At 43.8% G+C, this 115,343-nt stretch carries 106 protein-coding genes and 5 pseudogenes (1 of these 111 running past the window's edge); 49 read left to right on the top strand and 62 right to left on the bottom strand.

What is annotated here, in order from left to right; all coding sequences use genetic code 11:
• The 13 genes and pseudogenes from FHN83_RS00005 to FHN83_RS00065 form a co-directional block, all read left to right on the top strand.
• Positions 1 to 299, top strand: a 299-nt coding sequence (locus FHN83_RS00005) for an ATP-grasp domain-containing protein (protein WP_176556461.1), incomplete at its 5' end; no start/stop codon positions are given.
• Between the two features lie 9 nt (positions 300 to 308).
• The gene (locus tag FHN83_RS00010) at positions 309 to 1,451 is read left to right on the top strand and encodes a phosphoribosyltransferase domain-containing protein (RefSeq protein ID WP_001280115.1); all 1,143 of its coding nucleotides are present in this window, start codon (positions 309 to 311) and stop codon (positions 1,449 to 1,451) included.
• A complete protein-coding gene (locus tag FHN83_RS00015; RefSeq protein ID WP_001040058.1) occupies positions 1,444 to 2,217 on the top strand; it encodes a hypothetical protein in 774 nt (257 codons plus the stop codon). The genes FHN83_RS00010 and FHN83_RS00015 overlap by 8 nt, the downstream gene beginning before the upstream one ends.
• 1 nt (position 2,218) lies before the next feature.
• On the top strand, positions 2,219 to 3,298 hold the full coding sequence (locus FHN83_RS00020) for a cysteine protease StiP family protein (protein ID WP_001585166.1): 1,080 nt from the start codon (positions 2,219 to 2,221) through the stop codon (positions 3,296 to 3,298).
• Positions 3,298 to 4,254, top strand: a complete 957-nt coding sequence (locus FHN83_RS00025; protein WP_011152965.1) for an HpcH/HpaI aldolase/citrate lyase family protein — start codon at positions 3,298 to 3,300, stop codon at positions 4,252 to 4,254. The genes FHN83_RS00020 and FHN83_RS00025 overlap by 1 nt, the downstream gene beginning before the upstream one ends.
• A gap of 10 nt (positions 4,255 to 4,264) precedes the next feature.
• Positions 4,265 to 5,473: a DUF4236 domain-containing protein gene (locus FHN83_RS00030; RefSeq protein ID WP_011152964.1), complete on the top strand. Its 1,209-nt coding sequence runs from the start codon at positions 4,265 to 4,267 to the stop codon at positions 5,471 to 5,473.
• Positions 5,474 to 5,490: 17 nt separating this feature from the next.
• Positions 5,491 to 5,958 carry a tellurium resistance protein TerW gene (gene terW, locus FHN83_RS00035; RefSeq protein ID WP_001176767.1) on the top strand — a complete coding sequence of 156 codons (468 nt, stop codon included), beginning with the start codon at positions 5,491 to 5,493 and terminating at the stop codon, positions 5,956 to 5,958.
• A 462-nt stretch (positions 5,959 to 6,420) separates the two neighbouring features.
• Entirely contained in the window at positions 6,421 to 7,059 is a 639-nt protein-coding gene (locus tag FHN83_RS00040; protein WP_001253657.1) for a vWA domain-containing protein, read from the top strand.
• A 22-nt stretch (positions 7,060 to 7,081) separates the two neighbouring features.
• Positions 7,082 to 7,723 (top strand): TerD family protein, encoded by a 642-nt coding sequence (locus FHN83_RS00045; RefSeq protein ID WP_000116681.1) that lies wholly within the window; start codon positions 7,082 to 7,084, stop codon positions 7,721 to 7,723.
• The gene (locus FHN83_RS00050) at positions 7,723 to 8,361 is read left to right on the top strand and encodes a vWA domain-containing protein (RefSeq protein ID WP_001253658.1); all 639 of its coding nucleotides are present in this window, start codon (positions 7,723 to 7,725) and stop codon (positions 8,359 to 8,361) included. Before FHN83_RS00045 ends, FHN83_RS00050 begins: the two co-directional genes overlap by 1 nt.
• Positions 8,362 to 8,445: 84 nt before the next feature.
• A complete protein-coding gene (locus FHN83_RS00055) occupies positions 8,446 to 9,486 on the top strand; it encodes a TerY-C metal binding domain-containing protein (RefSeq protein ID WP_001253656.1) in 1,041 nt (346 codons plus the stop codon).
• On the top strand, positions 9,486 to 11,123 hold the full coding sequence (locus tag FHN83_RS00060; RefSeq protein ID WP_000081060.1) for a PP2C family serine/threonine-protein phosphatase: 1,638 nt from the start codon (positions 9,486 to 9,488) through the stop codon (positions 11,121 to 11,123). The genes FHN83_RS00055 and FHN83_RS00060 overlap by 1 nt, the downstream gene beginning before the upstream one ends.
• A gap of 25 nt (positions 11,124 to 11,148) precedes the next feature.
• Positions 11,149 to 12,648: pseudogene (locus FHN83_RS00065) on the top strand (helix-hairpin-helix domain-containing protein).
• Positions 12,649 to 12,813: 165 nt separating this feature from the next.
• Here FHN83_RS00065 and FHN83_RS00070 read toward each other — a convergent pair.
• Positions 12,814 to 13,896 carry a hypothetical protein gene (locus FHN83_RS00070; RefSeq protein ID WP_001232447.1) on the bottom strand — a complete coding sequence of 361 codons (1,083 nt, stop codon included), beginning with the start codon at positions 13,894 to 13,896 and terminating at the stop codon, positions 12,814 to 12,816.
• 360 nt (positions 13,897 to 14,256) lie between these two features.
• Complete coding sequence (locus tag FHN83_RS00075; RefSeq protein WP_001285422.1) at positions 14,257 to 14,469, bottom strand: Hha/YmoA family nucleoid-associated regulatory protein; 213 nt, start codon at positions 14,467 to 14,469, stop codon at positions 14,257 to 14,259.
• 169 nt (positions 14,470 to 14,638) lie between these two features.
• On the opposite strand from FHN83_RS00075, the gene FHN83_RS00080 reads away from it, so the two are divergent.
• Positions 14,639 to 15,814, top strand: coding sequence for a tyrosine-type recombinase/integrase (locus tag FHN83_RS00080; RefSeq protein WP_000795949.1), 1,176 nt, complete (start codon positions 14,639 to 14,641; stop codon positions 15,812 to 15,814).
• A gap of 21 nt (positions 15,815 to 15,835) precedes the next feature.
• Here the strand turns inward: FHN83_RS00080 and FHN83_RS28425 are convergent, their stop codons facing one another.
• The 25 genes and pseudogenes from FHN83_RS28425 to FHN83_RS00205 form a co-directional block, all read right to left on the bottom strand.
• Entirely contained in the window at positions 15,836 to 16,180 is a 345-nt protein-coding gene (locus FHN83_RS28425) for a hypothetical protein (RefSeq protein WP_001805195.1), read from the bottom strand.
• Entirely contained in the window at positions 16,116 to 17,021 is a 906-nt protein-coding gene (locus FHN83_RS00090) for a hypothetical protein (RefSeq protein WP_001198595.1), read from the bottom strand. The genes FHN83_RS28425 and FHN83_RS00090 overlap by 65 nt, the downstream gene beginning before the upstream one ends.
• Positions 17,022 to 17,030: 9 nt before the next feature.
• Complete coding sequence (locus FHN83_RS00095) at positions 17,031 to 17,993, bottom strand: DNA replication terminus site-binding protein (protein ID WP_000119428.1); 963 nt, start codon at positions 17,991 to 17,993, stop codon at positions 17,031 to 17,033.
• A gap of 90 nt (positions 17,994 to 18,083) precedes the next feature.
• Positions 18,084 to 18,530 carry a hypothetical protein gene (locus FHN83_RS00100; protein ID WP_000549069.1) on the bottom strand — a complete coding sequence of 149 codons (447 nt, stop codon included), beginning with the start codon at positions 18,528 to 18,530 and terminating at the stop codon, positions 18,084 to 18,086.
• Between the two features lie 16 nt (positions 18,531 to 18,546).
• Positions 18,547 to 19,083, bottom strand: coding sequence for a hypothetical protein (locus FHN83_RS00105; RefSeq protein WP_139563061.1), 537 nt, complete (start codon positions 19,081 to 19,083; stop codon positions 18,547 to 18,549).
• A gap of 73 nt (positions 19,084 to 19,156) precedes the next feature.
• A complete protein-coding gene (locus FHN83_RS00110; protein ID WP_001371933.1) occupies positions 19,157 to 19,414 on the bottom strand; it encodes a hypothetical protein in 258 nt (85 codons plus the stop codon).
• Between the two features lie 7 nt (positions 19,415 to 19,421).
• Positions 19,422 to 20,012 (bottom strand): hypothetical protein, encoded by a 591-nt coding sequence (locus tag FHN83_RS00115; protein ID WP_000578891.1) that lies wholly within the window; start codon positions 20,010 to 20,012, stop codon positions 19,422 to 19,424.
• A gap of 44 nt (positions 20,013 to 20,056) precedes the next feature.
• The gene (locus tag FHN83_RS00120; RefSeq protein ID WP_001004201.1) at positions 20,057 to 20,332 is read right to left on the bottom strand and encodes a hypothetical protein; all 276 of its coding nucleotides are present in this window, start codon (positions 20,330 to 20,332) and stop codon (positions 20,057 to 20,059) included.
• Positions 20,333 to 20,595: 263 nt separating this feature from the next.
• On the bottom strand, positions 20,596 to 21,552 hold the full coding sequence (locus tag FHN83_RS00125) for a hypothetical protein (RefSeq protein WP_000149830.1): 957 nt from the start codon (positions 21,550 to 21,552) through the stop codon (positions 20,596 to 20,598).
• 171 nt (positions 21,553 to 21,723) lie between these two features.
• Positions 21,724 to 22,662 carry a hypothetical protein gene (locus FHN83_RS00130; protein WP_000472041.1) on the bottom strand — a complete coding sequence of 313 codons (939 nt, stop codon included), beginning with the start codon at positions 22,660 to 22,662 and terminating at the stop codon, positions 21,724 to 21,726.
• Between the two features lie 66 nt (positions 22,663 to 22,728).
• The gene (locus FHN83_RS00135; RefSeq protein WP_000991697.1) at positions 22,729 to 23,649 is read right to left on the bottom strand and encodes a hypothetical protein; all 921 of its coding nucleotides are present in this window, start codon (positions 23,647 to 23,649) and stop codon (positions 22,729 to 22,731) included.
• Between the two features lie 397 nt (positions 23,650 to 24,046).
• A protein-coding gene (locus FHN83_RS00145; protein WP_088569307.1) for an IS3 family transposase occupies positions 24,047 to 25,134 on the bottom strand; the annotation gives its coding sequence in 2 pieces (ribosomal slippage) (positions 24,047 to 24,882 and positions 24,882 to 25,134; 1,089 coding nt in all).
• Positions 25,135 to 25,167: 33 nt separating this feature from the next.
• Positions 25,168 to 25,854: a hypothetical protein gene (locus tag FHN83_RS00150; RefSeq protein WP_255296358.1), complete on the bottom strand. Its 687-nt coding sequence runs from the start codon at positions 25,852 to 25,854 to the stop codon at positions 25,168 to 25,170.
• A 69-nt stretch (positions 25,855 to 25,923) separates the two neighbouring features.
• Entirely contained in the window at positions 25,924 to 26,802 is an 879-nt protein-coding gene (locus tag FHN83_RS00155) for a hypothetical protein (protein ID WP_000762003.1), read from the bottom strand.
• A 78-nt stretch (positions 26,803 to 26,880) separates the two neighbouring features.
• Positions 26,881 to 27,402 carry a hypothetical protein gene (locus FHN83_RS00160; RefSeq protein ID WP_001011130.1) on the bottom strand — a complete coding sequence of 174 codons (522 nt, stop codon included), beginning with the start codon at positions 27,400 to 27,402 and terminating at the stop codon, positions 26,881 to 26,883.
• Between the two features lie 269 nt (positions 27,403 to 27,671).
• Positions 27,672 to 28,904, bottom strand: a complete 1,233-nt coding sequence (locus tag FHN83_RS00165; RefSeq protein ID WP_000220379.1) for a DUF7146 domain-containing protein — start codon at positions 28,902 to 28,904, stop codon at positions 27,672 to 27,674.
• Positions 28,905 to 29,017: 113 nt separating this feature from the next.
• Entirely contained in the window at positions 29,018 to 29,239 is a 222-nt protein-coding gene (locus FHN83_RS00170) for a hypothetical protein (RefSeq protein WP_000192120.1), read from the bottom strand.
• Positions 29,240 to 29,311: 72 nt separating this feature from the next.
• A complete protein-coding gene (locus tag FHN83_RS00175) occupies positions 29,312 to 31,318 on the bottom strand; it encodes a VWA domain-containing protein (protein ID WP_000762700.1) in 2,007 nt (668 codons plus the stop codon).
• Positions 31,319 to 31,395: 77 nt separating this feature from the next.
• The gene (locus tag FHN83_RS00180; protein WP_000174396.1) at positions 31,396 to 32,523 is read right to left on the bottom strand and encodes a DUF3150 domain-containing protein; all 1,128 of its coding nucleotides are present in this window, start codon (positions 32,521 to 32,523) and stop codon (positions 31,396 to 31,398) included.
• A gap of 63 nt (positions 32,524 to 32,586) precedes the next feature.
• Positions 32,587 to 32,760 (bottom strand): hypothetical protein, encoded by a 174-nt coding sequence (locus FHN83_RS28080; protein ID WP_001176645.1) that lies wholly within the window; start codon positions 32,758 to 32,760, stop codon positions 32,587 to 32,589.
• A 131-nt stretch (positions 32,761 to 32,891) separates the two neighbouring features.
• Entirely contained in the window at positions 32,892 to 33,950 is a 1,059-nt protein-coding gene (locus FHN83_RS00185; protein WP_000063335.1) for an ATP-binding protein, read from the bottom strand.
• 57 nt (positions 33,951 to 34,007) lie between these two features.
• Complete coding sequence (locus tag FHN83_RS00190) at positions 34,008 to 34,985, bottom strand: hypothetical protein (protein WP_000810361.1); 978 nt, start codon at positions 34,983 to 34,985, stop codon at positions 34,008 to 34,010.
• A 60-nt stretch (positions 34,986 to 35,045) separates the two neighbouring features.
• Positions 35,046 to 35,423: a hypothetical protein gene (locus FHN83_RS00195; RefSeq protein ID WP_000120822.1), complete on the bottom strand. Its 378-nt coding sequence runs from the start codon at positions 35,421 to 35,423 to the stop codon at positions 35,046 to 35,048.
• Between the two features lie 57 nt (positions 35,424 to 35,480).
• Complete coding sequence (locus FHN83_RS00200) at positions 35,481 to 36,353, bottom strand: hypothetical protein (RefSeq protein ID WP_139563062.1); 873 nt, start codon at positions 36,351 to 36,353, stop codon at positions 35,481 to 35,483.
• Between the two features lie 394 nt (positions 36,354 to 36,747).
• Positions 36,748 to 37,149, bottom strand: a pseudogene (locus tag FHN83_RS00205) (3'-5' exonuclease); the annotation flags it as partial.
• 72 nt (positions 37,150 to 37,221) lie between these two features.
• On the opposite strand from FHN83_RS00205, the pseudogene FHN83_RS00210 reads away from it, so the two are divergent.
• Positions 37,222 to 38,307, top strand: a pseudogene (locus tag FHN83_RS00210) (IS3 family transposase).
• A 38-nt stretch (positions 38,308 to 38,345) separates the two neighbouring features.
• Here FHN83_RS00210 and trhI read toward each other — a convergent pair.
• Positions 38,346 to 39,731, bottom strand: a pseudogene (gene trhI / locus FHN83_RS00215) (IncHI-type conjugal transfer helicase TrhI); the annotation flags it as partial.
• A gap of 179 nt (positions 39,732 to 39,910) precedes the next feature.
• Between trhI and FHN83_RS00220 the strand changes: the two are divergent.
• Positions 39,911 to 40,783, top strand: a complete 873-nt coding sequence (locus tag FHN83_RS00220; RefSeq protein ID WP_000771834.1) for a hypothetical protein — start codon at positions 39,911 to 39,913, stop codon at positions 40,781 to 40,783.
• Between the two features lie 28 nt (positions 40,784 to 40,811).
• Here the strand turns inward: FHN83_RS00220 and trhN are convergent, their stop codons facing one another.
• From trhN to parM, 11 genes are all read right to left on the bottom strand, one after another.
• A complete protein-coding gene (gene trhN, locus FHN83_RS00225; protein WP_000776701.1) occupies positions 40,812 to 44,000 on the bottom strand; it encodes an IncHI-type conjugal transfer protein TrhN in 3,189 nt (1,062 codons plus the stop codon).
• A gap of 18 nt (positions 44,001 to 44,018) precedes the next feature.
• Positions 44,019 to 45,074: an IncHI-type conjugal transfer protein TrhU gene (gene trhU, locus FHN83_RS00230; RefSeq protein ID WP_181231580.1), complete on the bottom strand. Its 1,056-nt coding sequence runs from the start codon at positions 45,072 to 45,074 to the stop codon at positions 44,019 to 44,021.
• 144 nt (positions 45,075 to 45,218) lie between these two features.
• The gene (locus FHN83_RS00235) at positions 45,219 to 46,730 is read right to left on the bottom strand and encodes a TrbC family F-type conjugative pilus assembly protein (RefSeq protein WP_058685157.1); all 1,512 of its coding nucleotides are present in this window, start codon (positions 46,728 to 46,730) and stop codon (positions 45,219 to 45,221) included.
• Positions 46,717 to 47,229 (bottom strand): IncHI-type conjugal transfer protein TrhF, encoded by a 513-nt coding sequence (trhF, locus tag FHN83_RS00240; RefSeq protein ID WP_001286760.1) that lies wholly within the window; start codon positions 47,227 to 47,229, stop codon positions 46,717 to 46,719. The genes FHN83_RS00235 and trhF overlap by 14 nt, the downstream gene beginning before the upstream one ends.
• Positions 47,230 to 47,506: 277 nt before the next feature.
• Positions 47,507 to 51,811, bottom strand: coding sequence for an IncHI-type conjugal transfer protein RSP (gene rsp, locus FHN83_RS00245; protein ID WP_139563063.1), 4,305 nt, complete (start codon positions 51,809 to 51,811; stop codon positions 47,507 to 47,509).
• A gap of 119 nt (positions 51,812 to 51,930) precedes the next feature.
• A complete protein-coding gene (locus FHN83_RS00250) occupies positions 51,931 to 52,485 on the bottom strand; it encodes a plasmid transfer protein (RefSeq protein ID WP_000235773.1) in 555 nt (184 codons plus the stop codon).
• Between the two features lie 8 nt (positions 52,486 to 52,493).
• The gene (locus tag FHN83_RS00255) at positions 52,494 to 52,919 is read right to left on the bottom strand and encodes a hypothetical protein (RefSeq protein WP_000836981.1); all 426 of its coding nucleotides are present in this window, start codon (positions 52,917 to 52,919) and stop codon (positions 52,494 to 52,496) included.
• Positions 52,909 to 53,361 carry a H transfer determinant A gene (gene hdtA / locus FHN83_RS00260; RefSeq protein WP_000952689.1) on the bottom strand — a complete coding sequence of 151 codons (453 nt, stop codon included), beginning with the start codon at positions 53,359 to 53,361 and terminating at the stop codon, positions 52,909 to 52,911. The genes FHN83_RS00255 and hdtA overlap by 11 nt, the downstream gene beginning before the upstream one ends.
• A 604-nt stretch (positions 53,362 to 53,965) precedes the next feature.
• Complete coding sequence (locus FHN83_RS00265) at positions 53,966 to 54,934, bottom strand: IS5-like element IS903B family transposase (RefSeq protein ID WP_031942297.1); 969 nt, start codon at positions 54,932 to 54,934, stop codon at positions 53,966 to 53,968.
• Between the two features lie 21 nt (positions 54,935 to 54,955).
• The gene (locus FHN83_RS00270; RefSeq protein ID WP_001151875.1) at positions 54,956 to 55,468 is read right to left on the bottom strand and encodes a hypothetical protein; all 513 of its coding nucleotides are present in this window, start codon (positions 55,466 to 55,468) and stop codon (positions 54,956 to 54,958) included.
• An 11-nt stretch (positions 55,469 to 55,479) separates the two neighbouring features.
• A complete protein-coding gene (gene parM / locus FHN83_RS00275) occupies positions 55,480 to 56,517 on the bottom strand; it encodes a plasmid segregation protein ParM domain-containing protein (RefSeq protein WP_000818954.1) in 1,038 nt (345 codons plus the stop codon).
• Positions 56,518 to 56,880: 363 nt separating this feature from the next.
• Here parM and FHN83_RS00280 point away from each other — a divergent pair, with 363 nt between their 5' ends.
• From FHN83_RS00280 to FHN83_RS00295, 4 genes are read left to right on the top strand one after another with little or no spacing between them, the layout of a single operon-like run.
• On the top strand, positions 56,881 to 57,828 hold the full coding sequence (locus FHN83_RS00280) for a metallophosphoesterase (RefSeq protein WP_139563064.1): 948 nt from the start codon (positions 56,881 to 56,883) through the stop codon (positions 57,826 to 57,828).
• Positions 57,825 to 58,661 (top strand): hypothetical protein, encoded by an 837-nt coding sequence (locus FHN83_RS00285; protein WP_000700976.1) that lies wholly within the window; start codon positions 57,825 to 57,827, stop codon positions 58,659 to 58,661. The genes FHN83_RS00280 and FHN83_RS00285 overlap by 4 nt, the downstream gene beginning before the upstream one ends.
• Positions 58,654 to 59,175 (top strand): hypothetical protein, encoded by a 522-nt coding sequence (locus FHN83_RS00290; protein ID WP_000598517.1) that lies wholly within the window; start codon positions 58,654 to 58,656, stop codon positions 59,173 to 59,175. The genes FHN83_RS00285 and FHN83_RS00290 overlap by 8 nt, the downstream gene beginning before the upstream one ends.
• The gene (locus tag FHN83_RS00295; protein WP_000815011.1) at positions 59,172 to 59,561 is read left to right on the top strand and encodes a hypothetical protein; all 390 of its coding nucleotides are present in this window, start codon (positions 59,172 to 59,174) and stop codon (positions 59,559 to 59,561) included. Before FHN83_RS00290 ends, FHN83_RS00295 begins: the two co-directional genes overlap by 4 nt.
• Before the next feature lie 61 nt (positions 59,562 to 59,622).
• On the opposite strand, the gene FHN83_RS00300 is transcribed toward FHN83_RS00295, so the two are convergent.
• The 15 genes and pseudogenes from FHN83_RS00300 to FHN83_RS00370 form a co-directional block, all read right to left on the bottom strand.
• On the bottom strand, positions 59,623 to 60,627 hold the full coding sequence (locus FHN83_RS00300; protein ID WP_001278838.1) for a ParB family protein: 1,005 nt from the start codon (positions 60,625 to 60,627) through the stop codon (positions 59,623 to 59,625).
• Positions 60,624 to 61,877 (bottom strand): ParA family protein, encoded by a 1,254-nt coding sequence (locus tag FHN83_RS00305; protein ID WP_001050364.1) that lies wholly within the window; start codon positions 61,875 to 61,877, stop codon positions 60,624 to 60,626. Before FHN83_RS00305 ends, FHN83_RS00300 begins: the two co-directional genes overlap by 4 nt.
• Before the next feature lie 1,128 nt (positions 61,878 to 63,005).
• On the bottom strand, positions 63,006 to 63,167 hold the full coding sequence (locus tag FHN83_RS28085) for a hypothetical protein (protein ID WP_001371949.1): 162 nt from the start codon (positions 63,165 to 63,167) through the stop codon (positions 63,006 to 63,008).
• 1,977 nt (positions 63,168 to 65,144) lie between these two features.
• A pseudogene (locus FHN83_RS00310) lies at positions 65,145 to 66,372 on the bottom strand (IS3-like element ISEc36 family transposase).
• Positions 66,373 to 67,049: 677 nt separating this feature from the next.
• Positions 67,050 to 69,731, bottom strand: coding sequence for a TraC family protein (locus FHN83_RS00315; protein WP_000387412.1), 2,682 nt, complete (start codon positions 69,729 to 69,731; stop codon positions 67,050 to 67,052).
• Between the two features lie 8 nt (positions 69,732 to 69,739).
• The gene (trhV, locus tag FHN83_RS00320) at positions 69,740 to 70,690 is read right to left on the bottom strand and encodes an IncHI-type conjugal transfer lipoprotein TrhV (protein ID WP_001022588.1); all 951 of its coding nucleotides are present in this window, start codon (positions 70,688 to 70,690) and stop codon (positions 69,740 to 69,742) included.
• Positions 70,691 to 70,699: 9 nt separating this feature from the next.
• Positions 70,700 to 71,452, bottom strand: a complete 753-nt coding sequence (htdT, locus tag FHN83_RS00325; protein ID WP_182911723.1) for a protein-disulfide isomerase HtdT — start codon at positions 71,450 to 71,452, stop codon at positions 70,700 to 70,702.
• Between the two features lie 118 nt (positions 71,453 to 71,570).
• A complete protein-coding gene (locus FHN83_RS00330; protein ID WP_000377632.1) occupies positions 71,571 to 72,053 on the bottom strand; it encodes a hypothetical protein in 483 nt (160 codons plus the stop codon).
• Positions 72,054 to 72,060: 7 nt separating this feature from the next.
• Positions 72,061 to 73,416, bottom strand: coding sequence for an IncHI-type conjugal transfer protein TrhB (gene trhB / locus FHN83_RS00335; protein WP_000351841.1), 1,356 nt, complete (start codon positions 73,414 to 73,416; stop codon positions 72,061 to 72,063).
• Positions 73,406 to 73,867, bottom strand: a complete 462-nt coding sequence (gene htdO / locus FHN83_RS00340) for a plasmid transfer protein HtdO (RefSeq protein ID WP_139563065.1) — start codon at positions 73,865 to 73,867, stop codon at positions 73,406 to 73,408. The genes trhB and htdO overlap by 11 nt, the downstream gene beginning before the upstream one ends.
• A gap of 1 nt (position 73,868) precedes the next feature.
• Positions 73,869 to 75,140 (bottom strand): TraK domain-containing protein, encoded by a 1,272-nt coding sequence (locus FHN83_RS00345; protein WP_000592092.1) that lies wholly within the window; start codon positions 75,138 to 75,140, stop codon positions 73,869 to 73,871.
• Entirely contained in the window at positions 75,140 to 75,928 is a 789-nt protein-coding gene (locus FHN83_RS00350; protein WP_000783153.1) for a TraE/TraK family type IV conjugative transfer system protein, read from the bottom strand. The genes FHN83_RS00345 and FHN83_RS00350 overlap by 1 nt, the downstream gene beginning before the upstream one ends.
• Positions 75,929 to 75,939: 11 nt before the next feature.
• A complete protein-coding gene (locus FHN83_RS00355) occupies positions 75,940 to 76,290 on the bottom strand; it encodes a type IV conjugative transfer system protein TraL (protein ID WP_001447770.1) in 351 nt (116 codons plus the stop codon).
• Positions 76,291 to 76,307: 17 nt separating this feature from the next.
• Positions 76,308 to 76,661, bottom strand: a complete 354-nt coding sequence (locus FHN83_RS00360) for a hypothetical protein (protein ID WP_000423602.1) — start codon at positions 76,659 to 76,661, stop codon at positions 76,308 to 76,310.
• A 1,148-nt stretch (positions 76,662 to 77,809) separates the two neighbouring features.
• On the bottom strand, positions 77,810 to 78,685 hold the full coding sequence (locus FHN83_RS00370; protein ID WP_000594611.1) for a RepB family plasmid replication initiator protein: 876 nt from the start codon (positions 78,683 to 78,685) through the stop codon (positions 77,810 to 77,812).
• A 476-nt stretch (positions 78,686 to 79,161) separates the two neighbouring features.
• On the opposite strand from FHN83_RS00370, the gene FHN83_RS00375 reads away from it, so the two are divergent.
• The 4 genes from FHN83_RS00375 to FHN83_RS00390 all read left to right on the top strand — a co-directional run bounded on the left by FHN83_RS00375 (position 79,162) and on the right by FHN83_RS00390 (position 82,236).
• Positions 79,162 to 80,214, top strand: a complete 1,053-nt coding sequence (locus FHN83_RS00375) for a hypothetical protein (protein WP_001065778.1) — start codon at positions 79,162 to 79,164, stop codon at positions 80,212 to 80,214.
• A gap of 19 nt (positions 80,215 to 80,233) precedes the next feature.
• Positions 80,234 to 80,434 carry a hypothetical protein gene (locus FHN83_RS00380; RefSeq protein WP_000594930.1) on the top strand — a complete coding sequence of 67 codons (201 nt, stop codon included), beginning with the start codon at positions 80,234 to 80,236 and terminating at the stop codon, positions 80,432 to 80,434.
• Positions 80,431 to 81,147: a zinc finger-like domain-containing protein gene (locus tag FHN83_RS00385; RefSeq protein ID WP_000838219.1), complete on the top strand. Its 717-nt coding sequence runs from the start codon at positions 80,431 to 80,433 to the stop codon at positions 81,145 to 81,147. Before FHN83_RS00380 ends, FHN83_RS00385 begins: the two co-directional genes overlap by 4 nt.
• Before the next feature lie 234 nt (positions 81,148 to 81,381).
• Complete coding sequence (locus tag FHN83_RS00390) at positions 81,382 to 82,236, top strand: hypothetical protein (RefSeq protein ID WP_000970401.1); 855 nt, start codon at positions 81,382 to 81,384, stop codon at positions 82,234 to 82,236.
• Between the two features lie 8 nt (positions 82,237 to 82,244).
• Here the strand turns inward: FHN83_RS00390 and FHN83_RS00395 are convergent, their stop codons facing one another.
• Positions 82,245 to 83,057, bottom strand: a complete 813-nt coding sequence (locus tag FHN83_RS00395) for a DNA adenine methylase (protein ID WP_001121574.1) — start codon at positions 83,055 to 83,057, stop codon at positions 82,245 to 82,247.
• A gap of 369 nt (positions 83,058 to 83,426) precedes the next feature.
• Here FHN83_RS00395 and FHN83_RS00400 point away from each other — a divergent pair, with 369 nt between their 5' ends.
• The 5 genes from FHN83_RS00400 (at position 83,427) to FHN83_RS00415 (ending at position 87,474) form a co-directional block, all read left to right on the top strand.
• Positions 83,427 to 84,590, top strand: a complete 1,164-nt coding sequence (locus FHN83_RS00400) for a hypothetical protein (RefSeq protein ID WP_000114860.1) — start codon at positions 83,427 to 83,429, stop codon at positions 84,588 to 84,590.
• A gap of 247 nt (positions 84,591 to 84,837) precedes the next feature.
• The gene (locus tag FHN83_RS00405) at positions 84,838 to 86,529 is read left to right on the top strand and encodes a DUF4942 domain-containing protein (RefSeq protein WP_000096325.1); all 1,692 of its coding nucleotides are present in this window, start codon (positions 84,838 to 84,840) and stop codon (positions 86,527 to 86,529) included.
• The gene (locus tag FHN83_RS28090) at positions 86,526 to 86,702 is read left to right on the top strand and encodes a hypothetical protein (RefSeq protein ID WP_000070862.1); all 177 of its coding nucleotides are present in this window, start codon (positions 86,526 to 86,528) and stop codon (positions 86,700 to 86,702) included. Before FHN83_RS00405 ends, FHN83_RS28090 begins: the two co-directional genes overlap by 4 nt.
• 60 nt (positions 86,703 to 86,762) lie before the next feature.
• A complete protein-coding gene (locus FHN83_RS00410; RefSeq protein ID WP_001805248.1) occupies positions 86,763 to 87,206 on the top strand; it encodes a hypothetical protein in 444 nt (147 codons plus the stop codon).
• On the top strand, positions 87,193 to 87,474 hold the full coding sequence (locus tag FHN83_RS00415) for a hypothetical protein (protein ID WP_000535423.1): 282 nt from the start codon (positions 87,193 to 87,195) through the stop codon (positions 87,472 to 87,474). Before FHN83_RS00410 ends, FHN83_RS00415 begins: the two co-directional genes overlap by 14 nt.
• A 57-nt stretch (positions 87,475 to 87,531) precedes the next feature.
• Here FHN83_RS00415 and FHN83_RS00420 read toward each other — a convergent pair whose 3' ends face one another.
• Positions 87,532 to 88,158: a hypothetical protein gene (locus FHN83_RS00420; protein ID WP_000966518.1), complete on the bottom strand. Its 627-nt coding sequence runs from the start codon at positions 88,156 to 88,158 to the stop codon at positions 87,532 to 87,534.
• 372 nt (positions 88,159 to 88,530) lie between these two features.
• On the opposite strand from FHN83_RS00420, the gene FHN83_RS00425 reads away from it, so the two are divergent.
• Together FHN83_RS00425 and repHI2 are read left to right on the top strand one after the other, a co-directional pair.
• Positions 88,531 to 90,987 (top strand): Ig-like domain-containing protein, encoded by a 2,457-nt coding sequence (locus FHN83_RS00425; protein ID WP_001232713.1) that lies wholly within the window; start codon positions 88,531 to 88,533, stop codon positions 90,985 to 90,987.
• Positions 90,988 to 92,094: 1,107 nt separating this feature from the next.
• Positions 92,095 to 93,183 (top strand): IncHI-type plasmid replication initiator protein RepHI2, encoded by a 1,089-nt coding sequence (gene repHI2 / locus FHN83_RS00430; RefSeq protein ID WP_000159528.1) that lies wholly within the window; start codon positions 92,095 to 92,097, stop codon positions 93,181 to 93,183.
• A gap of 2,077 nt (positions 93,184 to 95,260) precedes the next feature.
• Here the strand turns inward: repHI2 and FHN83_RS00440 are convergent.
• From FHN83_RS00440 to FHN83_RS00470, 6 genes are all read right to left on the bottom strand, one after another.
• Positions 95,261 to 97,681 carry an Ig-like domain-containing protein gene (locus tag FHN83_RS00440; RefSeq protein WP_000681217.1) on the bottom strand — a complete coding sequence of 807 codons (2,421 nt, stop codon included), beginning with the start codon at positions 97,679 to 97,681 and terminating at the stop codon, positions 95,261 to 95,263.
• A 464-nt stretch (positions 97,682 to 98,145) separates the two neighbouring features.
• Complete coding sequence (locus tag FHN83_RS00445; protein WP_000491820.1) at positions 98,146 to 98,733, bottom strand: hypothetical protein; 588 nt, start codon at positions 98,731 to 98,733, stop codon at positions 98,146 to 98,148.
• 43 nt (positions 98,734 to 98,776) lie between these two features.
• On the bottom strand, positions 98,777 to 99,040 hold the full coding sequence (locus FHN83_RS00450; protein ID WP_000149862.1) for a hypothetical protein: 264 nt from the start codon (positions 99,038 to 99,040) through the stop codon (positions 98,777 to 98,779).
• A 93-nt stretch (positions 99,041 to 99,133) separates the two neighbouring features.
• Entirely contained in the window at positions 99,134 to 99,895 is a 762-nt protein-coding gene (locus FHN83_RS00455; RefSeq protein ID WP_001167418.1) for a methyltransferase, read from the bottom strand.
• Positions 99,896 to 99,975: 80 nt separating this feature from the next.
• Positions 99,976 to 100,740, bottom strand: coding sequence for a hypothetical protein (locus FHN83_RS00460; RefSeq protein WP_000277498.1), 765 nt, complete (start codon positions 100,738 to 100,740; stop codon positions 99,976 to 99,978).
• Between the two features lie 436 nt (positions 100,741 to 101,176).
• A protein-coding gene (locus FHN83_RS00470) for an IS1-like element IS1B family transposase (RefSeq protein ID WP_095033700.1) occupies positions 101,177 to 101,874 on the bottom strand; the annotation gives its coding sequence in 2 pieces (ribosomal slippage) (positions 101,177 to 101,625 and positions 101,625 to 101,874; 699 coding nt in all).
• 252 nt (positions 101,875 to 102,126) lie between these two features.
• On the opposite strand from FHN83_RS00470, the gene FHN83_RS28430 reads away from it, so the two are divergent.
• From FHN83_RS28430 to FHN83_RS00565, 18 genes are all read left to right on the top strand, one after another.
• Positions 102,127 to 102,363: a hypothetical protein gene (locus FHN83_RS28430; RefSeq protein WP_000288449.1), complete on the top strand. Its 237-nt coding sequence runs from the start codon at positions 102,127 to 102,129 to the stop codon at positions 102,361 to 102,363.
• A gap of 103 nt (positions 102,364 to 102,466) precedes the next feature.
• On the top strand, positions 102,467 to 102,898 hold the full coding sequence (locus FHN83_RS00480; protein WP_001251242.1) for a hypothetical protein: 432 nt from the start codon (positions 102,467 to 102,469) through the stop codon (positions 102,896 to 102,898).
• A 236-nt stretch (positions 102,899 to 103,134) separates the two neighbouring features.
• Complete coding sequence (locus FHN83_RS00490; RefSeq protein ID WP_001107529.1) at positions 103,135 to 103,323, top strand: hypothetical protein; 189 nt, start codon at positions 103,135 to 103,137, stop codon at positions 103,321 to 103,323.
• Positions 103,324 to 103,355: 32 nt separating this feature from the next.
• Positions 103,356 to 103,607, top strand: a complete 252-nt coding sequence (locus FHN83_RS00495) for a hypothetical protein (RefSeq protein WP_000115760.1) — start codon at positions 103,356 to 103,358, stop codon at positions 103,605 to 103,607.
• A gap of 402 nt (positions 103,608 to 104,009) precedes the next feature.
• Complete coding sequence (locus FHN83_RS00500; protein ID WP_176556462.1) at positions 104,010 to 106,400, top strand: Ig-like domain-containing protein; 2,391 nt, start codon at positions 104,010 to 104,012, stop codon at positions 106,398 to 106,400.
• A 433-nt stretch (positions 106,401 to 106,833) separates the two neighbouring features.
• Positions 106,834 to 107,304 carry a hypothetical protein gene (locus FHN83_RS00505; RefSeq protein WP_000170639.1) on the top strand — a complete coding sequence of 157 codons (471 nt, stop codon included), beginning with the start codon at positions 106,834 to 106,836 and terminating at the stop codon, positions 107,302 to 107,304.
• Between the two features lie 49 nt (positions 107,305 to 107,353).
• Positions 107,354 to 107,650 (top strand): type II toxin-antitoxin system RelE/ParE family toxin, encoded by a 297-nt coding sequence (locus FHN83_RS00510; RefSeq protein WP_000581857.1) that lies wholly within the window; start codon positions 107,354 to 107,356, stop codon positions 107,648 to 107,650.
• 44 nt (positions 107,651 to 107,694) lie between these two features.
• A complete protein-coding gene (locus FHN83_RS00515) occupies positions 107,695 to 108,840 on the top strand; it encodes a hypothetical protein (RefSeq protein WP_000339750.1) in 1,146 nt (381 codons plus the stop codon).
• A 405-nt stretch (positions 108,841 to 109,245) separates the two neighbouring features.
• Entirely contained in the window at positions 109,246 to 109,623 is a 378-nt protein-coding gene (locus tag FHN83_RS00520) for a hypothetical protein (RefSeq protein WP_000645320.1), read from the top strand.
• Between the two features lie 91 nt (positions 109,624 to 109,714).
• The gene (locus FHN83_RS00525; protein WP_000069824.1) at positions 109,715 to 110,143 is read left to right on the top strand and encodes a hypothetical protein; all 429 of its coding nucleotides are present in this window, start codon (positions 109,715 to 109,717) and stop codon (positions 110,141 to 110,143) included.
• A 64-nt stretch (positions 110,144 to 110,207) separates the two neighbouring features.
• Positions 110,208 to 110,465 carry a hypothetical protein gene (locus FHN83_RS00530; RefSeq protein ID WP_001290639.1) on the top strand — a complete coding sequence of 86 codons (258 nt, stop codon included), beginning with the start codon at positions 110,208 to 110,210 and terminating at the stop codon, positions 110,463 to 110,465.
• 155 nt (positions 110,466 to 110,620) lie between these two features.
• Positions 110,621 to 111,229 carry a hypothetical protein gene (locus FHN83_RS00535; RefSeq protein WP_000833775.1) on the top strand — a complete coding sequence of 203 codons (609 nt, stop codon included), beginning with the start codon at positions 110,621 to 110,623 and terminating at the stop codon, positions 111,227 to 111,229.
• 170 nt (positions 111,230 to 111,399) lie between these two features.
• Positions 111,400 to 112,650: a site-specific DNA-methyltransferase gene (locus FHN83_RS00540; RefSeq protein ID WP_000104393.1), complete on the top strand. Its 1,251-nt coding sequence runs from the start codon at positions 111,400 to 111,402 to the stop codon at positions 112,648 to 112,650.
• A 294-nt stretch (positions 112,651 to 112,944) separates the two neighbouring features.
• Positions 112,945 to 113,265 (top strand): hypothetical protein, encoded by a 321-nt coding sequence (locus FHN83_RS00545; RefSeq protein ID WP_000834113.1) that lies wholly within the window; start codon positions 112,945 to 112,947, stop codon positions 113,263 to 113,265.
• Between the two features lie 242 nt (positions 113,266 to 113,507).
• Entirely contained in the window at positions 113,508 to 113,834 is a 327-nt protein-coding gene (locus FHN83_RS00550) for a hypothetical protein (RefSeq protein WP_000556022.1), read from the top strand.
• Positions 113,835 to 113,899: 65 nt separating this feature from the next.
• Complete coding sequence (locus FHN83_RS00555) at positions 113,900 to 114,157, top strand: hypothetical protein (RefSeq protein WP_001052325.1); 258 nt, start codon at positions 113,900 to 113,902, stop codon at positions 114,155 to 114,157.
• A gap of 229 nt (positions 114,158 to 114,386) precedes the next feature.
• The gene (locus FHN83_RS00560; RefSeq protein ID WP_000774871.1) at positions 114,387 to 115,178 is read left to right on the top strand and encodes a hypothetical protein; all 792 of its coding nucleotides are present in this window, start codon (positions 114,387 to 114,389) and stop codon (positions 115,176 to 115,178) included.
• A 50-nt stretch (positions 115,179 to 115,228) separates the two neighbouring features.
• Positions 115,229 to 115,343 carry the 5' end (the start) of a hypothetical protein gene (locus FHN83_RS00565; protein ID WP_000182312.1) on the top strand. Its footprint extends 335 nt past the window's final position, so the window shows 115 of its 450 coding nt (coding positions 1-115); it begins with the start codon at positions 115,229 to 115,231; its stop codon lies beyond the right edge, outside the window.

Raw genomic sequence — 115,343 nt, forward strand, 5'->3', positions numbered from 1 at the left:
AACTGGCGTGTGACTGCGCCAGGGTTATGAAGGCCGACGGGCTGGTGAATGTTCAGACGCGAAACGATGTGAATGGCAACCCGGTGCTGCTTGAAACCAACATGCGTCCGTCAGGGGGGGTGGGTTATACCCTTCACAGCGGGGTGAACCTTCCTGGGTTATTTGCTGCCTTTAAGCTCGGTCTGATGTCTGAAGATATGGTGCGCCAGAGCGCTAAAAACACCTTTTCTCCGGTTGCGGTGAGATCCATTACGGATGTAATTGCATACCCGGAATCACTCTCTAACCTTCTGAATTAAGGCGTATTTATGTCTGATATCCTCGAAGATATGATTTATCGCCGTACCCTCTCATGCGGTACGATTCAGGTAACCCGCGACCAGGGTGAAGTTTCGCTCGATGACCTGTTTGACATCGCTGAAAGACGTAACCCGAAACGCGCCTTTCTGTTTGTCAGCAAAGTACTCGGCAGGCACATTCCCGTGCCACCCTCAGTCATGCGGCAGGCCTACAGACAGCTTGCCAGCCAGTTCCCCTCGACACTGACAGGACCCGTACTGTTTATCGGTATGGCTGAAACCGCCGTTGGGCTTGGGGCCGGTGTATTTGATGAAGTGCGCCACCAGCATCCTGAATCTGTCTATCTGACCTCTACCCGTCACCCGGTTGATGGCACGTTGCTTTGCGAGTTCAAGGAAGAACACAGCCACGCCACCGATCATCTGATCTATCTGCCAGATGATGAAGAGAAAAGACGTCGTGTTACCAACGCACGAACGCTGGTTTTGATTGATGACGAGGCAACCACCGGTAATACCTTTATTAACCTGCTTTCAGCCCTGCGTAATACCGGCAAGCTTCAACATATTGAACAGGTTATAGCCGTTACGCTTACCGACTGGAGTGGCAAAGCCTTGTCCGAGCGCAGCACCTTACCAGTCACTTCGGTTTCTCTTGTAAGCGGTAAGTGGGGATGGACCCCATTACCTGATGCACCTGTCCCGGACATGCCGAAAGTCAACGTAACTTCACGAGGAGAATGGGACATCCAGGGAAAACAGTCCTGGGGCCGACTGGGGATGCTCGCACCTGCGGCCGATCTCGGCCATGAGGTCTCCGTCCACAAGGGGGAACGTATTCTGGTTCTCGGGACCGGGGAATTCGTCTGGGAGCCGTTCCTGCTTGCTGAACGGCTCGAAGCTGCCGGAGCACAGGCATTTTATGGATCGACCACCCGCTCCCCTATCGCCGTTGGTTATGCCATTGAGTCCGCCATTTCCTTTACGGATAACTACGGGCTGGGCATCCCCAATTTTGTCTATAACGTCGCCCACCAGCAGTTTGACCGCATTCTTGTGTGTACTGAGACACCCGCAGAAAGTATTGACACGCAGCTTCTTAAGGCGCTGGCTGAGGTTGCGGCCGTCGTGGAGATTGTTACCTATGAATAAACCCGTTGTTCTGAGCGACCTTGACGACACGCTCTTTCAGACCCGTCGTAAAATGGTGGACGAGCTGGCCCTGGAGCCATTCCGTACCGGTGCCGTTGATCGCACCCTGAATCCACGAAGCTTTATGACGGAAGAACAGTCCATGTTGGTGGACTGGCTCCTGGAGCAGGCTGAACTCATACCCGTTACCGCACGGGGAACTGAAGAAATCAGCCGCGTACGGATCCCTTTCCACTCCTGGGCAATCACCACTCACGGGGCCGTCATTCTCACGCCAGAAGGCAAACCCGACGAGGAGTGGAAGGCCCATATGCTCGGCCAGCTGGCTCCCTATCAGGAAAAGCTGACATCGATGCAGCGTCTGATCACTGAAATGATGGACGCAAAAGGGATCAATGCCTGGGCAAGGCTGAACTTCGAATACGGTGAAACGGCGGTTTATATGGTGATGAAGCACCGCGACAGCACCCGCCTTGACGAGCTCAATGCCATTGCAGATGAGATAGAAACGGTGTTTCCGACCGAGGGCTTCTACATCCACCGCAACAGTAATAACGTGGCCTGGCTTCCCACCGCGGTTGAGAAAGGGCTGGCAGTCAGATGGCTTCTTGAAAAACTTCGGGCTGAACGCGGAGTCTTCCCCGTAATTGGTCTGGGCGACAGCCTGAGCGATCATCGTTTTATGAAACTGTGCAGCTGGTTTGGCATCCCGCGTCAGAGTCAGTTTGCAGATGCCATTTCACAGCGAATTTTTGGAGAAAATTAAAATGCAGCCACATGACACATTTACCGGCTCATACCAGCCCGGTGACGTGGAATTTCTGCTAAAGCCGGTAGTCATTGAGATGACGCCGGTTGAGCAAAAAGAAGAGCTGATTCAGTCAGGGAAGAAACATTATTCGGACATGCTCAGTCAGGAGCCAGCGCCAACACAATGGCATCTTGATTTGTTTCACCGGGCGCTGGATCGGGGCGCAGAGAGACTTGCAAAAGAAGTCACACAGCTCGCTATTGCTCTGGCCGAACGCTTCGGTGATGAGCCCATTGTACTGGCCAGTCTCGTCAGAGCTGGCGTGCCGCTCGGCGTTATGCTGCACCAGGCCCTGCGTGACATGGGGAAAACCTCATGGCATTACGGTATCAGCATTATCCGGGATCGTGGAATTGACGGTGCAGCCCTCGACGTCATTGAAGAGCGCCATGGTACCAGCGGTATTGTCTTTGTTGACGGATGGACAGGTAAAGGCGCAATTACCGGAGAGCTTGTACGCGCACTGAAAGATCGCCCGGGCTATCCTGAGCAGCCGCGACTGGTTGTCCTGGCCGATCCCTGTGGCTGCTCCTGGCTTGCAGCCAGTGATGATGACTGGCTCATTCCTTTTGGCATCATGGGTGCGCCGGTATCAGGCCTGATCTCCCGGTCAGTATGGTCCTCTGAAGGATTACATGGGTGCATGGTTTGCGAGCATCTCAGTGAATTCGAATGCAGCCGGATGCTTGTCGATACCGTCGCCCATTTCCGTAAGAAGTTAACCCCGTCATCCCTCGCTACCCTGAGCTGGAATATGGAGTCAGCCCGGGTCTTATGGCAGACAAGTCGCGACGTTATCGCGTTCCTGGCCGATGAATTTAAAGTGGACAGCGTCAATCGTATTAAACCCGGTATTGCTGAAGCAACCCGGGCTGTATTACGTCGGGTACCGGACCATGTATTTGTGCGTTCTATTGACGACCCGGACGTTGCCTTGCTTGTAGGGCTTGCTCGTGAAAAGGGAATAGTTGTTACAGAAATGGGGGGAACCCTCGGCCAGTATCGGGCTGTAACCATTATCAAGAAGGTACTCTGATGAAAAATCGTCTTTCTCCCTGGAATCTGGGAGCCACGCTATACATGCCTGCAACACGGGAAGATATTGCTGATGCCGTCCTGCACGGGAAAATCCCGGGTTTGCGCTCTCTGGTGATTTGCCTGGAGGATGCTGTCAGTGAAGCAGACATCCCCATCGCCCTCAAAAATCTGGAGCACCTGCTGCACGAGCTCAGTAACAGCATGCGTAGCCTGGGTAAAAATGACTGGCCTCTGGTGTTCATTCGCCCTCGGCATGCCGAAATGGGCAGATGGTTAAAAGCGCATTATGATCTTTCCGCTGTCGATGGGTTTGTGTTGCCGAAATTTACCCTCAGTTCGTTAGCTGAATGGTGGGATATCATGGGCGGGACTCACCTGTGCATGATGCCAACGCTGGAAACAGAAGACGTCTTTGACGTGGTTCAGATGCGCGAGCTGGCCACTCGCCTGGTGGAACATCCCTGCCACGACCGCATTATTGCGCTTCGAATCGGCGGCAACGATCTTATGAACGTTGTGTCGCTTCGCCGCCCCCGGGACCTGACGCTGTATGACAGCCCGATGGGCTACGTCATCAAAATGCTCGTTTCAGTCTTCGGCCCGCGTGATTTTGCCCTGACCGCGCCCGTATGTGAGCATATTGACGATCATGCCGTTATGGCCAGAGAGCTGGCTCTTGATATGGCACATGGGCTTGTTGGGAAAACGGCCATTCACCCGGGTCAGATAGAGGTCATTCAAAACGCGCTGATGGTCACTCAGGGTGAGTATTCTGACGCTCTGCGGATCCTGAACTCTACCCAGGCCGTGTTTAAGTCGCAGGGAGCAATGTGTGAACCCGCCACACATCGCCGCTGGGCGGCTGGCATTCTGGACAGAGCTCGTTTTTATGGGTTACAGAACGAGCAAAGCGCTGATGGAATCAGATTACTTACCGTGACCCAGCATCATTAAGGAAATCATAATGGGGTTCAGGTTCAGAAAGTCGATCAACATTATTCCTGGCGTTCGCCTCAACCTGAGTAACGGTGCACCGAGCCTGAGTGTCGGGCCGAGAGGTGCTTCCGTTTCTTTTGGTAGCCGGGGGACCTATGCCAATCTGGGCTTGCCCGGTACCGGGCTGAGTTACCGTACCCGGCTTGACCGGGCCGCGCGTTCCGGAGGTGGAAACCGGACGGCAACCGACCCGGGGCTCAGACAGGCGCTTGAGCAGGAAGCCGCTGAACTCATGTCAGCGGTAACCGCAATCCGTAATATTCACGAGCTGACGCCGGATCCAAAAACAGGCATCAGCTGGGCAGAGCTGGAAGCAGTATACCTGCATAACAGAACGTCGCCTTTTCAGGTTCCGGCACCGGTGCGTCCAGAAAAGCCAGACTACCTTGCATTGCCGGAAAAGCCTGCCGAGAGCGAAGGCATTAGTTTTCTGGGTAAATGGTTTGAATCGGAATCAGCTAAAGCTGAGCGCCACGCCGAAAATCTTCGCCGGTGGCAGCAGGAGCTGATTGATGTGGAGCGTGAGAATACCCTTCGACAGCACCGGTACCAGCAACAACGGACGGCCTGGGCCGAACAGTATGCAAACTGGAAGTTTGAAGCAGAAGAACATGAAAAACGGCTCGCCACGGCTCAGGCAGATGCCCGGCAGCAGTTCCGGACAGACGCCGCGTTTTTCGAATCATACCTGGCGGGTGTGCTGGCAGAAACTGAATGGCCGCGTGAAACGATTGTTGCATTTGAAGTAAAGCCGGAGCTATCAGCAGTCCTGCTGGACGTTGATTTAGCTGAGATTGAAGATTTCCCTGATAAGATTTACGGCGTTAATGCCCGGGGCACGGAGCTGACGGAAAAAGCCATGACGCAAAAAGCCGTACGCGAAAACTATGCCCGCCACGTCCATGGCTGCTTGTTCCGCCTGGTCGGTATCGTTTTACATACGCTACCTTTCGACAACGTGATTGTGTCAGGCTTTACGCAACGGGTCAGTAAGCGGACCGGCTATCTGGAGGATGAGTATATCCTGTCCTGCAAATGCACTCGCAGCCAGATGTCGTCAGTAAATTTTGCAGGCATAGAACACATTGATCCGGTTGAAGCGTTAGGCGATCACCCGGTTATTCGAAAGATGAGCAGTACCTTCATTTTTCAGCCTATTGAACCACTAACCCTTTAAGCAGGCTAAATCTTACGATGCAATTAAATACCAGACAGGCCCGGATTTTTAAGCTTGCCAACTTACTGGGCACCGGCAAGCCCGTTTCCGCTGCCGACATTATAACCAGTCTGGAATGCTCAGAGCCGACATTAACCCGGGCCCTCAAAGAGCTACGCGAGTCATATTCTGCGGAGATCAAATACAGCAAGGCAGGTCATTCCTACCATCTCGTTAATCCGGGCCAGCTGGATAAAAAGACCCTTCGCCGGATGAATGAAGCGCTCGCACAGAATGCTGAACTGAAAACCGGTGAGTCTACAGGGAAGGTCGTACTCGATAAGGATAAAAAAACAGCCGTGTCCTTATCGCTACGCATGCGGATCTTAAGAAAAATTGACCGTCTGGCTGCGCTGAGTGGCTCGACCCGAAGTGAAGCGGTAGAGAAGCTGGCTCTGCACTCCGTTGACGAACTGATAAAAGAATACAGCGCTAAAAAGTCCTGACGCTAAATCTCAGACCGGGGTGAAAACCCCGGTTTTGTCATATTTTACCTCTGTATTGGCGTGACGTAGTTTTGATCTATTCTCCTCCCGCAATGCCAGCAGCGCCTTACTGACTACAAAACCTGGTGTCTTGACATCCTCTTGTGCTACACATCAATCTTTGGGCGTTTTACACTCCATTCATGCAGATCTGTGATGTATGATGAATTTCATACATAAGACAGTTTATTTGTCCGAGTTTTTTCAGAAATCTTATATTCCAGTCCGGTCTGAATTATTTTTCTGTTGATAAGAGGCCATTCACATGTCGGTAATTCTATGGTGGTTAACTTATTTCTTTAATGCCGCTTCTGAGTATTTAATCTCCACCCGACAGATGTCGTGCCGTTTTATCAAATCAACAAACCCTGGCCTCTTCCTGAAACTACTCTCCTCTTCCGATCTCTTAAGAAGGAATTACATTTGAGACGCTTACCCGTATATCTGCTACTCGACACGTCCGGCTCTATGCACGGAGAGCCTATCGAAGCGGTTAAAAATGGCGTTCAGACGCTGCTTACCACGCTGAAACAGGATCCGTATGCACTCGAAACGGCTCACGTGTCAGTGATCACCTTTGATTCTTCAGCCCGACAGGCAGTCCCCCTGACAGACCTCCTGAGTTTCCAGATGCCAGCACTAACAGCCAGCGGCACCACGTCTCTTGGCGAAGCGCTTTCCCTCACGGCCAGCTCCATTGCCAAAGAAGTACAGAAAACGACGGCTGACACTAAAGGTGACTGGCGTCCCCTTGTATTCCTGATGACGGATGGAAGTCCGAATGATGACTGGCGTAAAGGCCTGAATGACTTTAAAGCGGCCAGAACCGGCGTTGTTGTGGCATGTGCAGCCGGGCATGATGCCGATACCAGCGTCCTCAAAGAAATCACTGAAATCGTGGTTCAGCTCGATACAGCTGACAGTTCGACGATTAAAGCTTTCTTTAAATGGGTCAGTGCGAGCATTTCGGTAGGCAGTCAGAAAGTGGAGTCCAGCAAAAAAGAAGTGATCGGTCTTGAAGACCTGCCACCGCCGCCGCCAGAAGTAAATGTGGTCTTATAATTTTATTGATTAAGGGGATATCATGTCTGTCAGTCTGAGCAAAGGCCAGGGCGTAAGCCTGAAAAAAAATGAATACGATCTCTCGTCCGTTACTATCGGCCTCGGTTGGGATATTAATGAGGAAAAGAAAGGTTTTCTCGGCGGGATCTTTGGTAAAAAAGAAGAAGAATACGACCTTGATGTGATCGCTTTCCTGTGTAATTCAGCCGGAAAGGTGACCGATCTCGGCAATGTGGAAAATGGTAAACCAACGCTTGTGAATGGCGATATCATCTTTTTCAACAGCCTTCGCCATAAGTCAGGCAATATCTGGCTGACGGGCGATAACCGAACCGGAGCCGGTGACGGTGACGATGAGCAAATTATTGTGCGCCTGAATTCCCTTGACGCTCAGTACGAGAAAATTGTGTTCATCGTTCAGATCTACAATGGTGAAAAGCTCCAGCAGCACTTTGGTAAAGTTCAGAATGCCTTCATCCGGGCAGTAGATGCCCGTAATATTGAAATGGCACGATTCGATCTTTCTGGCGGACCCGCCTTCGCCAGCCAGCGCTCCATGGTCTTTGCCGAGCTGATACGCGAGGCTACAGGCTGGAAACTCAGGGCAATTGGTGAGCCTTCAGAATCAGATTCGTTTGTCTCGCACCTGAGGAATTACATGTGATGCGCCGCCTGCCTGTTTACCTTGTTATCGACACATCCGGCTCGATGCGCGGTGAGTCAATCCATTCCGTTAACGTTGGAATTCAGGCGATGCTTAGCGCTCTTCGCCAGGATCCCTACGCCCTCGAAAGCGTTCATATCTCCATTATCACCTATGACAATGAGGCGCGTGAGTTCATTCCTCTCACGCCGCTGGAAGACTTCCAGTTTTCTGACATCGTTGTGCCAAGCGCAGGCGGGACGTTCACCGGTGCTGCCCTTGAATGTCTGATGCAGTGTGTTGAACGGGATGTACGTCGCTCAGATGGTGATACCAAAGGAGACTGGCGTCCTCTGGTATTCCTGATGACTGATGGAACCCCTTCTGATGCCCTGGCGTACGGTGAAGCGGTAAAAGCGATTCGCGGCCGGGGATTCGGATCCATCATTGCCTGCGCCGTTGGTCCTAAAGCAGGCCATGAGCACTTAAAACAGCTCACCGATAAGGTTGTGTCTCTGGAGACGCTAGATTCAACCGCGTTTGCAGGTTTCTTTAAATGGGTATCGGCCAGCGTGTCTTCCGGCAGCACAAGCGCGGGGATTAATAACGGAACTGATACCCTTCCCCCTCCTCCACCAGAAATCCAGCTGGTGCTCTGACAGACAGAAAGGTGCTGTTTCCGGGCAGCACCTTTCTGTACAGCAACGTTTTCTGCTGGCCGTACCAGCCGTACGAGGAAAATTATGAGACGCCTTCCCGTGTTTTTTGTCCTGGACTGTTCAGAGTCCATGATTGGTGAAAACCTGAAAAAAATGACTGATGGTCTGCAAATGATCGTCGGAGATTTAAGAAAGGATCCACACGCACTTGAAACAGCCTGGGTCTCGGTAATCGCATTTGCCGGTGTAGCCCGTACGATTGTACCTCTTCACGAAATTGCCTCGTTCTACCCTCCCCGCCTTCCCGTTGGCGGCGGTACGAGCCTTGGAGCTGCATTGCGTGAGCTGACCGTGCAAATTGATACCCAGGTCAGAAAAACCACTCATGAGGCTAAAGGCGACTGGAAACCCGTCGTGTATCTCCTTACCGACGGACGTCCGACTGACGACACAACCGCAGAAGTGAAGCGCTGGAAGGATCACTACGCGAGTAAAGTGAATCTCATTGCCGTTGGCCTGGGGCCGTCAGCGGACCTGAATATCCTGCGGCAACTGACAGAGAATGTCATGCTGTTCACCGAATCTCAGGAAGGGGACTTTACCCGCTTCATCAAATGGATCACGGCCTCGGTTACGGCGCACAGCCGCAGCGTCGGGGACGACAAACAACCTGAGCTCAGCCAGACTGAATACATAGTCCGGCTGGCCAAGGACGAGCCAGTAAAAGCGTACGACGAAAACTGCGTTACGCTTACCGGCCGTTGCAGCAAGACCCGTCGTCCGTACCTGATGAAGTATGAACGGCCACCAGCAAGGGTTTCCGGGCTCGATTTCAGTCTGAACCTGAACAGCTTTAATATTGCCGGATGCTATCCCATCGATGAGGACTATTTTGCGTGGTCAGATGCCACCGCTACCGGTTTGCAGGTAAATACCAGCGAACTGCATGGCGTACCGGGTTGCCCCCACTGCGGTAATGCCAGTGCGTTTGCCCTGTGCTCATGCGGAAAGTTGCTGTGTATTGACGGCCCGGATGACGTGATCTGCCCGTGGTGTGAAACAGGCCTGTCATTCAGCAATGATGGCGGAAACACTAACTTCGACGTAAACAGAGGGAGAGGTTGATGTCGCAAAATGCTTTACTTGAAGAGAAGATTATCCGCTTAGTTCTGTCTGAGCTGGGCCACCCTGTTGAAGGTGAGCGGCTTTTACTTCTATCGCAGGACCCATCCCTTACCGAAGAAATTATGCGGCTTAAAGAGCGGATTGAGAGCCTTGCACAGGGTTTATCTGCGCGGGTTAGCGAAGGTGATAACGACGCAGAGATTGCCGCCTCGTCAGCATCCAGTCTTTCCGATCAGCAACAAACGGTCGTAAGTGTTGCTGATAACCCGGGCATTGACGCTACCGATACATCAGCACTGCAACCCCTGCCAGAAAATGAGCCTCATCCTCCGTTCTGGAAGCTGATGCCTTATTACGAATTTGATAAACCAGCACAGAGGGAAGACGAAAACCTGTCTTCCCTGGTATTAAAACCCGGGCAGATACCGACAGGCCAGCAGCGGGCCAGCTTAGCTGTGCCACCTGCCGTTCCCCCGAGAGCTAAAATAACGATCCCCAACGCCCGCGCAGGCGAACGTTTCTCTTCGCCGGTTGCTATCGTTCTGGGTGAGGGCCAGCAGGCTACTGTCAGGGACGTTGTCTTTCCCCGGAACATTGGCCTGTCTTTTGACAAAGAACAGGAGTTGCTGACAGGTACTCCCACCGAAAGCGGCGATATAGAGCTTTCAGTAATCTGGTCATGCACGTCGCACGACGAATGTGAAACAAAACAGCTATTTATAATCAATCCCGATCCGAGAAGCCTGTGGAAGGTGGTAGAGCCACCAGCAGACGCTCCCTACCCTAAGTCCCATCTGGACGCTGCTGGCCTGGTCAGGGGTGATATACGTATTGCTGCCGCCAGTCGCCGGGGACGCTCTCATGAGCATGCCGGAAGCTTCAGAGATGACGACTTCTACATCAACCACTGCCAGGAAACAGGATGGTCTGTCATGCTGGTCGCAGACGGAGCCGGTAGTGCGGTAAATTCCCGGGAAGGCTCCCGGATTGCAGTCAAAACGGCTGGCGATTACCTTTTAAATCAGCTCAGTGGTGTGAAAGGCGTCCATTTAAAGCAGCACATCACGGCGTGGGAAGGGAGCGATCAGCAGGCAACAATAAACGCCATGCTTCATCATTTTAAACAGGCAGCTACGCTCGCGGTCAACAGTATCCAGAACGAAGCCATTTGTGCAGAACAACCTGTGAAATCCTATTCAACAACCCTTCTGGCAACTGTAGCGCTACGAACTGATAACGAGCTGTTTGCGACTGCATTCTGGCTTGGTGATGGTGCGATAGGTGCATACAGCCCTTCCGGTAAAGTCAGGATACTGGGAAATCCCGATAGCGGAGAATACGCAGGACAAACCCGTTTCCTTGACCAGAGCATTATCGCAGACCCCTCGTTTAGCGGCCGCATCAGCGTGGGTAAATGGAATGATGTATCTCACTTGATCCTCATGACAGACGGCGTCTCAGACCCTCTGTTTGAGACGGATAATGGGCTTCGCAGTGACGAAAAATGGACCCGTCTCGTTGATGAGCTCAACCCTGTCCTTACAGACGCCAGTATTGCGCCTGAGAGGTTAGGCGACTGGCTTAACTTTTTCTCCACAGGGAACCATGATGACCGCACTATTGCGGTGTTGTGGTAAGGGATACGCTTTTTCGGTGATCAATATGGCAAATATCGTTACGTGCAAAACAAAGGACGGCGAAACAGTCCAGTATGTTGACGAGGTAATTGGTTCGGGCTCGATGAAGGATGTTTACTTTTCGCCTGATAAATCATACGTCGTCGCTTTTTATCATAAACCGCAGAACGAGCAGGCCCGGGATCGGATTGATATGATCACCGGACGCTACAGGCAAAACATTTTTGGCCAGTCCGGAGGTGAATACTGGAAGGACCTGTTTTGCTGGCCGACCCATGTTGTTGAGCATGGGCATAAAATCGGCATCGTGGTTCCAACCTACAAAAGCTACTTTTTCTTTAAATACGGCTCTAAAAACGATGATTTTCTTGGCATAAAAGGTCGTGAAAAGGAAGGCAAATGGTTTGCCAGCGCCAGCAACCAGAACAAATTTCTCGACCCACGTGAACGAGGCAATACGCTTACCTATCTCAAGGTCTGTCTGCTGCTGACAAGAGCCGTCAGAAGGATGCATGCGGCAGGTCTCTGTCACAGCGATCTAAGCTATAAAAACGTGCTTATCGATCCAGAAATGGGACATGCCTGCATCATTGACGTAGACGGCCTGGTTGTCCCTGGAAAGTATCCTCCCGACGTGGTGGGCACCCCGGATTTTATCGCTCCGGAAGTGGTGAAAACCAGTCATCTTTCCAAAGAGGATCCGAACCGCGTATTGCCAAGCATTACTACTGACCGTCATGCGCTGTCGGTGCTTATCTACATGTATCTGTTCTTCCGTCATCCGCTACGTGGCGGAAAAATACATGACATGTCGGATGAAGTACGTGATGAGACCTTATCTATGGGTGAGAAGGCACTCTTCATTGAACATCCGACAGACAAAAGCAATGCAGTCAAAGTCAGTCAGCTATCGTCCTTTTCACTGCCCTGGGCTGACCCGGAGAAAATTCCTTACACCATCATGGGCCCTTATCTGACACCTTTGTTTGAGCGCGCCTTTATAGATGGCTTACACGATGCCACTAAACGCCCGACCGCCGATGAGTAGGAAAGCGCCCTGGTTAAAACAGTCGATCTGATACAGCCCTGCCAGAACAAGGCGTGTGAACAGAAATGGTACGTTTTCTCGGGTAAGACAAAGCCGGTTTGTCCCTACTGCGGTACGCCATACAAGGGTAAATTACCGGTTCTAAATTTATATTCTTCCCGAAAGGAAGGCAGTTATCGTCCTGACGACCACCGGTTGATGGTGTGGAGCGGGCAGTCAATCTATGCGTGGCATGTGAATCGCCTCATTGCACCAAATGAGCGTACAACCGATTTGCAAAGGAAACGAGTTGGGTATTTTGTTTTCCATAACGATCAGTGGTGGTTAGTAAATGAAGGCATAAATGGGCTTATGTCATTACCGGATAAACGACAGATTGCCATTGGGGAAAAAATTGAACTGACGAATAACGCTCAGTTTGTTCTGTCAAAGGAGGAAGGCGGCAGGCTGGTCGTCGTTCAGTTAGTAGAAAACTAACGGACGCCCATAACGACTAAAACGTTCTGGCAGCATACTGAACCTGTTTAATGAATCACTATATTAAGCTGTGTCAAATTTAAGCTGCCAGAAAAACTGACTGTCTGTGCCGGATATGCGGTACACCTCCTGCGGCAAGGGTTTAATGCGCAAAGCCCAATTTATTTATAAGAGTGAATAGTTTTGTGGCTCTACCCTGCCGCTCTCCTTTCCTGTGTCATGGTTTTTAACATCTGAAATACTGACATTGTTAAGCCGGTGATTGTATAAGGCGATGCGGACAATCTCATGAAGATATTCAAGTTCGTTTTGTGTCAAGGACTGGCCTTCCTGGGTTTTTGAAATCATTTCCTGCCAGCAGATCAGTCTTTCGTAACTGACATGTTCGCTGTTTTCCAGGCAGTGCAACCTGAAATAGCGAAGGAACAAAGGAAATTCATCGGTCTGAGCGATGTCATAAGCCCGAACCGTTAACCGACACAGACATACAATCGTATCCTGCTGTAACCTGACTAACGCGTTATGACTGCCCGGAAGGATATCAGGCAATTTCATCTTACAGTCAGCAAGGCGCTGAAGAAGAGGCCCTTCCTCTGAAGGCTCCCGTCCCCGATACTCCTGAAGAGGTTCAGATTCAAGTTCATGCATTAATGGATGATATAGCCATTCCCGGGAACTGGTCTCATCAATGATCAGGCTTTCAATGCACTCACTGTATGTTGTTTTACGTCGCCCGAGCTGCACCTGACTGATTTCATATTCAATATCTGGAAGATCGATACGCAATGCGGCAACTCTTTCGGAAGGATGAAGGTGGTCAAAGGTTAACTTCGCAGAAATGCTACGATCCCTGTCCAGAAAGACGGCCACACATAAATCATTAACCTTTACGAACAGATCAGCTGTGCCTCCGAACATACTGCCGCTTCCAATAACCTCATTCAGTGAAACCGGCCCACCATCGTCGCCAGCGAGAAGATTTGGGAAACCAAGAACCTGGTGCTCGTTGATGACTTCAATAATTTTTCCCCGGATGGCTTCCATCAGACCATCACAGTCACCGGCTACAGCAGTACTGTGTGAGAAATGCCAAAGCTTGACCTCCCCCTGCTTTGCTAACAGATCAGTTTTGCAAGCGGGGCAGATGCAGTTACAGTCGATACCCCGGCTGACCTCTGTAATATCTAAAAAGAGTCCTGATTCTCTCTGGAGTCCAAATGGAATACCAAATGTGTAACTCTTACGCATGGCTGCACCCCGTTTTTGATAATTATTCAAACTATATCCGAAATAACGGAGGAGGATTTCTGTAAAACGAATTAAAAGAAATGATTTTTTAGTTTTCCAGATTAATGTTTGACAAGAATCAAATGAGAGCCTTACAAATATGGAGAGAGAAGTTTAGGTAAAGTAACTTTTATCACAACTTCTAAAATTAAGGAGAATATCGGATGTATTTAGCAGTGGGCTTGGCTTATGATTAAAGTCTTTCTCCGAACTTAATAAGAAAGTTAAAAAGACAGGCTATTACAGTGCCTTTAGCCCCGAAAGGGGCATAAACTATTTTCAAATCCAGACACAGTCTTTTTGTTGTGCCAATATCAATAATTACTCGCGAACAAAGGTCCACACACTCGCAGGAACTTTGTCATATAACTTTTTCATTGTCAGTTCAGCTTTACGATGATCATAAGCACCAGAAATTTCAAGAGAGGCGACACCCGAGTTTTTTTCACATAACCTTTCAAATACTTTTTCGAGCGTTTCGAACGAACTACACTTACGGAATTTCATTAAATAAGACTGCTTTGTGTCAGACATAATCAACCTTCTTTAGACAGGCCTCAACTGGCCAGGGATAATCTTAATATCATTTTTCACTTAAGCCTAACGATTTCACAACCTTTTTCGTTGTTTCCACCCTGTTCATAACCAGGTACATGAGTGCTAAAATGACTGTAAATAAAACCAGTGTATCCCGGTGAGCAGGATGAAGAATCAATCAGTGATCAGACAGTTTTCGGAAAGCGAATTGCATCAGCAGCTGGAAACGTTCGGCAACCATGATAAACAGCTTTCACGCTTGATCCGTTACTTTTCCCATCTGAGATACAACACAGCTAAAACCTATCTGCACTGGCTACGAGTATGGAACGAATGGTATCAGGCGAATGCCCGGTTGCATACAGACTGGCCAGTAAGTTCGCTCCCCGTGTCTGAGGAAGCTCTGCTGGCGTTTATGGGGCATCTTGAAGGCAAATTGTCACGAAGCAGCATAAACAGCTGTCTTCAGGCCTTAAACAGTATCCATAAAAAAGGGCTTAACCTGCCCGGGATTATTACGTCTGAAGCATGGTACATGCTGGAAGCCTTAAAACAATCGGAAGCCCGGAAGCGAAAGACGACTAAACAGGCAACTCCCTTTCTTATTGGCGATCTCAAGGCTCTGATAAAGTTACGCAGTACTACAAACTCAGTTCGTAAGCTTCGTGACCTGTGCCTGATCTGGACAGGCTTTGAAACACTGCTCCGTTCATCCGAAATTCGCCGTATACGTCTGAAAGATCTGTCTCTGGATAGTATGACCGGTGAATTTAACCTGACGGTATACCGTACAAAAACGAACATCAGTACACTTCTTACCTACCGGCTGACACGTCAGTTAACTAACTGCCTCTTGAGATTGATGAACCTTGTGAAAATGGATCAGCACAGTCATCCGGATGAATACCTTTTCCAGGCCGTAAATTTCCATGATACAGGCTATATGCCACCCGGCTGGAAGCTTCGGAGTAAAGGGAATGAGCTATCTGAGCTTCTTAAACGGCATAACCTGCCCTACCGTGCTAAACAAAGTCTTCTGAACGATGAAGATGAGGAAGACACTGTGGACGATGCCGGTATGCTCAGCAAAAATTCCCTTTTACGGGCATTTAAAGAAATGTGGAATGAGCTTTATCCAAATGAGACTAAAACCCGTTACTGGACAGGGCACAGCGTTCGTGTAGGCGGTGCGATACAGCTGGATATTGAAGGTTACTCGCTACCACAGATTATGGAAATGGGGAACTGGTCGAATGAAGAAATGGTTATGCGCTACATTCGCAATATTGAAGCTGGTAAAAAAGCCATGATCAAGCTTATGCGAAATGCCTTTGATGAATAGCGCCCTCACGGGCGCATAACTTTATTTTTTCTTGAACGGGTTAAGTCTGGTGAGATTAGAGAGTGCCCCTCCCGGAGGCAAAATTCCCGTCCTTTTATATTTGTACACGCCATTTAATTTCATTGTCTGGATTCCAAGATTAATAAGCGTGACAAGTTTAAGGGTATACAGGAGTGTAAATTGGGGAGCAACCTGAATAAAAACTAATAACAAGCCTGCACACATTACACGTAGCCATGCCGCGTACTCCATGCTCAGCGGACGCTTGAAATAGAATCTTTCGAGCAAATCAACTGTCTTATTACTGATCCACGCCGCCGCCACTGAGAGTAACAACACGATGCACACCATAATGCCCAGTTCCATTTTCACTCCCTTCTCTTTTAGTCTGTTTAAGTTGAGGCTTAGCCACAGTAGTTTTGTTTTTTGCTTTTTTCTTAGGTTTGGTATGGTGAAACAGAAAACAATCCACCATTACCCAACCATTTTTATATCGAGCCACCAGCATCTTCTGGCTGGGGTAATGAGCATGAAACAGCATTTTCACGTCCATGGTGCCCATCAACGACTGTTTGCGCTTTAGCTCATCCTCAGCCATCTGAAATTCTTGTAAGAATTCTGAAGACAGACGCTGACGCAGAATTCTTATGGCACTGGAGTTTTCATCATTCTTTGCCAGGTGCCCGAAGCGTACAAGTGCCTTGTGGGTTATCTGGATGGGTCCCAGATGAGAGCTGAGCTGTTCGTACTGCCAGAAGTAGGTCAAATCCACCTTAACCCAGCTGATGCTGTCCAGCAGAGCCTCGTTCATGATGGTTCCGGACATAGGTACCATTGTCAGCCTGGCCAGACGCATATGTATGTAGTCCGTAAGCAACCTCAGCGACTCAGGAACGTTTTTATTGAGTAGGAGATGCTGAAGCACCGGGGTTGCGGTCTGCCAACACAGATTGCGCCCGTCAGGCAGGAAAGCAAACTTTTGATCGTCAGGCGCAGAGTTCGAAGCGTTTTCCTTACGAAGCAAAAAATAATGGCCGCACAGCAGCTCTGCTCTTACCTGGTCCTCGTCAGGGTCATGTCGGGCTTTACTTAGATCAACGGTTAGCACAACGCGGTTAATCGCATCAGCGTGATATTTTTTTACCCAGACGCAGACACGATAGAGACGCTCATCGATTTTCTGGCTGGCTGTGGAAATCCATTGCATTGTTGTTCCTTAATTTTCGGGGCTGACAATGAAAATGCCCAGCTCAGCCCCCGGCACGAGTTCTGTATATTTCAGGCTCAGCTTCCGTTGGTTGGACGGACCCTGGCTGTTTTCAGGAGCCCAGTCAGAGAGCGTTTTTAATTGAGGTATGTTGCCTGCTGCGAAAATGGGCAAGGATGCTTTTACTACTGAATAATCAGTCTCAGCATATTTATTCCCGTTTCGTTCCTGCCCTTCAGGCCTAAATGCAAAAATGTGAGCAATCGGAACAGGGAAAGAGTTAGTTCGACAAAGGCGATAAGATTCGCCCTGCTTCAGTGGGTGAAATTCAAGACGGTGTAAAGCCTTATCGATATTAGACACGACATTCAAATTGGTAGTTGCTACATTTTTTACTTCTGAGGCTCTCCTGCGCTCCAACAAACTCACAAGTTGCTCTGCTGTTTTAACTTCCTGGTTTCGGTTTAGCCGCCATGAAAAAGTAACTTTTTTAAGCTGGGACTTGATGAAAAGGATATTTCTTGTTGAGTGCATAGCGACAAGGCCCGGGAGCTTCTTGTGCACTTTATCAAAACGGACATTCTTTTTATTATCGATACGCCTCATTGCCGCAGCAAAATCATTTTTTGCTTCGTTTATAGAAGTGATCAAGCTTTCGAGAAGATCTGCTCTTTCGGGGACAATGATTAGACCCGGGTATTTAGTGGTTACTTTGGTGGAATCATGACTTAATGACTCTATGTCATCCACACAGATGTCAGTAAGTGCCTGAATAATTTCCTCAACCGAAGCATCGTCTTTAATACTAACCCTGATGGGTTTAACCTGCTTCAAGCGCTCTTCTGTTCTAGATACGGTGGAGACAGTCATCAGGTTTGCCATCATCGGGGGGGTGTTCGAAAGAAAACACTTGAGCGAGTCGATGCGTTCCAGAATCTGGTCACGAAAATAGGGCAAATCGTCATAACTCATACGTTTCTCCAGGCTCATGTTATTTCCAATCAATTTTGCTGCCCAGGCTGACCTTGCAGAACATAAATGTCATGTAAACCTCTAAAGAAGTCATTTTGAAACAGCTTTCACAGCATGCGATTTATGTTCGATAGGGCTCATGAACAAAGGATGATAATGGAGACGCCATGGATAGTGGATAGTCTTACCCACCTGGGTGATCCGATTGAGGCGAAAACGACCATTTATACAGTCAACTGACCAAAGCCCGGGAGAAACTAACCTCTTCCAGCGGTAAAAAGAGAAACCTGCAACACAGAGGTCATGCTCCAGGAAATGTTGAGTTTCGACGACGCGAACTTTTATCAAAAACCCCAGCATTGGCGAAAACCAGATCAACAACCATGTTGGCGGCAGGATGACTTTGTTCAGGAGATGATCTGTCATAAGCAAGGCAGATAACATCAGAAAACTGATAGTCAACCACAGGGCCATCCAACCGGCCCATACGCGGCTCTGACAGGGTTTCCATTCGAGAAGAAAAAGTTTTTTATGCATTCTGCCCCGCCTAATTTTAATGTATTGCCGAAGTATGCTGCATCATGATGGTGGTGCGGGGAAAGATTTCAAACTTCCACAATTCTGAAGCCGTGTTCCAACCATGAAAGATCCCGTCTCCACAGCGAGTGTTAAAAGCAAGAATTTCATCCCTGACCTGGTAAGCGAGCACTTCTGGCATATCAATAAACTCAGGTAAGGAAAGAAGAATTCCATTGATAACTTCTCCGGTTAACTTACTCATAACCTCTTCCTCAGACAGGGCAGCGTCCGGGAACAAACACAACGGAAGTGAAAAACAACATAGGTCAAGACCAATAGCAGCCCTTCCTGCGTCGTAGCCTTCTTCATTAACGACAAAACGAAAGAATTTTTCTGTCTCACCCCGTAATGATGACGGTCCTTCAGACGGAACTTCAATACCACTGAAGACTTTATCGGTCCAGTTGGTAAAAGGACTGGTGAAAACCCAACAAATTAAGGATAACGCCAGCTCTTCCTTAAACATACGTTCAGTGCCGGTAGTTCTGGAAAGTTGCTTTTGAGTACTCATGTTTTACCTGTTGCATGAAATTATTGATGTTATATAAACACAACCGGCATTTTATCTAATAGGTTTGAAAACACTAAAAATCGCAAATGCTGGTACCTTTCTGTTTTAAGAGATTTTCAAGGTAAAGTGAGGCTAGATCAATTGGCTGGTTCTCTTCAAGACAGGCTCGCACAAGATCTTCAATAGAGACCGAATCAACCCCCCTTCCCTGTAAAATTTCTTTAGCAGATGCCAGCGTTTTATGAACGCTTCGACTTAGTTGTAATCTGACTTGTGTGCGGGTATCAAAAAGACAATCTTCTGTGACACTTTGTGAAACGGTTCTACTCATTGAAAAATCACTCCATTTCTGGGATCGAATGAAAATTAACAGCTATAGATGTATCAGGTTTCCCATTTTCTACGATACTCAACCACGTACGCGCTGAGATTTGTTGTTCACAGACGAGTATGTAACCTGTTCCCTGTTGATGATGTAGCTCAAGAGCTTTTAGGATAGGCTCTGAATGAGGTCCGAGAGCATCACGCGTGTGAATAAGCGTTTGCTCTGGCAATACGTTGCTAAGCATAGACAGCAGAACATTACGCTCATCCTCATTATCCGACAAAACAAGAATTATACGAAAACCCGTTTTTATACGAAATCTGATTTCTGAAACTAACTTTCTTAATCTTAATTTATATATGACCAGGCGGAATCGAGTCATCAGTAAAGAGACCACTGTGAAGATAACGATTACTGCGCCATATTTTGACCTGTAGAACCACCAGTTAAGGCCTCCAGCAACTATCAGGATTAACATTAAAATTAAACTCCCATAGAAAAAAAGTGCTGGGTAGCGAGTTGTCTTTCCTTCAATTAGTGCTGAGGCAAATATCAAAATGGATATTCCGTAAATTACCCAGTCAAAAATACTTTCTCCAATCATTCTTTAGTGAACATCCTTAAAAGTGGAAATGTAGGTTTATGGGTTTATGCATTTTCCTGATGGCCTTGACAACCAAGGATTTCACAGAAATTGTCACAGTGTGAAGCTGTAACAAAGCGCTCTCCACGTTCGAATCGCTCAACCAAATCCTTTCTTACTTCACTTCCAGGTTTCTGGAAGATGTACTCAAGCTGGAGATCCTCGGCCGTTGAAAGTAGTCGTTCTATGCTGAAATCAACATGGTAAAAGCAAAACTGATTATCAACCGGGGGAAAGTTGCTTTTGGTACTGTTCTCGTTTTTGGATTTTAGTTCATTCATGAGCTCTCCTTGGTTGAGAACAGTATACAAATCTCTTTAGGGATTTTTTTTCGTTAATAGCACTTTTTTGAGTTTAAAGAGTATGTTCATACCAGAGCATTAGAGGCTACGAAAAGGATAATGGAATTAGAAAGATAGATTTTAAGTGGTGATGTAAGGTGGGATAGGTAGAAGAGGAGTAGACGCTTGTAAGCGAGGCAAAAAAAAGGCACGGAAACCGTGCCATAAGAGTATGTGAGAAAAAATCAAAATCAGGGAAAGAATCAAGCAGCTTGTGAAACTGAATCTCCAACTGCAAGATTTAAATTTCTTAGGTTATCGAAAACTTCAGATACTAAGTCATTACGGTCGTGGATTTTAATCCGCCCACCGGTTAACTCTGAAACATAAACGGTATGGCAGAGGTCAGTAACCACTTCGCCGTATTCATCAACGACTTCCAAAGATGCAATCATCGGAATATAAGAAGCCGCAGCATAGCTCTCATAAATACTTATTATGGAGTCATTGTTGCGTCGAGAAATTACCCTACCAGAAGGTAAAGCCTCATCTTCCATATAGCAATCAGATAGGTCCTCACAGAAGTCATTTTCTTTAAGTGAAATATTAAGGGTCAATTCACTGTTGATAGAGCGTGAATAAGAATATTCACTCAGTTTATAGCAAGCCAAACTTATATCACTAAAAGTTTCATAAGCTTTATAGAGGCTCGATGTTATAGACTCAGATACAAATGTTATTAGTCCAATAAAATGAGTATCCCAGAACTGTTGCAAAGCAAAACGGGCAATCATAACCTGACCATCAACCTGCATCAGTCTGTTATATTCATCCCGGTCATAACCTTTCGACTGAGAAACATCATTAGACATGCTAAGAACTTCACTACAAACATCATCATATTCAAAACGGCTAGTTGCAAAGTGTTTTCCTGAAATCTCAAGGTACTGACCAGAGACTGCGTCAAACACCTCAAGAAAGTAACAGAGTCGAGATTTTAAAGATTCTCTGTTTAAAGCTTCTATTTCATTCTCAGAGATACTATCGACATATAAATCAACAGCATTCTTGAGTTCAATAGCTTTGATATTACAGGTAAAAGAAAGCTCGTCACTTTGACAATGGCAAACACTTAATACTATATCCGCCTCATCAAAATCTATGCCAAGATAGCTCAGAACTGCTCGGACATAGTTTTTATCATCAGATGAATGTGTCATATACACTACCTCAAATTTGAGAGGAAGTGCCCCAGAAGGGAAGCGACTTCCCCACTGGGTTAGATAAAAGTTTGGTTAAGCTAAAAGAAGATGCCAGCGACAGATTTTACATTGTCATAGACAAGTGTCTTCAGCCAACCAAAGTTACTTTTTTGGACTGAAGCAAAAGGATCATTGAGACGCGTTACGAAAATCGTCAAAAGCTTCAGTTATTAGTAATGTGCGATCAGTTACTCTGTATCGGTCATTACTTTCGAGAGATACGTAAGTTGAATGCGAAGAATCACAGACAACACGCCCTCTTTTATTGATCAATCTTACTTCCATCATCACCGGCACATTGATAATTGAAGCAACATCGGTATAGAGGGATATGAGGGCATCATTGTCACAATATAACGCCCCGTTCCCATCAAATGTATCGTTAAACTTAATATATATATCTGGCATATTTGCCGGATAATCATCAGTATTGAAATCAATGCATAACTTTAAGTCATCATTAATACGGCGATTAATCTTATGCTGCCCAACACGTACAAAGCCATGTTCAACAGCTTTGATAATCCTTAAAGTTTCATTAAGACAATCTGTAATTCTTTTCTCGACAAATGAGATAAAGTCACCAAAGTCGGAATGAAAAAACTGTTTAAGTGCAAATTTCGCAACTAACACTTTCCCATCCACCTTCATTTTATCGAGATAAAGATTTCTTATAGCATCAGTAGAAGAATTAGCTTTAGATAACTCTTCACAGTCATTAATAATCATTGAAACAATATCAATAACTTTAACTGGGCTTAAAGTATTACTATATCCGCGAATATCAAACGTAAAAAATCCGAAATTCTTAAATACTCCAAGAAAATAAATTATTTTTTGTTTCAAAAGAATAGAATCGGAGTAAGATGCGTTGTGCTTTATTAGTTCAGATATGTAGAGATCCAACATACAATTTAAATTATCGATATCTACATCGTAATCAAAGGTTACTTTGTCGAACGAAGTATCAGATAATTGAACGGTTATATCGTCAGCGGGAACATTAAGGCCTAAATTTTGATAAAGAAAGGCACTAACAAATTCCACGTGGTCAGATTCTTTAAACATTTACACTACCTCATGACTAAAAAGGAAGTGCTTCCCACCGGGAAGCAAGTTCCCGGATGGGTTAGATTAATTATAAAAGAGTTCTTCAGAAGGTACATGCATTTCTGGTTTGAACTGTTTTAAGGAGTTGTTTATAGCTTTTCGATATAACCCTGAAGAGTGTGGCTTAAACATTTGATATTCCGTAACGAGCAGAGGAGACGTAAAGCATCCTAAGTTCACTAGTGAAATATTTGATGTTTCTTCACAAACATCTAATTCAGCGTATATCCGCCTCTTCATTACCCTGCCTGCTAAATAGCGACGAACATGATTTATAAACTTGTCCGCATCTGATATAGAATTAACTATATAATCAGATGTGACTATCTGATTAGATACAGTTTCAGGTATAGCTTCGGCTATTATTTTTACGTTCATTTCATAATCAACACTATGGAAGCAAGCAAGAATTTGTGGCTTCGCGCTTTCTAAAATCTTTTCAAGAACAGAAAAAATCAGAGAGAACTCGTTTAAAATTCGCTTTTGTATAAGTCCATGTAGATGTTTTATGAAAGGAGAACCGTGTTCAACAAGGCCTAGTATAAGATCCTTAGAGGCCAAATCTGAGCGGTAATAAACGTATTCTAGATTATCCCGGTTAAATCCTTTGATAAGCAAATCAGGCTGCTCTGAGACCAGTCGTAAATGAGTTGAAGCTATAGAAACTTCAAAACGAAAGTTCGCGAGATTTACAGGGCCTGCTTTTAATGTAGCCGCTTCGGAAAAATAAATGAAAAGAGGATGCAAATCATCGTTACCACAGTAAAGATGGTCTGCGCCCTTAAGATATTTCACCAAATGAGGTAGAAAAGATATTACTGGAATATCAGCCACAAATCGAATATGCCGAAATGGTTTTGAATCCAAATATATATTTTCCACTACAGCGCCAACAAAACCCATTTTAACAAGAATAGATTCAACTAACTTTTGTATCGCATTCATTTAAATACCCTCTTAATAGAGGGATTTCTCCCAAAGGGAGAAATCCCTATGGGAGAAAATAATTTTAATTAATAATTGTAGCGAAGCGCATGTTCTTTTTCACTAAGATGGTTTTCATATTCCGACTTACCAGAACTTAAACACTCTTTGAAAAAGACCTTTGAAAAATTCTTCAAGTCACTTCGGTTGTTAATTTCTTTGTCAGACATCAACTTAGCTGAGTGTGAGGTATCCACAGGCCCCAACCACCATTCATATTTAATATAAACACAATTGGTTTTTGTATGTCCATTTAGAAATCGTTTTGCATTTCTAAGTATTTTTCTACAACCGTTAAGGTCTGAAAGTAAGATATCTGGGTAATCCCCCCATTTTTAGCAGAGGTCAATAGTAGAACTTAGGCTGTGCGCAGCTCATGTTGTCTTGGCGTATAACCACCCAGTGCCATATTCGGCCTTTCGTGATTATAAAACCACTGCCATTCTGTCGCGTAGCGTTGTAATTCATCCAGCGAACAAAATAAATACTGCCCCAGCCAGTCATAACGCACTGTCCGGTTATAGCGCTCAATATAAGCGTTTTGTTGCGGATTTCCCGGCTGAATAAAGTTGAGTTTTATTCCGTTATCCTCCGCCCAGTTTATTAATTCGTGGCTCGTGTATTCCGGGCCGTTGTCACATCTGATTGCGGCGGGTTTACCTCGCCATTCAATGATCTGCTCAAGTGTGCGTTTTACCCGACTGGACGGCAGCGAGAAGTCCACTTCTATTGCCAGGGCTTCCCGGTTGAAGTCATCAATAATGTTCAAAAGCCGAACTGAACGGCCATCTGAAAGCTGATCATGCATGAAGTCCATTGACCAGCATTCGTTGCTGTATTCCGGCACCGCAAGCGGCTCTGGCTTATCACGCTTCAGCCTCTTTTTAGGTTTGATCCGCATATTCAGTGATAATTCGCAGTAAATTCGATAAACGCGTTTATGGTTCCAGCGAAAACCTTTCACATTACGCAGGTACAAAAAGCACAAACCAAAACCCCAGTTCCGCTGGCTGCCTGTAATGCGCAGTAGCCAGCCAGCAATACGCTGATTTTCTACAGAAAGACGTGGCAGATATCGATAGCACGTTTCACTGACAGAAAAAATCTGGCAGGCCAGGCGGATACTGATTTGCTGCGTGCTGACGGCGTGTCTGGCCATCTGTCGGCGTTGAGATGGCCTCACCACTTTTTTGACATAGCTTCCTGAATAACTTCAGCTTTAAGTCGCTCTTCGGCATACATTTTCTTAAGACGCCGATTTTCATCTTCCAGTTCTTTGAGACGCGCCATCAGAGAGGCATCCATCCCGCCAAACTTTGACCGCCATTTATAGAAGCTGGCGCTGCTGAAGCCATGTTCCCGGCACAGCTCAGGGACCGGTGTTCCGGCTTCAGCCTGTTTCAGAATGGTCATGATTTGGCTGTCGGTGAAACGTGATTTTTTCATAGAGATCTCCTCAGTTGAGATTACGAGAAAATTCTACTTATGAACACACTGCTTTTTCGGGAGGATTACCTCTGGAGCAATGAGCTCTTCCAGAATATGACCAGGTAAGCCTTTCCTAAAAAGCTCAACATCGTAACTACAATACCAGTCACGATAATTAAAAGCTTTAATAAGTCTTTCAGGTGTATCCAAAGATATCTTATTCAGGATTTTTAATGCAAAGCATACAGCATCTTTTAACAACTCGTGCACCTCAACATTGATAAATGAGAAAAACGAGCTTAATTCTTTCTCTAAGGAATTATACAACTTACCGTAAATATCCTGAGAAAAAAGATACTGCAATCTTTCTTTATTATAAGTGCAATTCGAAATTGAATAGACTTCTCCTCTTTCGATTTTGCACCCTTCCCTTAAAACTATAGGAAACCTCAAATGGTTAACAATGAAAGAATGATTCTTTCTTTGCTTCAAAGCATCTAATTGAAATTTCGTAATTTCCTCCAGATTTGCATCTTCAAAACCTGGAAAGGGAATATCACAGAAACAAGAACTATATGCTTTTGCTGATTCATACATAAACTCCAGTGAAACATCAGCATCAAAAGACATACCAGAGAACATGCCCTGCCCATTGTCTAAAAATGTAATGTTTTTAACCTGTATTTTTTTATGTTGAACAACCAAAAAGGCATTAATGATTTTTTCGATAATTTTCATGTGATCCTCTCTCAATAAAAAAGGGATCACTCCCATATGGGGTGTGATCCCCACATGGGTATAATTTAATTAAAAATCTGTAAGACCTAAATCTTTATTTCTACCACAAACTGTAGAAGATATAAGACGTTTTACTCGCTTTCGAGCACTTCGGCCTGACGTATCTTTCAAGTACATCGGTAATGACAATGATGAGATTTGATTACTTCGCTTATGATGGCAGACTATATAGCCCTGCCTCCACCCCGAACGCACAAACTCACGGATGCGGTTAATATATGCCGAAGCTTGAGATTTTGTACTTATCGATTCAGAACACTTTAAGTTCTGTTCGATAGAGTAAAGCTCAGCCGCCATTAATTTCACCTCATACAGGTCATCCCCATAACTTATAGTTTTCAACAGCTCTTCCTTTTCCCGAATGAAAAATACTTGCTGCATTCCAAGGATCAGGTCATAGGCCTCTCGAAAGAGGTCGATAAGCTTATTACGAACATAAATCATAAACTCCTCAAAGTGCTGAAGCCAGAAATAAGCCGCATTACTTATTTGTGAATTGTGAGAACAAACAAGCCCTTTAGCAAGCTCGACCTCTTCCTCCCGAAAAGTAAAGTTACTTTTCTTAAACCGACTTTGTTCAAAAATGCTTTGATGCATTTCTATCCATACAGAAACAAAACCGAGGGATTCAAATTCTTCGTTTAACAAATGTAAACTTTCGAAGATTTTCTGAATTTCGATCCCGATGTCATATGACAGTGGACATTCTTTTATAGAATAAACATAACCGGGTAGGAAGTGAGATAAATGCTCAGTTCGCAAATATAAACTGAATTTAAGTTCTGTCAGTGGTTGTTTCAAAGATAATTTAGATGATTCGCTTATATTTACTGGTTCAACACCATTTCTAATCAAAATAGCTTTTACCAGGTCCGTAGCTAACTTCATACAGCCTCCAGTCGTTATTGAGGCCTCCCTGATGCAGGTTGGCCATCAGGGAAAATATGTAAATCAATTAGCAACCAATCAGACCGTTGCCATTACATTGTCAATGTATCTGACAAGGGATGGGCGGTCGTCCTGTAAGGCAAAACGGCGAAGGTCATCAAGATTATACGCAGGAAGATAATCAGCGTAACCTCGAATACGAAGGTCCTCAACCACAACTTTTATATACTCAAATCGTCCAAGATTTCCTTTTAATGGGGGTTTTCCTGGACTAGACAGCATATCGTCTGCTTGCTCCCATGTGATTTCTTTAGCTTCACCACTATGTAGATCAAGATGGACATATATGAATGACTTATAATCTCCACGGCAACGAAGATAATATTTCGGATAGAAATATTTGTCACAACGCAACAAACACGTTCCTGAAGGACGAACTACGTACAACAGGTTTCTGTCATTTTCTAATATGCCATGTTTCAAAATCGTTATATCTATCTCATTATCATGCAGCAAATAGCATGACGATGGTTCATTGACGATGCGCGATTTTATAACAGCAGCAAATTTATTAAAAACTTCGTTAGTTTGAAAATTCATTAAAATGCTCTCCGATGTAAAACGACGAGCATCACCATAACGGTAATACTCCCGTTATGGGTTTTAATAGTTTATGGAATAACCATGTCATACAACCGACCATAGCCAGTAGTACCGCACATTTATTTAACTGAGCAAGCATCTCAGCCGTGAAAAGACCTTAAAGGCAGGTAATTATCACGAAGGAAAGCGGTTATCTTATCAATACAATTTAAAAAATAATATTGATAAGATAACCCCCCCCGCAAAATGCGGGGGAGTTATCGTTGTTACAGCTGATTAAGACATTCAGGAGCCCAGTGAATCGGGAATCCATCCTGCCCTGTTAACTGGAGAACATCGTTCCAGTCGATACCCTTTTTCCCATCAGGAATATCTTGTGCTGGTTCGAAGACTTCAATTGTCAGCTTTGATGCGGGATATCGTTTAGCCAAAAACTCAACCATGCGGCTTTGAAGTCGCTGAGCAGCTTCGATACCGGCACGAGTGCCTTGTGAGTTAGCAATATCCTTATCCGCCCAGATATAAAAGTTTATATATTTTACATCCGGCGGAGGCAGTAAAAAATCAGGAACAGTAACGTTTTCAAGGCACCATGCGGAGCTGGCTGCCCAGCATGGTGTTGAAGTCGCTTCTACAACAGAAAGCGCATTCTCGATCCCTTCAGCCACTCCCAGTGTCCAGGTCGAACTACCTGAATCATAGTGAGGGTCAAACAACTGAATTGAGCCACCTGTCATATCGGCAGGAGGCTTCATCATCAGCTTTGGATTTTCTACAGGTGCCTTATCACCGTTTTTGTCTACGTATGTTCTATGGATAGTCAGAGGCCGACCTCGGGTGTCACGATAGATTGCAATCATTCCCGGATAGATAATCGATTTCTGCTTATCTTTATCCCAATAGTAGATCCGGTTATTAAAGCCTAAATCCTTTGGTAAGTGACTCAGTAAGCGGGAGATCCCACGATTACGGAGGTACAAAGCAACAGGAGTATTAGGCTTTATTTCACCGGTATAGTGATACATCACATCAAGTTTTCGCATTCGCTTTGCCACTTCCTCTCGGTCAAGAGTTTCTGTGGCACGAACTGCTGATTTATAGCGTCGTTCATTTTCAATGTCGGCGTCAGTTAACGGAGCATGCAGATCCATCCCGAAAAAATCTGAGAGAATCTTTTTGCAAGTCTGCGTTTTACTTAATTCATAATATTTCGCCAGAACATCAATTCCGTCGCAAAACTCATTTACCGGAAAGTCATTATGGATCGCACATCCGGTATAAAGGTCTTTTTGCCGGAAACGAAACTTCGATTTCCCTGCGCCAGTAAACGGGCAAGGAACCTGGCTCGGGGCTTTTGCACAAGCGTCTTTGAAAGCAGGTATTCTTTCGAATATATACTTCCAGCCAGACACTTCAGCAATTCGAGCATGAACGAGTTTAATAAAGTGTTCAGATACTTCCTGTGGTTTACGACGAAGAGCCGGGGATGCATAAGTCATGATGATCTCTCTTATCTGGCATTGTGAGTTTCTCAATGCCTTCTGCGGTGCAGAAGACAGGGAGAAACCCACAACGCAGAATTTAAGAAAGAGGGCCCGGGGGCCCTCAACATTTATGCTTCAGTCGTGAAGCCATTATTCTCAAGACGCTGTATGTAGTTATCTACAAGTAACGCAGCCTGCTGGCTATTACCCTCCGCTATAGTGACTTCGCGGAAGATTCTTTCCTGAGGGCTATCATTGCTTATAACTTCACCAACACGTCCGAAAATACGGACTTTATGCATCGCACCGACTTTTTCATGTTCTACACGGTAAGTTTTTATCTGAGTCATATTTTGCTCCTTATTCCTTCATGGAGCAAAAAGACCCACCGGGGCCTTTTTGCCCCGATTGGGTAGAGTTTATTAAGAAAGTATTTGATGAACTAGCTTACTGACTTCAATAGACAATAAAGAAGTATCATCAACTGTTACGAAAGTGTCCGTTTCAAAACCAATTATTTCATCAGTCTTAATACCAACACCAACGATTTCTATTCCATTACATTTAGCCTTTTCCATAACTTCGACGATAGTAAATTCCGATTTATTCGGATAACCATCAGTTATAAGAAAAATTATTTTCCTATCGAATTGGCTGTCAAGTAACAGATCAACAGCTGCCATTAAAGCAGATCCCGTAGGGGTATAATAACCCTTACATCCAAGAGTGAATTTCGATAGAGATTCCTCAACGCTTTGATCAAACGTTTTGATAATCTCAAATTCACTTTCCTTGAAGGGAAAAACTATATTGGAGACATGCATTTTTGACAAACTTTCAGCGGCCATCGATAAAGCAAGATCTGACTTAATGGCATGAATATATCTTTCATCATTAGCCATTGACGCTGAAATATCACGAACTAATACGAGGCCAACATGCCCTCTATTTTTAGATTCGCTTTGAGCTCTGAAGACATCACGAACTCCCATTTGTGACAGAATTAATCGATTTCCATCGAAGGTAATTCCACGCTCATGAGTTTTGTTTCGGCCACGCATTTTAACCTGCTGTAAAACAGACAAGTCGCTACCGATTGAATGACTCAGAGACAAAGCCTCATTGTAAACATTCAAATCGATAAGGAGATCAGGGATATCCCATTCAGAAGCACCGAATTCGGCTTTCACGTCATCGGATACTTTTGATGCAATACCTTCAATCTCTTTAGCCAAAGCATCGTGATAATCTTCGCTATCCTCATCACTGCTAAGAAAGGCATCCAACAAATCTGCCAGTATCTCCCATTGAGCCGATGAAAAGTTACTTTCATCTTCAACGTTAGTCGAACTGGCTTCATCTGATTCACTCTCGGAAGGGTTAATCGCATCAGTATCGTCTTCAATAATGTTATCACCCGTGGGATTGCCACCGGTGGGTTCATTATTTCCCTCGTTATCTTCAGCAAGTTCTGAAGGCTCAGAACATCCCTCTTGAGCAAGATCAGCGTTATCGGAAGTATCTGCCTGACCTTCACTATCGTCCTCAGAATCATCCTCACGACTATCAGTCGACGTAAGCGATTTATCTTCTGATTCGGTATCGGTATCGGTCTCGGATTCATCATATGCCTCCTGCTCCTCCTGCTCTGTCTGCTGCTGTTGTTCCTTTGCCTCATCCCGCAGTCTCTCTAAAAGAGCCAGGGTCTTACGAGCAAGGGATTCACAGCCCTGAGTATTTTCACAACCAAGAGCATCATGAAAAATTTCCTCAACATCAGAAATTACTGGAGAAAGTATCTTTTGGGCATAGTCAAAAAACGGATCGAGGGTTTCTTTGTGACCTACCTGCTGAAGGACTTTTACTCGCAATGAGTTAAGCAGATACCACTCAATAAATAGGACAGGATTTTCCGGACGAGAAGATATATCAGGAGTCATCCTTCCGGCTTTAACCATCAGTGCGTAAGTGGCTGCAAGCCGCCGCTTTGCATCCGGATAATCGTTACCAACCTTCTCTTCCATCTGTACATCATCGAACAGATTTATAAGCCCGGTAAGACGTTTTGCCCTGCTATAAGCTTTACGTTTCTCAGCGAGGCTCTCAAACTCTGCATTCATTCCGTCATCGAAGCGTGTAAACCCTTCAGATGACATGAGAACACTATTAAAGGCGTCACTGTAAACCTCACTGACGGTATAGCGACCATGACCAGCTTCATGACAGGTAAAACCTTCAATCAGACTGACAAAGTCATCATCGCTATAATCGCCGTTTGGTAAAACACAAACTTTATTGACAGGATCAAAATACGGTCCTTTGGTATTGTCGTCTATTACAACTCTTACATCGCCTAAGCCGCTAATGACTTTTGCTATATTCTGTAAACGCTTAATATGGCGCGGCGATGATTTAAGATCTAATTTCATAGAATACCTCTTTATAAAAAAGGGGTACTCACCCAGATGGTGAAGTACCCATCTGGGGTTTTTAATAAAGCAAACAGTTACCAGCCTTTGAGCTCGATATCAAAACCATTTTCAGCATTGTCTTCCTGTTGCGAAACTGATTTCTCAGGTTCAGCTACAGAATCAGTGTTTGAAAACGTGCTGTTTTTTATATCGTTCTCTACGACAGGTTCAACCTGAAACACATTTGTTGAATCTAAAATAGCTTCAATACCTGTGTTCTGTAGCGCGTTCGGTTCTGTTTGTGAGCTTTGATTAAATGATCTGGTAATAGATTCCAACCAGTCAGTAACCTTTTGCTCTCCTGAAATAATACGCTTTAACATTGAAGCATCACTCATGAAATAAAACCACTGCTGTAACACCGCAACGTCGCGAGGTTCAGAAATGGCACCTTTAGGTAAATTATTCATTATGTGTTTTATAGCTTCTGCAAGTACTGCCGCCTCTTTATGTATAAACATGAAGCTAATGATCTTATTTTGCATTTGCTTCAGTCGGTCAATAGTACTTGAGCGCAAATTATTATTTTTACTAATTTTTTCATAAACCCTCATTGCTTCTTCTGCCAGATCTGTTATCAATTGTTCCTGATAGTAGTCCTGGGTTTCATCACCTTCAACGCTAATAGGCGTAAAAGGAATAAAGTGAGCAATATTAAATCTAAAGGATTTTATGAAATCATCTTTAGTTAATTTCAACTGATCAATCAAAGAAGACATTCTTGGGCTTCTATTTTTTTCAGCCTCAATATGCATCTCATAATTGTCTACAACGTTTTGAATACCTGCCTGAAACTCTCGTTCAATCTCTTGGGCCCCTTCCAGAAACTCTTCCATACTGGAAACTGGTAAAATCCACATATTGCTATAGCGGATGCACAAGCGTGAGCAAAGGGTTGATATTCTGCTGGTAATCGTACTTTTGAAGCTAAGGGCTTTTATGTCAATCCAACGTACTTCGCTTTTAGATACGCTTTTTTGATCCGTAATATCATCTCCATCATAAGACAAATCGATTTTATCGGTTCGACGCGATCCTTGACAGCCACTTATTTCAATTTTTGTTATAACTGCACCTTCCAGTAAATCTGGATATGATTTTGCAAAATTCTCAGAGATTTGTTTTGCAGATACTTTGTTAAGCATTGAAGTATTTAAAGTCATGGGTTTCTCCAAAAAAAAGGGGAAACCCTCCCCAACGGGAAAGATTTCCCGATAGGGTTGATATTAAAGCTTCTCTGGTGCAATTAAAAGAATACCGGGAAACTCAGCGGCAACATCATCATTGCCCATTGCTCCCTGATACATATAACCTTTTAATTCCATTTCTTTAATTAGACCTTCCATATTTATTTTACCATCATGATAAAACAATAAAGAATAGTCGTTATTCAGTTGCATAAGTCCAGTAAAATTAGTTCCGTTTTTTGCTATAGCAATGGTAGCAGCACCATCCGTACTTAAAAACGCACTAAATTCAAGATGGGATAACTCTGAGATACAAATATCAGAGGTTTCATAACAAATCCCATCTAACTCGACTTTTTTGCTGTGAAATACTCCAGCGATTTATCCTTGTCTTCGCCAAGAGAAAGATCTATAGCTTGAAGAACAAGATCGACCACATGTAAAGGTAAAGCAGAAGCAAAAGCTATTTTGAAAGTGTCAAGAAGACTAAAGGTTTTTAACGTCATCGACGTGCCAACCCAAGCTACTAATTGACGAATATCCATCACACTGTCTTCTGTACCAGAGTCATTTACTGCAATCGCTACTCTTACGAACTTCTCAATGACCTGAAAAGGCAAAGAGCTATATCGTTTAGTAAGCACATTGGTTAAAGCAACTTTGTCGGGCTTCTCCATTTCAACTATCAAGAACCGCTTTATAAAAGCTGCATCTTGACGTTGAGAAGAAACGAACCGGCGAGCGCCTCCACTCATGTTTGTGTTTGCAGTACCAATAAATCGCGTGTAGCCATTAGCAGTTATAACCTCACCACCATTAGCACTGAGTGACCAGGGCTTACGTTCAATGGGCATGTGAAGTTTTGCTGCCGTATCAGGATCGATTTTGTCCACTTCATCCAGAAGAATGAGGTGACCATTACGAAATCCCGTTACCAAATCGCTGTGTACAAAACCTGTATTACCACCATTAAGACTGCGCTCACCTTCAAGCTCATCAACTCGAATATTGCTGTTGATCTGCTTAATTGTCAGCGGCCAATTCATCATGTGGCTAATGTACATTACCATTTCAGTCTTGCCAGAACCGGACTCACCTTTAAGACACACACTTAAATCTATATCCGGACTGATAAGCAGTTTAACCACTTGTTCAAGTATTCGGGGATTTGGTATGTAGTCTTTGTTCAGCGGAGCTCGATACGAGGTTTTAGTTTTGAAAACAGGCACAGCCATCTTTGGATCCATTTCTGGAATACCAAAAAGGTCCTTTGCTAGAACTAAAAGATACTCACCTTTATCCACATAATGTTTTAACTTTATAACATCCGGGGAAAGAAGAGCTTCTAATTTTTCATAAGCATCAGAAGATGTTTCATTTAACTTCATAGCGGCATTAGACATTTTTAACTCCGGTAAAATGCAAACACCGCCCTCTGGCAGATGTTTGCCAGTGGCATTTTATTTGAGATTCATTTGGCAAATAGTTGCCATCAGTTTCCTGATTTGAGGCACATTATAACCAAGATGATTTCCCACTATTTCAAAAGCTTCAGACATGATCCATTCAAAATGATTTTCGAATATTGGATTTATTTCTAACTTGCCAAAAGCGTTTCGTTTAGTTAACAGATCACATGAAACAAGCTCGTCAAACAACTCTAATGTGGATTTAAAAGCTTTTATGTAAACATCCATAATTTCCCTGTCAGTCCATTTAACAGCCAGTTTTTTTTCTGACATTAAATAATCCTGATCAAAGAAGATGTCCCAGCCCATATCGTCATTGCAATCATGCAAAATGATTTCATCATCATTCCTGCATTCAGCTAATTTCGTGTTTTCACTAATCGAACGATGCGAATGATAATAGAGCCATGATTTTAATTCCGCTCTAAATTCACATGCATCAAGTCCATGAGATAAACAAGTGTATTCAAATGATTTTGACATATACCACCGTGTTTCAGCTTCTAAAAGTGGATTCACTGTGATATTACCATTGTCATCTTTGAAGAATAACTTTCTCCTCAACACTAGTTCTTTAATGATTTCCAAAGACTCTTCCATAGCGGATAGAAAAACAACATACACATCCTCAGGGGTCCATTCTATTACCAGACCACCCAAATCTGGGTTATATTCTTCAACCGAATATAGATAATCTGTTTCTGCTGCAAAATTAATTGTATGCAAAATCTGATTTTTAAGTAATTTGGATTTTTCATAAAGGTGATTTTCACGCCTTTCAGAATCATAATTTATCTCAGAAATGTTACTTTCATCTGATTTAAAGTTTAATCCGGACGTGTATGCATCATTTAAATGCTCTTTGGGTGAATCAACTATTTGCGTTATTTCATCTTCATCTATATCGAATATAGAAAAAAAACTAAGTTGATTACTACTTATTGCAGTAGCCCTAAATTTTTGTTTCATGGGGACTCCAAAAGGAGAAATCCCATGAAGGGATTTCTCCCCTTTAGGGTGGGTTTAATGTCAGATCTGATTAAAGCTACTTTGTCCAAAACCTTTTAGAGGTTTAGGTATGTGAGCCAACTTACTTGTTGCTACCACTCTCATGTAGTCAAGAGGATGTTCTCTCCCTTCAATCATAATAGTATCGACAACAATATAACCGGAGACCATCAACTCATCACCCTGATTTATACCAGTGAAACAGGTTGAATACATTTCAGGCGACACCTTGATTTGAACTGAAAATTCTCTCTCAGTGATTTCACCATCAACTTCTGTCTTCATCCTATTTTTGAGCTTTATTAACAAACCTATACTCTGGTCAGTCATTTTTTTCTCCACAGCACTGATAACTATCCCGGACACTTTTACTTCATTGATATATTCAAGATATGACATTTTCCGCTCCTCGATTTGTTCAAAGAGAAGCCCCGTTAGGGTTCCCCCTTAACAGGATTAAATAAATTTATTAGTTACATACATGAACGTGCAGACTACCAAACAGGCAATTCCGGCAATATGTAACCAATTTCTTGTTGGTTTAGTTGGTGCAATCGCTAAAGAGTTCTCCAACTTCTCTGTTACAAGACGTCGATTCTCTGCTTTAGCCGCATCATCTAAATATTGAGTTTCACGCTTAGCGAGAGTCTCAATTTTCGATTTTATTGCATGGTCCCATCCTTTAGTTTCAAAAACGCTTAACTCACTAAAGGTGTGCGTCATGAGATCTTCTGGGAAACCCAGTTTTTTCATTAACGGACGAATGGTATCATACATTTTTTCTACATTTTCGTAGTGGGCCTTTACTGCGACATCAAAACGCTTACGTAAAGTTAATTTTTCACGTTTGCAAATGATGTCCGAAACCCAATTTATTAACTGCTCATTTTTGAGTTCACTGGCTTTTTCAAGTGAGTAATCCAGATTATCCACGTCAAGAAATGAATTTAATCCGTATTTTTCAAACTCCTCAACAAGATATTTATCCAGTTCAGTTAAGCTTTTAAAAAGTGGTACATCTGGGGAAGCTTTAAGAAGCTTATAAGCTCCTTCGAAATCAATTTTCTTGACCACGAGCTCCACAACATCCACATGATAATATCTTGAATAAGCAGAAAGCTTTTCGGCCAACAAAGACACAGGCTTAAGAGACTTAAGTTCAATGATATTTGGGCCGTCCTCATTCAAAATAACAATCAGTTCATTATCACGTTCTGTATATTTCATCAGAACTTCTAAGAGCTGTTTGTTTAGCGCCTTATCCATCTCTGGAATAATTTCACTAAAGGTTTGATGAAGGGCTTTACTGCGAGCTTTATTTTTAGACATTTGGGGTCACCTATATATAGTAAGAAGGAAGAAACAAATTTTTGTTTCAACACGAAGGCAAAGCCTGTCATTCATCTCCCGTAAGCTATGAACCGCCTGATTTATACTATCTGGCATTAGAAGTACGCAACAAAAATAGCCCCAGGAGGAGCTAAATTAGTTACGGTTTGGTAAATTCAGATTGCCTTTTGCAGGCATGGGAAGTGCACCAGCGACAAAGGTGACATTTTGCCGGTGGTGTCTTACAGCTTGTTTAAGCTGGCCGCTTTTCACGGCTAAATCAACGCTTAACGCGAAAGTAACTTTAAGCAAAGTTACTCAAATTTGGGAGCTGATATTTAAGCTCATTGTTTTTATACTATAGCTTTAAGCATAAGTAAATGCCCATATCGAATTATTCTGTATAAAGTGGAGAAATTCGAATATTAGCTGCTTCTTTTATCTTTTCTTCACTGCATTCTCTTAAAAAGAAAGAAGGATCACCATACCACATTACAAAAAGTTGCTTTTCTGCACGCGTAAATCCAACATAAAGCAAACGTCTTTCTTCTTCTATTGCCTCCTCCCCAACTGATCTTTTACTTGGTATCTGATCCGCATTACAACTCATTATTATTACTTTATTCCACTCAAGACCCTTTGAACCATGCAAGGTTGATAGGACTACTTTCTCTGGGCTGTATTCCTCGTCCTTCTTCCTAGGGCCTAATGACATTGCAGCAGCACGATTTATCATATTCATCCAACCAGTCTTTTCTGCCCACTGTTTACAAGTGTCTAAAGCAATTTTTGTTAAGGGGTAATCCTCCCGAAAAAGCAGTGTGTTCATAAGTAGAATTTTCTCGTAATCTCAACTGAGGAGATCTCTATGAAAAAATCACGTTTCACCGACAGCCAAATCATGACCATTCTGAAACAGGCTGAAGCCGGAACACCGGTCCCTGAGCTGTGCCGGGAACATGGCTTCAGCAGCGCCAGCTTCTATAAATGGCGGTCAAAGTTTGGCGGGATGGATGCCTCTCTGATGGCGCGTCTCAAAGAACTGGAAGATGAAAATCGGCGTCTTAAGAAAATGTATGCCGAAGAGCGACTTAAAGCTGAAGTTATTCAGGAAGCTATGTCAAAAAAGTGGTGAGGCCATCTCAACGCCGACAGATGGCCAGACACGCCGTCAGCACGCAGCAAATCAGTATCCGCCTGGCCTGCCAGATTTTTCTGTCAGTGAAACGTGCTATCGATATCTGCCACGTCTTTCTGTAGAAAATCAGCGTATTGCTGGCTGGCTACTGCGCATTACAGGCAGCCAGCGGAACTGGGGTTTTGGTTTGTGCTTTTTGTACCTGCGTAATGTGAAAGGTTTTCGCTGGAACCATAAACGCGTTTATCGAATTTACTGCGAATTATCACTGAATATGCGGATCAAACCTAAAAGAGGCTGAAGCGTGATAAGCCAGAGCCGCTTGCGGTGCCGGAATACAGCAACGAATGCTGGTCAATGGACTTCATGCATGATCAGCTTTCAGATGGCCGTTCAGTTCGGCTTTTGAACATTATTGATGACTTCAACCGGGAAGCCCTGGCAATAGAAGTGGACTTCTCGCTGCCGTCCAGTCGGGTAAAACGCACACTTGAGCAGATCATTGAATGGCGAGGTAAACCCGCCGCAATCAGATGTGACAACGGCCCGGAATACACGAGCCACGAATTAATAAACTGGGCGGAGGATAACGGAATAAAACTCAACTTTATTCAGCCGGGAAATCCGCAACAAAACGCTTATATTGAGCGCTATAACCGGACAGTGCGTTATGACTGGCTGGGGCAGTATTTATTTTGTTCGCTGGATGAATTACAACGCTACGCGACAGAATGGCAGTGGTTTTATAATCACGAAAGGCCGAATATGGCACTGGGTGGTTATACGCCAAGACAACATGAGCTGCGCACAGCCTAAGTTCTACTATTGACCTCTGCTAAAAATGGGGGGATTACCAAGGTTGCTGTACCTTTATTACTCCTCATCTTGATTGACGACGATTCCATCCATTTCGTAAGGTTGGCGAAACGTTTTGCTATCTCAACTTTATCAGAACTTTCCTGGGTAAAGCGCACGAAGTTTGAATGTAATGTTTTTGTTTCGAGAGAACTGTCCTCCGGGATGGCAAGGTCGCCAAAAGTAACTTTTCTTCCTCTCATACTCAATGCCACTTCATCCAAAACTGATTCCTGTTCTCCAAACAATGCCAATACTCTCTTCATTAAGCGAGGATCATTTGATTGTCGGAAAAAGGCCATAAGGCTTAACACATCGCTTGTTTCTTTTTCATCCCAGAATGATTTACCTCCGTAACGAATTACTGGCTGTTCGATCAAACTTTCTAGCTCATCCAAGTGAGCATTATTGCGGCTTAGAATTGCCCATCCATGTGGATCCTGATTTATAAGGCTTAAAATACCCTGTATCTGTTCCTCCATATCTACATATGAACGAAAAGTGACCTTTCCCCCTCCCTTTTTTGCCGAGCGTAACTCTTTGGCATAACGGTAAACATTCTTTCCTATCAGTGCTCCGGCCACCTCTAAAATTTCAGGTTCACACCTAAAGCATGTGTTTAAGTAAAATATGTTAGGTCTGAAGTGTTTTTCAAACTGTTGAAATATTTTGACTCCTCCTGAGGATCTGAAGGAGTAGATGGCCTGATCATCGTCTCCAACTATACTCGTATAGACTCCAGCTCTTGTATGCAATGCTATCCATGAGAATTGTATAGAGTCAGTATCCTGAACTTCGTCTACTATCAAATGTGTCAAATCTAACGTGCGCATTTTTCCCGAATGCATTTGACCGACAACAAATTTTGAAAGAGCATTGAGGTCCGCCACATGGTCTTTCTGGCATAACGCCTGATAGGTATTAAACAAATGGATCTGTTGTCTGTTATGCCGAACTGAAATCACATCCGTATCCATTTCTCTGCCGATAGCATCAATAACGAATTCAGCTTCAGCAAACTTCATCGTTACACCGGATTCTTTCAAAGCCCGGTGAATGACAGATCTCTGTGCTGGCCCTATCAACATCTTTCCCGGCCAGCGAATCATGTCCAGTTGCTTCTTAACGAGTCCGTGAAAAGTATCCACCAGCACCCGGTCAAGATCCTTCTTGCTCAATCGCTTTTGTAACTTTGCTGCAAGTGCGTTTGTTGCAGCGCGAGTAAAGGTCACCATCCCGATTCTTGCATATGGATACTTTTTGAGAATCGATATAACCGCTTCTATCATGGTGAACGATTTGCCTGATCCAGGCGCTGCTATCACCATATTGTTTGCGCTAGCATTCTCGATAACAGGTCTTTGCTCTTCTGTTGGCTTACCCATTTCAACCTCATTACTTCGTTTTAATAATTATACATTTTTATAAAAGCGCTTTTCTTGTGTACTGCTGGTTCTACTGGAAATCACTTTTTTTCCTTTTTTATGCAATCAGGTTGTTTGTGAAACGCGTGACTATGGAATAATGGTTCCATCTCCAAAAGACATTACAAAAAGGGCTTTAAATGAAACTTTTACGTTTAGTATCTCTGGTCTCTTCTGTCGTCATTGGTTTTTCCCTATCGGGTTGTGCCGGTGACACCGGCACTACGCCAGGCACCGCTCTGAATGCGTACAGTCACGGCCAGTACTGGCATGCTAATGCAAATGATTCTGTCGCCAAGAATGCCTATTCGTTTGCTGGTTTCGACGTTAATTTTAAGGAGCAAGAGGTTACTCCTGGAGGGGATGCCGACAACTTTCTTTCTAAGTATCTCATCAATAGTTCGATGGGCTACGTAACAGGCGGTCTAAAAGGTTTTGGGATCATGAGCCTCAGCTCTTTGTACAGTTCTTCTGACGCCGAATACATCCAGGTCAATCAATACCTAGTGTTCGTCCCCAATCCAAAAAAATTGCCTTACAATGATGAAAGTTTGGTACGTGAGGGAGCTAAGTATGTTTTTGAGCATACAAAAGCAACTCAGGCCTCATTTGGATACAACCCTGAAAAACAGAAAGCAGCTCTGGCCACATGTAAAATTGATATGGCAGTCGTCAATAAATGGAGTACCTGTGATCTGCCCTCTAAGCCTGATGCTGATGTTTTCCCTACAGATTCAATGTACAGCTTTCAGGCGATTCGCCCCGCAACAGGAACCGAAATTCCTGAGCTAAACCTTCCCGCTGGTGATTACGCTGTAATTCGTTATGTGTTCATCCCATTTAAAGGAAACGAAACAAGCGCTGATTTTTCGGGTATCATTTTCCGTTCTGATAGCCCAAATACAACAACTCCAGGGGGTGTTGCAGCCTCCATCAACGGAAAAGATTATTACCTCTTTACCGGTGAATACGGTAAAAAAGGCTTCCCAGAAAAAACATTGAAAGCCAAGTAATTAAAAAAGGGGCCTAACGGCCCCTTCTTCAATATTTCGGCAACTGCTTGCCCGTAACCGGATCCAGCGTAGTTGAACCTACCTCACATATGGCCGGTCGAGGTAAATAGCTACAATCTACATTTTCCTCTTTTATAGCCTGAGCATTTTCTTGTCTGGCCTTTATCATATTTTCTTCACCGCCCATTGCTTCCTTGGTACGTTCTGATGGAAGTTGATAGTTCTCATTCTGGAATGGTAAGTTTTCCACAATTGATTCTTCGGAGAATTTTGAATATTGATCAGGAACTTCTCCTACCTGAACTGCATCATTAATCCACTCCGTCAGATCAATTTTATCGAAATCCAGTTGCTGTATTTGCTTTATTGATAGCCCCACGCAATTAGAGGCGACAGGGTCTATTCCTAATTGCGGATAAGCTTGTTGCATAATAACGCGTGACAACATGGAATTATAACAGCACATGTCTGTTGCTTTTTTAACGCATTTCTTTGTGAAACCAACATTCAGATATTTGACGCATCGTTCCGTATCTAATGTAAAACAGGATTTTTGATTCTTATGAATAGAAGCTTCCATCTCTTTCTGGTCGCATGCTACCAACATTTCTAAAAGCATTTTAGTGACCTGATAGGCTGTATAAATCCAACCGATCACGTTTAATGCAAGCATAAAGTTTTGAACCGCAGCCGAGAAGACAACCTCTCCTCCGGTAGTAGCAACGTTCTTAAAGACAAAGTCACGAACTGTATCTGGTAGCAATTCGTAGGCTTTCTTCATTGCCATCTGCTTAAGCTGACCTATACCGAAGCTGGACATTGTTTCCTGTGCCAACTGGCCAGCACCTCCTGCCCCTCCAGAAGTTGCGGAAGACCCAACTGCCCTGCTTAGATTACCAGCGACGTTTTCATATACGCTCGTTAAGGAGCTCGTGACGTTGTTCCACATTTGCCCTACTGTTTTACCAGCTGATGCAGTCCACTCTCCGACCGCATTAGACATAGAAGCCCATGTACCTGTATCACCGCCGGTCCATTTTATTAGCTGAGCATTAACTCTGGTCCAGTTTGTGTTTCTGATCATAGATCCGGCAAGCATGATACCTTCAAGTGCTCCTGCGGTTCCCTGTGGTGCTTCGCAGCAGTCCGTCTTTGCCAGGCCATTTACAAAGCCTACTGAACGACCACACCATTCAGGTTTTCCTTCAAAGACGGAACATGAATTGGCATCGTTAGGGTCTTCGCATTTGGCTTCGCCCTGCATGTACTGAACCATGTTTGAATAAGCCGCAACTTTTCCAAAATCGTTGTTCTCTTCCTTTGGCCCAGTTTCGCATGTTCCACCTGAACATGGGATCATGCCAACACAGGCATTTGTAGAAGATTCAACCTCCCGAACTACATCCTTCCCTCTGTCACAGGTGTATTTCTGTTCATACATGTAGCAACTGTTAGTGCCCTCATCGAACCAACCCTCTGCACATGTTTGTTTATCGAGTACACATGCTGCATCATTTTTATAAGCACTACATGCATCAGGCATACTCTTTATTTCTTCATAGTTGTAACAGAGGTCCTTTCCATTAGCGTCTTTCATAATTTTTCCACTAGCGTCATAAGAGCAAATTTTGTCTTTGGCCAATGGATCACAAAAGTAGCCTTCAAGGTTTGTCTTCCAGGTAAGAAATCCTTTATCACCTTCATACAGAGGCTTTGCCAATGAAAGCACGCTTTCCGGAAGCCGTTTTGTGCCAACATCCATATCTTTAAACCGATCGAAACGGCAGAATGTATTCGGAGCTTGTACAGCATCGTAACAACCAGCTGGTTCCTGGACGTGCTTATCTTCGAGCTTCATATTTTCAAAAGTCAGCTCAACCTCAAAATACCCTTCACCCTTCCCACCAACCCATACTCTGGATGCCATTGTCACTTCTCGATCAGGCTCCTCATACACCGATTTTCTGACCTTATCAGTCACATCGTAAACCTTGTCGAGTTTCCACGATTTTTTTAACTCCCAAGATCCCTTAGGAGCCGGATAGTCACTTTCTCGATATGCACCATCTATGTGAGCAAAAATCTGCGTGCCATCAAGTGTTACCCGCATGTGGTCATCCCACTCCGCGTTAACAATCTTTGCTGAGGCCAATTTTGCATCCGGATGGAATTTTAATGTCAGTTCGTTATCATATACCCCGTCACTCCAGTAGTTGTCATCACGGCGACCAAACCATATACGCACACAATTATCGCCGCACATCGACATGTCTCCGTTTCCGCCTGAAATGTAAACAGGGACTGAAAAATCACGGGTTATCGTGCAGCTGCTGAAGTTATCTTGCTTAGGCGAGTTACAGTAGAACTCTTTGTAATCAGGATAGTGTGTGGTTACTGTTTTTTTAGAGGTCTCAACATTACAGTTCTGAAGCCAGTTTCCAGTACCAGCAACAGCATTTGTTATCTCATTTCTCCCCGCAGTAAACATGGGATCGTTAGGCTTTATAGATGATGCCGGGTTGTCCTTGTTAGCATTTACGAGGGTGCGGTAGGCAACGCCATCATAACTTTGAGCATCAAATAACTGGCTTTTCCGATTCTTTATATCGTTTACAAAGCCATCCTCATCCCCATAACGATCTGCGGCATTGAACTTAATATCGCTGTGCTTTTGCTCTGAGCTGAAAATCTCTCCGGTATTTGTTTTGGTTCCAGGAGTAGTATTGGGATTACTGCTTATACCAATGTTGCCATTAGCATCCCGAGAGAGCAGCTTTGCCCCTTCCTTGGTATAGTTTGAATTGATTGTCCCTCCAGACATACTCGGCAGTTGTACGGCGCTACCAATGGACTTTCCATCGGATGCGGCATTTTTCATGACACTTTCATTTGAGTTCCCTGCCCCATACTTTCCGAGATTAAGATTAGCGGATTCGGCTTTACCCACGTATTTCTCGGTGATCTTCCCACTGACATTCTCGCCTGAATCCGCATTCTTGTACTTCTCAACAATGTCCTGAGCACTGGTTGTCGCATTGCGATTTGCGTTAGGATTAGCAAGATTAAAGTTACTTTCGAGCTGGTCAAATATAGCGTCTGCCGCATAAATACGAGGAGTCATTACCATATTTATGAGAGAGATATAAAAAGCCCAACTCATAGTATTGGCAATCATTGATGCAATAATAGTTGAAGCTATCGTTTTTCTAAGTTTCATTATTTTTACCCTTAGAAATCAAGCGCCTGGTATATATCTGACGCAACAGTCATTGTAACGCCACAACATATAGACATAATTATCATTGCCTATTTTTTTGCGCCCACCTTTAAGGGTTGACCAGTCATGTACCGAATCACCAAGACGATGACAGCAATCCGGCCCTTTCGCCTCAGGAGTTGGGAAAAGCATTGAAAGCCGATACTGGGAACGAGGTGTAAAGTATTCCCACGTTTTCTCACACATTGCGTCTGCTCCCATCGTTCGCATCAGCATTCCCTGGCGATGTAGTTTAGTCAGAAGACGCTGGGTTATCAGTGAACTCGTCCTTACAGCGTCATCATTTGCGTAAATGTGGCCGGTTAATGGATAAAGGTTGCCATCGCATCCGGCACAAAAGTATGCAGCGAGATTATCCTTTCCTGCTGTTACTGCTACACAGTCAGCAGCGCACACCATTGAGGCAATTGGGTTTGCAAAAACTACTGCCTCTGGATTCAGGACGAGTGTAAGCAGATCACTTTCCCACATAGGGTCCACTTCGCTTATATAGGTCAGGCTGGCATCTATATAGGGTTCAGCAGTGCACTCGCCAATAATCAGTAATTTGAGCATTGTCATGATTGGGAACTCCCAAAGATGAACATCGTAAAATCCGGCTTCAGTTGCTGTCATTGGCTGATTTGTGTTGCTTTTACCAATATCAAACTGCGATTTTTGAAGCATCGTGCCTTCAAGAAAGGGGCTGCACCAGGGGCTCTTTACAACTTCAACAATCTTCACCGGCTGAAAGAAGCTCAATTGCCAACCTATTTCCGGTACGCCGTTCTGATCTGTGCAGTAGCAACCCGGACGTGAAGGAGCAGCGCCTTCTGGAGCTGCCCCTATGCCCATTATCCTCATGGGAAAAATGCAGCTCCAACAGATATTCTTAATCAAGCCCTGCCACACTCCAGCTGACTGACACATAGCCCCAGGGACTCCAGCATCTGCTGCCATAGCCATACCCGGTATAGAAAGCGAAAGCATAACTGCTACAATGAACTCTAAAAGTAACTTTTTGAATTTTTTCACCATCATGCTCACTTGGATGTAATAAATGTTGCAACACTTTCGATATAGTCGACGGCTTTGGTAAAATAACTTCTCATCTGGTCCGGATAATTTAGCGTCAGCCATGTTGCAAAGAGAGCGCCTATAATAAATCCGAGTTTCATCTTATTTTTCCTCTGAAAGATTTGGGGCTCCGATACCACGGACTTCTGCCTCGCTAAACAGGGTGATCCGGAATTTATCTTGGTCAGTAGTTATAAGCGCAGGTGTGTTTTTAATCTGAAAGCGTGAGATGATCTGTTCGTTAACTTTAAACACCTTACCGTTAAATTTTTCACGTAAATCATTTAGGTGATCCCATCCATTATCTTTTTGGATACGGGTAAACATTGGCATTACTTTTCCACTACCCAGACGTTGTCGATACTGCTGCTCAGCCCATACCAGCTGGCCCGGATTGAGTGGATCGAAAATTATCATCGTCAGGTTTTGAGGAAATCTCGAAAGTGGATTAATCAACTCACCGGCGGAAGCTATTACACGGCCCTGCTTATCTTTTACGTCCTGAGTGACCCTCACTGTAGGGTCAATTAAAAATTCTTTGTGTTCCTGGGCAGGAGGGAGGTCGACCATCCATTGATTTTTCCATGTGTCAGAAACGGCCCTTTTTTTTGCACCTTCCCAGTCATATTTTTGTGCACGTTCTTCCAGTTCTTTAATGATGCTCTTTTCTTCAACGGGATAAGTGGTACCAGCAACCGGGAAAATATCCTGATCGGGTTTTTTAGCAAGTTCTCGCTGAAAAAACTCAACGTTGAAGGAGCCTACCATTTTTGCAAAACGAGCTTGCTCCCTAGAAATAATTGTCGGTACTTGAGTTACTTGATACTGACTGAAGCTATCAGGATCAATTGTAATCAAAGGAGATTCAAATTTTCCTTTGACAATCATTTGGTTTATTGCTGCCTGTGTCTCTGGTAGCCGAGTAGTTCCTTTCTTTAGACCATTGAAAACTACACGAGCTTTATGCTCTGAGGCCGTACGTAGAAGGTCTTCCAGTACATAATCCGGCAAGCTAAATGAAGCAAAGATCGTTATTCCATTTTCAGTTGATAGTGCTTCTTCACGTGTGCTATCCATTTTTCTTTCGAAGTCAGCAGCTGTGATGCCCGAGGAACCAAACAATTTTTCGATATTTTTAGATTGTCCTCGCATGACTTCCGGCTTATTTTCCGCAGCTTTCAGAGCCGCTTCATTAAGGCTGGCGTTTTCTTGAATTTCATCACGTCTTCTAATTATATCGTTGACAGCTTCAGAGTTATTACTTTGGGCCCTGATAGCCTGGGTATGGTCTATAACTGCTTGAACACTATCCGCATTCATACCGGGGACGTAACCACGGTTTATTTGCTTGCTCAGGTCCTGGTTTTTTTGGAGTGCTTCAGCTTGCGCTATGTACTTCTGCACATCTGGTGATTTTAGCGTAGCATCAAGGCTAAGAGCCCCATCTGGCTGCTGTGCACCTTTAGCCTGTGCCCCAAGCCCTTTTGCTTGCTGAGCGATTAGGTCAGCATCATGTTGATACTCAGTGCTTGCATTTGTATTACTTAAAACTGCACATAACGCAAGTCCAGGAAGTATTGGTAAATATTTTTTATTTACATTAAAAGATCGCATATGTTTTCCCAATTACTGAATTCAGCTTTACTGTTCCCCAAAAACGGGAATCCCATGAGTGATCGGTTTGCCCAATTAGGAAAACTTCGCCTTCAGGAATTATCAATTCTTTTTCAATCAAAATGGACGGAATATTGTATTTCTTCGAAATACGACGTGCATTAGCTTCAAAAAATTTGTCCCCGTTATAAACCCCATCCATTGTTACTTTAAGTTTGTCACCGCCCACACCGGCAACAATTTTTATGACTCGTTCATTTTCTGGGATAAAACGTACCGATTTCGGCATGTTAAATGCTATGAGTTCACCAGTTTTAATACTTTTATCCGAATGATCAATCATATAAAAATCAGCAGGCAGGCACCCATTCAATAAACCGTATCCAAATGTATAACGGGTGAAAAAGACACACATAACGAGAATCAGCAATAAAATATTAAGGGGGACATACCAATCCAGTATAAGCAGCCCTCTCTTTTTAGGTATGTAGTCGCTCATATTTTTCTCACTGGCACTGAAGAATATTTTTACTAGGCAGATGCACCTCTATCCAAGTAACTATTATCCATGTTTTTCAACGCTCGGAAGTCTGCAAACTAACCTAATATTCACCTATAAGAATGTTAATTCCTCAGCATGTATACGCAGCTTTGTTAGCGGCCATGAAAGATGCCTTTGGAGCAAAGTTACTTTCCGACATTAATTTTTCAAAGGTCCAATTATTGGGTATAAAAAAGCCGGGACATAATGTCCCGGCTTTATATTTAAAAATTAACTACTCACTGCTTGGTATTGATACAGTGTTTTCAGACTTACTTGCCTCTTCAGCCGGTCCGAAAACTGTCACGTGCTGTGTTGCAAAGTCTCCACTATCATCATAAGCAATTACTTTTATGTCCTGCTTACCACGGTTAAGGTTTTTAGAAAGTGTAGCCGTACTACCGAAAACGTTCCTTAATTCGCCGTTGATGAACCATTCATATCTAACCATTTTTCCATCAGTATCATCACATTTATTGGTAAAGCTCCAGCTTAGGTTGGTTTCCGTGTAGCTCAATGTACAATTAGGCACTGCGTTTTTAACGACATCAAACTCAACAGATGCTGAACCTCTCTGTCCAAGTTTACTAACAACATCAATTGTAATCTCGTATTTCTTTTCTTTTAAACCCGAGATCAGTTGAGCCCAATAATTTTTGCCGCTGGGTATTACTTCACCGTTCACCTTGTATGTGACCGTATCTATCGAGTCCGCCGAATGAGATAGCTTGATGTTTGACCTTAAGGTTACATCGAGTGGAGCTCTCATATATTTGTTAGAGAACTTGGGTGTCATCTCAACGTTCATTGGCGTTTGTTCATCGACAACAAAGGTATTTTCGATACGCTGTTCATTGTTTCGGTTATCTTTGAAAACAACCATCAATATATATTTGCCAGGATTTTCAATTGTAAATTCTTTGGTGTCACCTTCATCTTTAGTGATTACCAGATTCTCTTTGTCGTAGATCCATTCACGGGAATAAGTAACACCAGGATAGTCTCCATCCTTAATACCGCTCAACGCAACGCGTAGGGTGGTCGGTGCCATGTCGTATTTAAGTTTGGAGCTTATTTTCATCTCGGGAAATTTATAAACCCACGATTTGACAGAAACTCTACGGGTAGAAACCGTATTCTCCTTATTGTCCGCTAACCATGCACTGTATTCAAAAGCAGCATATCCCTGTTTATCCAACATTTGCTCAGTAAGGGTAACAGACAGTGAAGAGCCCTTAAATGTCTGGCCATCCGGTGTTTTCCATTCTTCAACTACGTTATTACCATTCTGGTACTTACTGTTAGGGTTCGTGAACTTACCTTCCAAAGTAACTTTTTGACCAACCTCTACCTTTGAAACCCCCGTTACCGAGACAGAAAGGCGCTTGGGTTTTGCGGCTGCCAACCGAGCAGACGTTTCCTTCCATGAAGACTCCTCTGCCAGTTCATCGGAATCAAGGTAACGCATCCGGGCATAAATCGTAGACGGTAGGGTATCAGCTGAAGCCACAGTGTAAGTTGTATCTCCCTGCACCCAGTTGACTTTATCCTCTGACCAGAGAACCTCAGCGGTGCCTGCTGGTATAGGTTCATCGTTATCAAGCAGGGTTACAGGTATATCTGAGCCCTGAAGAATGTCTGTAACATCTATACTGAGCTTAGGCTGCTTGTAGGTAACTACCGTTAAGGCATCTGTGTAGGAAATCTTGGATGTGAATTTATTAGTCATTTTTGCCCTATAAAGCCACTTTCCTACTTCTGTCTTTTTGATACTTACACTTCTCTTTCCGGTCATGTCGGAAAGCATGGTCCAGGTTTGACCATTATCAGAGGACTGCTGCCATTCGGTGGGGGCGAGTGCATCAGAGTTAGCCGTACTGGCAGATTTGAAGCTTACCAGAGTACTAAGTGGGATCCTTCCGATAATAAGGCTTTTCGACAGGTTACCCTCCAGTTCCTCACCTTTATAGATTCGAATGCCTACAGCACTGGTCTCACGTTTCATTTCAAAATCAGAGAATGGCGATCTGACCTTAGCCACACCAACCAGACGCATATTACCCAGATCCATATTTTCAATTTTAATCTTGGTTTCGACAATGCCCGCATCATTGACCGGCAATGCTTCAGTCAGCGCAGTTCTTTCGTATGTAGTTTTATAACGGCCTGTTTCTGGATCTTTGCCGTATACACTTTTTTGAGAGTATATCGTGACGTCCCATTCTCCCATTGTTTTACGGTCAAATGCACTTTTACGTGTGGAGTTGTTATAACGCCCCACTGTTACCTTTAAGGGCACTTCAAGAGATGTGGCTGTTTTTTTGTCATCCACTTCCATCGATGCTCGAATATTGAAATCAGGCACCGTATATACGTTGAGGGTGTCTGTAGTTCTTAATTCTGGATCCTTTGAGTATTCTACAGCTATGTCAAAGACGTTCTTTGTCCACAATGGTGCAGCAGCAACCTTGACCCTTTGTACAAAGGTCGTTGCATCGTTGTTTGAGGAACGATTTTTAAATGACGTTTTGACAGCCTCAGAGCCGTTTTGAGAGACGATCATCGTAACGTCAGCTGGTACCACCTTCGCTAATATTCGAGCGGCCTCCCCCCCGGTCGTATAAGCCAGAGCAGTGTTCGGATTGATGCCTGCTATGACTTTATTCTTTTTGTAAGAGATGATCGGGTTGTATGGTAATTGTGTGGTCAGAGTACGGCGATTCCTTGCGGAAACCGCTTTAGAGCCCTTCCCGTTAATCATATAGACTTGATAGTCGAGCAGATTCTCACCTGTTTTATTAAAGAATCCAGTTAGACCCGGGGTACGTCCTTTAAAATAGAACTCCAACCCATCAGGGACATTGTTCCACTGAGGGTAGCATGCTGTAACATCTGATTTTTCCCCATACCAGGCGAGGTAAGCATTCGCATTTTCCTCTGTGGTAAACAGAGTGCATTTATCACCAGCTGTTTGACTAAGCAGGTCCGTATACTGACGTACGCGCGAGTAAAGAGTTACGTTTTTTTCCAGATTCTTAAGAGTGAATCCAGTAGGTTGATAAGTGAACACGGTACTGAAATTTACGTTTTTTCCATAAAGGTTTTCAGCCACCACAGTAATCTCGTGATCCGAATTAACTGCTAAATCGTCTCCAACCGGCAGGTAGTAAATACCTTTATAATTTGTAGGTGTTAACGAAACTACTTTGTTGTCTATTGTTACTGATTTTATGTCAGCAACCCCAGCCTGCCCCTGGAAAGCTGCAACGATAATCTCGTTCAGGAAGTATACGGGTGCTCGTTTAGTTAATACCTGCCCATCTTTGAGAACCATAAGCGTTGGGTTATCAGACAGCATCAGTTTGCTTTCAGGCTCAGTGTACGTAGAAGAGTTTTTGCTCGTATTTTCTACTGTAAAAGTCGCTGCGTAGGACCCGTTTATAAGATCCGTTAAGTCAAAGATATAGAGGTACTCATCACCGACTTTTTGAGGTCCACTTACCGGCTGTAAAGTTCTACGTAAAGGGGTTGCCCAGGACTGTTTGAAATCAATCTCAGTGCCATCATCTAAAGTCACTTTAGTCGTCGGCTTAAACACGCCATCCGGAGTCATAGTGAGCGACATAGCTGTTGGGAGCCACCATTCACCTTCTGTTTCTTGCTGGGGTACCTTAACGGCCACAGCAACGGTTTTGGCTCCGGTATAGATGTCCTGGCCACCTACTTTGATTGTTTTAGCCTCATCGGTAAAATTCCAAAGTGTATGGTCTACTACAGGAGGCCGATAATCCCAGTTAACAACAAGCTTTTTGGATTCAGGAGGTGCGAAATAATTATTCTTAGAGTTTGCTGTAATTGTGATATCACGTGAACCCAAAAGTTCATCTGTATCACTGGCCTTAATGCTTCCAACTTCAATGGTACAGGAAGTTCCGCCAATAGGTACTTCACAGGCGGAGCCTGAACCTATTGAGATGTATTGAATATAATTGCGGGGTTCAACAGAAACAGCGATATCTTTGATCGCTTCATCCTTTAAATACGATTTGAAAGAAAAGCCGTCATAGACTAATCCGTTCAGGGATGATTTAAGACCGGTGATAGTTGGTTTTACCGGTGCCACACTTTTGATTGAATATTCACCTTTTACTATTTCAACTTTTTTCCGTTCAGAACCAGAGAAGTAAGAAATCTTGTAAGGTAGTTTTAAATCACCGGTGGTGTTGGGAACGCCTGAAAGAGTGAAGCCGTTAGAAGTTAATCCCAAGGTATTGGGTAACCACTCAAAAAAACAAACGAGGTTATCAACAGAGGAAGTCGCTCGATCATCAACCGTTACATTACAGGCTGTGCCTGCACCTGAGGCAGTGATAGTGTTAGAATTAACGTATGCAACAAAGTCGCCCGGCCCCGGGTCAAAGGATACGGCTGGCAAATCAGCCTGTAGCTTTCCTGAAATCATAATCGCTTCAGCATAGACCGCTTTAATCGGAGCAATTAAAGAAAACAACAGGGCTAAACCTAAACCTGATTTTCTCATGACGAATACCTGTTTTTCTGAGCAAAATTAAACTCACTTTACGATGAAAAACAGAAATATCCGTTCGTATAACATTTAAAAAAACCTGTATTTTTCCGTATATTCCGTATGTTAATGCGCTATTTTGAATTCTTGGCTTCAGATAAGCGAAGCGCGGTAATTATAGACTCGGAGCTTACCCAGGGCGTTTTTTGAGCAAGATATCCAAGTATGTAGAGGCCAATTTTAACGCAATCCATTTGTGAGACGGGGACCATGTGCATGAAGGGTTTTAAGCCATCTTTATCGACTGGAACTATCCCTGCGGATAACAACAAACCGCCCCTCTCGTTTGGGGTAACGCTTATATTTTTGTATACGACGTGGCCATGATGTGAGGTTTTCCTCTTATCAATCTTTAAAGTATGCATGATTCTAAGAAATACAGATGCCATCTGCATAACTTCATTCGTCGACAATTTTAGAAGTACAGAACGGTTTGAGCCCCAGTCATAATCTTTTTTTGCGTTCCTTGGAGCGACGTGCAATGTAAGATAATAATTATCAATCTCATTTGAAAAAGGTGAAGGTTTTGATGAGCTAACATCTTCATTGTTCATCTCAATGACAAGGGCTGCATCCTGACCAAATGCTTTAACATTATGGTTTTTAAGAGCGAAGTCTGAAGTTGCCATATAAAAAGTCACTTTTGATAAAACCACATACCGCCTAATGATTCATCATCGGCAAGATGCTTGAAATTTGATAGTGTAAATCCTGTTTTGGTTTCAGAAATCACCAGGCTGTAAGATGCCGTATGTACAAGGCGAGAATTGTTTAGATCAAGATCATCACAAAAACCAGGGCTTTTGACGGGGTCAGCCTTTTCAACAAAAGTTACTTTTGAAGCGATGCCGTTGATCACGATTTTCTCGTTATCAGCAATTTTAATGTTTAAAGAAGGCGAGCTTTTATCACATGGCAGGAAGAGTGATGTCTTTTTAAATGTGTTTCCAGTGAAGTCCAAAAGGTCAGGTTTAACCGGAACATTGTTTAGGATTTTATAAACTCCAGCAAATGCACATAACACAACAAAACCAGATAAAACATATCTAATCTTAGACTTCATCCCCCAGTTCCTCTCCTAAAAGTTTTAACGCGCTTACGCACATAAGCCTCAACTGATACAGTAAGTTATCAGCGGTTATTCCACCAACGAAGGTAACTGTACGTCGTATTGATGCTCCGCCAGGCTCGCACTGGATATGGCCAATACCAGAATCACGGAGGAAGTCATTTTCTGCACTTACAAGGTCTGACTCTACAGGTGGAATGATAACTTCAATGAGTATTGTATCAACTGGGGCCCACTCCCAATCGAACTTAAGAGAGGAAATTGGGGATATAGAAACAAGAAGCTCATCAATATTAAAAATTACGGGTTTTATTCCCATAACCTCAGACTGAATGAAGTGGCTTTCTACCATAACTACCGGAAACTCTGAAATAGTCAGAACTCCGATTAACTGGTCTCGGCGTAAACCATGTATTAGTGAGTTGCGAGATAGCATTCGATCAGCCTTTATTATAATAATCAATCATTTGGGACAAGGACAAAAGGGATTACAGAAACGAAGATTCTACATGAACATCGTTGTCAGTGACCTTAGGTCCATCGGGTATAAGGGTATCAAAAAATCCTTACATAACCATTAAACCACAAAGACTTTTTACGTAAAATAATAATTAAGTACCAGATTTATTAAGATAATTCTTAGGTTTTTTACAAATTTAGGAAAAATCCGCACTTCCTGTAACAGCATCCAAATTAACCTAAAATACCGTTTCATTAACAGTAATTTTACAGATTCAGCTGAAGCCTGAGTTTATTATAACAAAAAAAAGGCCAGCAAGTATGCTGGCTTTCCTGGTAAGACAAGTTGAACTCAGAAGTCGATTGTACTGTCTCTCACCTATCTTGCCAAAGTCGCTAGTCGCTTGTTTGCCTTAGCTTTAGATTTTATGCTTATGGAGGCGGTTTGATTTTCATCCGATACTTTTTCTAGCACTGGCACCACAGAGGAAATGGACTTTTCTTTTGAAATTTTGGATGCACCTGGGCTTTGTTGAATAAATCAGATTTCGGGTAAGTCTCCCCCGTAGCGGGTTGTGTTTTCAGGCAATACGCACGCTTTCAGGCATACCTGCTTTCGTCATTTTGTTCAGCGCTCGTACCAGGGCCATAGCCTCCGCAACCTGACCATCGTAGTCACGCAGCGTCAGTGAACCCCCGAACAGCTGTTTTACCCGGTACATCGCCGTTTCCGCTATCGAGCGACGGTTGTAATCTGTTGTCCATTTCCACCGCGCATTACTCCCGGTCATTCGCTGATTAGCCACTGCACGGTTACGGTCTGCATATTCACCGGGCCAGTAACCCGCACCTTTTCGGGGAGGGATAAGCGCGCTGATTTTCTTACGCCGCAGTTCATCGTGACATAGCCGGGTATCGTAAGCGCCATCGGCGGCGGCTGACCTGATTTTCCGGTGGGTTTGCCGGATTAACCCGGGGAAGGCCTCTGAGTCCGTAACATTGTTCAGCGACAGGTCAGCGCAGATGATTTCATGTGTTTTACTGTCAACGGCGAGATGCAGCTTACGCCAGATACGGCGGCGTTCCTGGCCATGCTTTTTGACTTTCCACTCGCCTTCACCGAAGACCTTCAGCCCGGTGGAATCAATTACCAGGTGTGCGATTTCACCCCGGGTGGACGTTTTGAAACTGACATTAACCGACTTTGCCCGCCTGCTGACACAGCTGTAATCCGGGCAGCGTAGCGGAACGTTCATCAGAGAAAAAATGGAATCAATAAAGCCCTGCGCAGCGCGCAGGGTCAGCCTGAATACGCGTTTAATGACCAGCACAGTCGTGATGGCAAGGTCAGAATAGCGCTGAGGTCTGCCTCGTGAAGAAGGTGTTGCTGACTCATACCAGGCCTGAATAGCTTCATCATCCAGCCAGAAAGTTATGGAGCCACGGTTGATGAGGGCTTTATTGTAGGTGGGCCAGTTGGTGATTTTGAACTTTTGCTTTGCCACGGAACGGTCTGCGTTGTCGGGAAGATGCGTGATCTGATCCTTCAACTCAGCAAAAGTTCGATTTATTCAACAAAGCCATGCACCTGAAGAAAGTGGGCTTTCAGATGGTATAGAGGTATCGCTTCCCTCATTTTCAATCTTCACACCAAAGCAGGCATGTTCCTTTTGTACAAGGAAGGTTTCTTTTACAGAAACAGAATCCTGCTTTGAATTATCTAATTGTAGAGGTGTTAAATACTCCTTAAACTTTTGATCTAAGACATTCTCTAGCAATACATTAATAGGAGGCTTAGGTTCAGTATCTATAGTATTTCCATCATTCAGAAACCTATTAAGATCTGCAAGTGTTAATCTTTCGTTTAAACCATTTATAAAATTTGCCAAGTCAGGAAATAAATTATTTAATACCAACCCGGTACTAATAGCCGACCTAATTAAATCCAGTTGGTCACCCCTATGACAAAGTTCTGTTTTTTTCAAGAAACTATAAACATAGGGTGCTTTTCTTTCGGATATCCAGAAAGACCGGATCTGAATCCGGTCGTTATCTGCCTTATTTGAGATAGGGTATTTAGCCATGTTCTAGCTCATTATTCTGAATAAATAGTATCAGCAATTGCCAAAGATAATGCGAACTGCGGATTGTCTACCATGATAACTTTAGCCGTTTCAAAATGTTTACGAATAGCTGTTTCGATGAGATATGAACCTCCCCCAACAAGGAAAACATTATGAGGCCTCTCTTCGACTTGTGTAACCGCTCTGATTACTTTACTTTGCAACTTCTGTACCGCAGAGTTTACCGCATCAAAAACACCGTCACGCTTGTCCTCTGCAACCTTCAAAGCTGATTTATCATGACGATTATCAACAAGATGATGAATGTAAGCATTACTCGTATTCAGTTTCTCAGATTCAAGATACCTGCTGATCTCATCGTAAACAATAGAACAACCAATACGGTCAAAACCTTTTACTTTCGAAATCTGTTCTAATTGCCCAGTAATACTTGCAACATCAAGAGTAGTACCACCAAGATCAATTACCAAACTTGATTCAAATGAAGCAATATCCTCAATTTCATCTGCCCGGGTCACAGCTGGTAAAGATTCAGGGAAAACAGTCACAGACAAAACGTTAAAAGAATAGCGTTTACCGTCAAGATAACGCTCTACTGGTTTCATCAGATTATCTTTTTTTCTCTGAATATTTTCAATATTCGTTTCCCCTAAAGCAGTATAGAACTGGCTAAGTGGTAAAGTAACAAAGAGGTGAACATCCTGAGGAACTAAACCAGAAGCATGAAGTGCATGGTGAACATTTAACCGGCTAATTTCATCGTATTGGTGAGATACATCAGTCGATTCCAGTGAGTTACTAGATTCGCTGTGATGCGAAAACCTTTCCAGCCCATCAATAAGATAGTTAAAAGGATTGAGACCCTCATGGCGAACACGGAAATCTGGAACAAAACTATTTTGTGTAAGCAAGGGAACTAATTCGTTTCTTTCATTAAGACAAACCAGTTTTGCAGCTTTACTTCCATCATCGACAACGATTTTTAAAGCTTCAGTGATATCCTGCACTGATGGTGAAACAGGACTTTCAGATTTTAATAGTTCAGCCATAAAAACTCTCTTTTATTAATAGGACCATATTAGATATTAACTTTATACATTAATGGTGACCTATTATCAACATTAACACTATTAAAAAAATACGTAAGTCTATGTTATTTCAGCATCCTTCCATTTTAAATACCTTACCGTTAAATTTCCTGTATTCATGTATTAACCATGTTTATAAAGGAGCCAATTATAATCAGAAAGTTACTTTGCATCCTAAGTATGAACTGTTTGAGAGCCAGGACTGGGGCCTTTACCTGTAAGTAACAAAGGTCCTTAGGCTTAGAATCCAAAATGACGCCTTTTTGTAAAAAAATCATAGTTCGAAATACCGTATCATCGATGTAAACATACGTAGAGGAATTTATGGCAGCTGAGCACGTCCAAACTATAGACCTTACAAACTTCTCCGGAAGGATTTTCTTTCTGGCAGATCCTCATGGACATTACTCTGCGCTGTGCAACTTGATCCAATCAGTTACAAAGCCAGAAGAAGAGATAGTAATTTTCTCTACTGGAAATTTGTTTGACTATGGGCCGGAACCCATAGAATTGATGAAGGCGATAAACAGTGGCTTTTTCGATGGACGTTTTGTGAGGCATTTCTCAGCTGCCGGAGCCGGAGAAGAAATGTTAAAAAAATTGTTACCATTAAACAAAGACCGGAGAACATTTTACCCCAGCACATACCTCAATGAGAGATGGTGTGTAATGGGCGGAAAGTGGCATAAAGCTGTGAATCGTTACTATTTAGAGGAAGAGGTAAAAAAACTTCTTAATACCCAGCTTGGTACGATGATGCAGATTTTACTAAAAGGCGATATAAAAATTGGGGTTTGCCCTTCTGATTACGCCCCTATCCACACATCATTCACTGATACTTATAATGCGCTTCAAGCATTCAACTATGCCAATGTGAATATTTTTCAGAGCCAGTTTCTATTCGGTATGGACCATGCCGTAATACCAATGATGATAAATGACGTCAACCTTATGGTCCTAGGTAGGAATCCTGTAAACAGCATTCGAAAAGCCCATGGTCGTACTCAAAACAATCTTCCAGTACTGATCGGTAATTGTTTGCATATAAATACTGGATCACTCTATATGTCAAAATTAGAAGACCAGGTAATAGTTGCTCCGGGTATACCGCAAACTGACTCACCAGCACTTACATTAGTAGAAATAATCATGAAGAACAATCCAGTTTTATTGTGTCATCAGCTAATACAAACAACAAACAAGTTTTATTCACTTAAAACCTATCCTTTAGAACTCGATTCGATTGAAAACAACATTGAGGTAACAAGATGAAGATAAATTGGAAGATTATCTCAATTTCAACATTACTTTTGCATCTTCACGCAGCAGCTGCACCACATCAAGAGAAAGAGCATAGAAAAGATGCTTTTTCTTCTGCCGCACAGAAAAGTGATTCACTTATATCTGCTAAAGCGGAGCTTATAAACGGAAGGTGGTTTATAAATGGTAAATATAGGCCTGTTCTAAAGACCAGCATGACCAAAACCAATTTCTTAGAAATCATGAATGTTTCAAATAAAGAATCACTTTTTATTGTGATACCAAAACTTGAGTATAATATCATTGCCAAAAATAAAATCTTACTAAATGAAAAAATTGCATTAAGCGAAGGCACATCCGGAAAAAGCATTGTTTGGGTCGAGCCAAAATCAAGTCTAACTATATCGTTTATAAATGACCTTGCTAATACGCCCCTTCAGGCTATCGTTTCGATCACAAGAAACAACAAAGATATAATTGCCATCTTTGGACCGGATCAGGGTAAAGGGTTTACTCTTCCCGGAAATACGTCTAATGATCAAGTGTCCGTTCCTGACTATTCTGACCTAAATATAAAAAAACTTAACATACCTCAAAGTGTTGGTAATCCAGTAACCATCAATCCTAAAGAGAAGAATTACCTCTTAGTTGGACAAGGAAAATATGAAATCTTATCTCTTCCTAAATATCAACATTTAGTATTTTCTGAACCCGTTTATATTGAGAAAAGAAAAAATATCCTCGGTGGTTATGGTTATTGGACGAAAGAAACAATTCTCTACCCCGGTGAATCATTATCTTTTATAACGAGCGCCAAAAACAATCTAAGGAAGCGGGATGATTAAAGTTATCACACTTTTATTGTTTGCATTACTGACTGGTTGTCAGTCAGTAGAAAGTAAAATCGAAGAACTCCCGACAGTTGGTTTTGACCCTATTCTATACAATAAAAGTGAGGCCTTTACTGACGGAAAAGTTACTTTACGTGTCGAAAGTTCAGGAACTGATGTTTGGCTTGTCGCCAAGAATGGAACCAGAAGTTTTATTGAGCTTTCAGGCCTAACGCTAGGTGGTAGTCGTTGTGCTTACAATGCCCGTAGTAAGCAACTTTTGCCCCCAGGCAGCGTAAGCACATTCGTAGTTCCTACGGTTGGAATGCTTGGACTTTGCTTCAACAATGAAGATCAACTTATGTTTATTAACCGTGCTTTTAGCAGAATCTCTCCCAAAGCAAAAGGAAAAGATTCGCTTTCGCTTTTATTTTCTGTTAGTTACGATTTTCCCGGAAAAGCGGACCTAATTACTAACCACGATTTTCAAGAGTTATATCTTTTATTTTTGAATGAGGATAATCTATGAAACAAACATTAATTGTTATTTTAATATGTTTTTGTCACACGGCTTTAGCATATCCATACCGTATCTATACTGTCCCGGAAGGGGCATTAGTAAAAAACATACTAACTAATGAATATCTAGGAAAAACCCCTGTGGTTGTGGACGTGAGCAATACCGAAGCTGGTTCTACTTTTGGGATTTCATTATTTAGACATGAAAATGTTGCTATAAAGATTTTTACAGTAATGCCTTCAGCAGAAAATAATTTTGCTGTTTCTGGACCTGACGTTGCAACTATGTCATTGCCGGGAAAAGCACCTTTAAACGTAGTAAATGATGGGAATGGCGCTTCTGTTCATATAGAACTAAGACCTTATATGTCTGAACCTGCGCACACCCCATATTAATATAACAAGAAATTAAAAATATAAATCATATGAACTGCATCATAAAGATGCAGTTCAATATTTATTCTGATACTTTTAATTTTTCTTTTATGAACTCCTCTAGTTCCTTAATAAAACCCGCATTTATCCTATTGAATTCAAAGCGAATTTTTCTACCAGTATTGTTTTTACTGATTCTTGCATACTTATCTTTGTTATCAAAAGTAATAAGATCACTTGTTTCCCATTTTGTGGAATAAGTTTTTTCACAAACACTTTCCACAGATTGTGTGATTTTTTCCATTACAACTTTTTGAGCAACCTGGAGATCTCCAATGTCTAAATCTTTTGTTTCCTCTTTAACATTATCTATTACTTCATCTAAAGGAAATAGATTTTTTTGCACATATTTCTGTAAACGAGACAAGCGACTATAATAGGAGTTCGGGATTCCTTCATAATCCGGGAATAAAGAGATCAATGTTTCGTCAATACGGGCCGCCTGGATTCTTTTGGCTACCGATACATGACTAATCCCAAGATATGCTGCGAGTTCTTCATTAGTAGAAAATCCTTTTTCTTCCATTTTTTTGATAAATTGAAACCCAACTTCTCTATATGAAAATTTTCGAGATGTTTGTGCTGCGGATATAATTGAATTTATATCATCTTCGGTTAGTTCATCCGGAAGAACCCACAGGGGGAGATCCTTTTCTGCCTTTATACAGCAGAAACGTCTGCGACTTCCTTCTATTAATAAATAAACCCCATCTCTTTTTACAGCGATCCCTTCGGTATCGACCCCTCTTTCTTCAATCTGCTTAAGAATATCTCTAACAGAATAATCTGTAAGGGCTTCTTGATTTCGTGGGTTCGCTGGATGGACTAAGGTCTCCTTCTCCACTCTCTGGGCTGGAACAATCACATGTTCCGCTTCAAGTCTCCGGCCCTTATGAAGAGTGAATAACTTTTTTATGCGAGGTGCTGTTTTCAAACCCGCAAGACCTGAACGGTGACCGACTTCTGTCCGCTTTGGTGCGTTTAAATATCGAGATTTATCATTCCCGATATGTTGCTCATCGCTCATGCGTTAACTCCTTGCTTAGCTGAAAAACTTTTTATTTCATTTATAAATTGCTGATATACCTGTAATACAGATTCTTCTGCGACATCAAGCTGCTTTGCGGAACAAAGTTCCTCTGATTTTTTGATATCAAGCACTGTACGCCCTTTGGAAGCAGCTGCCTTAAATGCTTCAGAATTTTTTATGTTAGCGGACATCAAAAGGTCCTGAACAGTTCTGATTAATTTATCCAAAACTATTCTTTCATATGGACTTTTGTCATCTACATTGACAGCAAGAACTTTGAACCATTTTAAATTGTCGCCCTTACTTGGTGATTGTTTAAACCTTTCACTTATTGTAAGCATGAAGTCTGTAGTAGAGGCGTAATCATATTCACGTGGTGACACTGCGACAAGAATCCCATCGGCCGCTTCGTCAGCAGCCCAGATCAAAGGTGAATCTTCAGGTGGAGTGTCTATAATAATCAAATCATAGTTCTGCTTCAGTACCGGTAAGATAACTTCCTTGAAACGTAGTAACAAAGACGTACGTTCTTCTCTAGAACATTGCCAGTATTTATCTTTAAAACGAGCATCTGTCGGAAAAGCCGTTATTACGTCCAAGTTTGGCAGATGCGTTGAAAAAGGCATATTAGTGATGATTTCTTCTTCAGAGAATCCTGAATCTAAATATTTTTTATACTCAGAATTTTCTTCATAAATTCCAAGGATTGCATCAATTGCTGTAAGGAAGACATCATCTTCTGAGACACTTTGAATCATGCTGCTTCCAATCGAACCTTGTGGGTCCCATTCGATCATTAATACACGTGCATTGAGTTGTAGATCTAAAGCAGCTGCTACTGCTAAAGCTACAGATGTAGTGCTTTTCCCTGTACCGCCTTTATGATTCTGAGTAACAATAGCTCTGCTAAAGTAATGATCGCGGTACTTGGGATAACCCAGGGCATCCATTATTTTTTGAACATCCCAGCGGGTGTAAAGATGATTTTTGTTTTGATAAATAGGTGCACCAACAAGTTCTTTTTCTTCTAAGTCCGAAAGTATTTTATTGAACGTTACTCGTGACTTCCCAAAAAAATCAGAGAGATTTTTTTTATTCAAACAGTGGTTATAGATCAGTCTATCAACACCATCAACACTATCATCAGAAACAGATACTCTTGATGAAGCCATCAGAGATTCCTTTAGAGAAATCTGCTCGCTTTTCATGCGCTGACCAACGAGGGCGATCTTTTCAAGTAAATTCATGGTTATGACCTTTTTGCACTGAAAACCGACTTTTACGCATATATGTAAACTTTACGTATAATGCGTCCATTTCCTTGTTATGCGTACAATTCTATCCTTAGTTTCAATCTTAAGCTAATGTTTGTTTACTTTTTTATGATTTTTTGTGAGCTTAACTTGCAGATGTGAGCTCAGACTCTCTAGTCCATACCTAATGCACAACCTGTTTAAACCACGATTCTTGTCTCCTTCTCTACGCTTTGAAGTTAAGAGCTCCATTAATGAATCTTCACGCCTACCCTATTTCTTGCTTAGACCCTAAAATCTATCTCACCGGTGTGCTGATATACGTTTCCTAACTGTGAACCGTTGTCGTCAGTCCAGTCTAAAGATATGAGGTGTTAATCTCTTGAGGAGGCACACTACGAATTATGGGAGCAGAGTTAGCAACCTCACCCCGAAATGAAACCCAACTTAAGGAGGCAACCCCAGTGTGGAGATTAAGGGGGTTAAATCTGCCAGCGGCTGACAGTGTCCCAGCTGCTGCTCAGTCACACCACGCCCTGATTTAATCCCCTGCCCGGTATTGTAATGACCGAAAAAAACCCGTGCACTGGTGTCGGCAGACCGGCATGCATGAATATGACGTTAATCTGTATCAGCAGGCACTTTTCGCATAATGGGAGCAAGTGATAGCAACGCCGCCCAGAACGGAATGCCAACATCAGGACTGAACCCAAGTTTGGCGATTAAGGGGGTTAAATTTGCAAGCGGATGACAGTGCCCCCAGCTGCTGCTCAGTCACACCACGCTTGATTAAATCTCTCGCCAGGTCTTGTTTTGACCGAAAATAGCCCAAGCACTGATGTCGGCAGACCGGCATATAGGAATATGACGTTAATCTGTATCAGCAGGTACATTTCGCATTATGTGAGCAAGTGATAGCAACCCAGCCCGGAACTGAAGGCCAGCATGAGGACAGAACCCCAGTTTGGCGATTAAGGGGGTTAAATCTCACAGCGGCTGACAGTGCCTTCAGATGCTGCTCAGGCATACTACTCTCCCTGATATAATCTCCCATATGTTCTTGAGATCGTCGGAAATCGCCCATGCACCGGTGTCGGCAGACCGGTATGCAGTAATGTGAATTTAATCTGCATCATCAAGCACATTTCGTATTATGGAAGTAAGTGTTAGTAAACCAAAGCCCGCCCAGAACGGAAGGTCAACATCAGAACAGAATCCCAGTTTGGCGATTAAGGGTGTTAAATCTGCAAGCTGCTGACAGTGCCCCAGTTGCTGCTCAGTCACACCACGCCCTGATAGAATCTCCTGCCCGGAAATGTGATGACCGAAAAAAGCCCGTGCACTGGTGTCGGCAGACCGGCACGCAGGAATATGACGTTAATCTGTATCAGGAGGCACATTTCGCATTATGGGAGCAAGCGATAGCAACCCAAGCCCAGAACTGAAGGCCAGCATCAGGACAGAACCCCAGTATGGCGATTAAGGGGGTTAAATCCGCCAGTGGCAATAAGATCCCGAGCGGTGTTTAAGAAATATTTCCCGAAGGACAATCTTCCGCTCGTACGATGAATATAGTGTTCAACCCGGGAGAGGGATCACTTAACCTGCTTAGCCTAAATCTTACGTCATTCTCTAAACGGAGTTTAAGCTTAATGGTCCTGAGAAAGTTAAAAGGACTACCCATAATGACGGTTTGAGATGGCGAATAAGGGTTTTTCTGCCAGCGGCTGACATTGCCCCAGCTTCTGCTCAGTCACACCACGCCTGATTAAATCTTCCGCCAGGTCTTGTTATGACCGAAAATTGTCCGTGCACTAGAGTCGTAAGACCTGCATACAGGAATGAGGCGTAAATCTTTATCAGGTGGCAAGGTTCGCATCATGGGAGCAAGGGTCTTGAACTGGAGGTTAACATCATAAAATCCCAGATTGGCGATTAAGGGTGTTAAATCTGACAGCGACTGAAAGTGCCTTCAGATGCTGCTCAGGTATATTACACCCTGAAAAAATCAAGCATCTGTGCTTGCGAATATCGGAAAAGGCCATGCACCGGTGTCGGCAGACCGGCATGGGCAATGAGACGTTAATCTGTATCAGCTGGCGCATTTCGTATCATGGGAACAAGTGTTAGCAACCCTCTCCAGGACGGAAGGACACTATCAGGACTGATCCCAGTTTGGCGATTAAGGGGGTTAAATCTGCCAGCGGCTGACAGTGCCTTCTGATGCTGCTCAGACATACTATGCACAGATATAATCACCCGTCCGTCCTTGTGATTATCGGAAAAGGCCATGCACCGGAGTCGGCAGACCGGTATGCAGTGATGTGACTTTAATCTTTATCAGCAGGCGCATTTCGTATTAAGGGAGCAAGTGTTAGCAACCCTGCCCAGGACGGAAGGACACTATCAGGACTGAACGCCAGTTTGGCGATTAAGGGGGTTAAATCTGCCAGTGGCTGACAGTGCCTTCTGATGCTGCTCAGACATACTATGCACAGATATAATCACCCGTCCGTCCTTGTGATTATCGGAAAAGGCCATGCACCGGAGTCGGCAAACCGGTATGCAGTGATGTGACTTTAATCTTTATCAGCAGGCGCATTTCGTATTAAGGGAGCCAGTGTTAGCAACCCTGCCCAGGACGGAAGGACACTATCAGGACTGAACGCCAGTTTGGCGATTAAGGGGGTTAAATCTGCAAGCGGATGACAGTGCCCCAGCTGCTGCTCAGTCACACCACGTCCTGATAAAATCTCCTGCCCGGTAATGTGATGACCGAAAAAAGCCCGTGCACTGGTGTCGGCAGACCGGCACGCAGGAATATGACGTTAATCTGTATCAGCAGGTACATCTCGCATTAGGGAGCAAGTGATAGCAACCCCGCCCAGAACTGAAGGCCAGCATGAGGACAGAACCCCAGTTTGGCGATTAAGGGGGTTAAATCCGGCAGCGTGAGTAAGTGCCCGTGCTGTGTTAAAGAAATATTCCCTAAGGACAATCTTCCGCTCGGCCTTTTGTATAAAGTTGTCACCCCGGGAGCGGGGATCACTTTACCTGCTTAGCCTAAATCTTACGTCAATCGCTATCCGGAATTTTAGCTTAATGGTCCTGAGCAAGTTAAAAGGGCTACCCATAATGACGTCCCCAGATGGTGATAAAGGAGTTAATTCCGCCTTCGGCTTACAGTGCCGCAGCTGCTGCTCAGCAACACCACGCCCTGATTAAATCTCCCGCCTGTCCTTGTGATGACTGGATTGGCCCCTATATTTCCATACACTTTTTATCACTTAACCCATGACTGGTTCGTCGCCGCAGATATTCCCGTGGCGAACGATACCCCAGTGCACTATGCGGATGCCATTCGTTGTAATGTTCGAAGGCCTCCGCAAGGTTCTTTACCGCTGTTAACCCGTCGGGTTTCGGCATGATGCTGATGTAATCGCGCTTCATCGTTTTCACGAAGCTCTCTGCCATCCCGTTGCTTTCCGGGCTACGTACCGCCGTATGTTTAGGCTCCAGTCCTACCATTCTGGCGAACTGACGCGTCTGATAAGAACGGTAGGCTGAACCGTTGTCTGTCAGCCACTCAACTGGGGATGTCGGCAGGCTGTTACCGAAGCGACGCTCCACGGCACCCAGCATGACGTCCTGCACGGTTTCACTGTCATATCCACCGTTACTGGCCGCCCAGTAAAGTGCCTCGCGATCGCAACAGTCCAGAGCGAACGTGACCCGCAGTTTTTCACCGTTATCACAGCTGAACTCGAAGCCGTCAGAGCACCACCGCTGGTTACTTTCTCCAACGGCCACTTTCCTGTATGCGCCCGCTTCGATGGCGGTATTTCCGGTTTACGCTCAAGCAGCAGCGCATTCTGACGCATGATGCGGTATACGCGTTTGGCATTGATCACCGCCATGTCGTCAGTTTCTGATTGTCTGCGCAGCAGTGCCCATACCCGACGATAACCATAGGTGGGCAGATCGCCGATAACGGTATGGATACGGGCCAGCGCGTCAGTATCATCAGGCTTGCGCTTGCACCGACGATCCTGCCAGTCCTTCGACCGACGGGCCATGGCATGCAGTTGCGCACGTGAGACCCGGAGGCAACGACTGACAAGGCTTATTCGCCATCCTCCGGCAACAAGGGCACGTGCGCTATCCACTTTTTTTGTCGGCCATATTCAACGGCTTCTTTTAGCAGCTCGTTTTCCATGGTTTTCTTGCCCAACAGGCGCTGCAGCTCTTTAATTTGCTTCATCGCAGATGCCAGCTCCGACGCGGGCACAACCTGTTCTCCTGCGGCAACGGCTGTAAGGCTGCCTTCCTGATACTGCTTACGCCACAGGAACAGCTGACTGGCAGCAACGCCATGCTGACGGGCGACCAGCGACACGGTCATTCCGGGCTCAAAACTCTGCTGAACAATGGCGATTTTTTCCTGAACACTTCGCCGTCTGCGCTTCTCTGGACCTAAAACATCAATCATTCGGACTCCAACGACTAGTCTAAAAACTAGTATTAAGACTATCACTAACTTAAGTGATACCAACTGTCTGGAGATTCAGGGGGCCAGTCTAATGACCAAAAATAGTCCGTGCACTGGCGTCGTAAGACCGGCATACAGGAATGAGGCGTTAATCTTTATTAGGTGGCAGGATTCGCATCATGGGAGCAAGGGCCCTAGAACTGTAGACTAACATTAGAAAATCACAGTTTGGCGATAAAGGGGGTTAAATAAGTTAAAAGTCTTCGGTGAGCAAATTGGATAAATTTTCAGAAACCAAACCGTTAATAATAAACTTTTAGAAGAATGATTAAAGGATATTAAGTTTTGTATGCAAAATGACACCAGTGATCTGTTTTCACTAATAATGCCGCGCTACTTTGATTACCTTTGGTAAACAAAAATGTAATTTACGTGATTTTCATCTTATAATGTCAGTATTGAAGTTATAAATTTTGTTTACTTAATGCGTACACAACCTAACTGCGATTTGTATTTATGTCACTGTTTTTACACCACATTAATTATAAAACCAAAATTTGCAGCACAGTGATGAACTCATTAAGTCACAACCTCATTTGTTTACTTAAGGCATACAATAAAAAACCAGATTCTTATGAGACATCTGGTTTAATTATTTTTGCTTGAAGATATTTACTCTACGCGGCCAAACCCGCTGCTACTTCTTGAGCATAGAGAATTTCTATTGCCTCGCCATAGCTACAATTCTCGCGGCTTTGAATTTCCCATAATTTACTCCTGTCAGCACTATCCGTAGTAAAACAAAGCTCCATTTTCCGGTCTACGTATAACCGACAGATCTCTTGGAAGTTTTCGAACCTGACTAACATCTCTGAAAACACCTTTTTGACTGTACGAATATTTTTCATACGTTCATATTCTGCATCTGAAGTAGAAAAATATTTATTAGCCTTCATTGCTTCAATGCTTTCTTTTTCTTGTTTCATGATTATCTTCCAAGGCGAGTTAGCAGTCAGGGCCCGGCCAACAGAAGAAGTAAAATAATCTTCAAACGACTGTGTGATACAGATGCCAGCGCAGTTTGTTTTCCTGAACCTACGCCATGCCGCTTCGAGGAAGGAAGAGAAGAATTGGTTTGATTGATTTCCGGCACCTGATGAATTATCAGGACGAATGTACTCCCATGCTTCATCAAGGATGAACAAGCGACGACGCCCATCTTTTTTGATGAACATTGCATGCTGGGCAGCCTGAATGATAGACATTAATACAACTGTCTGAAGGTGGGGGGTGCCTTTTAGCTCCTCCAGTTCCAAAACAATAAATCTGCTGTCGAAGTTGATTGGAGGCAACGTATCGGTAAACCGGTGCCCATAAATTCCACCTTCGCACCATGCTCCGAGTTGCTCCCCAATATCCTTTATACGTTTGTCTTCATGCTTCTTGCAACGCAGAGCAAAGCCGGTTATTGAACCGGTCCGACCTGATTTTCTGGATTCTTGGTACTCTTCTGCAATAAGCTGAAGCATCACTGATTGTTGATAATCATCGATAAGGCCTTTCTCTGAAGCCATAATTTTTAGCTGATTCAAAACCATTATGGTCTGAGCAACTTTGTCTTTTTCTGCATCGTTTGAAGTTGATTCACCGGTAAATTCAGGTGCTTCGTTAAATACATCGTCGTTAACAGTGATGTCAGTTAGGAAGGCAAAGGGATTTAGGGTGAAGTCAGGGGTTTTACCGAAATCAATAAATTGACTGTTTGTATATTGTTCCGCAATCCCCTGGTAAGAACGGCCCACGTCCACAACAAATACTTGAGCACCGTCAGGATCATCATCTGGGTATTCGTTTTCTAAAAAATGCTTAAATGTTGAGCGATAATGAACGAGGTTATTAGATCGCGGTCCAGCTCCAAGATAGTTATTGATTAGATATGCTGTCCAGAATGACTTCCCTGCACCTGACGTTGCACCAATAACCATGTTATAGCTTGCAGAAGTCTTGAAAATATCAAGTCCCATGAGTTGACCTTCACGAGAAACTAAACTCAGTACTGGTCTATCTGTATTACCTTTCCAGGGCCCAAAGATCGGTGTCATATGAGCCGCTCCGGTGTTGCTCACTACTTCGGAACGGTCAAGGTCGAAAATTGTCTTTGGGTCATTGCACATTGGCAGACATGACATAAATGACGGGAAAACGATAAAGGAATCATCTGCTACTTTGACCCGGCTTTCGAGGTAAAAGGATTTGAGATCGTTAGCTGCTGTCTGCACAGAATTGGCATTACTACCCATAACAGTGAAAGTAAGATACCCTCTTAAAAGCTTTGCGCCATCCTCAAGCTCGCGAGTTACGGCCATGTAGTCATTATCCATATCCCGCAGGCGAGGGCAGAATGTGACAACTGAAGGTATACTTGCCTGTTTATTAGTGATTGCTTTGTAGCGGACGTTTTCTTTTGACAACTTGAGCGGATCGGCAAACTGAACAGTCTGAGTGATCATAAATGGGCTGAAAATTGTCTTACGTCCATGCATCCAGTTAACTACTAACTCATACATACAACCGAAATTGACGTATTCAGGAAACTTTACAACGGAAAGTTGTTTGAAGTAACGATGCTCAGATTCGTCGTCACTTTGTGTGACTGATGAGAAATGATTTTCTGTGACTGTATACTTACGGCCGGGAACGTTAACTTGTTCATTAAGCCTTTTCATAGTGTTAACGTCTATGAAACCTTCAGCCCACCGGGAGTTCTTTCCGGGGTTTACGACCTTATCTATACAATAGAGCCAGTTTTCTGCATCGACCTTAAACGGATGCAATCCAATCGTAATTAACTTACTTACAAGTTCAGAGTAAAGTGAATCGATACGCGAATGTTCCAGCTCGGTAGGAAGGGCAGACTGTAAAGGAATCGATAGCGAGATCCATACCTGAAAATCCCTCAACATAAGGTTATCATGATCAGGTTTTAAAGGCTTATGCATACTTCTGTCGTAGTAGTCCAACTGATAACCATTAAGCAGATCTGCTTTAAGCTTATCGTTCCCAGTCATACGCCCACCTCGCACAGCTGACCAAGCACTAAGCTGTAAAGTCAGGTCTGGCAATGCAGTCAGAGATATTTGACAGACAGTATCTGTAGGGAAATCCATTTTGAACATTTCAGCAAGAACATCTTGCTGATTATCAAAAACTCCAGGGGATGGATTACAGATAAACATAAACCCTAATCTGTTGCCATCAATCAAAAAATAGTGAGTCCCTGCTAATTGATCGTAAACAGGGATAAACCCACCTAATTGATGGCGATTTAAACCGCTATTGTAATTATTGATAGCTTCCATATTTGACCTTACAGTTGTCTAACAATGCCGTTCGAAGAGACAGCTTTAGTTGCTTTTTGTTGCTGCTGCATATTTTCCCGGGCCGCATCCTGTACTTCTAAAGGAACTATGCGAGCTGGGTTTGAGGTCGAATTCTTGCCAGCAATCCATGTTTGCGGTTTTACGTTGACATAAACGTAGCCGGGAAGATTAAGCGCATCGTTATCATCGGTATAAGGTGCAAAAGTAATTCTCATTACTTTCCCCTGTTGCAGAACAGCAAGTGGTTCAGGAGCCACTACAGCTTGTTTATAACCTTGCGAACGGTATTGCTGGATCTGCCCAGGGTTGAGAGTCGGGTTAACGGGCTGGCCATTGTAAAGAGAGTACATATCCTTACCAGGGCTGATATCAGAATTAGGTGCAACGTAGCGTGGGGCATTTCCAGCAGAAACCGGATAGCTTGTTTGTTTAACGACTTCCGCAGCCGGATGAACGAAAGGGTTACCAGTTGAAGAGGCAGTGCTATAACTGCTAGTCATCCTTACGTTTGAATTAACCGGTACACCAGAAATAGGCCGTGGTCCAATGGATGAAGTAGGGGCACCCATTTTTAAAGTTTTATCGTACATGACAGGTAACTGACCAACTGGCTTAATTTCGGTTTTTGAATAAGCCACAGGCTGATTTTTAAGGGTAGTAGACTGTGGATATTTGACTTCCCCTGGAGGGCTAATTTCAGTTGGATAACGGCTGTCATTGACAGCCGATTTCTCCTTTCCCGATTCCGACTCTTCCCCCGCCAGTGCAGACAGATCATCTCGATTATTAGTTAACTCCATAACTTCGCGAGGACCTTTACAGATAACGCCCTTTTCAATGCCTGGACATTCGGATTCGGAACTACCGATGGAGCACCCCGTAAGATATGAGGATGTACCTACAACCAGAGCACTGAGTACCAATCTTTTGATGTTCATAAACTAGCCTTAATTTGTCTCAAATGGATTTTTTAAGAGAGGTTCAACGCTTTGGTTCAACCAGTAGTCGAAATCTTTTGGAATGCCATTACCAGCCAAACCATCCTGTCTGACAACTGAAGGTACACCCTGCAATTTATAAATTCCTGCGAGCATCAATGACGCTACCAAAGGTTCCGCCGGACATTCTTCTGCTTCTTTTTGAGAGAGCAATCTTTTTTCAATGTCGGATTTGCTTCCCATTAGCCAACGAAGAATATCGAGGTTGTTTATTTTTCCTTTTTCTTTACTACACCAGAGCCTTCTAAGCTCTTCTTTTGGCTCACCGGGTGAGGGAACTAAAACAATATCTATCCGATACTTGTCCCGATCTGCATAGAATTTCTTAACAAGTTCCATGCAACCGTCACAATCAAGTGTTATGAAAATGGCTGCTTGTCTTTTAAGCTTTGAATTTCCCAGAGGAATGGACGCTACAGTTTCCAGAGGGAAGGGGGCCTCATCAAGACTAATAAAATAGGAATTCCTGATTTCTTCTACAGTCAGAACAGGTTTACGTTTAATTACATCAACAAGGCTTCCCCCAGTAAGGGAGTATCGGCCATCGGTCGTTACTGCCATTAGCTGCGAACGTTCGTCCTGAAAGAGGTATAGCCCACCAGAAGGAATGTATATGGCATCCTTAGGTTTATATCCTTTCATTTTTGATAACACACCCGAGATCTGACTGGGTGAAACGCCACCTTCCTTTGCCTTTGCCATTAACGCAGCAGCATCACTATTAGTTAGGACCTGCTCTGAAGCATAAGTGACCGTATTCGCCATAATGGCGAAAGCCGCCATTAAAGGGAAAAGTAACTTTTTCACTATTGGGTGCCCTCTACTTCTTTGCATTATAAGAACTTGATTGTACCGCTTCAGAGCTATCTTCAAGTTCCATATAAGTGACGATTTCAACACTATCCGGTACAGTAACGGCAAGCGTTGCATCAATAATTAAATAGCCACGGTCACGGTAGATCTTCATTAATGTTCTGAAATATTCTTCGAATTGAGATCTATCATTGTCAGCAGTACGGCCTCCGTGATGCTTGAAAAATTCCTTACGTAATTCAGGCATGTCAAGCACTGCAATCTTGTACGAAGGCTGGGATTGTTTATTGAAGTAATCGTAAACATTCATAAAGCCTTTATAACCATAAATAATGACCAATACGGCAAAGGCGAAGAAAAATAAATACTTCAATATTTTTTCAATATCAATTTCGAAGGTAATTTTTTTTGTTGTCCTTTCTCGCACCATTTTTTTAGTGATTTCAGGTCCAGCTGATTCAGGCGATTCTTTTTTTTCTAAACTATCCATTTAAACCTCAGCGACTGGTCAGATTCGTTGGAATTGTAGTTCCGGTCTGAACGACAAATGTAATAGCTCGGCCAGGGCTAATTTCTACGATTGGCCACTGTTGTTCTGCAATTGCGGTGTAGTAATCGACGAGTCGATTAAGACCACCTTGAGCTGCACCAGCCCCGGCTAATGCCCCAAGTGCACCAAAATTAGGGGACTGATACTGAGCCTGTGAATTAGGGTCGATGTTAAGTGAAGATACCTTACTGGGACTTAAGCTACCGGCAAGTGAAGAAAGTCCACCGGCAAATGCAGCTCCTGCAATTGCGTTACCATTTCGGCTGATAAGCGTGCCTCGGATCCCATTTTTTCCGTCATTTTCACTTACAGCATATGCTTCCAGTTTTACGTCAAAAGCTTTCCCTTTTGAATTAACACAAGAGATAGAAGTGGCACGTATGTAAGCACGCTGTGACGCCAGATCACCAACAGCTGAACCCAGAAGGTTACAGTCACGCAAATCCATGGTGAAATTATTGGGCATGATGACATCTTTTTTAATACGCATCGTTACTGGCATTGGTTCTGATTTGGAAGAAAGGCTTGTAGGCGCTTCAAGCCCGGTAATCAGAACACCAGTGATAATAGATGTTGCCGGAAGAAACATTTCATCTTTTCGGGCAGCATGCCGCGCTTTGCTATCAACTGGCGCAGTACCATCACCTCGTACAGTCCGAGTTGGCGCTTTATCTCCTGCAATGACCTCTCTGCCTTCCTTGATTCTGTTTTCAGACACGGGCATAACCTGAATGACACCATCGGTACCATTAGTCTTAATGGAACTTTGTGTGATTGTTCTCATTGGGCTATTACGCGTAGGTGTGATAGAAGCGTAATTAGGGTTTACGCCATTAATCGGCGCATTAGCATTAAGCTGATAAGGAGCTGCCGGTGCCTGCTCATTAATCGTTTTACGCGAACTACCAGCATCCAAGTTACGATTGCCGTTTCGATTTGTCTGCATATCATTAATTTGCTGAGACAGCTGCTGAAGTTGAGAAGTTAAACTTGCAACTTGGGCTTTAGTTTCCTGTTGGGCTTTTTCTGCTTTTTCGCGGTCCTCTTTCGCCGCATTTTGGTCAAGTCGGTTTTGCTTAACCATTTCTTTATATACTTTCTGGCTTTCTTCATTACTCAATTTGTTCATTTGCGAATCATCTAACAACAAATTGGTCTGCATGTCTTTTTTCTGTGTTTTCTTTTCTTTCTTAACTGGTGTGGAAAAAATAGACTGGCTAATAATATAAACAATCACTACCAGCAGAGCGCCAATAACAGAAAGTCTGACGGTCTTATTTTCCCAGGCCTTTTTAATGTCCATGATTAGCTCCACTTGTAGGTTTCTGGAATCGTTTAATTTTTAGATTTCGTTCGCTGTCAGACATCTGAGGAACGATATAGGGTTCACCTGCTCTGGCCCAGTTTTCACGAACAGATGGATGATTCATTTCAGCTTTATCTATCTGGCTCGTTCTAGATATTTCATGTTTGTAATTAGGTTCCAAAACGTTACTTTTGTGATAGTCAAAAGCATTCTCCTCATTAATATTGCCCTCTCCTACAAATTTATCAATAAGAGTTGGATCGTTCATTATTACTGTCTGAACGGGAAAAGCGTTACTGCCATCTTCGATACTAATGGATGCGTCCGGAACGATTAATACACTCCTTTTTGGTATATATTCTGACCTGTAGTAAAAGCTGGTTAAAGCAAATACGACAAAACCAATCACGGTGGCCCCAAGCAGAGCAGGCAAAGTAACTTTTCCCATATTATTTTCTGATTAGACTTGGTCTGGTTGTAACCCGGGCCTCGCGTTCCTTGAACAATTTATCCCGGACTATGTAAAGCTCTGTTTCTTCTCCCGGTTGCAGGTATGCTTTATCAAATAAAGCACTTGCAATAACGCCTTCTGCCATACACTGCTGATCAGCAACGATTTGACCGTATGGTTTATCGTTTTTCACAAGAATTACATCAATAAGTTCACGTGAGCCAACCAGTCTCTGACCGAGCTTTGCATACATATTAAAGTTACATGGTGACTGCTCTGGCGCAGGAATACGAGAAAGTCGGTCCTGTTGTAAACTGAATCCTGAAGGGACCTCACCAAGAGCCACAGGAGTCAATAAATCAATGATTCTTTGTTTATGATCGTCTTGTTTTGGATCCGTTGGAGCCAGTTCTTCTGACTGGGAGCGGGCCAACATTTCCTCATAGTTTTGCTTATCCAATGAGGTTTCACGTTTGGCTTGCATAGATGGGCTTAAAGATGTAGTAACTGAAATCATCGCACCGGGAACATCAAGCGGTACCAGGGTCAGGTTATAGGTCGATTCAGGTACCTGATCTTCAGACAACATAATCCCGATTGGTTTATCGGTATTAGTTGAAATAAAGACATCGCCACCATTAACAAATATGCTTGCCTCTTCAGCAGGGGTAGAAGTACTGACAGAAGCATTCTTGAAGCTGGTCGATATTCTGTTTTGAAGTCCTCGTGAAACTGGCAGTACCACATTCCCACCAGGCGGCACATTTACACGCTGAACTTCTTTATATCGGTTACGAGCTTCGACATAAAGTTCATCGGCTTTTGACGTGGCGGTCGCATTGGTTGCATTCTGCTGGGAAGAGGTACCTGTTGGTCTCCCATAGCTATCAATTGCACCAGATCGGGTCTGTGCGTCAAATCCGGGGAGACTAGGATTATTTGATAATGCTCCAGTAATAGCGCTTACCGCAGGCGAAGCATTGCTGGCTGGGGAAAGTTGCACGGTAGGGAGATCAGTTGTAGGTTTTTGTCCCTGCGCATTACCGGCTTCACTAAGGTTTGTTTGTGCACCTGACTGTTCAGAACCAGCTTGACCCGGAATAATGGCTTTTGCAGCTCCATTCTGAAATCCGTCAGCACCAACTGGCATTACAACCGGGTTATTAATTGTTGCTGGCAATTGGTATTCTTCAGCGATTACGCAGTTCGAAGTCGTGAGCATGATCAATGCTGTAATTGCGTTGAAGCCTAAGCCCTTTTTTTTAATCATCACTTGTTACCTGTAGACGGTGGCGGATTATCCAGCGTTGCCAGTTGCTCTTTGCCGTTTATCGTAATTTTTTTAATATTCGGTGTTCCGGAATATTGATTTACATATGCAATTCTTGGGCGACCATTTTTCATCCCGAGAACCCATTCATAAGTCCATTTCGATGATTCAGTTTTGTCCGGAACATTTACAAGTCGAGTCGTTTTGGTACCCCAGACATAGACCATGTCATTTTTTGGATCAAAGTAAATATCATTAGGCTTAAAGGTCTGCTCAACACCACGAGCCTGCATGATATTTATCTGCTCCTGTAAAGACTCACTCGTTTTAGCCTGTAGTTCAGGTGAAAGGGCATCGAGGACATAGGCCGTCACAAAGGAAATATTAGTTGGATTAATATTCCCTAAAAGGGTACTAAAAAAGAGAGCCCATTGTGTTTTATAAGATTCCGATGCTTTGTTACCAACAACCGTGATCTCTTCATTCATGTTTGGAGGGGTAACAATCGTCACTGGGTCAGTGAAAAAAAGAATCTTTGCAACCAATAACCCAATGACGGCTATTGAAACAGTATTAATGCGGATAAGTTTTGTATCACGATTAATCAGGGCGCTGTATGTAATTCCAGCACCTGACGCTTCAGCTTGTGGGCTAAATCGTTTTTTAATGTCCAAAAAACGTCCCTTAGCACTTTCATCTTTCTTTACGTATGACTGTTCAAGATCACCGTTTTCATCCTTTTTAGATTTTTTGAAAAAAGGGATGTTAATGCCACTTAGCATTTTCATTCATAGCTCCATCAAGAATACAAATCTCTGATAAATGGATCGTTGAAATAACGGCTACTAAAAACTGCTTTACCTGGCAAAAAACCGAGCCACCAGAGTTTGTGTTTTAGCAATCCTCTTATTCCTGACTCAGCTGCTTTGTTATACGCAATCCAATACACAACCGCTGCTACAACAGAAAACCCGAAGCATTCGAAGATATTCCCAAATGCAACCAGAATGAATGCAAGCCCTAATTTTTTGGCATCCCAAAACAAAATCAGTAGAGGCATGTTGATCCTGAAAGGGAATCTATAGGTATGCTGAGGAACGTCGTTCTGCTTACTCATTAAAAATCCAGAGAGGGGGATGAACCCCCTCATGCATGATTAACAATAAATTACAGCGGTACGCCAGCATCCATAAAGGTGCTGATAATTTTCTCGCCGTTGGCCATTACCAGCATCATGAATAATGAAACCAGTGCCAGGCCCGGGTTAGGCTTAAGGACAGAGAAATATACGCTTGAGATCAACATCGCGGCTGCCAGAATTTTGCCCGGAGCTCCAGTCATACTTTCACTCATGTATGACCAAATATCTCCCAGTGCCCCATCATCTGAACCCGCATATGCCAGACCGCAAAAAAGCACGGTCAGCAGAACAAACAAAATCACTTTTGCGCTTTTTGTTTTAAAAAGTGCAGCCGTGTTAGATTTCTTTTCACTAAGGCCAATATTTAAAGAAAGTTCCATAATTACTCCGTGTAGATTTGAGTTCACGTAAACGCGAATGAATAATACTTTTTTATTCCGATCCTTCCGTTCGCATAAACCCCCTTTTTTTAACGTTTAGCGATTGGTGAATTTTTAAGCAAAGGGCCTAAAGCATAATCTTTGAAAGGTACCAGTGAACGCTTAGTAAAAGTTTGAAAGAGGGGAGGGGGTAAGATTACGTTAAGCTCAATCCTGAAGCTGATGAGACTCCTCAAGCATAAAAGTCACTTTTGATGGTTTGAAAAGCTCTAACTAGATATCGGGCAGGTAACTAAGCTTCATATCTAATCTTTTTTGTTCCCTTATTATCTATCTCTTGATTCTGAGAAGGCCGCATATCACTGTGCTCCCTGGTTCGGCAACTATCAGTTGGAGAAACTACATACAATCCTCGGGCCGGTGCGTCATTCATCTAAATGCCTTTTACACCTCTGGGCGTGAGTGGGACTTTGTCTTGTCCATACGAACATCATTCATTCGAATGCTTTTGGCCAATGCTATTTAAGCAAATGCTTTCTGGCTGAGTCCTTTTGCGAATGAGTCTTTGATATAACTGCATGAATTTTGGGTTGTTTGGTGTACTAACAAAACAAAGGCATTTCTTTGAATGCCATTGGAGTTGTGATGCTTCTGATATTTTTTTGATCTCATATCAAGCACATAGTCCTTCTGATGCCCAATGTCATAGATGTCTTGGACCATTCTCGCTCTTAACAAAGCTGAACTGTGTGTCATTCGACCTAATGCCATTCACCAAAATGCCTTTTTATACCACTGCATAGCTATGCTCGGGATACAGTGGCAAACAAAAGCATTTCAATGAATGAATTTTTGGGATACCGACATCAAAAGCATTTGTATGAATGTAAGAGGCGTAATCCACAAAAGGCATTCACGTGAATAGAGTGCGCACGAAACCATCTTGCTCAACGGCATTTAATGAATGGGCTAGCATGTACGCTTGAGTCAGAAAGGCATACAGATGAATAGTCAGGAGTTCGTTTGAAAAGTTACTTTTTTGCACATTAAGCCGAGATGTAAGACCAGTAGTAAAAGAAGCACTAAGCATAGCACTGATAAATAACTTATTTTTCAGCAGGTTATAACCAGTGCATACCAGATAGCTTTCAACCTTGTTTGGCAAGGGCCAGCTTAGGGCTTCTTTTGAAGATCTGAAATTGTATGTCGCGACCTTTCTTAACTTCTTGATAATCGAGATATCCGATAGATTCAAGTTCCCGCATTGCTTTACGAATTATCTGGTTTTGCGTACGAATAGGGGTTGTAAGAAGCAACCTTTCCCTCAACCGTTTCATATTAACGAACAACGTACCAGCTGGCATTGCTTCAAAATAAATATAGAGAGATTGCGCAGCTTCTTTTTTAGCCAAAATGTATAGAACCTGAAGGCTTAACAATGTCTTATGGTCGTAACGATACAGTTCCCACATAGAAGGATCCCCAACCAGCTCAACAGTATCGCTTTTTGGATCAATCATAGCCTTCTGCACCAGATGCGTTACTGTGAACCGACCACTACGAGAGTCTGAGAAGGCAAGCACTACCGATGCAAGGTTCATTAATGACTCTTTAAAGCGCGCACGAGTTCGTTTGTTGATGTTTGTTGAACTGATACCACACATCTTCGCAAACTCGTTAAAAGTCAGGCTAATCTTCTCGGAAGTAAAACCATATTTACTGAAAGCCATGATGATCCCGAGCCAGCATTTAAAGTCGGTAGACATAGATAGTTTGACACCAGTTATCTTGATGTCGTCATAACCCTCCGATCTTGCAATTTCCATACACGAAAGCTCATCAGAGGCATCAACTTCAAAGTTTCGGTCGCGGTTTTCTTTTGTGCCGACAGGGGTAAATACACTCAATCTCAGCAGGGCCACGGGCTGAACCGACTTGGACGAGTTAGGCGTCAGTTGATAAGTCTTACCTGATTCATTACTGGTTACGTCAAAAGGATGGATTAACTCGTTGTTTTTAATCATTAACTTAACTCGTCGGTGATAAGATTTTCATTTGGCAAACTGTTTATAACATATTCTTGCAAATGCTTTTTACGCATTTACCTAAATGCCATAAGCATTCCAGTAAATGCCTTCCTTATTCATTCAAATGCTTTTCGCATGCATCCGAATGCCGGATCCTTTCATAAAGTTACTATAATCAATGAGTTAAAGATGCCGTGATCTTTACTTGAACTCTATTGATCTTTAGTGATCTAAAGAATTGATCTAACCTGTTGAAAACAATGATAAGTCCATATAAAACAAGGAATAGCGCTCCTTTATCAATATCTACAGATCGCAAACGGAAATGAAAGTGGGTTTACTATCATTGTTTTATTCAAGACAGTTTTTATTTTAATTTTATTAAGCAAATTTTTTGAGTTTACCTTTTAGATGTATCAGCCCTATTTGGCAAATTTGAGGTTCATGTATCATGTAGTAAACAGGAGGAAGATATGAACAACAGCAAACATACAGTCATTGAAGTGGATACTAATCTAGTTGAAATTGAAAAGGGATTTAATCCCCGAGAGGCGGTAATCGGAGATTTGTGTTACGAACAAGAACCTGTCAAATCGATGATTGTGTCAATCAAACAAGCCTTTAAGGAAGGAAGGCAGGTTGATATGATCAAGGTCGTAAAAAGAAAAGGTAAATATTTAGTTCGTCAAGGTCATACTCGTTTTCATGGCTTAAAATTAGCAATTTCTGAAGGTGCTAATATTCCAAAATTATCTGTTATCTTAATCGATTATAAAAACGAAATTGAAGAATACCTTGAGAACCTCGATGGTAACAGAAGCAATGGGCTAAATCCGGTTGGGCAAGCTCATGCATTAGCTCATGCTGTTAGTCTCGGGTATTCGGTTGAAGAACTAGCAATGCGATATCAACGATCAACTACCGCAATTCGTAATATGCTAAAAATCCTTGATATGCCATTAGAGCTTCAACGTTTGATTAGCCTAAATCTAATCAAAAAAACGCTCGCCATTGAAATAATGTTAAAATATTCCAACGATCACAAAATGGTTTTAAAACATATAGAAGGTTTCTTACCTGGCGTTAAGAATATTGAGACTACAACGAGCAAAATTGTAGGCATACCTGAACACAATGCAGCTGGAGCAGGACCAGACACCTTAAATAAAGGCGGACCAGAAAAGAAAAATTCGGCAGTCACACGTAAGACTTTGGGTATTAAGCGCCTCTCGCATAAGAAAACAGAACGGCTAAAATCTGAATTTCTTGAGCTTGTGGAAAGTACACATACGGAATCTATAACGAATACTCAAACAGAACTAAAATTTGGTAGAGATAGTGCACACTTGTTCAAAAATGTTGATAGTAAAAATGTAATATTTTCTGATGATGGTGTTCAAATAATCTTGAATGATGAAAAGCTAAATATTTTATTGTCTTTACTTAACGACGAAAATACAGCAATCATTCTTTCTAAACCAAAATTAGAAGAGCTTCTGGAAATTCGAGATCTCCTTAAGGAATAAAAACCCGAGGATTAGTTGAGTGATTAAACCTATAAAGCTGACTCTTATCGATAATTATAATGATTTGCTTCTAACTCATGAAGTCCTTAAACGCAACATGGAAGAGTTAGAACACGGTAAACGTTTTGACCAATTTCCTGAAGGGCATGACCACTATGAAAAAACTGTGAAAGAAGCTGTAGCAATCGTAGAGGCACGTTTGGAGGTGTTTCGAAAATGAAATCTCTTTTCTTTACTCTTGATGGTCATATGGTACCAGCCTCAGTGAATGTATCCCTTAACGGAGATGGAAATTATTATGCACCTATCGAAAGAGAATGTAACGAATGTGCGGGCACAGGCCACAAAGGGGCTGATGTATGTGAAAAGTGTCATGGGGTGCAAACAGTTGGACCCATTATTGAAAAATTAGTGGTACTAGAGCCAATTACCTTTCTCGATAACATTCCGGAACTGCGTGTTAACCCAACACTCGAAGCATGGAAATCCAGAAACCACGTACTTATTGAGAAAGCAAAAAAGGCTAACACTAAGTTTTCTAATAGTATATTGGCGCAACTAGACAATAACCGTTTTTTGACAGAACGCCAGCTGGATTGTTTCTTTACAACCTTTGATGTGATGTTGTCTGAAACTCCGGAAAATGAACAAGAAATTTTAAAACATAGCTACAATATCGGCCAGGTCATAAGCATTGAACTAACATTTACTGAAGTCAGGGCCGCGTACGCAAAAAGTAAAGGGAGTTATTTTTTTACATTTACTGGTAAAGTTAGAAATGACGGGATCGCTTTAACGGCCGATAAACAGGATCACATTTTATTGGGTGAACGTTATCATTTGACTGGAAAAGTCAGAAAATTCTATGATTTTGATTCGAAAAATTATGCTGCAATAACAGTTTTTAAGTTAAGTAAACTCCAAGACAGTTAAATGTTTTACTGCTTAAATATAGAGCCAAGACTTAAACTGTCGTTAGGACTCACTCACGTAATATTGTTGCTTACGCAATGGGTTTTATCCCTCATAAAGATCTGCGAGTATAAATCTTTTACATTTAAATTCCCCTCTATCACAACCTTTTCAATAGTAAAAAAATGATAATCTTATTAATTATAATTTTTAATTTTTTGTATACCAATACCATACAGTTAAGGCTAAAAGGTGATGATGGAGATGGACTTTAAAATGCACAATGATCTGGGTCTCGGTTTCATTTGTAAAAATGCAAGAACATCGTCAAAGCCAACGTTAAGAAAAGTTACTTTTCCGGTAAGCGCATATGAAACGTCTAAGCTTTCTTTAACCGGTTTTCAATGCCCCACAGCCTGCCGATTTCCTTTTTTTGTGCTATGCATGATAATCCATAACCATCTTTCGTCTGCATGCCCTATCAACCAAAATGAATGTTCAAATCATATATCGCAATTTTCTATCGACATTAAAGTACAAGATTGGCTTAGCCGTTCAAGAGTAGCGTTTATTGATTTCCATAATCTAAGAAATACAGATAAAACCACATTAATAACAGTGGAACATCTTGAAGCTTTACTTACTGTTATGTCAACTACTCTTGTCGCTTACGCTCCATATTCAAAAAAGAGACTTAACTTTAGCTTTCTAAATTCATTTACTTTGTCTAAAACTTCTCAAAGTTACACATTAACTTTCCCGGTAGTTCTCAGTCCGCTTTTAGATGCTCTTGGCGGTTTCATTCAGGAATGCATAACCGAAAAATTGTTAAAACGACGAAATTCGAATTTCATGGTTTACGAGTATCTTAAACGTTCAGGCCAGAGCTCTCATAAAGTGGAGGACATTAATAACGACTTACAGCTTAAAACTCTAAATATAAGACTTATGAGCGTCCTTACTGGGCTTTCTCAGCAAGGACTCATTTCATTTATTTGCGAAGGAAAGAGGGGCGACCGGAGAATAGAAGAGCTTCAGTTTATACCTTATGTTCAACGAACTCACCCTGAGGTATTAACTTTTCAGGAATGGATTAGCCCCGTTGATTAGAATTAACTCTATTTCAGCACGGCCAGTATTTCTGTTTCCGTTTTCCGTGTATTTGGCTTACTTCCTACGGATCGGTAAGCGCTGAGTCTGTGTATGACGAATCCACGCTCTTCATAGAGGCCCAAAGTGAATGGTGTCAGGCTATTTGATATCGCAACAGCAGCGCCTTTTCTGTGAGCGTCAACGAGCATATTTGCTAACAGCACGTGGTCGCTTTGGCTGAACGGTTTACCATCGTAACTGACAAAACTAGTTTTGCTTGTTTTGTCATATGGCGGATCACAATAAATCTGATCTCCTTCGCCGGTTGCGGCCAGAGTCTCCTCAAAACCAGCGGTGATCAGTTCAATACCTGAAAGACGAAATGAAAGGTAGTCTATTTTATTGAAGTCAAGCTTCAGTTCTGTATGTTTCCCCCAGGGCACTGAATAGATTCTTTCTGAGTTATAGCGGCACATACCGTTATAGCCCAGGCGATTCAGGGAGTAAAACAAAGCCGCTCTTTGAAGCGGTTGACCAGAAATACAGGTTTTGTTGAAACGGTCCCTCATCTCATAGTAGTCCTTTTCGACAAAGGTTTTATCCGCTAGGTTTTGGACCTGATTTATAAAGTTAGTTTTCTGTCTTTGAATAGTCCTGTATAGGTTGATCAAGTCTGGATTGCTATCTGCAAGCAATGCATTTTGTGCAAACATGTTCAGAAAAACGGCACCACCGCCTATAAAGGGTTCTACCCACCGGCAACTATGATCGTGTGGGTAGTGATGGCTGATGAAAGGCATCAGTTTCGTTTTTCCACCAGCCCATTTGATTATCGGCATGTGTCTGAGATGTCGAGTCAAAGTGTCTATACCTGAGAGAGAAATTTAGGTGCTGGTATCGTACCTAACCACGGGCTTTAACTAATAACTTAGGGAGCAAAAAAAAGTTGTTTAAGACGCACAGTTTTGACTTTCAGCATTGCGGATTTATAAGATTTTTCCTCACTGATACCTGAACTTTATGTTTTGGATTTATGTCTTTGTTTATGAAGCGATTTTGATGCCATCACAAGAAATGGGGAGCCCTCTTTTTTTGTGAAAAATCAGAATAGGCTCAAAAAGTACCTTTTTTGCGAAAAATTATGGATTTTTTTTTCGGTAGTATCCCCGCTACGCAGAAAGTAAGCAGAAAAATGTAACGGAGCCCCTATGAGTGTTTTACTGACAGAACCTACACAGCAAGCTAATGACAAGGTCTTTAAAACGGCCCATGTTGCCTTTTCAGTAGTTACTGGCACAGGTCGTTACGTCACTGGGCTTAAACAGTTCCGTGATGCAAACCCTGAACTTTGTACTGAAGTAAGTGACCAGAAAGCATGGGCTATCCACCCTTCAGTAATTCAGGTCACGCCAGGCTTCAACTCCCGCGAAATGGGAATGGGTGACGATTACTATAAGCTCCCTGAGGTTGAAGAACACATCTACAACATCAAGAATGCCTACATTCGAGGTGACTATGTAGACCCTATCCGAGTACGTGTCATTGATGGGGTACCTTTTGTTCGCCAGGGGCACTGCCGTTTAAAAGCCGCAATGATGGCATGTGATGAAGATCATGACATCACAATCCTTTGCGTTGAGATTAAAGAAGATGAAATTGGCTGTGAGCTCGCGACCATTGATGGTAACCGTGGTCTTGCGCTTTCTCCTGTTGCGCTTGGCGAGTCCTATCGTCGCCTACATTCTCTTGCTGGCTGGTCACTCGAACGAATTGCTCAACGTGAAAATAAAAGCCCGACGACCATCAGTTCTCTTATCCGCCTGACAACCTGTTCTGTTGTTATCAAGAAATGGATTCATGCTGACGCTATTTCGTATGTTAACGTGCTTTCACTGATCGATGAGCTCGGTGAAACAGAAGCAATTTCACGTATCAAGAAGATGATCGCGGAACTTGAGCAGGCCGATGCGAATGGCATCACGGTGAAAAAAACCCAACATGGTCAGGTACGAGTCAGACCTTCAGACTTCAAGCCAGCACGGATTCCGCCGGTTATTGCCACAAAAGCCGTAGAAGGCGTCAAACTCATCACCACCAGCTTATTACAGAAACTGGGGGATATTGAATTGCCGGAGATGACAGATTCAAGTGCTGACGAAGAAATCAACATTACGTTGAACCGCAGTACTCTGGAGATGCTGAGAAATCTTTCAAAAGAGATCACAGAATCAGAGAACAAGCAGCTTCGCCGTGCGGAGAATCGTCAGGCAAAACTTAATGGTGAGAAGCCAAAATACCCACGTAAAAAAAATGCTAAGAAGGCAGGGGAAGAGACCGATCAGGATACTGACCCACAGCCGGACGCAGAATAATTTACTTTTGGCAAAGTGTTGGTTTTGTCAGAGTCATTAAGGATTCAGGCTTTTTGCCCGCCTTTTTTAAACCTCCATGTATCGTTCTTGCCCCGTTTATGCGGGGCTTTTTTTTTGCTTCTTTCTATGAGTTGACATCTTTAAGTTTTATTCAGAGACATAAAAAACTTTTTCGTGTCACTGAACCTATTAGGTTACAGAGCGACGTTGCTATCCTGGTAAAAGTTTTTTCTAAAGGACCGGTAAAATGTCATCTCTTGATTCTGAAGCTAAACCCGATAATGCAGGTCACAGCGTACTGGCTTTAACAACCTCTCATAGCCTGGTGGTTAGCTCTTCTGAAACATTTCTTCCAGATATGCGCAAAGAGCTCGGCATTATCGCGGATCTTGTTGAGTCCTATAATGATGAACTCTGCTTGTTGAAACACATGGCTGTCCAGTTCAAAACCCACAATCACCAGAAACTTTATTCTTATCTCTCAGGCTACAACCACAGTATCTCTGAAGCGGATGCCTTGTTCGCGGAAAACGCTCTGAGATCTGAATACTGGAAACGCGTTATGGCACTCACTGATGTTTTGCCTATCATGTCGGATGCCAAACGTAACGAATGGGATAAGCAGTTTACGGCCGACCGCTATATTATGCCGCCTCAGGTGATCCCTGATTTCACAGCTGACGCTGTAGTAGGCACAGTCGTTGCTTTGCTTAATGACCGCAATCAATTTATTAAAGAAAGGGTTTACGACGTCTTCCAGTCTCTGAGCCGCAGTCATAAGACAAACAAAGCTTTTGGGTTCTCCACCCGCATGATCACTACCGGAGTTTGCGAGCCGTCTAAATACCCCTGGCAGAAATTAAGGGTGGATTTTAAAGAGTCTGGCATTTCACCACTGAGCGAGCTCCGCGTTATATGCGCATTCTTCCGTGGCGAACAGGTGAAGGCGATCCATAACACCAAATCATTGGTTGAGGCGTTGGTCGAACATGAGGGGTTCAGAAAATGGATCTGCATCGATGGCAACAGTATTCGTTTCAGGGTTTACAAAAATGGATCAATGCATATTGACGTCCACCCTGATATCGCCGAGCGGCTTAACAATATTTTATCAGCTATCGTACCGCTGGCATTACCTGCCGACCGCATGGCTCATAGCAAGAAATCTTTGGAGGCATTCCCTGTACTTAAGCAGTGCATCGACTTTGATACCCGGATGCAGCTTTCTGAACTAATGTTTAAAAATGACGGGGACAATAAATGGAGTTGCTGGACATCTTTAGGGTCTCTCGCCGAACGCAAATCTTCGAGTGTTGCCGCTGACACCCTTCGGTTCTTAGGGGCAACAGTAACAAAATACGATGTGACATTTTCCTATGATCCGTGTGAGGTTATTCGTTACATCGGCCAGATAGGGGAGATGCCTGATATTGTATCGCATCAGTTTTACCCTTCATCTTGCCGAATCAGCGAATATGTATATTCCCTGCTCGGTGCAGGGGAAGGGGATACCCTCCTGGAGCCTAATATTGGCCATGCGGATTTGCTTAAATCATTCCCTGCCGGTGTGATCGTTACTGGCATCGAGCTTGATACTTTGAATTGCCTTATCTCCCGGGCTAAGGGATACGATACGACAGAAGCTGACTTCCTCACATGGTCTAAGTCTAATCAACAGAAGAAGTTTGATTATGTCGTGATGAACCCACCTTTTGCCGATAACCGGGCCAGGCTGCATCTCCAGGCAGCTGCATCTCATCTCGCAGCCGGGGGATCTCTAGCAGCCGTTCTTCCATTATCTCTTCAGGGGCTCGATAACCTTCTGGGGGAAGAATTCCGGACGGAATGGATGGACGTTTTTGAGAACGAGTTTGAAAACACGACCGTTTCGGTTCGCATCCTGTACGCCGAACGTATTCAACAAGAGGAAGTCCTATGAGCAACCAACCCACCAGCCTGCCAGAAGAAGATATTGAGTTTGTTATGGATACCTTTCAGAGGAGCATGGGTAAATCCAAACCTGTCAGGGATACTCAAATAGAGGGCGAGAAACCGCAAAGTAAAGAGTCCGCAAACTCAACTGAAAACCCCGGTTATGAAGAATTCTTTTAATTACGCTCATGATATCCTGGTGCAGTTATTTAGAATGATATTTGAGGGATGGGGGACATTGTGATTAAAAGGCGTAACATTCGACGATCAGTTTATGGATTGCTTATTGTTCTTATCGCCGGAAATGTGTGGTTAGGCCTTAGAGCTGATAAAATTCATAAAGTGCGTTATCAGGATTTCTGGTCACCGGCAACTGTGATTAAAGTAACTGTAATGCCTTCAACGAATGAAATCCAGCTCAGTGGTAAAATCCCTAAATCGGTAAGAGTTTCAAACAATTATGTTGAGTACTCGTTACCGGGCACACTCTCGGACAAGACCATTTACCGAAGCGTGTTAGAAGATGAGATGCTCACTTTGCTTAATGCTGGAGGTCAACTTGAAGTTAAATACACTCTGGACAAGCAGACAAATCGAACTAAGGTATGCACTAAGTGCTTACGGGTGATTAAAGATATTAACCATCAATATTCAGCCACTGAGGTAAAGCATGGGCAGTCCTAAATTTGAAATTGCTGAGCAAATTAAAATGTGGATCGTTGTTTATCTAGTTTGCTTTTTAGCACTTTACTGTGTGTTAAGCGCTCTACATGCGCTTTATGATCCGCTAAATTTACCTGCCCTGACGTGGCCTATCAGCTGGTTCGTGGTGCCTGAAATGACAAGTTTTGGCAGTGCATTATTAGCTTTTGTCCTAACGCCAGGCCTTTGCTCTATAATTGCTGTTTTATTCGGTAAGTCTACCTTTAAAAAAGCTAAAACAAAAATATAGAGTTAATTAGATTGGTGGCTCAGGTTTATAAAACCTCTCACTAGAGAGGTTTATTTATTATTTTTGACTGAGATTAACAGCGTTTTCCATAAATGTATCAATAACAACCGTAAGAGACTGGCTGGTACCATGGCTATACTCAGGCCAAGGTAAAAAAGGATATGAAGAATACGCCATCAACATGATACTGGTTGGGCAACGCCAGTCCGTTGGAACACCTTTACTGTAATGGACAATCATAGCCGGGCGACTACAATCAATATCTCCAGCGTTTTTATCGAGTACGAAAGTAGCCAGAACGCCGGTGTCCTTCTGGGATACGAAAACAAGGCTGTCAGTAAAAATAAAGGCCATTAAGGAAGAGGCCAGGAAAGCGCCAGTAAATAAGGACTTCTTCTCTTTCCAAACGCGTCGAGCATATAACCCCATTAGCGCTACCGCTGAAACCATTCCGGACCACTGAGCACCCAAAGAAAAATCTGTTACTGTTTTAGATGTCATACTTTCATTAATAGTAATCATTGCGACAATGAATGGTGATGCAATTCCAAGTGTTGCTAGGACTATCAGCGATATTTCAGACCGGTTTTCTTTAGCGGATCCTTTACTTATTGCAGACATTGCTCTGAACATAACGAATGTACTGTTGAGCATCAGAAAACAGCATAAGAGCATGTATAACATTGGGTTTCCTCAACCTAGAAGTGATGGTTACCCTGTTATTTTACATAAATTTGACTCAACAGATGCTTTTAAAATCTCGCTTCCTTGAATTTAAAAACATATCAGCACAATTGGCAAACATAAAGGAGCAGCGTCTATCAAAAGTTACTTTTATGATTGGTTGAATACTCATTTTGAAGGCTAAAATCCAAAAAAGTGGGTACAAAAAGTTACTTTTGCGTCATCCAGATGCACTGCCGCCATTTTGCATTCTGTACGTTGGTTGCTTTCTCACTTGATGTCTCTTTTAACAGGCAAATTATCACTTTATCCGACCGGACCTTGTAGGCTGAATCCGTAGAATAAGGCTATAACCTATTCCCGGAGCATCATATGCGTAAAACTCTAATTGGCTGCATGGTTGCAACTGCCCTTGCTACTGTATCTTCGGCACATGCTCAGGTATTTAGCTACTCATTTACAGATACCAATAAGGCTGTTCGGAATATTAAGCCTGCAACACAAACATATCTTAATCCCGCTGGTGTTTTGACTCTGAACTTGATATCGGGTCTTGATCGGTACGAGCGAGTGACGGTCACACGAGACAGCGATAAAAAGGTTATGTATTCCTCCGTCTCGACCAAAACGAGCGTTGCAGATCGTATCGTTGCTGCCGATGGAACAGAATACTATGGAAAGGATATGGTTCTACCGGCGCTCGGAGAAGGGACCTTTACTGTAGTCAATGAAACTCTGGATATTCGCCAGACTGTAGTGAGCACATCTACTTATCATTTCATCGTTGATACAACTCCTCCACGCTATAAGAGTATTTATCCGAGTCAAAACGCAGGTTACGACATGGTACTTTCTGGGCCACTTTGGGAGTTGGGCCGAGGCGGTAGTGGCCAGTTTTCTATATTTGCAGACGGTATTGAGGATGCTAGTGGAATTGCCAAGATCCGTCTTGTCATTAAACGAAGTAATGGTTCTGTGGTCTCCGACAATAACCTGAGTTATGACACAGCCAATAAACGTGCGTTCTATCCGTGGATTAAAGATATGAACACCCAGGCTGGCATGCCCTCAAGTGATCTTGATGAAGAATTCACCTTCAATTTCATCGTTACGGACCTGGCAGGAAATACGCTTAACATTCCTCCCCAGCGGTTTTTATATGACGATCAAATGGGAGAATTTACGCCATTTGCAGTTCATGACTCACGTGTAAGCACCAGTGTTGTACCCGGCATTTCTTCGGGATACGTCCCGTTTAAACGAGGCCTTACAGTGCTGGAAAACCCCTACAAGTTGGTTATACGTATCCCAAGAACTAACTGGAAGCCATATCGAAATGGTGGCATGAGCATTACCAATAACTATGGCGGAGTACAGGTCCTTTCCGAAGATGCCACCTATGTCTACGTGGAAGTTAAGCTGCCACAGGGTGCCTTAGATGGAAACTACTATAGACCTGTGAATACATATCAATGGTCTGGAGGAGATCTTGGTCAGTATGCCAGCTGGCTCAACTGGGATCCTGCCTCTGTAAAGAGTCCGGCTTGGGGAAGTTCACCCATAGAACGACAAAAGGCTGATGGAACATGGTTCAACAGCGTAAACTGGAACCTGTTCAAGGCATCTGATATGCCTATAAAACTTACTAATATCCGGTTCAATGTACAGGCTAGGCCATATGATCAAAAAATCACTGGCGGAGCAACATGCAGTATTCCAGCTGGCTCAACAACCTGTACCGTCTCTTTGCCCCAGGATATTATAAATGGCACTACCGGCTATCTTCATAGTGGCTATGAAGTAAGGTCAACCACCGAAGCAACCTTCTTTGCCCCTATATGGGAGAATATAGCCTGGCATACACTGGGTCCCTCCGTCACTGGATTTGATTACATTGAAACCACCAACATTCTCCAGGTTTACGTGAATCAACCTGGAGATGGTTCATATTTCGACCATGTTTATGTAAATCGAGTTTGGTTGTCAGATAAAAACCGTAACAACGCAGAAATAAGCGTAACCGGCAAACAAACAGGTAGAAATATGGCGTCTGGGAACTACACGTATGAGTTCAACATGAAAGAGGTACCAGAAGGCAGTTATAACGTGGTAATTAATGCCCAAGATACATTCAACAATACCGGTAACCTCCCTTATCAAACTGTTGTCGTTGATAATACAGCACCATCTGTAAGTATTAGCTACGAAGGAAAACCGATCAGCAAAAACGTAACAGTATATGGGCTGGAGAACGTCCGTATACAGCTCACCGATGCTCTAACTAAACCATCCTTAAGCCGTATGACTCTTCGCGGTGGCCCTGTTTCTGATGCGGTGGAATTGTCTTGGGTGAATCTGGGAAACAACCTGTATGCACCTAATTATCCCAAGATCTTTCCGTCTCTTAATGAAGGCGAAACATACACTCTCACAGTTCAGGCCAAAGATGAGATGAACAACGTTAAAGAAAGCTCAGTCGAATTTAACTACCTTCCAAACAATCTCGTCAGGCTAGAGAATCTGAAAACCTTAGCTGTCAATGCTTCTCTCAAAACATCTGACAATACTCCTCTGGCTGTTCTGTATGCCAGCCAGCTGCGTAAAAAGGATGGTTCAATCGCTACAGGGCTTCAGGACGCAGTGCTTACTGTCCGTAAGGACGCTGCATTCGGCGTGACTGTAAATGGTGTTTCTGCGATGCCAGGTGAAAGCAAAGAGCTTCAACTGGATTTGGGGCTCGGGGACAGCCGTAGCTTTCCTATTTTCCCTGCTGTATCCGGCCTTACAGGCAGATCTGAGTTCATGATTAACATTGAAGAATTAAAATAAAGCAGGGCTGTTTTGCTGAAGCACAACGGCCGTCTTCTGATGCGCCGTAGCCCATGTTGTTGCAAATCAGTCCGACGTTCATTGCGTAAGTAACGCTTACTGCGGACCATGGTAGTGATTAGACTCACTACCATGGTCATTTCACCACATATCTTCTCTGCATTGCTCTTGTTGGGCAGACTAGTAACTCGTCACTAAATTGCAGCTTTTGTCTTGCTAAGTCGCTGGTATAACTGCACTACGAAATCGTCAAAAGATTTTATCCCTCATGTAGATCCAATAAATGATCCCAAAGGTGCCAGAGAGTACAAAGAAGATCCCGGTACGCTGTAGGCCGCATGGTTACTGGGCTGGAGCATTGTCACTGACAACAGTAGCGACATAAGTGACAACGGGAGTGACTTAAAAGACAATGGTAGAGACTATTTCGACGTTGGTAATGATTTTAAGTGACAATGGTAGTGAGGTTAGACTTAAACTTCCACTGTAAGGTAAGGTGACTCGCATTATTTAAATAAATTATTACTTTCAATTACTTGCGACACGAGTCTGCATGTATGCTTCTATTTCTCAAAAATTTATCCACCGAAAATGCCTGTGGCTGTGATTTAGCTTTGACGACAGTTTTTATCAGGGAGGCAAGTTGAGACCTGTATAAGAACTAAGCATTTATTTATCCCCATTTTCCACAAGGTAGTTCCAATAATTAGTACCTTAGTGTTCCTGATAGATCAAAAGAGATCCCCGCTGCCTCCAGGCCAGACGGCACAAGGCCTGAGACGTGATCAGTGACAACAGTAGTGATTATTTTGACATTGGTAGTGATTATTATAACGTTGGTAATGAGTTTTTTGACATCAGTAGTGATCAGAGCGACAATAGTAGTGACTTTTCATTAGATCTTTTTAACTTGATCTGATCCGTTGTTGATAAGAGTTGCAGGTCATTGTATGCAAAGAGTTTTTGCCAAGTTTTAATGAGTGGAGTCGTTTTTTTAGGTAGAACTTATGCACAGATATGGATCATCACAATGATCCATCCAGTGACATAGAGTTCGCTGGGGCTTACTATTCACCAATCTGTTTACACATTCAGTGATAACTTATTATGACTAAAGAGAAAGATACTGAGCAGCAGGACCTGGTCACCAGGGCTTTCTCTGTTAGAGAGAAAGAATCAGGTAAAGACATCATTTTGCGTCCTAACAGCAACCGTACGGTGCAGTCTATTGCTTTGATGCGGCTCGGGCTGTTCGTCCCATCACCAAAGAGTGTGGGGCGTCAAAATCGGGAATATAAAACGGTTGGCTTTGACGCAACGAAAGAGTTACAGACGCTCTCTTTAATGGAGAGCGAGGGGTTCACCAATATTTCAATTGTCGGTGAGCGTCTTGATATGTCAGTAGATTTTAAGACGTGGATGGGCATCATTCGAACCTATGCCAATCATCCGATTAACAATGACACGATAAGCTTAAAATTCACTGAATTCCTCAAGCTATGTACGCCTGAAAATTATCGCTCATCTACAGCGTCCAGAAAACGTATAGACGCCTCCTTACGCAGGTTAGCATCCGTTACCTTGTCGTTCACCAGTAATAACTCGTCCAAAGTCTATACAACGCATCTGGTACAGTCTGCCCTGTTAGACCCGGAATCAGATCAGGTTGTCCTTCAGGTTGATCCTAAGATTTTCGAGCTCTATCAATACGATCATAAGGTTTTGATGCAGCTGAAGGCAATTAAGGAGTTGGCCAAGAAGGAAAGCGCCCAGGCTCTCTATACGTTCATAGAGTCATTACCGCCAAATCCTATACCGATATCCCTTACTCGGCTGAAAAATCGTCTGAACCTCAAAACACGAGCAAATAGTCAGAATGCTACCGTGAGAAAGGCTCTTGAAGAGTTGGCATCGATAGGATACCTCCAGTACACCGAAATTAAGAAAGACGGAAAAGTATACTTCCAGATTCATAAGCGGGATCCCGATCTGAATTTGAACAATACTCAGCCTCCTTTAGAAGTGGTTGAAGATGAAGAAGAGAACTCAGGGTCTTCTGTTTTAGAAGGTGAGTTATGCCCACCAGCTGACCCGATAGACGGCGATGATGTTCTTACCGTCCATGATTTAACCGCTGAAGAACTGCGCTATATTCGTAGTCTTCGAAGCCAGAAAAAGAACAGCAACGCCAGCTAAAGTTAACCCGGCGGTTCAGGCTCCGGGTGCTAAATTACTTCTTCGATTTTCGTTAGTCCCAGCCCGCTCTTTCACGTCAACGGTAATGAGTCAAAAGTCATTACCGTTGTCATTGTTCTCTACCACCCTATGTAGATCGAGATTGCGAATTCAACGCTTTCTCCTGAGTCACCTGTTAACACCCGGTTTCTACGCTTTACTTCATTGGCCAGTACATCCAACGGAAAATATCGTAACGGGGTGACAATGGCAGTGAGTTGACCCACTCACTACCATCGACATTCAAATCCCGGCTTCTCTGGTAGCTATAGTGACAATGGTAATGATGTGTACCTTACTGGCATTGTCATTGTCCTCCGAGTGTGCGTTCAGCTTTGGGAGGACACCGGAACTTAATGCGGCGAGTCACGGCCATTGTGAATCTCGATTGGATTGGCGAATACGGCTTCCGGTTGGGCCAGATGTCAATGGTTATGCTTCATCCAGCTCATTACTGTAGTCATTGCCGTTCAGCTGAGCTGATGCTCCTCTCATTCTATGTGGCGACAACGGTAGTGAGCCCAGAAAGTGACTACCGTTGTCATGGCCGTCCAGTAGAGCGGGTCAACCTCTTAAATCACAGGGTGACAACGGTATTGAGCCCAGAAAGTCACTACCGTTGTCATGGACGTCTGGTTAAGCGGATCTACCTCTCAATTCACAGGGTGACAATGGTAGTGAGCCCAGCAAGTCACTACCGTTGTCATAGTCGTCCCGTTGAGCAGATCAACCTCTTAACTTACAGGATGACAACGGTAGTGAGCCTATTAAGTCATTACCGTTGTCATTGCCATCCAGAAGAGCGGATGATCCTCTCAATTCATACGGCGACAATGGCACTGAGCCCAGCAAGTCACTTCCGTTGTCATAGCCTTCCAGAAGAGCAGATGAGCCTCTTAATTAACAGGGTGACAACGGTAGTGAGCTCATTAAGTCATTACTATTGTCATGGCCGTACAGCTGAGCTGATCATCCTCTCAATTCACACGCCGACAATGGTAGTGAGCTATTAAAGTCACTACCATTGTCATAGACGTCCAGTTAAGTGGACCATCCTCTCAATACACACGGTGACAACGGTAGTGAGCCATTAGAATCACTACCGTTGTCATTGCTTTTCAGGTGCACTGATAAGGCTCTCAATAGACACGACGACAATGGCAGTGAGCAATTAGAGTCACTTCCGTTGTCATTGCTTTCAGCTGAGCTGATAAGGTACGTCATTTACACGATGACAATGGCAGTGAGCCAATCGAGTCACTACCGTTGTTAATGCCGACCAACCGAGGGAAGGGTCCGCTCAAAGAACTGAGTGACAACAGTAGTGAGATCATCCAATCACTACCATTGTCAGCTTAAACCTGTAGGACGAAGAGGCTTGTCCGATAAAATGACGACAATGGAAATGAGCCTATCCATCACTACCACTGTCATTAAAGTCCAGCGGTTCAACGTTAATCAGTAGCTCCGGATGACAATGGTTGTGAGTCAGGCAATTCCCAAGCATTAAGTGACAGCAGCGTAACACCTCTAAGCTCACTCCTGTTGTCAGGGGTTAGGGTATTGAGTCTCTACCGTCGTCAGTGTTTCTGAGACACCAGTATTGCAGATCACTACAATTGTCACTTAAGTATCGACGGGGGAATAGATGCAAGTGACTGGCTAACCAGTACCAGTTTAGATTCAAAACGATCCCATCTTTGTGGATGCACTTGAGTAAGCTCGTATGACGATATGTCAGAGAAGTGACAACGGGAGTGAGTTGCCGGACTCACTACCGTTGTCATCCCCGGTTGAAGGAAGAGGATCCCCGGGGCTGTATATTTACCGGGTATCCTTACTCAAGGGTTTCGACACTCACTCCCATTGTCGTAATCAACGAGTGTGCATTGTCTTTTAAAAGCATCGCTGGAAACGTACGATTAAAGTAACTTTTCTTTCGGTTCTTCCTTGCGAATCTCTGAAGACGTACTGGCTGATCGGAGTCAAGGAGGGCAGTAAAATTGAAGCCGTCAGTTTTACTGTCGGCTCCGGGTAGTTACTTCAACTCGTCGATCTGAATCATGAATTCTGAGGTGCCAACTTTCCCATTTTCGGAAGGATAAACGGGTAACAGAAGATTATCCCCCTGGCCCATATCTATTTGCACCTCAACTGACTCACCTGGAGCCGCCTGTGCCCCGTTAAATTTAATACCGAAGGCTGCATCCTTCCGCACAGTCAGCGTTGCGTTCTGGACCCCTTTAGCAATTTCTCCATTTGTCTTACGCAGAACGTTAGTGGACAGGTACGCAAGGGGTACGCCATCTGTCGTTTTGAGAGGCGAACTGACCGATAATGTGCGTAGATTATGTAACTGCACAAGGTTATTCGGTAGATAACTGAACTTCTGAGTATAGGTTTTGGTATTCGACTGACTATCGGCAACTGTTACGCTAATTGAATAATTTTCAGATGGTTCGAAATTTGGGAACAGCCTCGGATACTCAGGCATGTATGTATCTTTGCCTGCCGGTGACCACGTAAGCTCAACGTTATCAGCTGTGGGGCCACCTACGAGCTGAAGACGGGTTATCCTCGGGGTTGTCAGATTATCTGCCAGAGCGATCCTGAGGTTCTCCAGGCCGTACACTACCGTATCGTCTTTTACCGGCTTTCCGTCGAATGTTATGGCCACTGTCGGAGGAGTGTTATCCAGAGCAATTTCTCCGAAAGTTTTATTGGTCTGGTTCTGGAAGAAGTCCCTGATGTTGACCTCAACGTTGTATTTTCCTTCAGACTGACGGGATAAATCATAAGCAATCGTGTAGTTACCTGAGATACGAGATTTGATTACGCCTGTGGGTGACATCCGGGTACCGGTGTTCTTATCGGAAAGATAAAATTCCCTCAATGAGACCGAGTCGAACCAGTTACCATCGCCTTCAAGTGACGCCAGTACATCCAGCTGCTTGTTAGTCTCGTCATATGATATCGAGTTTATTACCGGCAGTTGTTTATTGTTCCAGCGTGTCATAATCCATTGCTCAGACCGCAAAATGGGATTGCTGATGCTGCGAACGAAGTAAAGGATCCTATTGTAGCCCTGGGTACCCAAGGCCATATCAAACGTCTCAGGCGCTTCACACGAGGTTTTTCCTGCCGGAATGGTGCAGGTCGCCTTACCGCCGATCTCTTGTGCAAAGGGCCGGGCTTCAACGTTAAAACGAAGTCGGGAAATTTTAATTGGCAGTCGTGATGAAGCCACACTCTCAAAATCCTTCCACTTAACCCAGTTCCCCTTATCATCGAGGAAATCTACCCAGGTACCCGCAAATGCAGGCGTTTGGTTTGCAGATGGGTTTAGAACGAGGCTGTATGACGGATAATACCCTCCCCACTGGCCAAAGTTCGCCATACGAGCCATATCCCCATTAATTGAGCCATAGGGAAGAGTCATTTCAACATAAGCATAAGTGCTGTCTACAGCTATCTCTTTGGGGGCGGAATATTGATTGATGAACTGAAGCCCACCTTCTGAATAAGCACGGTAGTTAGATTTTGGGATCCGGTAGACTAATCGAATAGGGTTTTCGTTAACGACCATACCGGCTTTGTAAGCCGGATAATTAGAAACCCCGGGTACGACGCTGGAAGACGTATTTGGATCATGAACGGCCCACAGTGTCATCTCACCCAGCGTGTTGTCGTAGCGAAATTTTTGAGTTGGCAGCGTTCGGCTATTACCTGCGTTATCGAAGATAACAACTTTTGCAGTAAAGTCTTCATCCAGGTTGCTGTCTGGTATTCCGGTTCCCTTAACTGAATTCTTAGAGTAAGTGTGGTACATCTTTTGGCCGGATACGTCATACTGCATCTGTGTAGTGCTGTAGAGGCTACCGTCCTGCCTGTAAATATATATTAGGCCCTTATCAATACCATTTGCATCACTTACGCCCGAAGAGGTGAAGTCATACTGCCCCGTTGCCTCTAATCCAAGCTTCCACACGTCACCAGCGGTAGAGCCAGAACCAGTATTAGCGGTAAGAGCATTTGCCGCTGGAGGGGTGACATCAATTAGCCAGTTATAGTTATAGGTCGCTACAGGCTTCTGATTGAGATCTAACACGTTTATCTGAACGACAAATTTGCCTTCACCCAAAGCAGGCAAAGTTACTTTTTTGCCGTAGAACTCACTACCGTCAGCAGCTGTTAGTCGGTCTGATACACCCGTCCGTGTAGTCGTAGTATTAAGAATGACAGTTCCAGTGTCTTTCGTGACTTTGACATTAACGAAACGATCAAGACCTGAAATAAGTGTCAAAGTTACCGGTGATGCCGGATTAAGCATAAGACGAGAAGACGGGGCGTGGATCTCAATACCGTTCGTGTCTTTAAAGGCCGATTCATATATCTGAGCTGGGGCCTGAACAGACATACCGAGTCCGGCTACAGCAGTAATAAAAGCGAGATGTTTCATTCTTATTCCCCTTTAGGTTTGGTGTTATTTTAAGCTTTTCCTAAAGGTCACTATGTTCGTAAAAGTATAAAAAACTTCTCCATATGGTGCTCGAAATTACAAATCTATAATTTGCCTTTCGACAAACCTTATTGTGCGTTCAGGACGGAAATCTTTCTTTTTGGAATTACATCTGACATTTCTGTGGTGTCCAAACTGGCAACGATTGCAAAACTTATAACATTAGCCTGAAACTATCGGCATCCACATATCGCATTAAGTGATGCTTTTACTTTGTGTAAAAAAGAATCAGGATAAATTAGGTATGTCAGATATAAATGCGTTAACGGACGGCATATATGAATCAAAACCTGGCGGCATTACGCCACCAGTCGAGAGGGGAGTGAACCTCAGTCAGTACGTCTACCTTCGTTCCGCAAGGCGCTTCTTGTTGTGAATTACAAACTGCCCTGGCGAGAACTGCATCATTTCACCCCTAGCAACACACGTGCCTCTTCAACGGTTTGCCAAGAAGGCATTGCTACGCCAGATTGAGTGCCGTTGCCCCTGCGCTCACCTGTGTCACATTCTACATAAAGACGCATCAGCATCGCTTCTGTTTCAGCGGCCCGGCTATTATCCATTACCAGTTCTGCTGCGCGTCGTAGCTGTTCTGGAATGTCATTCCACATTCCCGCACCACTTCTGTCTTTGTTAGTGAGCAAGTCTTCAATAGCAGATGAAGCCATGTTAAGCAGGTCAGCCGAAACTAAAGGCATCGGCGGGGCGGTATAGAGGATTCGACGTCTTCCGCGTCTGTCTGGATCGTATTTATCATAAAAAGCTTTGTTCACATCTTCCCAGTGCCACTGAAGTTGCCCGGTTGCGTCATGGTGGCAAAACTCGCACTGATAAACAGGCGCAATCGACATAACTGCCTTTCCAATACGTGCCAGTACAGCAACTTCGTCAGCTCTGAGACTCATTGCTTCGCTTGGGTTACTACCCTCGGCAAATTCCAAAATTTGTTCAATACGTTCTGGTGTGAAAGTGGTCATAGGCTTTGAAAACATATTTTTCCAGTTGTGCTTACCATATCATCAGGCATTAGGAGCGTTAGCGAATAATTAACAGGTCAGGACCAAAACTAAATCCTTCCCCCATACGGTCTTCATGACGGGAGACATATGCCTTACCGTATTTCTCCAGATCCTGTAAGCGATCTTTTGCCAGATTCCACGAGTATTCCTGGCCCCACACGGGTCCGTCACGCCCGTCAAAGCGGTCAGGTTTACAATTTGCTTTCAGAAGAGCGTAGACATGCTCCACCGTGGGTAGCTGCAAAGCACTATTAGCCTGAGAAACGGCAGTATGCGTCATTTCTGTTCACTCTTTATTGATTTAGTCAGTTAAGCCGGTCAGGTAACTTTAACCGGCTACTCGTATTAAGATTTCTTTCCGGTTGCTTGTCAGTTAGCGGCGAAGATCAATTTCAAGGCGGGCTGTTTTGACCTTTGTTCCGGACTCCCTAAATGTATCATCCGGAAGAGGCGAAATTTGTCCGCCAAGTTGTTTGACTCGCTCCCTGAGCGCTTTTGTCAGTGTGTCTTCCCGGAACAATACCCCAGCTGACAGAATGGCCTGTAAGCGACCTCGCTTAGCGAGCATTGCGATGGCATGCATGACTTGTTTAACGTCAGAGCGTTTAAGGAATGGTGGATTCATAACGATAACATCAAAAGTTTCATCGGGCTGGTACCCAAGAAAGTCGGTATGCACCAGCTCGACTCCTGTGCTAAGGACACTATCGTTCTTCACTGCAAGGAATCGCTCATCGTTCAATTCGATCCCGGTAATCAATGCATCCGGAGCCGCCAGTTTTAAGGCTTTCAGAATGCGGCCATCACCAAACTCTGGCTCCAGTACACGCTCCCCGGCAGCTGGTTCAGCGCGTAGAACCATATCTGTGACTAAATTCTCAGGTGTAGGGAAGAAATTGAACAGATCTCGTGGGATGTCAACCGAACCTGTCAGAATGATTTGCTCGATACGCTCAGCTGCATCCGCCGTAAAAATATGTGCCTGCTCTTTTCGGTTCCATTTGCCACCGGCGGCTTCGAGCACTTTGTTTGTCTTAACATAAATGCTGCGGTCGAGCTGGTCGGCCAGGAAAAGAAAGTTCCCTTCAGCACGGCAGCGAGATAAGACGTTCAGAACTTCAGTTGAGATTTGCATTAAAACTCCATTAAGAGGATTTACCCGCCTGGCGGCAGCGGGTTGGTTACTTAAACGGGACAATTCAGATTTGGCCTTGGTTAGTCGGCAGACAACAGCAGGGATGGGCTGTTATAAGAGAAGCGGTCAACGGGAGCCTTATCAAATCGCTGACCGCTTGCATCAGGGGTCAGAACGAGTCCGTTATGGGCGCAATGAATGTGGAGCAACATATCCCCGCCGGTGTTGATGTGTAAGGCAGGCACACCCTGATCGATTTCGAACATGACACCAAAACAGGGGTTACCTTCCTTGTTAACAACTTCACAGTGGATGTTATGTTGGCCGGTAACGCTGACCTGATAGGCCTGACTGTCCTCTTCTGGCAGTGTTTCCTCCTCCAGGCGCCAGTCCTGAAGTGTGAGGCTAATTTCAGGGGTGTCATGCTCTTTCTGAAGAGCCTGGATACCTTTACGGAACAGCTGCATCATTTCAGGAGTAAGGCAGTCTTCCTCAGCTCCAAAATGTTCTTTCCAGCCTTCAGGATCTGCATACATCCAGACGTTTTTAGCGAGCGAAGGTAAGGAAGCATCAGGCTCTACAAGGAGGTGAGGGATGTTCTCTTTGATTCCGAGATAACGTACCGGCTGGCCATTAAGCGGTAACCCATCCGACACTGTAACTTCTGTTCCTGGCAAGACGACGCTGTTTACCAGACCTCCACAATGTTCGGCCACCACGCGGCCTAAATCTGCCATAAACATCCGATGCTTTTCTGGTGAGTCCAGCTCACCAAGGAGTTCAGGTTTAAGCAGTAAACCGGTAATAATCTCAGTCAGTTCACGAGGAGATACTAATTTATACATTTTGTTTTCCTTTTCTGTGTTGGCTTTATATTACCAATCCAGATGCACGAGCTAATAACCTCCAGACAACTTTTTCAAAAATTATTTACTTAAAGCAGGGTGCTAATATGCGCAAGAAATGAATTTAGGAAGGACGGCTTCAAATTTAACTTTTTGGTTTTTTATTTTAGACGGACTTTAAAATAGCATCGTTGATAAAATAATAAACATGGTTTGTTTTTTTGTTTGTATTGACAATCAAATGGGTATAAATTAATTTACTTACATGGCGTATATTTAACGCCACCGCCCCGGCGGCACCGGGCATAAAAGGAAAACCATTTTGAAACCGATGCTCAAAAAAGATTTTTTTTCAGCTATTGAAAACCTTCTCAAAGCTGGCTTTCAACCTCGCTTTTACACTGTTAACAGTGGCCGAATCGGTAATGACTCCAACTTATTGATAGTGTTTTATGTTCAGATAATGCCCGATGACTTTGTCATGCAGCTCCACCGATTTTGAGAACGACAGCGACTTCCGTCCCAGCCGTGCCAGGTGCTGCCTCAGATTCAGGTTATGCCGCTCAATTCGCTGCGTATATCGCTTGCTGATTACGTGCAGCTTTCCCTTCAGGCGGGATTCATACAGCGGCCAGCCATCCGTCATCCATATCACCACGTCAAAGGGTGACAGCAGGCTCATAAGACGCCCCAGCGTCGCCATCGTGCGTTCACCGAATACGTGCGCAACAACCGTCTTCCGGAGCCTGTCATACGCGTAAAACAGCCAGCGCTGGCGCGATTTAGCCCCGACGTATCCCCACTGTTCGTCCATTTCCGCGCAGACGATGACGTCACTGCCCGGCTGTATGCGCGAGGTTACCGACTGCGGCCTGAGTTTTTTAAATGGCGGAAAATCGTGTTGAGGCCAACGCCCATAATGCGGGCGGTTGCCCGGCATCCAACGCCATTCATGGCCATATCAATGATTTTCTGGTGCGTACCGGGTTGAGAAGCGGTGTAAGTGAACTGCAGTTGCCATGTTTTACGGCAGTGAGAGCAGAGATAGCGCTGATGTCCGGCAGTGCTTTTGCCGTTACGCACCACCCCGTCAGTAGCTGAACAGGAGGGACAGCTGATAGAAACAGAAGCCACTGGAGCACCTCAAAAACACCATCATACACTAAATCAGTAAGTTGGCAGCATCACCGCCGAATCGGTCTCATTACATTCACTGATAAAAATGGAACAAAACAGGTCGAACAGGTTTATTCCTGCACTTCTTTAGCCGCCAATACTTTTGGAAAGCGCTTCACCACTTGGTTAGAAGAAATTTTTCAAAAGCATAATGAAGAAAAAGTAGCTGATTCCGGGTTCGAGGTTGGTAGCCGTGTCTGGGATAAATTGATGTATACGTTGCGCACCATTTCAGAAATTCGTGCCGGGGGGGTGCTGGTGCTGGATAACGGTGCACAGCGTACACTGGATGAAGTGCAAAAAACGGCACCTGAAACAAACCAGGTGGAGCCAAAGGAAATCTCTTCACTTCAGGAGCTGCTGAACGCTTCCAAAAATCTGGAGCCGACTTCGCCTGAGCTAATTGCGGCTCTTAATGAGGCTCTGTCAACCGCCATAAAACGGTGAATGCAACGGCAGTCTGGCACATCAGGCCTTGTCAGAGATTAGGCCTGAAAAGCACTTACGTACCGATATAACACCTAATTCCCCTCTAAGGAGATTGCCCTAAATGGCGATGAATAAAAAAGAACAAGCCGCGTATGATGAGCTGGTGGCACAGGCCAGAATAAACCGCGCTTTACGCTGGTCTGACTATGGCGTTGAACGCGATATGCCCGTACCAGAGGTCTCGGGGGAATACCAAAACGGCTGGAGCTTCAACACCGCCACTGGCACTGTTTATCCGACATGGAGCGGAACTACGGTTCACGGCACACGGGAAGAGGGAGAGGTTGTCGATGCAACCTCCCGCCGCATGCGAGGCATGAATGGTAGCCAGAACGGCATACCACAATACAGCACCAAAGAACGCGCCCTGAAGGCATTACGCTGTTCGCTTGAAATCAAGTTTGCCATGCAGCTGGATGCCATAGATAAAGCTATCGCAAAAGAAATAGAGCTGTCCACCGCTCGCCGGGAGAGCGATACATCAGATGCCTAGCGGTAAACCATCAATTCAGGCCCGTGATCAGAGGGGCCTTAACGCCCTGAAAGAGGCGGTTCCAGCGACGGCACAACTACAGATGCGGGTTACCCCTGAACGTAAACTGCGTTACGTCAATCAGGCAAAGGCCGAAGGTCTGGGTCTAACAGACTGGGTCCAAAAGCATATGGATAACGTGTGTGATCTGGCAGGCCAGCCTGAAATAACCATGTACAAAGATGATGGAGAAACAAGTGGCCAAAAATAACAACAGTCTCAAACAGCATGTCTTCAATATGCTGTCGGCTGGCAGCGAACTTAAAGAAGTGAAGCGTTTTCTCACCAGCAAGCGAGTTAAAGCCCGCCTGGCAGTGTCAATGATCCACGAGCAGGCGATTGCTGTGCAGAACACTGAATACCAGAATTATCCGGCTTATAGCTAACTGGTAACAACAATTACAGAGAGATACTTAAAATGAGCGTAAACCCAGAATACACCAGGGTTCAGCATGTCCAGATTATTCGCGAGCGAGATGGGCAGAAGGAAGTTGTTCGAGTCTATGATGAAGATGGCGACGTGGTTCTGTGTTTACCTGCCTACATTCAGGATGAGGAAATAAATCTTATTCTGCGCCGGTTGAATGACGTATATTCAGTCGGATATCGTGTAGGTGATGCAGCCCGCCGCCGCGCCATCAAAAAAGCGCTGGGGGATGATGAGGAGTAAGGCCATTTTTACTGGCAAGATATCTGTATACCGGAGTCTTTAGAGTACGTTCTAATGGCTCCGGATTATTAATACTGTTTTACTCATGCAATAAAAAGCAAACCAAAATTCTTTCGCTAATTCATTTTTAAATGCTCAAATCATTAAATGTAAGGAGCGTTATTTATCAATAGGTATGGCGTTCTTAATGGCTATTAAGCTAGTTCTGCTTTCGCTTGCTTCTGGAAATTAGGGAAACCTAATTTTACCCTATCAAAAAGTAACTTTTCTGGTTTTGTTGCATTCACGTAAACAAAAAAAGTCCCGCCGGGCAGAAAAGAAAAACATCAAAAATAGCTATTTTCCCGAAAAGATCACGAACACTGAAAAAGTATCATGGGGAACCTGATCAGGAGACAACCCATGAAAATCAAACTAGCCCTGCTTATTGCATTTGCAGGTTTCAGCGCAGGAGCTTCCGCTGAAATCGCAGAATTCAGCTTTAAAGATACCCTGAACGTTAAAAAGACCGTATCGCCTGCATCCGTATGGATTAATCCGGTAACGAGCTTTGACGTTGCCGTTATTTCCGGTCTGGACCGTTATATTACGCTCAGTCTGCTGAAAAGTGACGGGAGCCTCATCTGGAGCACGAAAAGCAGCCTGGTTACCGTTGATGACCGTACCACATCTTCGACAGGCTTTGATTATTACGGCAAGACTCTGACCGTACCAGCGATGGGAGAAGATAGCTTCACCCTCAGAGAGGTGATTACCGACTTGCAAGGGAAGGAGGTCTCCCGGCAGGATTACCCGCTTGCAATTGACCGAACGCCTCCGGCAACGGGTACCATAAGTTATACGAGAAATGGGTGGAACTTTGGCAGCGAAGCGATCTTCACTTCAGTACCAGCCGGTATGCAGTACGCCAGCGTCCAGGCACTGGTCTTTAATGGACTGAGTGATAAAGGTTCCGGGCTTGCTAATGCTGAATATTTCATAACCGATGCCGCTGGAGTGGAGCGTAAAAAGCCAGCGGAAATTAATACAGTGGAAGGTAGCGTAACCGTTCAAGTCGCCGACGCAAGCAGCAATGCCCTGGCACCGGAAAACCGCTCTGAATATAAAGTGGGGATCTACCTTTATGACAAAGCGGGAAACAGGAGCGAACTAAGCCGCCGAAGCGTAATTGATCGGGTTAAGCCTGACGATATCATCCAGGTGCAGGACGCCACTACCGGATCATGGGTCTCCTATCAGTCTGGCATGACCGTCTTCCAGAACCCTATTTCCGTACGGGTATTAAGGAAGAAAAGTGACTTTACTGCTGTTAACGGTTCCAAATATGGCTGGGCGGACTCGAATTTCCAGACGTCCGATAGCACTTATAATATCTATACTTTCAAATACATATATCCAAATGTGGGGGATACTTATCATGAATTTCAGACTCTGGCGGGAGGAGTAAGACGAATTCATCATAACTCCCTCAACTTCACTCCAGCCCCGGCGATGGAAATAGCCCCGAAGATAGTGGCTAAAGAGATGTACCGGAGTGATACCAGTGAGTGGTTAACTCAGGCCTCAATCAGCGTTAAAACCGCCACCATTAGCCGCATAAAGGTAACCGCAGAACCCCGACCATACGTGCAAAAGTTCAGAACGGTAAAAAATGCAGCCTGGTTCTGCACTATTCCTGTCGGACAAAGTTTATGCGAGATGACGGTTAACTTCAACTACACCAGTGACAAAGGATTTGAGTATCTGCATCTTTACTCGGGAAAAGATGGTGACAGCATATTCGATGCGCTTGCTGGTAATTTTACGGTTATCTGGGATAACAACCCACCGGTGGTTAATGTCGCTCAGGTAAACAAGGCCTCCAAGACAATCACTATGACGGCCACCGATAATGATCGCGTCAACGCCTGGAACATCAGCTACTGGGATACCAAAGTTTTCGAAGCCACCCTTAAAAATGCCCGGGGGGAAACTTTCACCCTGAAGCCTGTGACTGTCAGTGAAAGCGATTATAAAACCAAAAACGCCACTTTCTCATACGCTGGTCTACCGGACGGGGATTATACGGTTGTTAGCGTGTCTGCCACGGATCTTGTTGGAAACACAGGAACCAAAACGCTTAATGCACCGCTGAAAATTGACTCAACGCTTCCGGTTATTGCGTTCAGCTTTAATGGCGCAGACGCAGAAGGAAAACTGGTTAAAGGGCTTGAGAACCTACGCATAAGCGTTACTGATGCCTCTGGGGATGCTTCCCTGATATCGCTTCAGCTCGCTGGTGGACCTAACTCTGAAAAGGTCACCCTTGCATTCACGCCGCTATCCAAGGATGTCTTTATTCCTGAATACCCCAGAATCTTCCCCAATACTGACGAATCGGGACAGATGTATCATCTGGAGGCTCTGGCTATTGACGAATCAGGTAACCGGACCACTAAAACGCTTAATTTTACCTACCAGCCAGCTAACCTGATTATGCTGGATAATCTCAAGACGCTGGCCACAGCCGTAGCACTGAAAGCAACGGACAACACGCCGCTGGCCATCATCCGAACCAGTGTGTTGCGTCGTCAGGACGGTTCTATCATTACCGGACAGTTAAACGGAACCCTGACTGTTCAGAAAAACGCCCAGTTCGGCGTTACGGTTGCCGGAGTTACGGTCCAGCCTGGTGAAACTAAATCGCTGTCACTGGATCTTGGTAATGGTGAAGAGCGCACATATCCCGTTACTCCCGCTGTAAGTGGTCAATCTGGCACGGCCACATTTGCTATAGAATTCCCTCAAACATAAACCCTACACAAGGGTACGGTAGTATGCCGTACCCTGTTACGCCATCCTCAATGTAAAATGTAGAGTTGAGCATGACTTAATTATTACTTTCTCATTAAGTGTCTCTTAAACTGCAAACGGGAAAGTAATATTCCCGAGACGGGAAGGACTCCTTCCTTTTGGTTATAATCTATGATGCTAAACTGTGTAATTACACCGGAACAATGTCCTCGTTTAAATCGCTGGCACCAGTACATGATTTATCCATGAATGCTTTTTGATGCAATTTTACTTCAGAATGCTCTTAATTTTTTAAACAAATTATATTTGAATCCTTCGTGTATAAATTTGCAGACCCTCTCTCAATGTTTTTTTAAAATATTTACTCTCAGGTTATTAGCCAGTAGATTCATTCTGTCATGATTACTCCAGAACTAACCGGAGGAATCACATTATGACCAAATATTATGATCGCAGTGGAATTGAAATCTCCAGCGCAAAAATCCGCTGTGTTGATTCTGTAAAAGGTACTGCGGAATATACTTTTCGTATTGTTTGCGATAAATGCAATGGGCGGGGAGAGCGTAAGCATTTTTATAGAAGTCGCTGTATGGCTTGTAAAGCCACGGGTTACAGCCTCGAAACGACCCGTACTGCTTACACGCTGAATGCGCTGTACCGCATTAATGCGCAAGCTGCCCGCAAAGTGTCAGCATCCCTGCAAGACGAGCGTTTAAGGACTGAAAGCGCCCACAGTTCTGCGTTCACAGCATGGTGCAGGTCTCATCAAAAAATGGTTGATGCAATCACCCAACAATCCAGTAGTAATAATTTTCTGGAAAGCCTTAAGTCTTCTTTAACCCACCAGCGTCAGTTAAGTGATAAGCAGCTGGCAGTTGCCGCCCGCATTTTAGGTATTCATTAATTCAAAGCCCTTTTAATTTAATTTTAAGGTCAATTATTACGGAGGAACTATGATCCATTCATTTAAAGACAGACGGCTTGAAAAGTTCTTCCGTAATGGAAAAACAACGGCAGGTATTCCTTCTGAAATTATTAACGCAATTCTGTGTCGACTTGAAACGCTGGATAATGTCCAGAGTGAGCGGGAGTTATTATCCAACAGCTTGCGTTATGAACGCTTAAGAATGACGTCAAACCGTTATTCCTCCATTCGAGTAAACTCTAAGTATCGATTATTCTTTGAATGGAATGATGGCGCACATAATGTTCATTTGTCTGCACATGACTATAAATCGCTCATCCATTAAGGTTAAAAATGAAGCTATTTTCAATTTCATCCCGGGATACAAGCATGGACGCGATGTTTTATATCCAGGCCAGTACTAAACAACAGGCAAGTTACATATTTAGTACCCTTTCCCCGAAGCCTACTGCGAACTGCCAGCTTACAGATTTGCAGAATGAGACGGTCGTCCCTTCCATAAGCCCTATTTCGCTTTCACTTAACCCCTGGTCGATCAATTCCCAGTCCCGAACCCGGGAACTGCGTATGGCCACGCATGGTCTTAACCTGATCTGTGCAGTCACGGATGAGCATACCCGTCAGATAGTTGACTTTTGCGATAACCTTGGACAGCAGCTTAAGGATCCGGACGACAAAAGCGCCTGGGTTAAGCTCATTAATTCTGAATGCGCTTTGCTTAATTCTCCGCGTCTCTATCCCGTTCTGCTTGAGCCGGATACACCGGCACAATTTGAAATCTTTGTGCCAGCTCCGGAAGATGGAGAACACGACACGGTCATAGCCAGCGTTGTTAAAGAATGTTTCGGAGATGAATGCCGGTACAGAGTAACGGACAAAGCTTTTGCAATGTCGGAAAAGCCAGTCATCAGGCTGGAAGCTCATTTCAATGACAAACGCGAAAAGGTTTTAGAACTGACCTTTTCCTGTTTCAATCTTTCACTCTCAGCGTCCGTGCATGAAAACCAGCTACGTCAGATTTTGTTACTTTGCGAAGACTTTGGCGTAAGGCTTCAGGGTAGAGCAGGGGCATCCTGCCACGTTAATATGCGCAGTGCTTACCGTCGTCTTGCTCATGTTGGCACCGGCTCTCGCCCAGGTGATGACAGTGATGTGCGGGTCTATACCTCGTTAAAAGAAGAAAAAGATGTTAAGAGGCTGCTTGATAAGTCAACCAGGGGAAGTGAGCTTGTACCGGCGAGGCACGGGCAGCAGTTTAACGGGGTCTTAGTGAATGCCACACCCGCATCGGCCACTACTGGTTTCATTTACCTTTCGCATGATTTTCCGGAAGGCCAGTTTATGATGACAGCCGAGGTGTTGCATGTTGGAATTACACCAGGCGGTATTTACTACATTGAAACACTGGACGGTTACCGGTTTATCGTGACAGCGTTTGAGAAGGGATTAATGAACGGTTTGAGGGAGTTTATAGCTGCAAATGAGGAATATTTTAAGTATTACCGCTGGTCTTAGTATCTGAGCTGAAACCGGTAGGCCAGGGAAGGCAACCGGGAAAATGCAATTTAACCTGATCCTATACCTACGACTATCTTTATCCACTTATAATAGCCTCACCAAATTATAATGCCCGATCACCGCATTTGCTTAAACCTCACATATTCTTCTTATGCTTCCCCTGATAATCTACGACCGAAAGACAAAGGAAAGTGAATACGAAATAAGATTTATGAGCACATAAAAGTTACTTTTCCTTGGTGGCACATCACAAACATTGTGGGTTTCATAATCCTTTTTGTTATTTAAAAAGGATGTGTTCAATTCTAATTAAAGGTGGTATTTTTTTTGAAAGTTTGCTGGGAGGTTATTAGCTGGGGGGATGGGTAACAGTATAATAAGTACAGATGAAAAGGAGGTTTTATGAAAGCGTTAGACGTGGTTTCAACTCAACTCAACTTTATTAATCTGTTGGATCAGGCAGGATATGCTCTTTCAGAAATTGTTGTAAAACGCTTCAGTGCTGCACCAGCCTTTAACGAAGGGCACTGGTTGTTCATTGCAGAGCAGGATAACCGCTACATTGAAGTGGTCTGTATTCTCTCTTTAGCTTCAGAAAGCGGAGAGCAGCATATTGATGTTTTTATTAATATGTTCGAAGACCCGATTGATGATGTTATTTCACGAAACATTGAAACCAAAACCTTTGCGACGCTTTATAAATACATTGAACGTATACCTTTTACTCCGGGTGTAAAGAAAGAATTCTTGAGCAGTATTGAGAACATCAATTTTAGTTAATCAAAAACCACAACTTTTTGCCACCAAGTTATTAGGTAATGCTATCAACCTGATATAATTACCTTAACATGAATATGAGCGGAGCCGGGTTATGTCTAATAATACTGAAGTCATTAGCTGTGATTTATTTTCAACTCTATCTTCACTTAATTTTAGCACCGAGGATATTACAGGTTTGACTCCGGCCAACTTTCGAAAGGGAGCTTTCTTACATGCAAAAATTTCTGCTAGCCAGGCCACGCGAGCGACTGATATTTCCATTCAATTACTCACGGATCGTGTTTCAGGTGAAATGAACTACGTAATAGTAATTGGCAGGCACGAAGGACTCCTGCAAAGCGAAGCAATTGACCCAAACGCTGATAAGCAATACCGGGAAAACCGTTATTCTCGCCATTTTATCTCAGTAACCGATGCCAATACCAAAGCCCTGAAAAAAACCTGCAAGGTAATGAAAACATATATCAAAGAGCAGGCATTTAAGCCTAACACCTGGGGGCACAGTTTCATTAAGGGTTGATTTATTCTTGCCCCGGTGAGCCGGGGCAACGCTAAATTAACCTCAAACTGTGCTGGAGGCACAAATGTCTGAAAAACACTTTATCGTTAAAATCCAGAACCGAAACGGCGACCATGAGAATAGCTATGTTCGGTTACTCGTCAGCGATTGTGAGAAAAATGCTTGCCAGACGGCACTCATTTCAGAGTGCCATGGCGAGCTTGAACAGCTGAGTTTTGAAGACGGTGGGGTTTACGACTACAACGGCGAAAATCACTACAGTGTCAGGAGCTGCGTGGAGGTTGCTCCAGAAGACGTTGCAACTTTGCAACGCTTCCTTTAACACCTGCGACATTTGATTAAATATCGGGCGTCCGCTACAGGATGCCCGTGATTTAAACGATTCCTCAAAGATCGCTGTCACTCCTGATAACTGTATTAAGAGCAGGTTTGTGATAGGTTCAGCGTAACAACATTACTGGAATTTTGGTTGCCTTGATGAAGAGCTGCTTTTCTGATTTACCCGTTAAAGACGGCACGTCCGGAACCTGGAAACTGGACACATTCGAAATTACCGCAGATAAGGCGATGAGCCTCGCCCTTCGTGCCGAGTATACAGGTAATACAGACGAGTTTATCCCGCCCGGTAGATATCGGCGTTTGTCCAACGGCTGGGATGTGGTGATGTCCAATACCCCGATGGAGATCAGAACCTGCCAGGATTTTTTAGAGCGAGCCACCGGGCGCGTGCTCATTAATGGTCTTGGTCTGGGGATGGTGCTTCACGCCATTCTTCAAAAAGAAGATGTAACCCATGTAACAGTAATTGAAAAAGAACAGGACGTTATTAACCTCGTTGCGGCCTCGTTTGCAAACGATCCTCGCGTTGAAATTATCCATGCTGATGCAATGATGTATTGCCCACCAGCAGGCGTCACGTACAACGCATGCTGGCACGACATATGGCCAGACTTCGCAACAGCTAACCTCTCACAGATGGATAAGCTGGAAATTAAGTACCGGGACATCTGTGAATGGCAGGGCTCGTGGGGCAGGGAGGAGTGTGAGCAAAAGCACATTGAGTTTCAAAATCTTGGGGCTGATTGAGTACAACTTTTGAAGGTGTCTCCGCTAAAGAAGACTGGGTCTCTTTGCGCATGCCCAGCTGTGCTGCATGACCTGACAAAGCCTATAAATAAACAGATCGGTTTGATTTAGTAATCCCCCTTCCAACCATCAGGCCGATATTTAAACTGCATCTCCATTAAGGATGGCTGATGAGCACGATTTCTACGGATTTAATTGCACGGATCTACGCAGCCTCCGAATTGCCGTTGAGCAACGACGAGCTTTATCGCGAAGTGCAGCGTGAAACTGGCATGTCGGATGCCGAATTGCACGAACTGAAAGAATTTGGGTCAGATAAAACCAGAACCAGCGGCGTCAAACACAAAGTACGCTGGTTTCAGCAGACTCTTCGGCAGGCCGGAGTCATCGAACGCGTTCCAGAAAAACGGGGCGTCTGGAGATACTCCTCTAAGACGAAAACAAACCTACACGAGTCATGGGAAAAGCTCTGTGTTGTCGGTTTCTCAACTTCTCTTGGGGCATCGGTTTTTGGAAACGCCTATGCCTTCTTCAGCAATATCACAGAGCAAATTCATCTTTGCCTGACCTCGCCGCCTTACCTCCTTCGAAATTCAAGAGACTACGGGCATGGCGGGGGGCGTGGCGAGCAGGTTTATATTGACTGGCTTCTGCGTATCCTCGAACCGATCGTGAAACAGCTTGTACCCGGCGCAAGTGTGGCATTGAATATCACTCAAGATAGCTTTAATAGGGGCAGGCCTTCACGTTCTCTGTATCTGGAGCGTCTGACACTGGCATTATGTGACAAGCTGGGGCTTGAGCTCATGGACAGGCTTCAGTGGGTGAATCGCAGTAAGCCCCCATCGCCAACGCACTGGGCATGTAAGCAACGAGTGCAGCTCTGCTCATCGTATGAGCCTGTGCTGTGGTTTACCAATGATGCGAGTAAGGTTCGTTCAAACAACTTACGTGTACTGCAACCGCATTCAGAGCAGCATCTTAAATTGCAGGCAGCAGGCGGTGAAAATCGCACGACCTTTTATGGTGATGGGGCGTACCAGCTTAAAAGCGGATCCTTTGGAAATAAAACAGAAGGAACGATCCCCAAAAATACTTTGTTTTACGGCAATAGCTGCGCTGATACGAGATTTTGCCATTCCATTGCCCGCGAGCTAGGTTTTCCGCTGCATGGTGCAACGTCTCCTACCAGGCTTGCAGCGTTTCTGATTGAGTTTTTGACAGAGCCGGGAGATCTTGTTGTAGATCCCTTCGCTGGCCTGCATAAAGTTCCCATCGCAGCCGAGCGACTTGGCAGACGTTGGCTGGCGACGGACAAAATCATGGAATGGCTGGCGATTTCCCGAAACCTTTTTACGGCCGCACCGGGATATAAGAGTAACCCCATGCTGGACGAGCTCGCCGAACTGTATCGGGCTTAATGCAAGTTAACGGTTTTGATAAAGTGGTTTGAAGCGACAAGCGGTTTATTCATTTTGCATTGTTTCTACCATAAAATGACAATATTAACGGCTTAGCATACGCCGCAGAGATAATTAGGGTGCCATTCATTTCCGGTTGTCTGTATTAACGAGTGTATTCAATATTCACTTGTTTCTCCGATATAGACCCAACAAAAAAAACTGATGGTTGTGATACAGAACTTGTTGAATTAACATCCGGTACATTAACTATATTGGTAATTTAGACGGTTTCTAAATTAAAGGTGGACAGATATGAAGTCAGATACAGAAATGGTTTCTCCTATCGAGTTGCACATTGGCGATCATGTCCAGCGGCATGGTGCTTTATTTGAGGTTATGCATATTGTTGAATCCGAATGCGATATTCCCGGCGGCATCCGGGTAGCAGCATGCATTTCACGGGTTATCGGTGACGTTACGGGCAATATTCCTCGTGGTTGGCTGGAAACACCGAAGCGTATGGCTGAGCGAGGAGTTAAGTGGGCGACGAGTCTGCCTGAGGGGCTTTACTTTAACATCCAGGGGAACGCACATGCGAAAGTAAGCCGGGTTATTCGTAATGTGACTAATTGAAACTTTTTTCTGAATTGCGGTGTAAAAGTTACTTTTCACCGCATCGTTTTCCCTAACTACTAAATCAGAGCTTCTCTGAAATAAGCGGATTTAACCGCTAGCGATTTATTCAGGCCATTTTATTCTAATCATTATCCTACACTTCAAAAATATTCATTATTTTTTCTTCTGACCTATTAGCCAGAATTCTCGATTCGGTATCATTTACTTACGGTAAATCTTTTGAAAACGAGGTAAATGGCATGCATTCTCAGGATCCTATCACGAAATTAACCCAGACGTTGCAACGCGACGATGGTTCTCAGGTTCGTATTGTAGCGCAGCGGGGATATGGAAGTGGGCTTACAGCCTCGCTTGATGTGTACGTTCTCCGTCGTGATTCCTCTGAAAGCAACTGGTCACTGTGCGGAAAAGATCCTCACCCAGAGTGGAGAAAGATGTCAGTAGATGAGTATCAGAAATTTGGACGCTCTGAAATGCTGCGTTATGCCACACCAGGTGAAATTCTCAGGGTGGCATCCGCTATTGGCCAGCCAATGAGCTTCCTCGATGGCAACCCTGCGTTTTAGCCCGAACCCTGGCGACGCCTTTTAAACCGGCGTCATTCTTTTTACGAGCAACAGACGGAGAAAAAATGAATCTGAACGAACGAAGCACGAGCGCAGCAACGCCAGATTTGAGCCGACTTTATCTCATTTCCGGGCGCATTATGTTTGATGATGATGATCAGGCCTACCTGGTCGAAGCCGACTCCCCTGGTGATGCAGAGGAGGCTTTCCGGCATCATATTGCTGACAGTGCCGACGACTTAGAAAAGGTGATTATAGTTTCCTCTACAAGTTTCGCTTCAGCTCACAGCAGTCGCGTAATTTGTCGGCCTGCCGTGAAGTAATTTCAACTTCCAATGATATTTCCCTCTTTATAAAAGCCGCCGTCTGGCGGTTTTTATTTGCAAAAATGAATATTAATCCTGAATGATATTAATTTAAGATGAGGTAGTGTTCATATTCTTCTTCTTAATATTTTTTCTAAAAAAACGCCTTCAGGTTATTAGTTGGTATTAGTGTATTTGTTATGATCTTCTCATCAAATACATTAATTAAATAATCAAGGAGTCAACTGTGGCAGATAATTATACTCAGGCGTCGTTTATTATTCCCTGCACTCAGGAGCAGGCAAAAATGGCACAAGAAGCAATCACATTCGTTACCGAAGCAGAAATTGCAGAAGGTGAGCGTTTGCTTGATAAGCCACTGACAGATTGTTCTCTGACTGAGAAGCTGATCCTCAGTATTATCGAGAACCACCCTGAGTATGACCCTTCTGAGCCGAGCTTTGGGCAACCATCCTGCCCAGACTGCAATTATGAACTGTTGTTCGCAACAGAAGTTACCAGCAGTGGGCTGGCAGTTTTTCATGGAGAGACCATTGATCTTGACCATGCAATTTGCCTCACAACTGCCGTGCTGTCGGTATTCGACCTCTCGGAAATGGTAACAATTACTGCTGCATTTACATGCAGTAAAAGCCGGACAGATGAATTTGGGGGTATGACTATTCTGGTCACAAAGGATACCCACTATTACCAGGATGGCTGTCAGTTTTCTCGTCTCATGAATGAGGCTCACAAAGCCGGTATCCAGTATGCTCTGTGTAAAGTGACGCATTACCACGGTGAGAGCAGCTATGTGGCAAGCTATGTCCTGAGCTGCGACGTAGCGGATTCAGCCCAGGAGGTCGTTAACAAACGACTGAAGGCATGTGCCGGAAAAGAGCCAGAAGACGGAATCTATATTCTGTGTGAAGAAGACAACACTAGTCTTTCGGTCGAACTCGTTACAGAACTGTCTCCGCTCGATTACGACAAGCTGAGCAAGCTTCTCCCTTCCCTTGACACCCTTTGCGGCGCTTAAGCCTGCCAATTACCGTAGCCACCGGTTTCCCCGGTGGCCTGGAGCCTGCCATGACCAATAAATTCATAGTTTCTACCGTTGATTGTATCAATGAATTTGCAAGTGACGTTCCGCAGAGTGTTTCCTTACGGATAGATACAATGCTTGAACAGCGTATCCGCAAAT

Source organism: Leclercia adecarboxylata (assembly GCF_006171285.1).
GTDB lineage: Bacteria > Pseudomonadota > Gammaproteobacteria > Enterobacterales > Enterobacteriaceae > Enterobacter > Enterobacter barmai.

Bases quoted from the DNA above. Each gene is read 5' to 3' on its own strand.
- FHN83_RS00010 (WP_001280115.1), top strand. From the start codon at position 309: ATGTCTGATATCCTCGAAGATATGATTTATCGCCGTACCCTCTCATGC.
- FHN83_RS00015 (WP_001040058.1), top strand. From the start codon at position 1,444: ATGAATAAACCCGTTGTTCTGAGCGACCTTGACGACACGCTCTTTCAG.
- FHN83_RS00020 (WP_001585166.1), top strand. From the start codon at position 2,219: ATGCAGCCACATGACACATTTACCGGCTCATACCAGCCCGGTGACGTG.
- FHN83_RS00025 (WP_011152965.1), top strand. From the start codon at position 3,298: ATGAAAAATCGTCTTTCTCCCTGGAATCTGGGAGCCACGCTATACATG.
- FHN83_RS00030 (WP_011152964.1), top strand. From the start codon at position 4,265: ATGGGGTTCAGGTTCAGAAAGTCGATCAACATTATTCCTGGCGTTCGC.
- terW (WP_001176767.1), top strand. From the start codon at position 5,491: ATGCAATTAAATACCAGACAGGCCCGGATTTTTAAGCTTGCCAACTTA.
- FHN83_RS00045 (WP_000116681.1), top strand. From the start codon at position 7,082: ATGTCTGTCAGTCTGAGCAAAGGCCAGGGCGTAAGCCTGAAAAAAAAT.
- FHN83_RS00050 (WP_001253658.1), top strand. From the start codon at position 7,723: ATGCGCCGCCTGCCTGTTTACCTTGTTATCGACACATCCGGCTCGATG.
- FHN83_RS00055 (WP_001253656.1), top strand. From the start codon at position 8,446: ATGAGACGCCTTCCCGTGTTTTTTGTCCTGGACTGTTCAGAGTCCATG.
- FHN83_RS00060 (WP_000081060.1), top strand. From the start codon at position 9,486: ATGTCGCAAAATGCTTTACTTGAAGAGAAGATTATCCGCTTAGTTCTG.
- FHN83_RS00070 (WP_001232447.1), bottom strand. From the start codon at position 13,896: ATGCGTAAGAGTTACACATTTGGTATTCCATTTGGACTCCAGAGAGAA.
- FHN83_RS00075 (WP_001285422.1), bottom strand. From the start codon at position 14,469: ATGTCTGACACAAAGCAGTCTTATTTAATGAAATTCCGTAAGTGTAGT.
- FHN83_RS00080 (WP_000795949.1), top strand. From the start codon at position 14,639: ATGAAGAATCAATCAGTGATCAGACAGTTTTCGGAAAGCGAATTGCAT.
- FHN83_RS28425 (WP_001805195.1), bottom strand. From the start codon at position 16,180: ATGGAACTGGGCATTATGGTGTGCATCGTGTTGTTACTCTCAGTGGCG.
- FHN83_RS00090 (WP_001198595.1), bottom strand. From the start codon at position 17,021: ATGCAATGGATTTCCACAGCCAGCCAGAAAATCGATGAGCGTCTCTAT.
- FHN83_RS00095 (WP_000119428.1), bottom strand. From the start codon at position 17,993: ATGAGTTATGACGATTTGCCCTATTTTCGTGACCAGATTCTGGAACGC.
- FHN83_RS00100 (WP_000549069.1), bottom strand. From the start codon at position 18,530: ATGCATAAAAAACTTTTTCTTCTCGAATGGAAACCCTGTCAGAGCCGC.
- FHN83_RS00105 (WP_139563061.1), bottom strand. From the start codon at position 19,083: ATGAGTACTCAAAAGCAACTTTCCAGAACTACCGGCACTGAACGTATG.
- FHN83_RS00110 (WP_001371933.1), bottom strand. From the start codon at position 19,414: ATGAGTAGAACCGTTTCACAAAGTGTCACAGAAGATTGTCTTTTTGAT.
- FHN83_RS00115 (WP_000578891.1), bottom strand. From the start codon at position 20,012: ATGATTGGAGAAAGTATTTTTGACTGGGTAATTTACGGAATATCCATT.
- FHN83_RS00120 (WP_001004201.1), bottom strand. From the start codon at position 20,332: ATGAATGAACTAAAATCCAAAAACGAGAACAGTACCAAAAGCAACTTT.
- FHN83_RS00125 (WP_000149830.1), bottom strand. From the start codon at position 21,552: ATGACACATTCATCTGATGATAAAAACTATGTCCGAGCAGTTCTGAGC.
- FHN83_RS00130 (WP_000472041.1), bottom strand. From the start codon at position 22,662: ATGTTTAAAGAATCTGACCACGTGGAATTTGTTAGTGCCTTTCTTTAT.
- FHN83_RS00135 (WP_000991697.1), bottom strand. From the start codon at position 23,649: ATGAATGCGATACAAAAGTTAGTTGAATCTATTCTTGTTAAAATGGGT.
- FHN83_RS00150 (WP_255296358.1), bottom strand. From the start codon at position 25,854: ATGAAAATTATCGAAAAAATCATTAATGCCTTTTTGGTTGTTCAACAT.
- FHN83_RS00155 (WP_000762003.1), bottom strand. From the start codon at position 26,802: ATGAAGTTAGCTACGGACCTGGTAAAAGCTATTTTGATTAGAAATGGT.
- FHN83_RS00160 (WP_001011130.1), bottom strand. From the start codon at position 27,402: ATGAATTTTCAAACTAACGAAGTTTTTAATAAATTTGCTGCTGTTATA.
- FHN83_RS00165 (WP_000220379.1), bottom strand. From the start codon at position 28,904: ATGACTTATGCATCCCCGGCTCTTCGTCGTAAACCACAGGAAGTATCT.
- FHN83_RS00170 (WP_000192120.1), bottom strand. From the start codon at position 29,239: ATGACTCAGATAAAAACTTACCGTGTAGAACATGAAAAAGTCGGTGCG.
- FHN83_RS00175 (WP_000762700.1), bottom strand. From the start codon at position 31,318: ATGAAATTAGATCTTAAATCATCGCCGCGCCATATTAAGCGTTTACAG.
- FHN83_RS00180 (WP_000174396.1), bottom strand. From the start codon at position 32,523: ATGACTTTAAATACTTCAATGCTTAACAAAGTATCTGCAAAACAAATC.
- FHN83_RS28080 (WP_001176645.1), bottom strand. From the start codon at position 32,760: ATGCAACTGAATAACGACTATTCTTTATTGTTTTATCATGATGGTAAA.
- FHN83_RS00185 (WP_000063335.1), bottom strand. From the start codon at position 33,950: ATGTCTAATGCCGCTATGAAGTTAAATGAAACATCTTCTGATGCTTAT.
- FHN83_RS00190 (WP_000810361.1), bottom strand. From the start codon at position 34,985: ATGAAACAAAAATTTAGGGCTACTGCAATAAGTAGTAATCAACTTAGT.
- FHN83_RS00195 (WP_000120822.1), bottom strand. From the start codon at position 35,423: ATGTCATATCTTGAATATATCAATGAAGTAAAAGTGTCCGGGATAGTT.
- FHN83_RS00200 (WP_139563062.1), bottom strand. From the start codon at position 36,353: ATGTCTAAAAATAAAGCTCGCAGTAAAGCCCTTCATCAAACCTTTAGT.
- FHN83_RS00220 (WP_000771834.1), top strand. From the start codon at position 39,911: ATGAAACTTTTACGTTTAGTATCTCTGGTCTCTTCTGTCGTCATTGGT.
- trhN (WP_000776701.1), bottom strand. From the start codon at position 44,000: ATGAAACTTAGAAAAACGATAGCTTCAACTATTATTGCATCAATGATT.
- FHN83_RS00235 (WP_058685157.1), bottom strand. From the start codon at position 46,730: ATGCGATCTTTTAATGTAAATAAAAAATATTTACCAATACTTCCTGGA.
- trhF (WP_001286760.1), bottom strand. From the start codon at position 47,229: ATGAGCGACTACATACCTAAAAAGAGAGGGCTGCTTATACTGGATTGG.
- rsp (WP_139563063.1), bottom strand. From the start codon at position 51,811: ATGAGAAAATCAGGTTTAGGTTTAGCCCTGTTGTTTTCTTTAATTGCT.
- FHN83_RS00250 (WP_000235773.1), bottom strand. From the start codon at position 52,485: ATGGCAACTTCAGACTTCGCTCTTAAAAACCATAATGTTAAAGCATTT.
- FHN83_RS00255 (WP_000836981.1), bottom strand. From the start codon at position 52,919: ATGAAGTCTAAGATTAGATATGTTTTATCTGGTTTTGTTGTGTTATGT.
- hdtA (WP_000952689.1), bottom strand. From the start codon at position 53,361: ATGCTATCTCGCAACTCACTAATACATGGTTTACGCCGAGACCAGTTA.
- FHN83_RS00270 (WP_001151875.1), bottom strand. From the start codon at position 55,468: ATGGCTAAATACCCTATCTCAAATAAGGCAGATAACGACCGGATTCAG.
- parM (WP_000818954.1), bottom strand. From the start codon at position 56,517: ATGGCTGAACTATTAAAATCTGAAAGTCCTGTTTCACCATCAGTGCAG.
- FHN83_RS00280 (WP_139563064.1), top strand. From the start codon at position 56,881: ATGGCAGCTGAGCACGTCCAAACTATAGACCTTACAAACTTCTCCGGA.
- FHN83_RS00285 (WP_000700976.1), top strand. From the start codon at position 57,825: ATGAAGATAAATTGGAAGATTATCTCAATTTCAACATTACTTTTGCAT.
- FHN83_RS00290 (WP_000598517.1), top strand. From the start codon at position 58,654: ATGATTAAAGTTATCACACTTTTATTGTTTGCATTACTGACTGGTTGT.
- FHN83_RS00295 (WP_000815011.1), top strand. From the start codon at position 59,172: ATGAAACAAACATTAATTGTTATTTTAATATGTTTTTGTCACACGGCT.
- FHN83_RS00300 (WP_001278838.1), bottom strand. From the start codon at position 60,627: ATGAGCGATGAGCAACATATCGGGAATGATAAATCTCGATATTTAAAC.
- FHN83_RS00305 (WP_001050364.1), bottom strand. From the start codon at position 61,877: ATGAATTTACTTGAAAAGATCGCCCTCGTTGGTCAGCGCATGAAAAGC.
- FHN83_RS00315 (WP_000387412.1), bottom strand. From the start codon at position 69,731: ATGGAAGCTATCAATAATTACAATAGCGGTTTAAATCGCCATCAATTA.
- trhV (WP_001022588.1), bottom strand. From the start codon at position 70,690: ATGAACATCAAAAGATTGGTACTCAGTGCTCTGGTTGTAGGTACATCC.
- htdT (WP_182911723.1), bottom strand. From the start codon at position 71,452: ATGGCAAAGGCAAAGGAAGGTGGCGTTTCACCCAGTCAGATCTCGGGT.
- FHN83_RS00330 (WP_000377632.1), bottom strand. From the start codon at position 72,053: ATGGATAGTTTAGAAAAAAAAGAATCGCCTGAATCAGCTGGACCTGAA.
- trhB (WP_000351841.1), bottom strand. From the start codon at position 73,416: ATGGACATTAAAAAGGCCTGGGAAAATAAGACCGTCAGACTTTCTGTT.
- htdO (WP_139563065.1), bottom strand. From the start codon at position 73,867: ATGGGAAAAGTTACTTTGCCTGCTCTGCTTGGGGCCACCGTGATTGGT.
- FHN83_RS00345 (WP_000592092.1), bottom strand. From the start codon at position 75,140: ATGATTAAAAAAAAGGGCTTAGGCTTCAACGCAATTACAGCATTGATC.
- FHN83_RS00350 (WP_000783153.1), bottom strand. From the start codon at position 75,928: ATGAAAATGCTAAGTGGCATTAACATCCCTTTTTTCAAAAAATCTAAA.
- FHN83_RS00355 (WP_001447770.1), bottom strand. From the start codon at position 76,290: ATGAGGGGGTTCATCCCCCTCTCTGGATTTTTAATGAGTAAGCAGAAC.
- FHN83_RS00360 (WP_000423602.1), bottom strand. From the start codon at position 76,661: ATGGAACTTTCTTTAAATATTGGCCTTAGTGAAAAGAAATCTAACACG.
- FHN83_RS00370 (WP_000594611.1), bottom strand. From the start codon at position 78,685: ATGATTAAAAACAACGAGTTAATCCATCCTTTTGACGTAACCAGTAAT.
- FHN83_RS00375 (WP_001065778.1), top strand. From the start codon at position 79,162: ATGAACAACAGCAAACATACAGTCATTGAAGTGGATACTAATCTAGTT.
- FHN83_RS00385 (WP_000838219.1), top strand. From the start codon at position 80,431: ATGAAATCTCTTTTCTTTACTCTTGATGGTCATATGGTACCAGCCTCA.
- FHN83_RS00390 (WP_000970401.1), top strand. From the start codon at position 81,382: ATGATGGAGATGGACTTTAAAATGCACAATGATCTGGGTCTCGGTTTC.
- FHN83_RS00395 (WP_001121574.1), bottom strand. From the start codon at position 83,057: ATGCCGATAATCAAATGGGCTGGTGGAAAAACGAAACTGATGCCTTTC.
- FHN83_RS00400 (WP_000114860.1), top strand. From the start codon at position 83,427: ATGAGTGTTTTACTGACAGAACCTACACAGCAAGCTAATGACAAGGTC.
- FHN83_RS00405 (WP_000096325.1), top strand. From the start codon at position 84,838: ATGTCATCTCTTGATTCTGAAGCTAAACCCGATAATGCAGGTCACAGC.
- FHN83_RS28090 (WP_000070862.1), top strand. From the start codon at position 86,526: ATGAGCAACCAACCCACCAGCCTGCCAGAAGAAGATATTGAGTTTGTT.
- FHN83_RS00415 (WP_000535423.1), top strand. From the start codon at position 87,193: ATGGGCAGTCCTAAATTTGAAATTGCTGAGCAAATTAAAATGTGGATC.
- FHN83_RS00420 (WP_000966518.1), bottom strand. From the start codon at position 88,158: ATGTTATACATGCTCTTATGCTGTTTTCTGATGCTCAACAGTACATTC.
- FHN83_RS00425 (WP_001232713.1), top strand. From the start codon at position 88,531: ATGCGTAAAACTCTAATTGGCTGCATGGTTGCAACTGCCCTTGCTACT.
- repHI2 (WP_000159528.1), top strand. From the start codon at position 92,095: ATGACTAAAGAGAAAGATACTGAGCAGCAGGACCTGGTCACCAGGGCT.
- FHN83_RS00440 (WP_000681217.1), bottom strand. From the start codon at position 97,681: ATGAAACATCTCGCTTTTATTACTGCTGTAGCCGGACTCGGTATGTCT.
- FHN83_RS00445 (WP_000491820.1), bottom strand. From the start codon at position 98,733: ATGTTTTCAAAGCCTATGACCACTTTCACACCAGAACGTATTGAACAA.
- FHN83_RS00450 (WP_000149862.1), bottom strand. From the start codon at position 99,040: ATGACGCATACTGCCGTTTCTCAGGCTAATAGTGCTTTGCAGCTACCC.
- FHN83_RS00455 (WP_001167418.1), bottom strand. From the start codon at position 99,895: ATGCAAATCTCAACTGAAGTTCTGAACGTCTTATCTCGCTGCCGTGCT.
- FHN83_RS00460 (WP_000277498.1), bottom strand. From the start codon at position 100,740: ATGTATAAATTAGTATCTCCTCGTGAACTGACTGAGATTATTACCGGT.
- FHN83_RS28430 (WP_000288449.1), top strand. From the start codon at position 102,127: ATGTATACGTTGCGCACCATTTCAGAAATTCGTGCCGGGGGGGTGCTG.
- FHN83_RS00480 (WP_001251242.1), top strand. From the start codon at position 102,467: ATGGCGATGAATAAAAAAGAACAAGCCGCGTATGATGAGCTGGTGGCA.
- FHN83_RS00495 (WP_000115760.1), top strand. From the start codon at position 103,356: ATGAGCGTAAACCCAGAATACACCAGGGTTCAGCATGTCCAGATTATT.
- FHN83_RS00500 (WP_176556462.1), top strand. From the start codon at position 104,010: ATGAAAATCAAACTAGCCCTGCTTATTGCATTTGCAGGTTTCAGCGCA.
- FHN83_RS00505 (WP_000170639.1), top strand. From the start codon at position 106,834: ATGACCAAATATTATGATCGCAGTGGAATTGAAATCTCCAGCGCAAAA.
- FHN83_RS00510 (WP_000581857.1), top strand. From the start codon at position 107,354: ATGATCCATTCATTTAAAGACAGACGGCTTGAAAAGTTCTTCCGTAAT.
- FHN83_RS00515 (WP_000339750.1), top strand. From the start codon at position 107,695: ATGGACGCGATGTTTTATATCCAGGCCAGTACTAAACAACAGGCAAGT.
- FHN83_RS00520 (WP_000645320.1), top strand. From the start codon at position 109,246: ATGAAAGCGTTAGACGTGGTTTCAACTCAACTCAACTTTATTAATCTG.
- FHN83_RS00525 (WP_000069824.1), top strand. From the start codon at position 109,715: ATGTCTAATAATACTGAAGTCATTAGCTGTGATTTATTTTCAACTCTA.
- FHN83_RS00530 (WP_001290639.1), top strand. From the start codon at position 110,208: ATGTCTGAAAAACACTTTATCGTTAAAATCCAGAACCGAAACGGCGAC.
- FHN83_RS00535 (WP_000833775.1), top strand. From the start codon at position 110,621: ATGAAGAGCTGCTTTTCTGATTTACCCGTTAAAGACGGCACGTCCGGA.
- FHN83_RS00540 (WP_000104393.1), top strand. From the start codon at position 111,400: ATGAGCACGATTTCTACGGATTTAATTGCACGGATCTACGCAGCCTCC.
- FHN83_RS00545 (WP_000834113.1), top strand. From the start codon at position 112,945: ATGAAGTCAGATACAGAAATGGTTTCTCCTATCGAGTTGCACATTGGC.
- FHN83_RS00550 (WP_000556022.1), top strand. From the start codon at position 113,508: ATGCATTCTCAGGATCCTATCACGAAATTAACCCAGACGTTGCAACGC.
- FHN83_RS00555 (WP_001052325.1), top strand. From the start codon at position 113,900: ATGAATCTGAACGAACGAAGCACGAGCGCAGCAACGCCAGATTTGAGC.